Source organism: Nocardia cerradoensis NBRC 101014 (assembly GCF_000308535.1).
GTDB lineage: Bacteria > Actinomycetota > Actinomycetes > Mycobacteriales > Mycobacteriaceae > Nocardia > Nocardia cerradoensis.
Genome location: NZ_BAFW01000245.1, coordinates 1 through 82384, shown reverse-complemented (window position 1 = coordinate 82384; position 82384 = coordinate 1). Strand labels below are relative to the sequence as shown.

The 82384-nt window shown below is 68.6% G+C and carries 76 protein-coding genes, 1 tRNA gene, 1 pseudogene and 1 riboswitch; of the genes and pseudogenes, 43 read left to right on the top strand and 35 right to left on the bottom strand.

Translation table 11 applies throughout. The annotated features are described in order from the left end of the window. Positions 1–949: pseudogene (locus tag ON23_RS26075) on the bottom strand (hypothetical protein); the annotation flags it as partial. A 196-nt stretch (positions 950–1145) separates the two neighbouring features. On the opposite strand from ON23_RS26075, the gene ON23_RS26070 reads away from it, so the two are divergent. Both ON23_RS26070 and ON23_RS26065 read left to right on the top strand, forming a co-directional pair. Beyond that, a complete protein-coding gene (locus ON23_RS26070) occupies positions 1146–1604 on the top strand; it encodes a DUF3151 domain-containing protein (RefSeq protein WP_039781403.1) in 459 nt (152 codons plus the stop codon). Positions 1605–1675: 71 nt separating this feature from the next. Continuing rightward, complete coding sequence (locus ON23_RS26065; protein WP_039781402.1) at positions 1676–2770, top strand: FUSC family protein; 1095 nt, start codon at positions 1676–1678, stop codon at positions 2768–2770. Positions 2771–3077: 307 nt separating this feature from the next. Here ON23_RS26065 and ON23_RS26060 read toward each other — a convergent pair whose 3' ends face one another. Both ON23_RS26060 and ON23_RS26055 read right to left on the bottom strand, forming a co-directional pair. After that, positions 3078–3860, bottom strand: a complete 783-nt coding sequence (locus ON23_RS26060) for a site-2 protease family protein (RefSeq protein ID WP_051043363.1) — start codon at positions 3858–3860, stop codon at positions 3078–3080. A 60-nt stretch (positions 3861–3920) separates the two neighbouring features. Further along, positions 3921–4544: a hypothetical protein gene (locus tag ON23_RS26055; RefSeq protein ID WP_245556108.1), complete on the bottom strand. Its 624-nt coding sequence runs from the start codon at positions 4542–4544 to the stop codon at positions 3921–3923. Positions 4545–4879: 335 nt separating this feature from the next. Between ON23_RS26055 and ON23_RS26050 the strand changes: the two genes are divergently transcribed. After that, positions 4880–6169 carry an adenylosuccinate synthase gene (locus tag ON23_RS26050; protein WP_039781400.1) on the top strand — a complete coding sequence of 430 codons (1290 nt, stop codon included), beginning with the start codon at positions 4880–4882 and terminating at the stop codon, positions 6167–6169. A 13-nt stretch (positions 6170–6182) separates the two neighbouring features. Here the strand turns inward: ON23_RS26050 and yczR are convergent, their stop codons facing one another. Further along, positions 6183–7673, bottom strand: coding sequence for a MocR-like transcription factor YczR (gene yczR, locus ON23_RS26045; RefSeq protein WP_039781399.1), 1491 nt, complete (start codon positions 7671–7673; stop codon positions 6183–6185). 62 nt (positions 7674–7735) lie between these two features. On the opposite strand from yczR, the gene ON23_RS26040 reads away from it, so the two are divergent. Next, positions 7736–7984: a hypothetical protein gene (locus ON23_RS26040; RefSeq protein ID WP_039781398.1), complete on the top strand. Its 249-nt coding sequence runs from the start codon at positions 7736–7738 to the stop codon at positions 7982–7984. Between the two features lie 82 nt (positions 7985–8066). Further along, positions 8067–8690 (top strand): methylated-DNA--[protein]-cysteine S-methyltransferase, encoded by a 624-nt coding sequence (locus ON23_RS26035; RefSeq protein WP_051043361.1) that lies wholly within the window; start codon positions 8067–8069, stop codon positions 8688–8690. A gap of 12 nt (positions 8691–8702) precedes the next feature. On the opposite strand, the gene ON23_RS26030 is transcribed toward ON23_RS26035, so the two are convergent. Then, positions 8703–9578, bottom strand: a complete 876-nt coding sequence (locus ON23_RS26030) for an alpha/beta fold hydrolase (protein ID WP_039781424.1) — start codon at positions 9576–9578, stop codon at positions 8703–8705. 86 nt (positions 9579–9664) lie between these two features. Between ON23_RS26030 and ON23_RS26025 the strand changes: the two genes are divergently transcribed. After that, the gene (locus tag ON23_RS26025; RefSeq protein WP_039781397.1) at positions 9665–10219 is read left to right on the top strand and encodes a CGNR zinc finger domain-containing protein; all 555 of its coding nucleotides are present in this window, start codon (positions 9665–9667) and stop codon (positions 10217–10219) included. Between the two features lie 7 nt (positions 10220–10226). Here the strand turns inward: ON23_RS26025 and ON23_RS26020 are convergent, their stop codons facing one another. From ON23_RS26020 to ON23_RS26000, 5 genes are all read right to left on the bottom strand, one after another. Then, positions 10227–10688, bottom strand: a complete 462-nt coding sequence (locus ON23_RS26020) for a hypothetical protein (RefSeq protein ID WP_143859902.1) — start codon at positions 10686–10688, stop codon at positions 10227–10229. A 70-nt stretch (positions 10689–10758) separates the two neighbouring features. Continuing rightward, a complete protein-coding gene (locus ON23_RS26015) occupies positions 10759–13371 on the bottom strand; it encodes a LuxR C-terminal-related transcriptional regulator (RefSeq protein WP_039781393.1) in 2613 nt (870 codons plus the stop codon). Between the two features lie 129 nt (positions 13372–13500). Continuing rightward, positions 13501–14601, bottom strand: a complete 1101-nt coding sequence (locus ON23_RS26010; protein ID WP_039781391.1) for a CaiB/BaiF CoA transferase family protein — start codon at positions 14599–14601, stop codon at positions 13501–13503. 110 nt (positions 14602–14711) lie between these two features. Then, entirely contained in the window at positions 14712–15614 is a 903-nt protein-coding gene (locus ON23_RS26005; protein WP_083904238.1) for an amidohydrolase family protein, read from the bottom strand. A gap of 49 nt (positions 15615–15663) precedes the next feature. Beyond that, positions 15664–17067 (bottom strand): FAD-dependent oxidoreductase, encoded by a 1404-nt coding sequence (locus ON23_RS26000; protein ID WP_051043357.1) that lies wholly within the window; start codon positions 17065–17067, stop codon positions 15664–15666. A gap of 264 nt (positions 17068–17331) precedes the next feature. Between ON23_RS26000 and ON23_RS25995 the strand changes: the two genes are divergently transcribed. The 5 genes from ON23_RS25995 (at position 17332) to ON23_RS25975 (ending at position 20805) form a co-directional block, all read left to right on the top strand. Continuing rightward, complete coding sequence (locus ON23_RS25995; protein WP_039781390.1) at positions 17332–17802, top strand: Rv0361 family membrane protein; 471 nt, start codon at positions 17332–17334, stop codon at positions 17800–17802. A 54-nt stretch (positions 17803–17856) separates the two neighbouring features. Next, a riboswitch (SAM riboswitch) is annotated at positions 17857–17970 on the top strand. Between the two features lie 18 nt (positions 17971–17988). Continuing rightward, the gene (locus ON23_RS25990) at positions 17989–18411 is read left to right on the top strand and encodes a rhodanese-like domain-containing protein (protein WP_039781389.1); all 423 of its coding nucleotides are present in this window, start codon (positions 17989–17991) and stop codon (positions 18409–18411) included. Positions 18412–18451: 40 nt separating this feature from the next. Then, on the top strand, positions 18452–19666 hold the full coding sequence (locus tag ON23_RS25985; protein ID WP_039781388.1) for an O-succinylhomoserine sulfhydrylase: 1215 nt from the start codon (positions 18452–18454) through the stop codon (positions 19664–19666). A 48-nt stretch (positions 19667–19714) separates the two neighbouring features. Then, entirely contained in the window at positions 19715–20341 is a 627-nt protein-coding gene (locus ON23_RS25980; RefSeq protein ID WP_039781387.1) for a type 1 glutamine amidotransferase family protein, read from the top strand. Continuing rightward, the gene (locus ON23_RS25975; protein WP_039781386.1) at positions 20338–20805 is read left to right on the top strand and encodes a MarR family winged helix-turn-helix transcriptional regulator; all 468 of its coding nucleotides are present in this window, start codon (positions 20338–20340) and stop codon (positions 20803–20805) included. Before ON23_RS25980 ends, ON23_RS25975 begins: the two co-directional genes overlap by 4 nt. 65 nt (positions 20806–20870) lie before the next feature. On the opposite strand, the gene ON23_RS25970 is transcribed toward ON23_RS25975, so the two are convergent. Further along, on the bottom strand, positions 20871–21629 hold the full coding sequence (locus ON23_RS25970) for an HAD-IIA family hydrolase (protein ID WP_051043370.1): 759 nt from the start codon (positions 21627–21629) through the stop codon (positions 20871–20873). Positions 21630–21902: 273 nt separating this feature from the next. Here ON23_RS25970 and fgd point away from each other — a divergent pair, with 273 nt between their 5' ends. From fgd to ON23_RS36135, 3 genes are all read left to right on the top strand, one after another. After that, complete coding sequence (fgd, locus tag ON23_RS25965) at positions 21903–22910, top strand: glucose-6-phosphate dehydrogenase (coenzyme-F420) (protein WP_039781385.1); 1008 nt, start codon at positions 21903–21905, stop codon at positions 22908–22910. A gap of 135 nt (positions 22911–23045) precedes the next feature. Beyond that, positions 23046–23630, top strand: a complete 585-nt coding sequence (locus ON23_RS25960; RefSeq protein WP_039781421.1) for a Uma2 family endonuclease — start codon at positions 23046–23048, stop codon at positions 23628–23630. Positions 23631–23871: 241 nt separating this feature from the next. Beyond that, positions 23872–26241 (top strand): serine/threonine-protein kinase, encoded by a 2370-nt coding sequence (locus ON23_RS36135; RefSeq protein ID WP_051043353.1) that lies wholly within the window; start codon positions 23872–23874, stop codon positions 26239–26241. 4 nt (positions 26242–26245) lie between these two features. Here the strand turns inward: ON23_RS36135 and ON23_RS25950 are convergent, their stop codons facing one another. Continuing rightward, positions 26246–26755, bottom strand: coding sequence for a nitroreductase/quinone reductase family protein (locus tag ON23_RS25950; protein ID WP_039781384.1), 510 nt, complete (start codon positions 26753–26755; stop codon positions 26246–26248). A gap of 50 nt (positions 26756–26805) precedes the next feature. Beyond that, positions 26806–27606, bottom strand: a complete 801-nt coding sequence (locus ON23_RS25945; RefSeq protein WP_039781383.1) for an LLM class flavin-dependent oxidoreductase — start codon at positions 27604–27606, stop codon at positions 26806–26808. A 267-nt stretch (positions 27607–27873) separates the two neighbouring features. On the opposite strand from ON23_RS25945, the gene pta reads away from it, so the two are divergent. Both pta and ON23_RS25935 read left to right on the top strand, forming a co-directional pair. After that, positions 27874–29955 (top strand): phosphate acetyltransferase, encoded by a 2082-nt coding sequence (gene pta / locus ON23_RS25940; protein WP_039781419.1) that lies wholly within the window; start codon positions 27874–27876, stop codon positions 29953–29955. A gap of 209 nt (positions 29956–30164) precedes the next feature. Further along, entirely contained in the window at positions 30165–31361 is a 1197-nt protein-coding gene (locus ON23_RS25935) for an acetate/propionate family kinase (RefSeq protein ID WP_039781382.1), read from the top strand. Positions 31362–31368: 7 nt separating this feature from the next. Here ON23_RS25935 and ON23_RS25930 read toward each other — a convergent pair whose 3' ends face one another. From ON23_RS25930 to ON23_RS25920, 3 genes are read right to left on the bottom strand one after another with little or no spacing between them, the layout of a single operon-like run. Then, positions 31369–33861: a serine/threonine-protein kinase gene (locus tag ON23_RS25930; protein WP_083904237.1), complete on the bottom strand. Its 2493-nt coding sequence runs from the start codon at positions 33859–33861 to the stop codon at positions 31369–31371. A gap of 3 nt (positions 33862–33864) precedes the next feature. Continuing rightward, positions 33865–34836 (bottom strand): glutamate ABC transporter substrate-binding protein, encoded by a 972-nt coding sequence (locus ON23_RS25925; RefSeq protein ID WP_039781381.1) that lies wholly within the window; start codon positions 34834–34836, stop codon positions 33865–33867. Beyond that, the gene (locus ON23_RS25920) at positions 34833–36182 is read right to left on the bottom strand and encodes a GlnX family signal transduction membrane protein (RefSeq protein ID WP_039781380.1); all 1350 of its coding nucleotides are present in this window, start codon (positions 36180–36182) and stop codon (positions 34833–34835) included. The genes ON23_RS25925 and ON23_RS25920 overlap by 4 nt, the downstream gene beginning before the upstream one ends. A 145-nt stretch (positions 36183–36327) precedes the next feature. Here ON23_RS25920 and ON23_RS25915 point away from each other — a divergent pair, with 145 nt between their 5' ends. Beyond that, entirely contained in the window at positions 36328–36999 is a 672-nt protein-coding gene (locus ON23_RS25915) for an NUDIX hydrolase (protein ID WP_083904235.1), read from the top strand. A 47-nt stretch (positions 37000–37046) separates the two neighbouring features. Here ON23_RS25915 and thiE read toward each other — a convergent pair whose 3' ends face one another. Further along, positions 37047–37751 carry a thiamine phosphate synthase gene (gene thiE / locus ON23_RS25910; RefSeq protein WP_039781379.1) on the bottom strand — a complete coding sequence of 235 codons (705 nt, stop codon included), beginning with the start codon at positions 37749–37751 and terminating at the stop codon, positions 37047–37049. Between the two features lie 147 nt (positions 37752–37898). On the opposite strand from thiE, the gene thiO reads away from it, so the two are divergent. The 6 genes from thiO (at position 37899) to ON23_RS25880 (ending at position 43334) form a co-directional block, all read left to right on the top strand. Then, complete coding sequence (thiO, locus tag ON23_RS25905; protein ID WP_039781378.1) at positions 37899–38993, top strand: glycine oxidase ThiO; 1095 nt, start codon at positions 37899–37901, stop codon at positions 38991–38993. Beyond that, positions 38990–39226 carry a sulfur carrier protein ThiS gene (thiS, locus tag ON23_RS25900; protein ID WP_051043351.1) on the top strand — a complete coding sequence of 79 codons (237 nt, stop codon included), beginning with the start codon at positions 38990–38992 and terminating at the stop codon, positions 39224–39226. The genes thiO and thiS overlap by 4 nt, the downstream gene beginning before the upstream one ends. A 1-nt stretch (position 39227) precedes the next feature. Next, positions 39228–40004 carry a thiazole synthase gene (locus ON23_RS25895; protein ID WP_039781416.1) on the top strand — a complete coding sequence of 259 codons (777 nt, stop codon included), beginning with the start codon at positions 39228–39230 and terminating at the stop codon, positions 40002–40004. Between the two features lie 133 nt (positions 40005–40137). Beyond that, positions 40138–41103 (top strand): ABC transporter ATP-binding protein, encoded by a 966-nt coding sequence (locus ON23_RS25890; protein ID WP_039781376.1) that lies wholly within the window; start codon positions 40138–40140, stop codon positions 41101–41103. Beyond that, positions 41103–41864, top strand: coding sequence for an ABC transporter permease (locus tag ON23_RS25885; RefSeq protein ID WP_039781375.1), 762 nt, complete (start codon positions 41103–41105; stop codon positions 41862–41864). The genes ON23_RS25890 and ON23_RS25885 overlap by 1 nt, the downstream gene beginning before the upstream one ends. Before the next feature lie 480 nt (positions 41865–42344). Then, the gene (locus ON23_RS25880; RefSeq protein ID WP_444543687.1) at positions 42345–43334 is read left to right on the top strand and encodes an adenylate/guanylate cyclase domain-containing protein; all 990 of its coding nucleotides are present in this window, start codon (positions 42345–42347) and stop codon (positions 43332–43334) included. Between the two features lie 16 nt (positions 43335–43350). On the opposite strand, the gene ON23_RS38580 is transcribed toward ON23_RS25880, so the two are convergent. Further along, entirely contained in the window at positions 43351–43503 is a 153-nt protein-coding gene (locus ON23_RS38580; protein WP_167331897.1) for a CG2302 family histidine operon protein, read from the bottom strand. A gap of 180 nt (positions 43504–43683) precedes the next feature. Between ON23_RS38580 and ON23_RS25870 the strand changes: the two genes are divergently transcribed. The 9 genes from ON23_RS25870 to ON23_RS25835 all read left to right on the top strand — a co-directional run bounded on the left by ON23_RS25870 (position 43684) and on the right by ON23_RS25835 (position 53267). Continuing rightward, positions 43684–45399 carry an acyclic terpene utilization AtuA family protein gene (locus tag ON23_RS25870; RefSeq protein ID WP_039781372.1) on the top strand — a complete coding sequence of 572 codons (1716 nt, stop codon included), beginning with the start codon at positions 43684–43686 and terminating at the stop codon, positions 45397–45399. Further along, on the top strand, positions 45396–46547 hold the full coding sequence (locus tag ON23_RS25865) for an acyl-CoA dehydrogenase family protein (protein WP_039781370.1): 1152 nt from the start codon (positions 45396–45398) through the stop codon (positions 46545–46547). The genes ON23_RS25870 and ON23_RS25865 overlap by 4 nt, the downstream gene beginning before the upstream one ends. Beyond that, entirely contained in the window at positions 46544–48148 is a 1605-nt protein-coding gene (locus ON23_RS25860) for an acyl-CoA carboxylase subunit beta (RefSeq protein ID WP_039781369.1), read from the top strand. Before ON23_RS25865 ends, ON23_RS25860 begins: the two co-directional genes overlap by 4 nt. A gap of 8 nt (positions 48149–48156) precedes the next feature. Then, positions 48157–50178, top strand: a complete 2022-nt coding sequence (locus ON23_RS25855; RefSeq protein WP_039781368.1) for an acetyl/propionyl/methylcrotonyl-CoA carboxylase subunit alpha — start codon at positions 48157–48159, stop codon at positions 50176–50178. A 23-nt stretch (positions 50179–50201) separates the two neighbouring features. Beyond that, the gene (locus ON23_RS25850) at positions 50202–51362 is read left to right on the top strand and encodes an acyl-CoA dehydrogenase family protein (RefSeq protein ID WP_039781413.1); all 1161 of its coding nucleotides are present in this window, start codon (positions 50202–50204) and stop codon (positions 51360–51362) included. A gap of 74 nt (positions 51363–51436) precedes the next feature. After that, a complete protein-coding gene (locus tag ON23_RS25845) occupies positions 51437–52249 on the top strand; it encodes an enoyl-CoA hydratase family protein (protein ID WP_051043343.1) in 813 nt (270 codons plus the stop codon). A 7-nt stretch (positions 52250–52256) separates the two neighbouring features. Further along, the gene (locus ON23_RS25840; RefSeq protein ID WP_036506355.1) at positions 52257–52871 is read left to right on the top strand and encodes a TetR/AcrR family transcriptional regulator; all 615 of its coding nucleotides are present in this window, start codon (positions 52257–52259) and stop codon (positions 52869–52871) included. A gap of 101 nt (positions 52872–52972) precedes the next feature. Next, positions 52973–53110, top strand: coding sequence for a hypothetical protein (locus ON23_RS38575; protein WP_157104452.1), 138 nt, complete (start codon positions 52973–52975; stop codon positions 53108–53110). An 84-nt stretch (positions 53111–53194) separates the two neighbouring features. After that, positions 53195–53267, top strand: a tRNA-Glu gene (locus ON23_RS25835). A 70-nt stretch (positions 53268–53337) separates the two neighbouring features. Here ON23_RS25835 and ON23_RS25830 read toward each other — a convergent pair. The 4 genes from ON23_RS25830 to thiD all read right to left on the bottom strand — a co-directional run bounded on the left by ON23_RS25830 (position 53338) and on the right by thiD (position 58042). Next, positions 53338–55296, bottom strand: coding sequence for a glycosyltransferase family 39 protein (locus tag ON23_RS25830; RefSeq protein WP_039781366.1), 1959 nt, complete (start codon positions 55294–55296; stop codon positions 53338–53340). After that, the gene (locus ON23_RS25825; protein WP_223273321.1) at positions 55293–56549 is read right to left on the bottom strand and encodes a bifunctional glycosyltransferase family 2/GtrA family protein; all 1257 of its coding nucleotides are present in this window, start codon (positions 56547–56549) and stop codon (positions 55293–55295) included. The genes ON23_RS25830 and ON23_RS25825 overlap by 4 nt, the downstream gene beginning before the upstream one ends. An 88-nt stretch (positions 56550–56637) precedes the next feature. After that, complete coding sequence (locus ON23_RS25820; protein ID WP_039781365.1) at positions 56638–57135, bottom strand: nitroreductase/quinone reductase family protein; 498 nt, start codon at positions 57133–57135, stop codon at positions 56638–56640. 61 nt (positions 57136–57196) lie between these two features. Continuing rightward, entirely contained in the window at positions 57197–58042 is an 846-nt protein-coding gene (gene thiD / locus ON23_RS25815) for a bifunctional hydroxymethylpyrimidine kinase/phosphomethylpyrimidine kinase (protein ID WP_039781364.1), read from the bottom strand. A 146-nt stretch (positions 58043–58188) separates the two neighbouring features. On the opposite strand from thiD, the gene ON23_RS38570 reads away from it, so the two are divergent. Further along, complete coding sequence (locus tag ON23_RS38570; protein WP_086006982.1) at positions 58189–58326, top strand: hypothetical protein; 138 nt, start codon at positions 58189–58191, stop codon at positions 58324–58326. A 47-nt stretch (positions 58327–58373) separates the two neighbouring features. On the opposite strand, the gene ON23_RS25810 is transcribed toward ON23_RS38570, so the two are convergent. Continuing rightward, positions 58374–59507, bottom strand: coding sequence for an epoxide hydrolase family protein (locus tag ON23_RS25810; protein ID WP_039781362.1), 1134 nt, complete (start codon positions 59505–59507; stop codon positions 58374–58376). Positions 59508–59593: 86 nt separating this feature from the next. On the opposite strand from ON23_RS25810, the gene ON23_RS25805 reads away from it, so the two are divergent. Next, positions 59594–60241: a TetR/AcrR family transcriptional regulator gene (locus ON23_RS25805; protein WP_039781360.1), complete on the top strand. Its 648-nt coding sequence runs from the start codon at positions 59594–59596 to the stop codon at positions 60239–60241. A gap of 50 nt (positions 60242–60291) precedes the next feature. On the opposite strand, the gene ON23_RS25800 is transcribed toward ON23_RS25805, so the two are convergent. After that, positions 60292–61770 carry an FAD-dependent monooxygenase gene (locus ON23_RS25800; protein WP_039781358.1) on the bottom strand — a complete coding sequence of 493 codons (1479 nt, stop codon included), beginning with the start codon at positions 61768–61770 and terminating at the stop codon, positions 60292–60294. 87 nt (positions 61771–61857) lie between these two features. Between ON23_RS25800 and ON23_RS25795 the strand changes: the two genes are divergently transcribed. After that, positions 61858–62499 (top strand): TetR/AcrR family transcriptional regulator C-terminal domain-containing protein, encoded by a 642-nt coding sequence (locus tag ON23_RS25795; RefSeq protein WP_039781356.1) that lies wholly within the window; start codon positions 61858–61860, stop codon positions 62497–62499. A 115-nt stretch (positions 62500–62614) separates the two neighbouring features. Here ON23_RS25795 and thiC read toward each other — a convergent pair whose 3' ends face one another. The 5 genes from thiC to ON23_RS25770 form a co-directional block, all read right to left on the bottom strand. Beyond that, positions 62615–64246, bottom strand: a complete 1632-nt coding sequence (gene thiC, locus ON23_RS25790) for a phosphomethylpyrimidine synthase ThiC (RefSeq protein ID WP_039781355.1) — start codon at positions 64244–64246, stop codon at positions 62615–62617. A 181-nt stretch (positions 64247–64427) separates the two neighbouring features. Further along, the gene (locus ON23_RS25785) at positions 64428–66221 is read right to left on the bottom strand and encodes an AMP-dependent synthetase/ligase (protein ID WP_039781354.1); all 1794 of its coding nucleotides are present in this window, start codon (positions 66219–66221) and stop codon (positions 64428–64430) included. Positions 66222–66306: 85 nt separating this feature from the next. Then, on the bottom strand, positions 66307–67470 hold the full coding sequence (gene fahA / locus ON23_RS25780; protein ID WP_210743961.1) for a fumarylacetoacetase: 1164 nt from the start codon (positions 67468–67470) through the stop codon (positions 66307–66309). Between the two features lie 14 nt (positions 67471–67484). Next, positions 67485–68693 carry a homogentisate 1,2-dioxygenase gene (locus ON23_RS25775; RefSeq protein WP_039781353.1) on the bottom strand — a complete coding sequence of 403 codons (1209 nt, stop codon included), beginning with the start codon at positions 68691–68693 and terminating at the stop codon, positions 67485–67487. Positions 68694–68817: 124 nt separating this feature from the next. After that, positions 68818–69444 (bottom strand): TetR/AcrR family transcriptional regulator, encoded by a 627-nt coding sequence (locus ON23_RS25770; protein ID WP_039781352.1) that lies wholly within the window; start codon positions 69442–69444, stop codon positions 68818–68820. A gap of 289 nt (positions 69445–69733) precedes the next feature. On the opposite strand from ON23_RS25770, the gene ON23_RS25765 reads away from it, so the two are divergent. Both ON23_RS25765 and ON23_RS25760 read left to right on the top strand, forming a co-directional pair. Further along, positions 69734–71560, top strand: a complete 1827-nt coding sequence (locus tag ON23_RS25765) for an acyl-CoA dehydrogenase (protein ID WP_039781351.1) — start codon at positions 69734–69736, stop codon at positions 71558–71560. 112 nt (positions 71561–71672) lie between these two features. Further along, the gene (locus tag ON23_RS25760; RefSeq protein ID WP_039781350.1) at positions 71673–72311 is read left to right on the top strand and encodes a hypothetical protein; all 639 of its coding nucleotides are present in this window, start codon (positions 71673–71675) and stop codon (positions 72309–72311) included. Here ON23_RS25760 and ON23_RS25755 read toward each other — a convergent pair. From ON23_RS25755 to ON23_RS25745, 3 genes are read right to left on the bottom strand one after another with little or no spacing between them, the layout of a single operon-like run. Then, positions 72292–73143: an exodeoxyribonuclease III gene (locus ON23_RS25755; RefSeq protein WP_051043337.1), complete on the bottom strand. Its 852-nt coding sequence runs from the start codon at positions 73141–73143 to the stop codon at positions 72292–72294. The genes ON23_RS25760 and ON23_RS25755 overlap by 20 nt on opposite strands. A 22-nt stretch (positions 73144–73165) precedes the next feature. After that, entirely contained in the window at positions 73166–74155 is a 990-nt protein-coding gene (locus tag ON23_RS25750; protein WP_039781349.1) for an N-acetylglutamate synthase, CG3035 family, read from the bottom strand. Next, positions 74145–74735, bottom strand: coding sequence for a peptide deformylase (locus ON23_RS25745; protein WP_039781348.1), 591 nt, complete (start codon positions 74733–74735; stop codon positions 74145–74147). The genes ON23_RS25750 and ON23_RS25745 overlap by 11 nt, the downstream gene beginning before the upstream one ends. A gap of 126 nt (positions 74736–74861) precedes the next feature. Between ON23_RS25745 and napA the strand changes: the two genes are divergently transcribed. The 4 genes from napA to ON23_RS25725 all read left to right on the top strand — a co-directional run bounded on the left by napA (position 74862) and on the right by ON23_RS25725 (position 77828). Further along, positions 74862–75239 carry a nucleoid-associated protein NapA gene (gene napA, locus ON23_RS25740; RefSeq protein ID WP_039781347.1) on the top strand — a complete coding sequence of 126 codons (378 nt, stop codon included), beginning with the start codon at positions 74862–74864 and terminating at the stop codon, positions 75237–75239. 54 nt (positions 75240–75293) lie between these two features. Next, on the top strand, positions 75294–75863 hold the full coding sequence (locus ON23_RS25735) for a LytR C-terminal domain-containing protein (RefSeq protein ID WP_039781346.1): 570 nt from the start codon (positions 75294–75296) through the stop codon (positions 75861–75863). Between the two features lie 116 nt (positions 75864–75979). After that, the gene (gene sodC / locus ON23_RS25730; protein WP_039781345.1) at positions 75980–76669 is read left to right on the top strand and encodes a superoxide dismutase[Cu-Zn]; all 690 of its coding nucleotides are present in this window, start codon (positions 75980–75982) and stop codon (positions 76667–76669) included. Positions 76670–76682: 13 nt separating this feature from the next. Beyond that, the gene (locus ON23_RS25725; RefSeq protein ID WP_039781343.1) at positions 76683–77828 is read left to right on the top strand and encodes a glutamate--cysteine ligase; all 1146 of its coding nucleotides are present in this window, start codon (positions 76683–76685) and stop codon (positions 77826–77828) included. A gap of 18 nt (positions 77829–77846) precedes the next feature. Here the strand turns inward: ON23_RS25725 and ON23_RS25720 are convergent, their stop codons facing one another. Beyond that, positions 77847–78536, bottom strand: coding sequence for a TetR/AcrR family transcriptional regulator (locus tag ON23_RS25720; protein WP_157170293.1), 690 nt, complete (start codon positions 78534–78536; stop codon positions 77847–77849). Positions 78537–78601: 65 nt separating this feature from the next. On the opposite strand from ON23_RS25720, the gene ON23_RS25715 reads away from it, so the two are divergent. Further along, positions 78602–79555, top strand: a complete 954-nt coding sequence (locus ON23_RS25715) for an oxygenase MpaB family protein (protein WP_039781342.1) — start codon at positions 78602–78604, stop codon at positions 79553–79555. A gap of 17 nt (positions 79556–79572) precedes the next feature. Here ON23_RS25715 and ON23_RS25710 read toward each other — a convergent pair whose 3' ends face one another. After that, positions 79573–80349, bottom strand: coding sequence for an alpha/beta fold hydrolase (locus ON23_RS25710; RefSeq protein WP_039781341.1), 777 nt, complete (start codon positions 80347–80349; stop codon positions 79573–79575). 128 nt (positions 80350–80477) lie between these two features. Beyond that, complete coding sequence (locus tag ON23_RS25705; RefSeq protein ID WP_244970061.1) at positions 80478–80915, bottom strand: hypothetical protein; 438 nt, start codon at positions 80913–80915, stop codon at positions 80478–80480. 89 nt (positions 80916–81004) lie between these two features. Between ON23_RS25705 and ON23_RS25700 the strand changes: the two genes are divergently transcribed. Beyond that, positions 81005–82279, top strand: coding sequence for a phosphatase PAP2 family protein (locus ON23_RS25700; protein ID WP_039781406.1), 1275 nt, complete (start codon positions 81005–81007; stop codon positions 82277–82279). The last annotated feature ends 105 nt before the right edge of the window (positions 82280–82384 follow it).

Sequence of the window (82384 nt, the reverse complement as noted above, 5' to 3'; positions counted from 1 at the left end):
GCTTCTGAATCGGCAGAATCGTCGTGGCGTCGTCGGACGGATTCGATATCGCGGGAACGTCCTGTGGCGCTTCGGCTTTCGGGTCCGACGCGGTGGCGCCCCGACCGCTGTTCGCGCCGCCGGACTGCTGCGCCGGGCCGGACTTCGCGGTCTTCTCGCCGCCCTTGCCGGACGAAATCTTGGGCAATGCAACGGTTTTCGACTCGTCGGTACCGGAACCGTTCTCGTTCGCGGCGGCGTTCGGCGCCTTCGATCCCGGTGCGGCGGCACGTGCGGCATCGGCGACGCCCTGACCGGCAGCGGCACCTTCGGCGCCACCGGCCTTCGCGGCGGCCCCAGCCTTCGCGGCACCGGGGTCCTTCGTCCCCTTCGCGGTGCGCTCGGCATCGGGTGCGGCGGCCGGACCGTTCGTCGTCGGACCGTTCGTGGCAGCGGATTCGGCAGTGCCGGTCGCGGCGCCGGACTTGCCGGGTTCCTCGGAGGTGGGAGCCTTGCCGGGTTCCCCGATCTTCTTGCCGGATTCCCCGCGTCTGGGGATGGCGACCGTCTCCGCTTCGCCCGCCGCCGCACCGCTCGGCGCGGTGCCCGGCTTTCCGGCGGCGCCCTTCTCGGCACCGGCCGGCTCGGCGGGTTCGCCACCGTCGCTCGCCTTCGAGGCGGTTGCACCGGCGGCCGGCTTGCCGGAACCGGCGGTACCGGAACCGCCGGGCTTCGCACCGGGAGCGCCCGCGCCGGACTTGTCACCCGCACCGAAATTCGGCTGGGCCGACGCGTTTTTCGTCCCCGGCGCGCGAATGACTTGGGTTTGCGCCGATGGTGACGGCATGGGCGCGGTGGGGGCGGCGCCGGGCTTCGCCGGTCCGTCCGGACCCGCACCGGATGCAGCCTGACGCGGGCGGTCGCCGGAGGCGCCCTGGTGCGGCTTCTGATCGTCGTTCGGGTCGGACACGCGCTACCCCTTGCTCACTATCGGCTGTCGGTCGTCGACTGTCGCTCTCAGACGGCCAGCCTAATGGGGTCGGGGCGCGTAAGAGGCGGCAGACGCGCAACCATATAAGGGCTCGCCACGGGGACCGGGGCCCGGCATCGGCCCGGCGCACCCGCTGCCCGGCGAGCCGGTGCGGTGGCGGTGCACAATGAAGCCCATGACCTCCTTCGGTGATCTGCTCGGACCGCAGCCGGTATTGCTTCCCGAAAACACGGAAGCCGAACAGGCCCTGCTGGACAATGAGGACCCGGTCCAGGTCGCCGCCGCACATCCGACGGCGTCCGTGGCCTGGGCGCAGCTGGCCGAGGATGCGCTCGACCGCGCCGGGATCGTGGGCGCGCCCGAGGGCCAGGCCGAGGTGACCCTCGACGTGGTGGCGGCTTATGCCTTCGCCCGCACGGGCTACCACCGTGGCCTGGACCTGCTGCGCCGCAACGGGTGGAAGGGCTTCGGCCCGGTGCCGTGGAGCCACGAACCCAACCAGGGCTTCCTCCGCGCGGTCGGCGCGCTCGCCCGGGCCGCCCAGGCCATCGGTGAGAGCGACGAATACGCCCGCTGCCTGGACCTGCTCGAGGATTGCGATCCCCGCGCCGCCGCCGAACTCGGTCTGGACTGAGACTGGCCGGCACGGAACGGTTCGCGACCGCCATCACCGTCGATGCGGTTCGCGACAGCGGTAAACAGCGCATGCGCAATGGATGGGTGCGTCTGCGCCGATCCGCGCTCCCGATCTTCCAGTGTGCGGTGGGCGCGGCCCTGTCCTGGTTCGTCGCCCACCGGTTGGTCGGCCATCCACAACCGTTCTTCGCGCCGATGGCCGCGGTCATCTCGATCGGCGTGTCGTTCGGTGCGCGACTGCGCCGATCCGTGGAACTCGTCGGCGGTGTGGCCGTCGGGATCGGGATCGGCGACTTCTTCATCGGACAGGTCGGAACCGGTGCGTGGCAGATCGCGCTCGTCGTCGGGGTGGCGATGGCGACCGCGGTCTTCCTCGACAAAGGTGCGGTCATCCCGATGCAGGCCGCCAGTTCCGCGGTGCTGGTCGCCACGTTGATGCCGCCGCATACCGGCGGAGGTCTCAACCGCATGGTCGACGCGCTGGTCGGTGGGTTCGTCGGCGTCGTGGTGGTGGCCGCGATTCCGCTGCACCCCGTGCGCCGGGCCCGGCAGCAGGCCGCCGATATCCTCACCGTCCTGGGTGCGGCGCTGACCGAATGCGCCGACGGCCTCCACGAGCAGAATGCGGAGAAGGTCCGCGCCGCACTGCATTCCGTGCGCGGGACGCAACCGCAGATCGACGGTCTGCGCAATGCGGTGGAGGGCGGGCGCGAGGTCAGCCGGATCTCGCCGCTGTACTGGAACTCCCGGCCGCGGCTGGAAGCGATCCGCGCGGCGGTCGACCCGCTCGACAATGCGGTGCGCAATACCCGAGTGTTGTTGCGCCGCGCGCTGACCCTGGTGCGCGACGACGAAATCCTCGATCCCCGAATGATCGCCGAGGTCGAAGAGCTGGGGCAGGCGGTGGAAGTGGTGCGCCGCTACATGGTTGCCGAACCCGGCGAACAGCCCGATGCCGCCGAGGCGACGCGTGTCCTGCGGCGGGTCGCGAAGGGCGCGACCAAGGATCTGGTCGAGGGCGCCGGCCTGTCCTCCCATGTGGTCTTCGCCCAATTGCGTTCCATCGTGGTCGATCTGATGCAGGTCTGCGGGATCACACGTCTGTCGGCGATCGCGCTGCTGCCGCCGACCGTGCAGAACCCCTATGTGGCGCCGCAGGATTGACGACACGGCGATACCAGTAGTCGCGGAGTGGTCCGCGAGGTCACCGGGTCCGGCCGCGCACCGCCACCGCGCTCGAATCGGGTAGTCGACTACTCGTGTCGCGGGCCGGTGCGGATCGTACGTTTGTCTCGACCGCGTCGACGAGGGGTGGCGCGGTCGGAAAACTTCGCGACGGATGCGACGTGCGGCCGATTGGTGTGCGGCCGACCGCGTAGGGGGCGGGCGCTCCGTCGCGAAGAGGGCCGCCCGGTTCCCGTTCGCCGGCGAATCGAACCGGAATCGGGCGCGCCCGCCCGCGACTCGCGCGTCAGGTCCAGAAGCGGGTCAGATAACTACCGATGGCCGCCCAGTCCGACGGCACGCCCGACAGCTCGAACACCCAGTAGACGGCATCGAAGAACACCCGGTTGAGCTCCGGCACCCACAGGATCGCGAGCAACAGCAGCAGTCCGAACGGCTTCACCTGGTCCAGCGAACGCCGGGTCTGATAACTCAGCGACGGCTCCACGATCGCGTAGCCGTCGGTTCCCGGAATCGGCAACAGATTCAGAATCGTCGCGGTGATCTGCAGAAACGCCAGGAAGCTCAGACCGAACCAGAAGGCGGCGTGGTCGTGGGTCGAGCCGGCGAACCGGACGATCACCAGCAGCACCACCGCGCACAGCGCGTTGACCGCCGGCCCCGCCGCGCTGATCGCGCGCTGAGTGCGTGCCGAGAAGTTCTGCGTATTCAGATAGACCGCGCCACCGGGCAGCGCGAACCCGCCCAGCGCGATGAAGAAGATCGGCAGTGCGATCGACAACAGCGGATGGCTGTACTTCACCGGATTCAGCGTCAGATATCCGCGCATCTGCACTTCGCGGTCCCCGGCTCGGTACGCGGTATACGCGTGGCCGAATTCGTGCAGGCACACGCTGAGAATCCAGCCCGCCACCACCAGCACGAACACGCCGGCCTTCGCCCGGGTGGACAGCGGATCGGCATCCCAGGCCAGCGCCCCACCCAGGGCGGTGATCACGACGATCAGCAGAAAGATCGGACTCGGGCTGATCCCCCGGCGGTACTCCCGGGCCCCTCCGTGGTTACGCACGCTGCCGCCTCCGGGACCGTCGTACGTACCGCACGACCCGCCGAGCCGGGAAGGAATAGGTCATCGCACCAGCAGCCAGGGCTCGTGATGACGGTAGAAACTCGACCGCGGCACGGTGCGATCGGCGGCGATGCCGTCGCGGGTCACCGCGGCGCCCGGCGAGCCCAGCTGTACGGCACGCCCGGCCACCCAGCGCTTCTTACCCCAGCCGCGCTGCACCGTCGCGCGCACGCCCGGCATCTCGAGCGTCGGCGAGACATGCAATGCCGCAACCTTTCCGGTGAACAACCGGACTTCGTCGACGTAGGCCTCACCCTCGAGTTTGCCGCCGTCGCGGCCGGTGATCGTGGCCCGGCCGACCAGGACGGTACCGGTCTCGTCACGGATCAGGGGGGTCGGCTCGGCCCGGCCTTCCAACGCGCGTTTGGCGGCGTGCGAGCCCGTCCCGGTCTGATAGGCGCGGGAACCGTAGGTGCGATCCACCGGCACGTAGCCGATCTCGACGGCCAGCCGTTCGGTGCGCAGCAGATGGGTGAGCACCGCGGCCAGACCGGCGTCCTCGCCCAGCACGATCAGTCGCGGCTGGTTGTCGGCCGCCAGCACCGGCAGCAGTTCGTCCAGCTCGGCGGGCTCCGGAATCGCCGTGGTCTGGGTAGTGGGCAGCGACGCGAGCGCGATGGGCACGGGAGCGCCGTTGCAGCGGAGAACATGAGTACTCAACTGCCGAACACCCTCCTCGGACCTGCCAACGCCATCGCCCTCGCTGCCTACCGGGCGCACCCCTGCCGGGACGCCTCCGCAGGCCACTGTAATCGGCTCGGGCGGTCGGCGCGCTCTCCGCTGCGCCGCGCGGGGGAGGAGGTGGCTGGTTACGGCACGAATTGTGTCCACTAGACTGTCCCTCCGGCCACCGCCACATGGCGCGAGGGACGGGCCTCGGGAGCGCCGTCATCGGGCTCTGCAACGGCAGGTAGCTGCAGCGTCGCCGATGCTGCGTGTCGAAACCGTAGGAGACTCCCATGCCGGCAATCGTGCTGATCGGCGCCCAGTGGGGCGACGAGGGTAAGGGCAAAGCTACCGATCTGCTCGGTGGCCGCGTCCAGTGGGTGGTCCGCTACCAGGGTGGCAACAACGCAGGTCACACGGTGGTCCTGCCGAACGGCGACAATTTCGCGCTGCATCTGATCCCGTCCGGCATCCTGACGCCGGGCGTCACCAATGTCATCGGCAACGGTGTCGTCATCGATCCGGGTGTGCTGCTCGACGAACTCGCCGGACTGGAACAGCGTTCGGTGGACACCACCCGGCTGCTGCTCTCGGCGGACGCGCACCTGATCATGCCGTACCACGTGGCCATCGATAAGGTCACCGAACGCTTCCTGGGCAACAAGAAGATCGGCACCACCGGACGCGGCATCGGTCCCTGCTATCAGGACAAGGTCGCCCGCGTGGGCGTGCGGGTCGCCGATGTGCTGGACGAGAAGATCCTCACCCAGAAGGTCGAGGCCGCACTGGAATTCAAGAACCAGGTGCTGGTGAAGATCTACAACCGGCGCGCACTCGACCCGCAGCAGGTGGTCGACGAGGTGCTGAACCAGGCCGAGGGCTTCAAACACCGCATCAGCGACACCCGGCTGCTGCTCAATCAGGCCCTGGAGAACGGTGAGACCGTGCTGCTGGAGGGGTCGCAGGGCACCCTGCTCGACGTCGACCACGGCACCTATCCCTATGTGACGTCGTCGAATCCCACCTCCGGCGGTGCCGCGGTGGGCGCGGGCGTGGGCCCCAACAAGATCACCACGGTGCTCGGCATCCTGAAGGCCTACACCACGCGCGTCGGCTCCGGCCCGTTCCCGACCGAACTGTTCGACCAGTCCGGAGAATATCTCGCCAAGACCGGCGGCGAGGTCGGCGTGACCACCGGCCGCGCCCGCCGCACCGGCTGGTTCGACGCGGTGATCGCGCGCTACGCCACCCGGGTCAACGGCATCACCGACTACTTCCTCACCAAACTGGATGTGCTCTCCAGCCTGGACCGCGTGCCGATCTGCGTGGCCTACGAGATCGACGGCGAGCGGGTGGAGCAGATGCCCACCACCCAGACCGAATTCCACCACGCCAAGCCCATCTACGAGGAGATGCCGGGCTGGTGGGAGGACATCTCCGGGGCCCGCAGCTTCGAGGATCTGCCGGCCAACGCGCGCGCGTACGTCGAACGGCTGGAGGAGCTTTCCGGTGCCCGCGTGTCCTGCATCGGCGTCGGGCCCGGCCGCGACGAGACGATCGTCCGTCACGACATCCTGAACTAGCGAAACTTCGGGTTCAGTAGCAGGTGAGCGGCGCCAACGGTTCGGTAGCGTGCGGGGTCAGCGACGCGTAGGTCGCCGCGATCGACTTCACCGCCACCCGCAGATCGGATTCGGTGTGGGTGAACGGGATCCGCAGAAAACGTTCGAAGGCGCCCTGGACTCCGAAGCGCGGCCCGGCGGCGAGCAGGACACCGTGATTGGGCGCGGTGGCCGCGAGGGCGGTCGAGACGGGAGCCGGTAGTTGCACCCAGATCGACATACCGCCGCGGCCGGGACTCACCTGCCAGTCGGGCAGTTCCTCGGACAGGGCCTCGAGCAGGGCGGCGCGACGGCTGTGTAGTTGTTCGCGGCGTTGTTCGAGGATCACGTCCGCATGGTCGAGCAGATAGCCGGTGGCCAGCTGATCCATCACCGGCGTGCCGAGGTCCACGGTGGACCGGGTGCCGAGCAGTTTCGCGATGAGCGACTGGTTGGCCCGGATCCAGCCGACGCGCAGGCCGCCCCAGAACGACTTGGACGCCGATCCGATCGTCACGATCTCCGATCCGCGCGCGAAAGCGGCTGCCGGAGGGGGTGTTTCGCCGTCGAGCTGCTGATCGACCATGGACTCGTCGACGATCACGGTCATGCGGGTCTCGCGGGCGATCGCGGCCAGTTCCGCGCGGGCGTCGGCGCTCATCAGCAGGCCGGTCGGATTGTTGAAGTCCGGTACCAGGTAGGCGGTACTGGCGGCGGTTTGCCGTGCGGCACTGCGGATTCCGTCGAGGTCCCAGGCGGCCTCCGGCTGTTCGGGACGCAGCGGCACCGGGACCGGCCGGGCGCCGACGTCGCGGATCGCCTCGATCGCATTGGGATAGGTCGGGTGGTCGATCAGGACGCGCTCGGCGGGAGCGGTGAGCACATTCAGCAACAGCCGAAGTCCGTGCTGCGCACCGAGAGTCACCAGAATCTGATCGGGTTCGGTGGGCAGGCCGCGTTCGGTGTAGCGGCGCGCCAGCATCTCCCGCAGCGGCAGTATGCCCACCGGGTCCATGCCGTGCGTGCCGAGGTAGATCGGAAGGCCCTGCAGCGCAGCGGAATACGCGTCGGTCATCTGCGGGGGCGCCGACATCGCGGCATAGGTGAGGTCGATGGTGGGCTGTGCCGTCGGGGACATCACCGCCAGAATGCTGCGGGCCGGTTTGGTGCCGTCGTGCGCGACGTCCGACGGCAGGGCGACCGTGCTGCGCGAGCCCTGCCGGCTGATCAGATAGCCGTGCTCGCGCAGCAGCGCGTACGCGGAGGTGACCGTGGTGCGGCTGACGCCCAGCGCGGTCGCCAGATCGCGTTCGCTCGGCAGGGCGATCCCCAGCGGGGCCCGGCCGTCGTGGATCAGCAGGCGAATACTCTCCGCGAGCGCCAGATATGCCGGGCGCGTGCCGCGGCGAGCGGCGCCGGATTCGTCGTGCCGCCAGCGGCCCAGGTCGCGGGTGAGGGTGGCCGCACTGATCACGCGTATCGCCATAAGGGCCAGTATCCGGATAGTGGCTATTTGATTCAAGTCCAGATGCGAGCAGGCTGGACCTCATGTTCTCAGGTCTCGCCGCTCTGCTGGTCGTCGCGGTCGTTCTCCTGGCCGCCTATCGTTATGCCACCGGATCCGGGCGCCGGGTCGTGGCGCTCTTCGAGCGGTATCGCCCGCACGCGCCGATGGCGGATTGGTCACTGCGCGAGGTGGAGTGCCGCGATCCGGCCCGAGATCTCGCGGCCCTGCGGGGGCGGCAGACCTGCGTGGCACGGGACCGGTCGGCGACTCGACCGCCTGTGGTGCCCTGACCGCCGGAGCGACATCAGTCCAGTCGGTGATACTGGACTGCAACTGCCGAGGATGTCGGACCCCCGATGCACACTGTGGGGTATGTCTGCGGGCAAGCTGTCCTCGGTCTCGGTGACCGAATTCGATACCGCCATCGGCCGATGCGCGATGGGGTGGACCGATGACGGCGTCGTGCGGTTCCAACTGCCGGAAGTCGTCGCCCGCGGTCCCGAGCCCACTCGGCCGTCGGCCTCGGGACAGACCTCGGATGCCGGTGCCCTCACGGCCGGCATGTTGCGCCGCGGTGTGGACGCGATCGCCGCCGAGCGGGTCCGCGTCGTCGACCCGTCCGGCGGGATGGCCGAGGCGATCCGGGCCATTCGCGCGCATCTGACCGGGGAGCTCGACGATCTGCGGTGGATTCCGGTGGACTACCGCGCCCAACCGGAGTTCCATCGCGCGGTGTACGACATCACGCGCACCATCGGCCCGGGACGGACACTCACCTACGGCGAGGTCGCCGCCCGGGCCGGGGCGCCCGGCGCGGCCCAGGCCGTCGGACAAGCCCTGGGCCGCAACCCCGTCCCGCTGATCGTGCCCTGTCACCGCGTGCTGGCGGCCGACCACGGACTGCACGGCTTCTCCGCGCCGGGCGGCATCGTGACCAAGGCCCGGCTGCTCGAAATCGAACGCACCTCGGGATTCGGCGAACCGACCCTGTTCTAGACGCCGCCGGGGCTACTGCGACGCGGGCAGCCGATCGAGGAAATCGGCGATGAGGGGGGCGATCTCACGCAGATGCGTTTCCAGGGCGAAATGGCCGGTGTCGAACAGGTGCAGCTCGGCATCGGGCAGGTCGGCGAGGTATGCCTCGGCGCCGGGGGCCGGGAAGAAGGGGTCGTTCGCACCCCAGACGATGAGGGCCGGCGGCGCGTATGCGCGCAGCCAGGCCTGCCATTCGGGGTAGCGGGCCACATTCGAGTGGTAGTCGTAGGCCAGCGACAGCTGCGCCCGGGTGCGGCCGGGCAGATCGAGGTAACTCTGGTCCAGCATCCAGCTCTCCGGGGCGAGCCGGCTCGTATCCGCGACGCCCTGCTCGTATTGGCCGCGGGTGCCGTCCGGGCCGAGCAGTTGCCCGATGATGTCGTCGGCCCCTTCCTGATCCGGTCGCAGCGCGATGAAAACCTTTGCCCCGGCCGACAATCCGGCTTCGTAGGCGTTCCCGTTCTGCACCACCAGGCCGGTGATCCACTCGGGATGACGAGTGGCGACGCGGTAACCGACGGGCGCGCCGAAATCGAAGACGTACATCGCGAAGCGGGACAGGTCGAGCTGCCGCACGAATGCCTCGGTGATATCGGCGAGGCGATCGAAGGTGTAGTCGAAATCCGCCGGCGCCACGGTGTTCCCGAAGCCGGGATAGTCCGGGGCGATCAGGTGATACCGGCTGCCCAGCACGTCGATGAGGCGCCGGAACTGATGTGAACCCGAGGGGAAGCCGTGCAACAGCAGCAGCGCCGGAGCGTCCGCGCGCGTGGGCACGGATTCGCGATAGAAGACCTCGATGCCCTCCACCTCGACGCGCCGGTTCCGCACTTCGGTCACTTCGATCATGAGTTCACATGCCTTATCTCCGTAGGGATGCATTAGTTGTAGCCGACCGAACCTAATGCGTCAAGACGGAGAGTTACCATTAGTAGGTGAGTGAACCGCTGATCGGCGAACCGCCCGCCCTGGACCTGGTGAACACCCGGCCCGCGGGCGGCGACCTGCTGCAGACCACCGGACAGCTGACGCGCTGGCTGGGCCTGCAGGCCGGTCGCCTGCACGGCCTACCCGGCGACGCGACCGCGGCAGATCTGGCCGCGGTACACGCGGTCCGCGATCACACCGCGCGCATATTGGAAGCCCTTCTGGCCGAGCGGGTCCCGCCGACCGCCGCCGTGGACGGTCTGGCCGCCGCACAAGCCGCCGCGCCGGCGGTCCGCACGCTGGAATGGGGTGCGGACGGGTTCACCGCGACCGTGCGGCGCCGCGGCGAGCCGGGGACACACGTGGCCGCCGCGCTCGCCGACGCGGCCGTGGATCTGCTCACCGACCCGGCCATCGCTCGATTGCGGCAATGTGCCGCCGACGACTGCGTCCTGCTGTTCCTGCCCGCCCATCCACGGCGGCAGTGGTGTTCTCCGGAACGCTGCGGCAACCGGGCCCGCGTCGCCCGTTATTACCAGCGGCACAAGGGTGCCGGCCGGTGACCGCGAACTACTTGTGTTCGGGGTTGGGGTTGATCGCGCCTTGGATGCCGTCGTTGGCTCGGTTGACGCCGTCGACCACCGCATCCGGGACGCCATCGGGAACCGGCGCGCTGAAACCGCCCACCCGCACTTCGCGCGGAGCCGGCGGTTCGCTCGGCTTCGGCTCCGGCTTGGGCGCGGCCCGGGGCGCGGACTGCGGCGTGGGCACGTGTTGTGGTGAGGCGGAACGCAATTCCGCCGGCTCGTCGGAGGGCGCCGGGGCATCCGGGGTGGTGACACCGGGCTGAACCGGGCCGGTCGCCGCCGCCGTACCGGCGAATCCGAGGACCACCGCGAGCGGCACCGCCGCCATCGCGACCCGAATACCCGTCATCAGATACCGATTTCGACGGATCACGCCGAGCACCACCCTCGTCAGCAAGCCTGCCTGTTCGGCGACCACGGCCGCCGCGAGCATCGTAATCGACACCGCGCCGAGTGCGCAGTGCCGAATCCTGTGATCCGTGCTGTCTCACCACGATCGGATGCCCGCGTGATGGTCAGCGCTGTCTGCCCCGGGGCGGCTCGCCGCGCATCAGATCGGCGAGTGCCTCGCGATCGGTGACATCGAGCTTCATACAGGCCCGATAGAGATGGCCCTCGACCGTCCGCACCGATACGGTCAGCCGGTCCGCGATCTGCCGGTTGCTGAGCCCGGCCGCGACCAGATTGGCGATTTCGCGTTCCCGCGCGGTGAGCGGAAGTGGTTGTGCCGATTGCCGAAGCGCCGGTGTGCTCGCGCCGCCGCAGGCCGCCGCCAGGCGATTGGCCGTCGCGGCGGATTCGAGCAGTCGGCGCCGATCGCCGTGCCGCTCGTGCACCGAGGCGGCCTGCGCGGCGGCGTCGGCGGCCGAGAGCAGGGCACCCATTTGCTCGAATTCGGCTGCGGCCGCGTCCAATCCGGGCCCGTCCTGGGAGGCGACCGCCACGGCGTGGCGAGCCTGCACCTGCACCAGCGCGCCGTCGATCCGCGCGGCGATGTCGGCGAGCCGCCCGGCCACAGTGCGGTCGCCGAAGCGGGCCGCGGTGTGCAGGGCCATGGCCTCGATCGCATGCTGATGGGAACGGGCCGCGGCGTCGGCGGCGCCGATGGCCAGCCGCACGGCCGGGGCGACGGTGCCTTCGGCGGCGGCCTGCCACGCGCGCGCGATTTCGAGCTGCGGTTCGTAGGCCGCGCTGTGCCTGCCACCGCGCAGCCGCGCCTCGGCGATCGTCTCGGCGGCTTCCGCGGCCCGGCCCAGCGCCGAATAGGCCTCGGCCAGACGGATTCTCGCGGGGAACATCCACGCGGCGGCGCCCTCGGCGGTCAGCGCCGCGAGCGCCTGTTCGAGGTTCTCGACGCCCTCCGGAAAGTGGCCCTGCGCCACATCGACGGTGCCCTGCAGGATCTTCGACAGCCCCCAGGCCAGATACTGTCCCGGCGCCGAATAGCCGAAATAGCCGGAGGCGCAGCGTCGTGCGGCCTCCAGTTCGCCGGTGAACGTGAGCGCCAGCACTTCCGCGTGTGCGGACATGAATCGCGTCGGCCCGTCGACCTGCTCCTCGACCTGATGGCCTCGCAGGGTGTATTCGCGTGCGGCCGCACCGCGACCCATCAGCGCCAGCGCCAGGCCGCCGCCGAACGACGCCCACCACACCGCCCAGGCCGGCGCGTCCGGTGTGGACATCACCGCCTCGGCATCGGTGAAGGCCTCCTCCAAGCGGTTCTCGTTCACCTCGCAGGCGGACGCCAAGCCCTGCAACGTCAACACGATCTTCGGATGCCGGACCCGGCTGCGCACCAGGGACAGCACCTCGTCGGCGCGGTCGGCATCGCCCATGGCCCACAGCAGATTCGAGACGCGGGTGCTGCCCCAGCGGGCCAGCTGCACCTCGTTCAACTGGTCCGGATCGAAACTGGCCAGCGTGCGTTCGGCCTCGATGCGATGCCCCTGCCACAGCAGTGCGCGCGCCAGCAGATCCGCGGACTCGACCCCACCGCGACGCTCCACGGCCGCACGCGCGAACCGTTCACCGAGCGGGATGTTCGCCAGCCCGATCGCATCGGCCGCGGCCGCCTCGAACAATTCCAGATCCGCGGATTTGTCGCTGTCCAAGGCCAATTCGGCCAGCCGGATGCGATCGGAGGCGGATTTGATGGGCCGCTCCCGCAGCGACGAATACAACCGGCCGCGGAGCCGGCGCGCCGAGGCGATGCCGAGGCGCCGCCGGATCACCTCACCGAACAGCGGGTGGTTGTAGCGCACCAGCAATTGGTGGCCGTTCTCGACGATCCTTATCACCCCGCGGGTTTCGGCCTGTTCGACCGCGTCCTCCCCGGCCAGTTCGGCCAGGACGTCGAGATCGATGGGCTCGCAGAAGGTGAGCAGTTCCAGCACGCGCAGCACCGACTCCGGCAGCTGTTCGACGCGATCCTCCAGCAGCGCAGCCAGTTCCGAGGTCACCGCCGCCCGCCCGCGCAGCTGCCACACCCCGTTGACCTGTCGCAGTGTGCCCGCCTCCAGCGCACCCTCCACCAGATGCCGCAGGAACAGGGCGTTGCCGCCGGAGGACTCCCACATCAGATTGGCGGTGAAGCCCTCCAGCTGTCCGCCGAGCATGGATTCGACCAGTTCGACGCTCTGCTGTTCGGAGAACGGCGTGAGGTCGATCCGCAGCAGATGCCCGTCCTTCCACAGCGAGGTCACCGCATCCGGCACCTGCACCCCGCTGCGCACCGTGCAGACGATCCGCGCCGCCTTGTCGATGGCCAACTGCAGCAACAGTGTTGCCGAGAGCTGGTCCAGCAGGTGGGCGTCGTCGACGCCGATGATGGTGTCACCGTCGGCCAGCAGCGCCTCCCGGGCGGCGGCCATGAACGTGACGGGGTCGTGTGCGGTGTACACACCGACCATATGTGCGAACACTCCGAGCGGAATACTGCGAGCGGACTCGGTGCCCGCCACCCAGCGCACACTTCCGCCCACCGCGGCCGTCGCCTGCCGCGCCAGGGTCGTCTTACCCACTCCCGCGTCGCCGGTCAGGATCGCGCCGACGAATTCGGTGCCGGTCAACGCGGCGCGAATCGACCCCAATTCGCCACCACGCTCGATCATCGGCCAGTTGCGAGGCATGAAAATACTGTAGTGCCTCGGCGAACATGCGCGGAATGAACGAACCGCGAACGGCCGCAGCCTTATCCAGCGCAAACGCCGGTGTGCGGGGAACGCCCCGGTGGCGGCGCTCGCCACCGGGGCACCGGTTCAGTTGGCCCACACCTCGTCGATGGCGGTGGCGGCCGAGGGCGGCGGGGTGGGGGTGCCGCCCTGGGTGCGGGAGAAGCGCGGGGCCGGGGCGTGCTGGACCACGCCGTCGATCTCGACCAGCGATTCACGGGCGGTGATGTGGCCGTTCTCGACGGCCTCGGTGAAGGTCAGCACCGGGGTGCAGCAGGCGTCGGTGCCGTCGAAGATCGCGGCCCATTCGTCGCGGGTCCTGGTCTTGAACTTCTCCGTGAACAGCTTGCGCAACTGATCCTGGCCGTTGGGGTCGATCTGCATCGGCAGGCCCTCGGGGTCGATCTCGAGACCCTTCAGGAATTCGGCGTAGAACTGCGGTTCGATGCAGCCGACGGCCATGTACTTGCCGTCGGAGGTCTCGTAGGTGTCGTAGAAGGCCATACCGGTGTCGAGCAGGTTGGTGCCGCGCTCGTCGGACCACAGGCCCATGCCGCGCATACCCCAGATCATGTGCGAGAGCGAGAGCGCGCCGTCGATCATCGCGGCGTCGATCACCTGGCCCTTGCCCGAGACGGACCGCTCCACCAGCGCGGAGAGCACACCCATCACCAGGAACATCGAACCGCCGCCGAAGTCGCCGACCATGTTCAGCGGCGGGACCGGGCGCTCACCCTTGCGGCCGATGGCGTTGAGCACACCGGTCAGCGAGATGTAGTTGATGTCGTGGCCGGCGCGGTCGGCCAGCGGGCCGTACTGTCCCCACCCGGTCATCCGGCCGTAGATCAGGCGCGGATTGCGCTCGAGGGTGACGTCCGGGCCCAGGCCCATCCGCTCGGTGACGCCGGGCCGGAAACCTTCCAGCAGCACGTCGGCCTTGTCGATCAGGCCCAGCACCTTCTCGATATCGGCCGGATCCTTGAGATTCGCCTCGACGATGGTGCGTCCCCGCCACTGCGGCCGTTCCATGAATCCCGGCAGCTGGCCGGGACGCTGCACGCGCACCACATCGGCGCCCAGATCGGCCAGCAGCAGTGCCGCGTGCGGGCCGGGGCCGATTCCGGCCAGCTCGAGAACCTTGATGCCCGCGAGTGGGCCCTGCCCGGTGGTGGTGGATGAAGTGCTCACGCCCTACCTCGGTTCGTCGTCGATCCTGCGACCGGCGGCGCGCGCCGGTGTTGACACTACGACAATAAGCGGTGGATGTGACGCACGGCATCCGGGTGCGGTGTGGGCGGCTATTCGATGATCCGCAGCGGCCGGGTCCGGTCCGGTGGCTGGTCGCGATTCGGTGGCTGGTTGCGATTCGGCGGCTGGGGCAGTTCCGAGCGGCGCAGCCGCAGCGTCGGCGGTTCGGCGCGCGGAATCGGCAGCGTCGGCACCGGATCCTCGGCCGAGCGCACCTTCACCGGCAGCCGGTAGCAGGCACGGGCGTTGTCCTCGAGCACCCGGTACATATCGGCGCCCACGGCGCGGCCGATGATCTCGATATCGGCATCGCGGAACGGCCGCCCGGCCCGGTTGCCCGGCAGGTCGGAACCGAACATCAGCGCACCCGGATTCACCGCGTGCACCCGCCGCATCGCCGATTCCACATCCATCGACACCCGCCCGAACCCGGAGGCCTTCACCCGTGCCCCGCGATCCACCAGATTCAGCAGATAGGGCAGGCATTCGTCGGACATGCCCATATGGTCGATGCTCAGCGCCGGCAGTTTGGAGATGACCGGTTCCAGCGACCCCAGCATGGATCCGTCGATGTAGAGCTCGACGTGCCATCCGGCGAGTTCGTAGGCGCGCACGGCCTGCATGGTCAGCGTGACGATGTCGACCGCGGCGCGCTTGAGGTTGAACCGGATCGCCCGCACGCCGGCCCGGTCCAGCTCGATGATCTGCTCGTCGGTGACGTCCGAGGGCAGATTGATCACGCCGACCCAGTTCGGTCCGAGTTCGGCCAGCGCCGCGATCATGAACGTGGAGTCGGTGCCCTGGAAGGACGCACTCACCACCGCACCACCGTCGACATCGAAGTGCGCCATGCGCTTTCGATAGTCGCCGATGGTGTACGGCTCCGGCAGGTAGCCCTGATTCTCGACCAGCGGAAACCGCGGGTCGATGATGTGAACGTGTGAATCGAACACGTGATCAGCATGCCTCAGGTCGGTGACGAATGCGGATCCGGCGTGGCGTTCAGACCTTGTGCGGCTCGCTGGCGCGCAGCATGTCCTCGCGTTCGACGACCTTGACCCGCTCGCGGCCCTCGGGCTCGCCGAGCGAGCGCTCGTGGGCGTCGAGGCGGTACCAGCCGGCCCAGGTGGTGAACGGAATGCCCTTGTCCTCGAGGAACTTCGTCACGGCCTCGGGATCGGGTTCGGCGGCGGGGGTGAAGGAGGCGGCGTCGTCGAGCAGGCAGGCGATGGTCTCGTTGGCATCACCCTTGGTGTGGCCGATCAGGCCGACCGGGCCGCGCTTGATCCAGCCGGTGACGTAGGTCTGCGGCAGGTAGCGGGCGGCGCCGTCGGCGCTCTCGTCGACCAGGACGCGCCCGGCCTCGTTGGGCACGGTGCCGGCCTGGTCGTCGAACGGCAGCTGCGGGATGTTCTGCGACAGGTAGCCGACGGCGCGATACACCGCCTGGACGTCCCAGTCCTTGTAGGTTCCGGTGCCCTTGACGTTGCCGGTGCCGTCCAGGGTGGTGCGCTCGGTGCGCAGGCCGACCACCTTGCCGTCCTCGCCGATCAGTTCGGCCGGGGATTCGAAGAAGTGCAGGAACAGCTTGTGCGGGCGGTCGCCGACGTCGCGGATGGCCCACTGCTCGAGGGTGTTGCAGACCATGTCGACCTGCTTGGAGTGGCGGCGCGCGGCCTCCGAGCCCTCGTCGTAGTCGATGTCCTCGGGATCGACGATCACCTCGATGGTCGGCGAGTGGTCGAGTTCGCGCAGTTCCAGCGGGGTGAACTTGGCCTGCGCGGGACCGCGGCGGCCGAAGACGTGCACCTCGAGCGCCTTGTTGTTGCGCAGGCCCTCGTAGACGTTCGGCGGAATCTCGGTCGGCAGCAGTTCGTCGCCGGTCTTGGCGAGTACGCGAGCCACGTCGAGCGCGACGTTGCCGACACCCAGGACGGCGACCTTCTCGGCGTCCAGCGGCCAGGTGCGCGGCACATCCGGGTGGCCGTCGTACCAGGAGACGAAGTCGGCGGCGCCGTAGCTGCCGTCCAGTTCGATACCCGGCACGCCGAGGGCGCGGTCGGCGTTGGCGCCGGTGGAGAAGATCACGGCGTCGTAGAAGCGACGCAGGTCCTCGAGGTTGATGTCGCTGCCGTAGTCGATGTTGCCGAGCAGGCGGACCTGCGGCTTGTCGAGCACCTTGTGCAGGGCGGTGATGATGCCCTTGATGCGCGGGTGGTCGGGCGCGACGCCGTAGCGGATGAGACCGAACGGGGCCGGCATGCGCTCGTAGAGGTCGATACTCGCCTCGACCTCGGACTTCATCAGCGCGTCGGCGGCGTAGATTCCGGCCGGTCCGGCACCGACGATCGCGATGCGCAGTGGGCGGTCGCCCGCGCCGCTCTTCGTTCCAGCGTGTTCGGTCATTTCTGCGCGCACCTTTGGTCGAAAACTCTCGTCTTGTCAGCCGTCCTTCTTAGCTTAGGCTAAGTTGACGTGCGGGCCGGGCCCCTGCCCGACTGCTCCGCCGATGCTGCCTCGTTGCCGCGCGGAGCTCTCCCGATCCGTGCACCGGATGTGGCCGGAGTTCTGGTGATTCTATCGGTGGCACACACCACCGCTATTCCCGGTATCCGCGCGAAAATGCGGGCGTGATCTTCGACACTTCGGCCCACCGGGGATGATCGCACCATGAGTGACAGCGATCCGGCCGGCCGGAGCGACCCCCGGGGCGATGATCCGGCTACCTCGATCGATCAGCGCGACACCACGCGATCGGCGAAGCCGTTCCTGATCGCCGCGGCCATCGCGGTCCTCGCGGTGCTGGCCGTCGTGATTCTCGGCGTCACCCGCCCGGCTGAGAACAATCTCACAGAGCCGGACCGGGTGGCCATCGCGGCGCGCAATTTCGCCACGGCGAGAAGCGATTCCGACGCCGACCGGCGCAAGACCACCGAATGCGCGGGCTTCGACGAGAAGAAGTCGCCGCTGGGCGCGGGCTCCGTCGGCAAGAAGGTGGAGATCGCCGGAGTCGACGCGGTGCATATCGACGGCGACCACGCCACGGCCTCGGTGACCAGCCGGATCGACGGTCACGAGAGCGCGGCGAACTGGAATTTCGGCCGTGAGAACGGCATCTGGCTGGTGTGCGGCAACCCCTGAGCCGTCGCCGTCCATGTTTGACAATCGGGCCTGTGACCAGGCATTCTCGGTTCAGGTCATGAGTACCAGCGACAAGCCCCGGCTCGCTGGTCGGCAACCCTCCTCCGCGGTGGGGTGCTCCGGGTGACGACCTGGCCGCGGTCCGACCGGACGCGGCAAGTGCGGATTCCGTAGGAGGTTCGACAAGTGAGCTACGCCGGTGATATCACGCCTGGGCAGGCGTGGGAGTTGTTGCGCGACAATCCGGACGCGGTGCTGGTGGATGTGCGCACCGAGGCCGAATGGCGATTCGTCGGAGTGCCCGACACCACCTCGATCGAGCGGCCGACCGCCCTCATCGAATGGGTCGACGGCTCCGGCGCCCCCAATCCGGCGTTCGTGGAGCAGTTGAAACAGGTGCTGGCCGATCGAGCGGGCGACAGCGACGCTCCGGTGATCTTCCTGTGCCGGTCCGGGCAGCGTTCGATCGGTGCGGCCAAGGCGGCGACGGCGGCCGGCTTCGCACCCGCCTACAACGTGCTCGAAGGATTCGAGGGTCCGCTGGATGCCGAGGGGCATCGTGGTGGCGCCGGTTGGCGCGCACTCGGTCTGCCGTGGCGGCAGTCGTGAGCGGATCTGTTGTGCGGCAATTCTTTTCGTGGAGGCAGTCATGATCACCGGCGGTGCATTCGATCGGCCGCTGCCCGAGGGCGTGGGTCCGGCGACCCTGGGCGTGCGCGGCGGGCTGCGCCGCTCCGGTTTCGAGGAGACCTCCGAGGCGCTGTATCTGTCGTCCGGATTCGTCTACGAGAGCGCGGAGGCGGCCGAAGCGGCCTTCACCGGCGATATCGAGCATTTCGTCTATTCGCGCTACGGCAATCCGACGGTCGCGATGTTCGAGGAGCGGATGCGGCTGCTCGAGGGCGCCGAGGCGTGTTTCGCCACCGCCAGCGGGATGTCCGCGGTGTTCACCGCGCTGGCCGCGCTGCTCGGGCAGGGCGATCGGCTGGTGGCCGCGCGCAGCCTGTTCGGTTCCTGTTTCGTGGTGTGCAACGAGATCCTGCCGCGCTGGGGCGTGGAGACCGTCTTCGTCGACGGTGAGGATCTCGGCCAGTGGGAGCGGGCGCTCTCGCAGCCGACGGCCGCGGTGTTCTTCGAGACCCCGTCGAATCCGATGCAGACCCTCGTCGACGTGCGGCGGGTGAGCGAACTGGCGCATGCCGCCGGTGCGAAGGTCGTGCTGGACAACGTGTTCGCGACGCCGCTGTTGCAGCGCAGCCTCGATCTCGGCGCCGATGTGGTGGTGTATTCGGGCACCAAGCACATCGACGGACAGGGTCGCGTGCTCGGCGGTGCGATCCTCGGCACGAGCGACTACATCAACGGGCCGGTCAAGAATCTGATGCGCCACACCGGCCCGGCGCTGAGCCCGTTCAACGCCTGGACTCTGCTGAAGGGTCTGGAGACGATGCCGCTGCGGGTGCGGCAGTCGACGCAGTCCGCGCTGGCCGTCGCCGAGTTCCTGGAACGGCATCCGGGGGTGGCCTGGACGAAGTACCCGTTCCTCACCTCGCATCCGCAGCACGAGCTGGCGACCTCGCAGATGTCCGGCGGCGGCACCGTGGTGACCTTCGAACTCGTGGCCGGCGCCGACGAGGGCAAGAAGCGCGCCTTCGAGGTGCTGAACCGGCTGCGCATCATCGACATCTCCAACAATCTCGGCGACGCGAAGACCCTGATCACGCATCCGGCGACCACCACGCATCGGGCGATGGGTCCCGAAGGCCGTGCGGCCGTGGGGCTCACCGACGGCGTGTTGCGCATCTCGATCGGGCTCGAGGATGTGGAGGATCTGCTCGGCGATCTGGAGCAGGCGCTGAGCTGACCACCGAAACCATTGACAGTATGCTGTCAACCATGACAGCATACTGTCATGGTTGAAACGGTTCATCTGGCGGTCTACGACACCTTCGCGGATTGGGAGCCGAGCTTCGTCACGGCCGGTATCAATCGCCCACTGATGCAGCGCGAACCGGGGACCTGGCAGATCCGCACGGTCGGCGCCACCGCCGAGCCGGTCACCTCGATGGGCGGGCTGCGCGTGGTTCCCGATCTGACCCTGGATCAGCTCTCCCCGGCCGACAGCGCGATGCTGGTCCTGCCCGGCGCCGATATCTGGGAGGACGAGCGCCTCGCGCCGTTCGCCGGGGCGGCAGCGGAGTTCCTGAGCGCCGGAGTGCCGGTCGCGGCGATCTGCGGCGCGACCTACGGACTGGCGAAACAGGGTCTGCTCGATGCTCGTCCGCACACCGGCAACGCCCCGGAAAACCTTGCCTCGACCGGATATTCGGGAGCGGGACACTACGTGGACGAACCGGCGGTGACCGACGGCGATCTGATCACCGCGAGTGGCATCGCGCCGATCGACTTCGCGCGCCATATCTTCGCGCGGCTGGACCTGTTCGAGCCTGCCGTCCTGGACGCCTGGTATCGGCTCTATGCGGACCGGGATCCCAGCGCGTTCTTCGCCCTGCAGGCCGGGGCGGTCGAGCCGGCATGAGTCGCGGTGATGCCGAACTGTTCTCCGCGGCGGCGATCACAACCTTCAAGCTGAACGGCCAATTCCTCACGATCGCAGAGGAATTGGCGAAACCGGCGGAGATCACCGCGGCCTGGTGGCAGGTGCTGGGTGCGGTGCTGCACGAACCGCTGCCGGTCTCGGGGATCGCGCGCGAGATGGGCATCACCCGTCAGAGCGTGCAGCGTATCGCAGACCTGCTGGTGGGCAAGGGATTAGCCGAATACCGGCCCAATCCCTCGCACCGCCGCGCGAAGCTGGTGGCGATCACCGATGCGGGCTCCGCGGCTATCCGCCGGATCACTCCGAAGCACGCTGTCATGGCGAAACAGCTTGCGCGACAACTTGGTCCGCAGCGGTTCGCCGAAGTGGTGGACGCGCTGGGCGATCTGTCGGCGGCGCTGGAAGCGCTGGAATCCGGGGATCGCGGCACAAGTCCGGACTGATGGAACGCGGCGCGGAGGAATGACCGTGCCGGCGCGCGGACGGTGCGCCGGCCGGACTTGTCCGCTCAGACCGCGAACGGATTCCCGGTGCGGCCCACGAGATCGGCCACCGAATCGATCACCACCGTCGGCCGGTAGGGGAACTGTTCCACCGACGCCCGGGTGGAGATCCCCGAGGTCACCAGGACCGTGCGCATACCCGCCTCGAGTCCGGCGATCACATCGGTGTCCATCCGGTCGCCGATCATCACCGCCGACTGCGAATGCGCGCCGATCTGCCGCAGCGCCGAGCGCATCATCAGCGGATTCGGCTTTCCGACGTAGTACGGGTCGCGCCCGGTGGCCCGGGTGATCAGCGCGGCCACCGAACCGGTCGCGGGCAGCACGCCCTCGCGGGAGGGCCCGGTCGGGTCGGGGTTGGTGGCGATGAACCGGGCGCCGCGCTCGACCAGCCGGATCGCGGTGGTGATCGCCTCGAACGAATAGGTCCGCGTCTCGCCGAGGACGACGTAATCCGGATCGCTGTCGGTCAGCACGTAGCCGATCTCGTGCAGTGCGGTCGTCAACCCCGATTCGCCGACCACGTACGCCGTGCCGCCGGGACGCTGCTCGTTCAGGAAGGTGGCGGTGGCGGTCGCCGAGGTCCAGATCGAGGACGCCGGGATGTCCAGCCCGATCCGGCGCAGCCGGGCCTGCAGATCGCGCGGGGTGCGGATGGAGTTGTTGGTCAGGACCAGGTACGGAATCTCACGCTCGGTCAGCTCCGTCAGGAACGCATCGGCGCCGGGGATGAGGTGGTCCTCGTGCACCAGCACGCCGTCCATATCGGTCAGGTAGGACAGAATCGGCTCGCTGTCGGCAGTCACGAGCCAATTGTGGGCTATTGCCGAGGGTGATGAACGTTCCGGTAGGTGCGTACGCGCGGCGGTCGGAGAATTCGCACTGGTTATGGTCGAATGCGACCGCAGCTTGCCGCGCTGTCGAATGTCGGGACAGGAATTCGGGACACCCGTCCAGCGCTGCACTCGGTCGACGCGGTCGTCTCCCACCCGGGGACCGGCCCAAGCACGCACGTGACGGCGAACAGGAGTGGCGCAGTGAGTGATCTCAAGCTGGGATACAAGGCGTCGGCAGAACAATTCGGACCACGCGAGCTCGTCGAGCTCGGCGTTCTGGTCGAAGAACACGGCCTCGACAGCGCGACCGTCAGCGATCATTTCCAGCCCTGGCGGCACAAGGGTGGTCATGCTCCGTTTTCGCTGGCCTGGATGACCGCGGTCGGTGAGCGGACCTCCCGCATCCAGCTCGGCACCTCGGTGCTGACGCCGACCTTCCGCTACAACCCCGCGGTGATCGCCCAGGCCTTCGCGACTCTCGGGGTGCTGTACCCGGAGCGGATCATGCTGGGTGTGGGCACCGGGGAGGCCCTCAACGAGATCGCGACCGGTTACAAGGGGGAGTGGCCGGAATTCAAGGAGCGTTTCGCCCGGTTGCGGGAATCGGTCGATCTCATGCGCGCGCTGTGGAGCGGTGACCGGGTCGACTTCGAGGGGCAGTACTACACCACGGTCGGCGCGTCGATCTACGACGTGCCGCCGGCCGGTATCCCGGTCTACATCGCCGCGGGCGGGCCCGTGGTCGCCCGGTACGCGGGCCGGGCCGGTGACGGTTTCATCTGCACCTCCGGCAAGGGGATGGACCTCTACACCGAGAAGTTGATGCCGGCGGTGACCGAGGGCGCGGAGAAGGTCGGCCGCACCCTCGACGATATCGACCGGATGATCGAGATCAAGATCTCCTACGACACCGATCCCGAACTGGCGCTGGAGAATACGCGGTTCTGGGCCCCGCTGTCGCTGACCGCCGAACAGAAGCACTCCATCACCGATCCGATCGAGATGGAGGCGGCCGCGGACGCCCTGCCGATCGAGCAGATCGCCAAGCGCTGGATCGTCGCCAGCGATCCGGACCAGGCCGTCGAGCAGATCAAGCCCTACGTCGACGCGGGCCTGAACCACCTGGTCTTCCATGCTCCCGGCCACGATCAGCGCCGCTTCCTGGACCTGTTCGCGCGCGACCTGGCACCGCGTCTGCGCGCACTCTGAGCGTTGTGCGCCGGGTGGGCGGTACCAGTCCACCCGGCGCGGTACGAACTCACAGGTCACAGTGGTTGCGTGGCATACTTGTCGGGTCAGTCGATCACCATGCGCAGAGCGAGGGACCAGATGACAGCGGACGCGATGCCTACGGGCGACCGGCCGTCTCCGGGCTGGCCGATTCCGCCGCCCGAGGGGTACGTCGCCGCAGATCTCGACCGGCTACCCGATCTGCCCCCGCATACCGAACTGATCGACGGGAGTCTCGTTTTCGTGAGCCCGCAGAAGTTGTTTCACATGTGTGTTGTGGACTTCCTTCGCGGGGAGCTGAAGCACCGAGCACCGAAACATCTGGTCGTGCTACGCGAAATGACTGTCACGTTGGGGAGTCGGCAACGGCCGGAACCCGACGTGATGGTTGTCGATGCCGTCGCCTCGACGAATCTCGAGGAGACGGCCTACAAGCCGTCCGACGTCACCCTCGTCGTCGAAGTCGTCTCCCCCGACTCGGTCGAACGCGACCGCAAGCGCAAGCCGCAGTTGTACGCCGAGGCCGGTATTCCACACTTCTGGCGCGTGGAGAATGCCGATGGTCGCGCTGTGGTCTACGTGTACGAACTCGACCCGGCGACCGGGAAGTACACCCCCACGGGGATACATCACGATCGTCTCCAGGTCACCGTTCCGTTCGACATCGATCTGGATCTCACTCGGGCCACCCAGCCGTAAGGGGGCGTCCGCGGGTCCCGATCACGTTCTTCCACCTCGTTCCGGACCGCCGTCGGATCCGGTATTCCTGAGAACCGCGCGAATTTGTTTGTCTCGCAACGAGTTTCGCACTCTGTGATCGAATGCTTGTCGCGAACAACTCCTCTCGCCTCGGTCGGCCGCTGAGTATGTGCCTTTCCGAGGTCATCCGTCCCTCGCGAGCCGGTCGGACTCGGTAGGGTGCTCACGGCGAGGAGGAGTAATGCTGCATTCGGGGGAGTTGTTCGCGGGCTACCGGATCGAACGGGTGCTCGGCGCCGGTGGAATGGGCGAGGTCTACGTCGCTCGGCATCCGCGGTTGCCCCGATCGGACGCGGTGAAGGTACTACCGGCCCAGTATGCGGCCGACCCGGAGTACCGAGCGCGGTTCGAGCGGGAGGCCGACCTGGTGGCGAGCCTGTCGCATCCGGCGATCGTCAAGGTATACGACCGCGGCGAATACGAGGGCCGGTTGTGGATCGCGATGGAACTGGTCGACGGCGTCGATCTCGCCCAGCGACTGTCCGTGACCGGACCGTTCGCGATCGACGAGGTGATCCGGATCGCGGAAACCGTTGCGGGGGCCCTGGACCGCGCGAATGCGCAGGGTTTGGTGCACCGGGACGTGAAACCGGCGAACATCCTGCTGAGCCGGGACGGTGACGTTCTGCTCACCGATTTCGGCATCGCCCGGCAGGCCGCGGGCTCCTCCGATCTGACCGGAACCGGTGTCATGATCGGCACCCTGAACTACGCGTCGCCGGAGCAGTTGAGCGCCCAACCGCTGGACGGGCGCAGCGACCAGTATTCGCTGGCCTGCACCATCTTTCACGTGCTCACCGGCGACGCGCCGTTCGCGGACACCAATCCCGTCGTGGTCGTCACGCGGCATGCCACGGCCACGCCACCGAGCGTGCGGACGGCGCGGCCGCACCTGCATCCGGACGTGGACGCGGTGCTGGCGCGGGCGATGGCGAAGCGGCCGGCGGACCGGTTCGCATCGTCCTCGGAGTTCGCGACGGCGCTCGGTGCGGCCTTGCGCGCCACCCCTGCCGAACCGCCGGACGACCCGCAGGCGGCGATCGCAACCGTGCTCGCCGGACAGCCCGTGCCGGCGCTCGACGGATCGGCCGCCGCGAGCCCGACCGTTGTCTCCGCCGCCGGCGCGGCGCTGCCGCCATCGCAGCGCGGCGGTGACGGTGGGCCGCGGTCGATGTGGGCGGCGGTGGGCACGGTCGCGGCCGTAGTCGCCGTCGTCGCGGCGGTGACGGCATTCGTGCTGCACGCGAGCGGACCCGACGAGGTCGGTCCGACCGATGCCGCCCGGGCGCTGGCCCGGATCTCGGTGACTCCGCAGAGCCCGGATCTGAGTGCCGAACCCACCGGGAAGCGGTGGTCGGCCGAAGGGTGGGCGCTCCCGATCGGCGGCACGGACAAGGTGGTGTTCTACAACGGCACCAGGAAACTCGACATCCTCGATGTGGAGTCGGGCGCGCTGTTGCACAGCGTCGGTGTGGGTTACATCTCCTACGCCGAGTGCGTGTTCACGGCCTCGGGCCGCTACGCGGGCTGCCGTACGGAGTCCGGGGACAGCGCCGCCGGGACCCGGGACGTGAATTCGGATTCGTACGCGACGCTGCTCATCGATACGCAGACGGGTGTGATCTCGGGTCGTCTGCCGGCCGCCACCGAAATCGTCTCCGCGGGAGAAACGTTCGCCACATTCGAACCCGAGCGCAAAGGGGCCGCGACGGGTTCGGTCATCGCCGCGGATGTCACCGGCACAGTGCTCTGGCGGGCCGACGACATCCAAGCAGGTCTGGTCCACGGTTCCGGTGTGCTGTCGCTGCGGAAGAATCCCGTCTCCGGTGATCCGTTCTCGAAGGCCGATTTCGAATTGCGCACTATCGAAACCGGCAAGGTCGTGTATCACATTGCTCCGGATCACGTTCAGCCTCATACCGTTTGGGCCCCGGACTGGCTGGCGTACTCCGGCGGATTCGCGGTCGGTGCGGACTTCTTCGCGCTCGACGGAACGAAGCGCGCGAGCGCCGGTCCCGGCTGGCGCGTGGTCGCGAGCCAGCCGTACGCCACCCAGGGTGACGATCCGGCGCCGAACGGCAATGCCGAGCGCTACGCCGAGCCGGACACCGCACCGGCGCTGCCGGTGATGACGAACCGCGACATGTTCGCCGCCTTCGATCCCGCGACCGGGACCATGCTCTGGTCCAGGCAATTGCCGAAGGAAGCGAGTTACGGCCACGGTGTGTCCGTCGCCGGAATCGGCAGCAAGATTCTGATTCGCTGGGACACCACCACGACATCCGGCTCCGACTATCTCGAGAACAGATACCAGCTCGCCTACGCCTGGTTCGATGCGTACACGGCCACGGGCGGTGTACTGCCGGACAACCAGGTCCCGTGGGCCACGGATGGAACGAGGGTCGTCACCGTCGCGCGGGGTGGTCAGGGCGGGATCACCGTCGTCGCGGCCGGGAAGAATCAGCAACCCGTGTGGTCACTCGACTTCGGCAGCAGCCCGATCCGCACCTTCGCCGGCCGGGTGTATCTGGCCCACAGCCGGATCGTGTGAAGCCTCACGCCCTGGTCAGGGCGAAGATGCGCAGATCACGCGTCGTCCGGCTGCGGTAGGCGGCATAGGCCTCGGTCGTCTCCACGAACCGGTCGAAGATCCGTTGCTTACGCACCGGATCCTCGACCAGCTGTGCGCGCACCGGAATGCTTTGTCCGGCAAGGGTTATCGTCGCCTCGGGATGTGCCAGCAGGTTGGCGGTCCATGCGGGATGGCGGGCCTGACCGAAGTTGCTGCCGATCACGTACAGCGTGTCGCCGTCGTGGACGTACAGCAGCGGCGAGGTGCGCGGCTGCCCGGAGGTGCGGCCGACGGTGGTGAGCAGGACGATCGGCGCGCCGATCGGGCCGAGCACGGTGTAGCGTGCGCCGGTGCGCTGCAACACTTTCCGATCCAGCGGTGTGAGGGTGCGGACCACGAGCGAACCGAATTTCGTCGCGGCGAACGCGCTAGCCGTTCGCCCGAGCAGACCGGTCCGCGAACCCCACTGCCGATCCGGAAACTGTGCCGTCATGGACAGTGATCCTAGGGCGCTCGCCGGAGACGCGGGGGCAAGCGGCAGCGTTACCGTCCACCGGTCCGGATCGCGGCCACGAATTCGTATCCCCTGTGCCAGTCGGCGTCATGCGGTGCGGTGAGCAGGTGGTCGACGCCCGCCTCGGTGTAGGCGTCGAACAGGTCCCGGGCTTCGCCGAGGTCGGCGGGCAAGGGCGTGACGACGGAGACGGTGGGTGTGGCGCGCCCGAACGACGCGGCGAATTCGCTCAATTCCTTTGTGGCAGTAGCTACTTCCTGCGGCGCGAGTCCGATCGCGAGCCAGCCGTCGGCGAATTCGGCCGCACGGCGCCGGGCGCGCGGTCCGTCGCCGGCCACCAGAATCGGCGGAACCGTCGCGCCGGGGGCGAGCGTGACCTCGGTGCCGTCCGGCAGCACCGCGGGCCGGCCGGCGATCAGATCGGGCAGCACGCGCAGATTCTCGTCGGTCCGCCGGCCCCGGTCGGCGAACGGCAACCCGGCCGCGCGCCAGCCGATATCGCCGTGAGCGGGATTGCCCGTGCCGACGCCCAGCAGCAGCCGATCCCCGGAGACGTACTGCAACGCGCTCACCTGTTTGGCCGCCCACGCGGCCGGGCGCAGTGCGAGCAGCAGCACGCCGTAGCCGATGTGAATCCGTTCGGTCACCGCCGCCGCGGTCGCCAGCGTGACCGAACTCTCCAGAATCGGCGCGCTGGCGACGAGGTGGTCGGTCGACCACACCGAATCGAGGCCGACCTCCTCGGCGAACCGCGCCGCGGCGCCGACATCGCCGAGGATCGGCCGCTGGGGATCGGGGGTGGACGTGGGAAGGAAGGTGCCGAGTCGCATGATGCCGACATTACGGGCGAAATGTGAGCCGTTGAATGCCCGGAAGACGCAGACCCATGTCCGCAACGCTCATCCCGCTGGTCCGGTCGCCGTCACGGCGAGGTCGTCGCGCCTGGTCCGGGCAGCTGTGGTCACTCCGACCATCGCTCCGGCCGCGCCTCACGAATGGGTGTCGGCCGCGGCCGCATACACGACCAGCCGTGATTTCGCCGGCAACCGGCAGTGGGCGCGATGTCCGGCGGATATCCGCTCACTAAGCTCGGGACCATGGCCGAACCCGCACCGTCCACCGTGTACATCGCGTCACTGGAAGGTGACACCGGCAAATCCACCGTGGCGCTGGGCATGCTGCAGATGCTCTCGGCGACGACGCCGCGGGTGGGCGTCTTCCGGCCGATCACCCGCTCCAACCACGGCCGTGACTACATTCTCGAGCTGCTGCTCGAACACTGCACCGCCGATATCGACTACGAGCAGGCGGTCGGGGTCACCTACGAGCAGGTGCACGCCGATCCCGACGCCGCGATCAGCGAGATCGTGATGCGGTTCCACGAGGTCGCCAAGGTGTGCGACGCCGTGGTGGTGGTCGGCAGCGACTACACCGACGTCGCCGGGCCGAGCGAACTGCGCTACAACGCCCGGATCGCGGTCAACCTCGGCGCGCCGGTGCTGCTGGTGTTGCGCGGGGCCGGGCGCACCCCCGAGGACGTCGTGCAGGTCGCCCGGGTCTGCGAAGCGGAACTCGAACACGAGCACGCCCAGCTGATGGCGATCATCGTCAACCGCTGCGATCCCGAGCGGCTCGAAGACGTGCGGGACGCGATGGGTGTGCTGCCCTGTCCGTCGTGGACGATGCCGGAGGTGCCGCTGCTCACCGCGCCGACCATGAACGAACTGTGCGAGGCCATCGACGGCACCGTCTATTCGGGCGATCCGGAACTGCTGCAGCGCGAGGCGCTGAAGGTGATGGTCGGCGGCATGACCGCCGAGCACATTCTCGAGCGGCTCAGCGACGGCGTCGCGGTGATCGTGCCGGGCGACCGTTCCGACGTCCTGCTGTCGCTGGTGAACGCGCACGAGGCGGAGGGATTTCCGTCGCTGTCGGGCATCATCATGAACGGTGGCATGCTGCCGGATCCGGCGATCGCGCGCCTGATGGCGGGCCTCAAGCCGAAACTGCCCATCCTCACCACACAACTGGGCACATTCGACACCGCCAGCGCCGCCGCGCAGACCCGCGGGCGGGTCTCGCTCAGCAGTATGCGCAAGGTCGACACCGCGCTGGCGCTGATGGAGCAGCGGGTGGACAGCCGGAAGCTGTTGAATCTCATCGAAGTTCCGGTGCCGTCGGTCGTCACACCGCAGATGTTCGAATATCAGCTGGTGGAACGGGCTCGTGCCGATCCGCGCCGGATCGTGTTGCCCGAGGGCGACGACGATCGCATCCTGCGGGCGGCCGGGCGCGTGCTGCAACGCAAGATCGCGGAACTGACCATCCTCGGCGACGAGGCCACCGTGCGCGCCCGCGCGGCCGAACTCGGTGTCGACATCGACGCCGCCCAGGTGCTCGATCCGCGCACCAGCGAACTGCGCGCAGAGTTCGCCGAGGAATTCGCGCGGCTGCGCGCGCACAAGGGGATGACGGTCGAGCGGGCCCGCGAATTCATGGCCGACATCTCGTATTTCGGCACCATGATGGTGTATCGGGGCATCGCCGACGGCATGGTCTCCGGTGCCGCGCACACCACCGCGCATACGATCCGGCCCTCGTTCGAGATCATCAAGACCGAACCCGGCGTCTCGACGGTGTCGAGTGTGTTCCTGATGTGCCTGGCCGACCGCGTGCTGGCCTACGGCGACTGCGCGGTGGTGCCGGACCCGACCTCCGAACAGCTCTCCGATATCGCGATCTCCTCCGCCCGCACCGCGCAGCAGTTCGGAATCGAACCGCGGGTGGCGATGCTGTCGTACTCGACGGGCGAATCCGGCTCCGGCGCCGACGTCGACAAGGTCAGGGCCGCAACGGAACTGGTGCATCGGCGGGCGCCGCAGCTGCCGGTGGAGGGGCCCATCCAGTACGACGCCGCGATCGAACCGACGGTCGCGAGCACCAAACTGCCGCATTCCGATGTCGCCGGGCGCGCGACGGTGTTCATCTTCCCGGACCTCAACACCGGGAACAACACCTACAAGGCGGTGCAGCGCAGCGCGGGCGCGGTCGCGATCGGGCCGGTGCTGCAGGGATTGCGTAAACCGGTCAACGACCTGTCGCGCGGAGCGCTGGTGGCCGACATCGTGAACACCGTGGCGATCACGGCGATCCAGGCGCAGAAGCAGGAGGCACGGTGAGCGACAATCGCGCAGCGGCTCGCTGTGCCGACCGGGTGCGGGTGTCCCGCAAGTCACCGGAGGCACGGTGAGCGACAATCGCGCAGCGGCTCGCTGTGCCGACCGGGTGCGGGTGTCCCGCAAGTCACTGGAGGCACGGTGAGCGACAATCGCGCAGCGGCTCGCTGTGCCGACCGGGTGCGGGTGTCCCGCAAGTCACTGGAGGGCTGATGCAGGTATTGGTGATCAATTCGGGGTCGTCGTCGATCAAATATCAACTGCTGGACCCGGTTTCGGCGACCGTGTCGGCCTCCGGACTGGTGTCGCGCATCGGCGAACCGGTGTCCGAGGACGAGGTGACCGTCGAACATCACAGTGACGGAAAGGAATTCGAGCACACCGGGCCGATCGCCGATCACGCCGCGGGGCTGCGGGTGGTGTTCGACCTGTTCACCCGCAGCGGTCACGATCTGAGCGGCGAGGGGCTCTCGGCGGTCGGCCACCGGGTCGTGCACGGCGGCGAGATCTTCTACGAACCGACCCTGATCACCGATGCCGTGGTGGAATCCATCGACAAGCTCTCCACCCTGGCGCCGCTGCACAACCCGGCCAACGTCACCGGCATCCGCTCCGCGCGCGACCTGCTGCCCGATATCCCGCAGGTCGCGGTGTTCGACACCGCCTTCTTCCACGGACTGCCCGACGCCGCCAAGACCTACGCCATCGACGCGACGGTCGCCGCCGCGCACGGCGTGCGGCGCTACGGGTTCCACGGCACCTCGCACGAGTATGTGTCCGGGCGGGTGTCGGAACTGCTCGGCGGTGACCCGGCCGCGCACAACCAGATCGTCCTGCATCTGGGTAACGGCGCCTCGGCGTCGGCGATTCGCGGCGGCCGGGCCGTCGACACCAGCATGGGACTGACGCCGCTGGAGGGGTTGGTGATGGGGACCCGGTCCGGCGATATCGACCCGGGCATTCCGCTGCATCTGGCGCGGACCGCGGGGCTGGATATCGACGGCATCGACGAACTGCTCAACCGCCGCTCCGGCATCAAGGGCCTGTCCGGGGTCAACGACTTCCGGCAGCTGTTCGACCTGATCGATTCCGGGGATGCCGCGGCGCGGTTGGCCTACGACGTCTACGTGCATCGGTTGCGCCATTACATCGGCGCCTATCTGGTGGATCTGGGCCGGGTCGACGCGATCACCTTCACCGCCGGGGTGGGGGAGAACAACGCGCAGGTGCGCGCCGACGCGCTGGCCGGCCTGGAACGTTTCGGCATCGCGGTGGATCCGGTGCGCAACGCGGCGAAAGATCGTGCGGCACGCCATATTTCGCCGCCGGGCGCGGAGGTGGCCGTGCTGGTGGTGCCGACCGACGAGGAATTGGCCATCGCCCGGGCGGCCGCCGCACTGGTGGGCTGAACCGGGCTCAGAACCAGCTCTTGGCGCGGATCGCGTTCGCCAGATCCACCAGCGCGTACCGGTGCGTCCGGCCGGGGGCGGTGCGGGCCAGTGCGCGCAGCCCGGATTCGATCCCCCGGCGCAGCCCGCGTTCGGTGAACGGCTGCCCGAGCAGGGTGCTGCTGGAGGTCCGTGGGCGGTGACCGGCCTGCAGCCACGCCAGCGCGGTGCCCAGAACAAGGACTCGCAACTGCGCGACCCGCCGTTCCGCCGCGGGCAGGGCCTGCAGCCGCGCCGCGGCGACGTGCAGGGTGGACTCCTCCAGCCGATCGGTGTCGACCTGCGCGTGTTGCTGGGTCTCGCCGTCCCCGGAGTCCGGATCGCCGGGTTCGGCGGGTCGTGCGGTGAGGAGCAGCAGGACCGCCGTCAGCCGTGCCTCGGTGTAGTGGCGGGAGGCGGAGGGAACGTCGTCCAGGGCCGCGACCGCGGCGGCGACCCGGCCGTCGGCGGCCAATTGCCGTGCGAGCCCGAAGGCGGCGCTGACCACGCCGCGGTCGGTCCGCCACACCGTGGCGTAGAACTTCTCGGCGCACTGCCGCCACTGCGCGGGATCCGGCGAATCCCACTGTTGCAGAACAAGTTCCGCGGTCGCGGCGATGGCGAGTTTGGGCGCGATCTCACCGGGCAGCGCACACAGCACCGCGTCGAAACTGTCGTAGGCGCGTTCGTAGTCCTGCTCGCGCAGCGCGATCAGGCCCTGGAACCAGTCGGTGCGCCAATCCTGTTCGCCCAGGTTGTCCAGCAGCTCGCGGGCCGCGGCCGGCTGGTCGAGATCGAGATGGACGCGAACCTCGGCCAGGGTGGCCTCGGCGGCGAAACCGTCCGGCGCACCATCCGGTGCGGTCTCGGCTCGCCGCCGCGCGGCCCGCACCGCGTCGAGGGCATGTTCCGGTTCGGAGTGCGCGGTCCCGGCCAGCAGCGCGGCCGACGGATCGGCCGGATCGATCAGCGGGACCGGCAGGGCGGCGGCGATATCGCGGGCGGTGAGATTCTTGCCGCGGACCACGCCGTCGGCGTAGACATCGGTCTGGCCGATCAGCTCGTCGGTGCCGAAACTGGTGCGCGGCGGACTGAACAGCGTCGACAGTTGCGGATGTTCGGTACCGGTCTCGGCGGCCAGGATTTCGCGCAGCACGCCCGCCAGCTGGGTGGTCATCACCCGGGCCGACGGGAACCGGCGATCCGGATCGGGATCGGTCGCGGTCAGCAGCAGCCGATGCAGGGATTCGTAGCGAGCCAGTACCGGTTCGGCATCCGGATGCGGAATGCCGTCGGTGTAGCGGCCGGCGACCATCGGGATGTTCACCGTCAGCACCGCCAGGGTGCGGCCGACGGTGTAGATGTCGGTGGCGGCGGTGGGACCGGTGGTGGCGATCTCCGGTGCTTGGAAACCCTTGGTGCCGTAGAGATTTCCGTAGGAGTCGAACGGTGCGGTCGCGCCCAGGTCGATCAGTTTCACCTGATCCTCGGTGACCATGATGTTGTCGGGCTTGAGGTCGTTGTAGGCCAGCTCCAGCGCGTGCAGATATTCCAGCGCGGGCAGGATCTCCAGGATGTAGGCGATCGCTTCCGGCACCGGCATCCGCTCCGGCCGCGGATGGGTGTCGAGCAGATCGCGCAGCGAGCGACCGCCCACGTACTCCATGACGATGTAGCCGATCGGCGAGCCGCCGGGACCCGGATGTTCGACGAAGTTGTGGATCTTGACGATGCTCGGATGGGCCAGTTCGGCCAGATATTGGCGTTCGGCCACGGCGACGGCCTGGGCCTCGGCATCCCCGCCGTGCAGCAGGCCCTTCAGCACGACCCAGCGGTCGCTGACATTGCGGTCGATCGCGAGGTAGATCCAGCCGAGCCCGCCGTGCGCGATGCAACCCTGAATCTCGTACTGTCCGGCGACGCGATCGCCGGCCCGCAGATACGGGCGGAAATCGTAGGGAGCGCCGCAGTTGTCGCAGCTGCCGACGGCCGTGGCGGCGTGCGCCGCCGTGGTGCGCCCGACCGGACGGCCGCAGCGCCAGCAGTACCGCCGTCCCTCGGCCACCACCGGGTCGGCGAGCACCGCCCCCATCGGATCCAGTTGCGGCACAGCCGGAATCGGCACCAGGCCGGCGCCCAGGCGACGGACCGTGGGACGGGAGCGGACCGTGCGCCCGCTGCGTCCGGTGGGACGACTCGGCTCGCTCGGATACGACGAGGTGCCGGGACCGCCGGTGCCGGCCGGGGCGGCGGCGGTATCCGGTCCCGTGAACGGTGTTGCGGCCGTGGGCAGGTCGGCACGCTGAGTCCCGTGGATGTGCTGCGTCCCATGGATCTGCCGAGGCCCGGGTGTTCTCCGGGGCTCCGGCGGTTCCGGGGCGTGGCGGGCCTGTGGTGTCGTCGGATCCTCACCGGGTTCCGGCGTGGGCGTGAGAGATGTCGGCGGGTACTCGGATTCGGGGAAGTCGTGGTGCTCGGACATGGATCAGTCCCGATAGGTCGGTTCCGGCGGTCCGGCCGCGGGACCCAGCGCGGGCGCCAGCCAATGCTGATAGAGCCGATCCCAGGTGCCGTCGGTGCGCAACCGCTGCAGGGTGGCGTTCACGAACCGGACCATATCGTCGTTACCCTTCGGGACGCCGACGCCGTACGGCTCGTCACTGAGGGCGGGCCCCACCACCTCGGCGTACGGGTCCTGCGCCGCCAGCCCGGCGAGCAACGCGTCGTCGGTGCTGATCGCGTCGACCTGGCGCTGCTGCAAGACCACCAGGCAGTCCGCCCAGGTCGGCACCGTCATGATCGCGGCCGTCGGCTGGATGTGCCGAATCCGGTCGAGCGAGGTGGTGCCGCCCACCGCGCAGACGCGCTTACCGGCCAGATCCGCCATCGAGGTGATGCCGGATCCCTTCACCGCCAGGACGCGCTGATGCGACATCAGGTAGGTGGTGGAGAAATCGACGCGCCGGCGTCGATCACAGGTGATGGTCATGGTCTTCACCACGACGTCGACGCTGTGATCCTGCAGTGCGCGTTCACGATCCGCCGAACCGAGGATCCGGTATTCGATGCGGCGCGGATCGCCGAACAGATCGCGCGCGATCTCGGCGGCGACGTCGACGTCGAAACCGGCGAGGGTGCCGCTGATCGGATCGCGGAAGCTGAACAGATTGCTGCCGGGATCCAGGCCGACCAGCAATCGCCCGCGCGCGCGGACGGCGTCGAGGGCCGGTCCGTGATCGGCGCCGGGACGCAGGCTGGCGGTGGGATTACCGCATTGCGGTTCGAGATCCGGGGCGGGTGCCGACTGTGGTTGTGTCACAACGGCATTGGCGGGCAGTGGCGGTTCGGTGTAGGTGCCGCTGCCGCCGGCGCGCGGGGTGCTCGGCGCACCGCCGCAACCGCCGGCCAGCAGGGCCGATGCCGCCAATGCCGCTGCCGCGACCCGCCTCGCTCTCATCGGTACTCCCTCAAACGCGGCCACAGCCCGGCCACCACGAACACCGCCGCCAGCGCGGCCAGGGTGAGTGCGCCCGGGGCCAGGAAGTCCAGCGACCGCGCGGCATCGGATATCTCTCCGCGCAATGTATTTCGCGTTTCACCCATACCGGCGGCGAGCGCGCTGTCGAGGGTGTCGACCGCCGCGCTCGCCTGCGCCGGATCCGCGCCGATCGCCACCGCGGTGGCGGCCGGGAAATCGCCGCGGCCCAGCGCGTCGTTCATCCGCTGATGAGCCGAGCGCCAACGACCCAGTGCCGCATGCGCATTGCGCACGTCGCCGGCGCCCGGCGCGCCGCCGGGATAGTGGGTGAGCAGATCGTCGAGCCGCGCGGTGGCGGTGTCGTAGGTGTGGTCGTAGTCGCCGCTGACATCGCGGCGCACCAATTTCAGCGTCTCCGCCGCCCGCGCCTGCTGCGCCAGGATGCGGCTCTCGGTCAGCTGGGCGCCCGGCACCGCGCCGTCGTCGCGTCCCGAGGTGGTCGCCACCGCCGAGAACGATCCGGCGATCACCGTCCAGGCCAACAGGATCAGCAGAATGCCGGAGGCCACCAGCAGACCCGGATTGAGTACCCGATGCCAGCGCCGGGCCAGATAGAACTGTGCCGCCACCAGTGCGGCGAGTGTCAGGATCGGCAGGACGATCGCCGCCCACGGCGGCCGCACGTGCTGGCGCTGGGTCGCCGCGATCGCCGCGGACCGATGCTCCTGCAACTCCTGCGCGGTCGGGAGCATGGTGGTCTGCATGAGATTCGACGCCTCGCTCAGATAGGCGGCGCCGACGGGATGCCCCTCGCGATTGTTGGCGCGCGCGGTCTCGATGAGCCCGGTGTAGACCGGCAGCTCGGTGGCCACCCCGGTGCGCAGCCGGGTGTCGGCATCGGGTGTGACCGAGCCGGGTGTGCCGGCGTTGTCGGACTGGGCCACGAGTTCGGCCGCGGCCTCACCGACCGCCTGGTCGTAGTGATCGCGCACCGGTTTCGGCTCCAGCCCCCCGGAGATGAAGGCGGTGCCGGCGGCGGCATCGGCCACCGACAGCGAGGTGTAGAGATGCTGTGCGGAATTGGCGTCCGGTTCGGCCTCGTCCAGCAGATAGTCCAGGGCGTGCTGGCGGTGGCCCACCTCTCCGGAGGTGACGGCGCCGGCGATCAGGCACAGCCCGAGCAGTAACAGGCCCAGCGCGATCAGTCGCGCGGGGGACGAGCGCGCGAACGCGCGGACATCGGTCGCGTCGAGCCGGCTGCGCACGGCGGCAGCCGCGGCCCGCGGGGACAGCTCGTCGAGCTGCGAATGCCCGATTCGAGCCATGCCCACCTCCGTTCGTTCAGCGGGTTGCATTGTGCGGACTGAGCTTATTGTGGTCGTACCGGTACCGCCCGATATGTGTCGGTCACGACGGCGGTACCGGAGGCCGGCGGTCAGGACGCCGGCGTGGATCGGGACGAGGCGGAGCATGCGCGGTGACGGAGACGGCTTCTTGGAAAGCCCCGATGGGACGCGGCAGTGGGGCCTGTTCGGGGCTGCCGGACTGCTGCTGCGGGCACCCCGGCAGGGCGGCGGCGCATTGGTGCTGCTGCAACACCGGGCGCCGTGGAGCCATCAGGGCGGAACGTGGGCGCTGCCCGGTGGTGCGCGCGACAGTCATGAGACCAGCGTGCACGCTGCGGTCCGTGAGGCGCAGGAAGAAGCCGGAATCGATCCGGAGGCGGTCCGGGTGCGCGGCAGCCGGGTGACGAGTACCGCGGACTCCGGCTGGACCTATACCACCGTGGTGGCCGATGTGTCGGAAACCTTGGCGACCACCGCGAATCGCGAAAGCGCCGAGCTGGCGTGGGTCCCCGAGGAGGAGGTCGACGCCCGGCCGCTGCATCCCGGATTCGCCGTCGCGTGGCCCGGGCTGCGCGCGGCCGCGGCCCGGCTCGAATTGGACGGCCTCGCCGAGGCGGCCGCCATCGCGGCGGTGCTGCCGCGCACGATCGACCTCGCCGATCGCGGCTTTTTGTGGCTCGACACGCACGATGCCGCCGCGCCGACCGCCCGGATCGCGCAGCGCGAGAACGGGTCCGGTGGGGACGCGCAGTACGAGGAAGCGCTGGTGCTGACCCTGGACCAGGTACTGGACTGAACGCCGTATGTGAATAGCCGTGTCCTCCCCATGTGTACGGCTGTGGATCAGTTCGCCGCGTTCTCCAGCAACCGCTGTTTGAGTTCGCGGGCGGCGGCCTGAGGGTCGCGCGCCGCGGTGATGGCACGCACCACGACCACCCGGTCGGCGCCGGCCGCGAGCACCTCCGGCAGGCGGTCGCGGTCGATCCCGCCGATCGCGAACCACGGCCGGGTCGGATGCGATTCCGCGGTCGAGCGCACCAACTCGATACCCGCCGCGGTGCGGCCCGGTTTGGTCGGCGTATTCCACACCGGCCCGGTGCAGAAGTAATCGATGTGCTCGTCGACGACCGCGAGCCCGGCCTGGTTGCGATTGTGGGTGGATCGGCCGATCACCACATCCGGCCCGAGGATCCGGCGGGCGTACCAGGGCGGCAGGTCGCCCTGGCCCAGATGCAGCACATCGGCGCCGGCCGCCAGCGCGATGTCGGCGCGATCGTTGACCGCGACGAGCGCGCCGTGGCGGCGGGCAGCGGCCTTCAGTTCGGCCAGCGCGCCGAGTTCGGCGCCGGCCTCGAGCGGCCCGAACTTCGCCTCGCCGGCCGAACCCTTGTCGCGCAGCTGGATGATGTCGACACCACCGGAGAGCGCCGCCTCGGCGAATGCGGCCAGATCACCGGTATCGCGCCGGGCGTCGGTGCACAGGTAGAGCCGGGCCGAGGCCAGGCGTTCGCGCGGTGCCATCGGGCGTTGCGGTTGGGACGGTTGCACGGCTTCGACCGTAGCCGCGCTACCGTGGAGAGGCGAAACAAGAGGGCATTCCCGCAGCGATGGCGGCCGCGCGGGAACGCCGATTTCCCGGTGTCGGCCGTGCACGGCGCGGTCCGTGCGAGTCCGGGACCCGAGCGAGGTGGAGTGATGCGAAGTCTGGCCGTCGTGGGTGGGGGTGTGATCGGTCTGGCGGTGGCCTGGCGGGCCGCCGAACAGGGCTGGTCGGTGACGATTCTCGATCCCGGTGTGGGGTCCGGCGCGTCCTGGGTCGCGGGCGGCATGCTCGCCCCGCTCTCGGAGGGCTGGCCCGGCGAGGACGACCTGCTCGAATTCGGTGCGGCGTCGCTGCGGCGCTGGCCGGAATTCGGCGCCCGGCTGCGGGACGCCACCGGGGTGGACGTCTTCGTGGCCCGGCAGACCCTCACCCTCGCACTGGACGCGGCCGATGCCGCCGACCTGCGCACGATCGCCGACTTCTGCGGCACCCACGGATATGCGATGCGCGTGCTCGACCGGGCCGGGGTCCGGGCGACCGAGGCCGGGCTCTCGCGCACCGTCCGGGCCGGTCTGCTGGCGGTGGACGAACCGGCGGTGGACAATCGCCTGCTGCTCGCGGCCCTCCGTCGCGGATGTGAACAGGCCGGTGTGCACATCGATCCCACGCCCGTGACGGCTGTGGACGAACTCGGCCACGACCGGATCGTGCTGGCCGCGGGATCGGCCAGCGCCCGGCTGTGGGAGCTGCCGGTGCGGCCGGTCAAGGGCGAGATCCTGCGGTTGCGCCGGCGCCCGGGCACCCCGCCGCCGCCGTCCTCGGTGATCCGCGCGCGAGTGCACGGCCGGCCGGTCTATCTGGTCCCGCGCGCCGACGGCCTGGTGGTGGGCGCCACGCAGTACGAGGCCGGATTCGACACCACCGTGACCGTGGCCGGGGTCCGCGATCTGATCGCCGACGCGGACGCGGTATGGCCCGCCCTCGGCGAATACGAACTGGCCGAGGCCGCCGCGGGCGGACGTCCCGGCACCCCCGACAATCTGCCGCTGATCGGATGGCTCTCGGATCGGGTGATCGCCGCCACCGGGCACGGCCGCAACGGCATCCTCGGCGTACCGATCACCGTCGACGCGGTGGCGGCGCTGCTGGCAGACGACGTCCTCGCCGAGGCGAAGGCCGCCGACCCGCACCGTTTCGCCACGGCCGAAACCGCTACTCCCGCATCATCATCAGGAGGTAACCAGTGACCGCGCAACCGAGTTCCGCGTCCCCATCGATTCCCGTCGGCGTCACGGTGAACGGCACCGACCACGTCTTCGCGGAGCCGCTCACCGTCCGGGAACTGCTCGAGCGTCTGGACCTGCCCTGCCGTGGCGTGGCCCTGGCGGTGGACGGTGCGCTGTTCCCGAAGTCGCGGTGGGACGAGCCGGTCGGCCGCGGCTGGGAGATCGATGTCCTGACGGCGGTGCAGGGTGGCTGAGATTCCGGGCACAGAATCACGGCCGGTCGAGCCGCTGCGGATCGCCGATCGCGAATTCGGCTCCCGGCTGATCATGGGCACCGGCGGCGCGGAGAATCTGGCGGTGCTCGAGGAGGCGCTGGTCGCCTCCGGTACCGAATTGACCACGGTCGCCATGCGCCGCATCGACGCCGCGGGCGGAACGGGCGTGCTCGATCTGCTCAAACGCCTCGACATCGCCCCGCTGCCCAATACCGCGGGTTGCCGCACCGCCGCCGAGGCGGTCCTCACCGCACAGCTGGCCCGCGAGGCGCTGGAAACCGACTGGGTGAAACTCGAGGTCATCGCCGACGAACGCACCCTGCTGCCGGACGCCATCGAATTGGTGTCGGCCGCAGAGCAATTGGTCGACGACGGCTTCGTGGTGCTGCCCTACACCACCGACGATCCGGTCCTCGCGCGCCGCTTGGAGGATGCCGGCTGTGCCGCGGTCATGCCGCTCGGTTCGCCGATCGGCACCGGCCTGGGCATCGGCAATCCGCACAATATCGAGATGATCGTCGAGGCGGCCGGGGTTCCGGTCGTGCTGGACGCGGGGATCGGTACGGCGAGCGACGCCGCGCTGGCGATGGAACTGGGCTGTTCGGCCGTCCTGCTGGCCACCGCCGTCACCCGTGCCCGGCATCCGGCCCGGATGGCGACGGCTATGGCCGCCGCGGTGCAGGCCGGTCACCTGGCTCGCCACGCCGGGCGTATCCCCAAGCGTTTCTGGGCCCAGGCCTCCTCACCCGCGGTGTGAACACGGGGATGTCCCCAGGTCGCGGCCGGGTGAGCCCACCGGGACCCTAGGGGTCCCCTCATCCTCGAGGATGACCGGACTCGCGACCTGTGAGCGATGGTCGCGTGCCGCTTTCTCGGGGAGACTGGTGCACATGATCGAATGCAGAGGTCTTACCAAGCGCTTCGGTGCGACCGTTGCCGTCGAGAACCTGTCGTTCACGGTCACACCTGGCAAGGTGACCGGGTTCCTCGGCCCGAACGGCGCCGGTAAGTCGACCACCATGCGGATGATCCTCGGCCTGGATCAGCCCACGGCCGGGACGGCGGTCATCCAGGGCAAGCGCTACCGCGAGCTGGATCATCCGCTGCGCGCGGTCGGTGCCCTGCTCGATGCCAAGTGGGTCCATCCGAACCGGTCGGCTCGCTCCCATCTGCGCTGGATGGCCGCCGCCAACGACATTCCGGCCGGCCGGGTGGAAGAGGTGCTGCGGCTGGTGGGCCTGACCGAGGTCGCCGACAAGAAGGCCGGCGGATTCTCGCTCGGCATGTCGCAGCGGCTCGGCTTGGCCGGGGCGCTGCTCGGCGATCCGCCGGTGCTGCTGTTCGACGAACCGGTCAACGGACTGGACCCCGAGGGCATTCTGTGGATCCGGCGGTTCATGCAGCGGCTGGCCGCCGAGGGACGCACCGTGCTGGTGTCGAGCCATCTGCTGTCGGAAATGGCGCAGACCGCCGACCATCTGGTCGTGATCGGGCGCGGCAGGCTGATCGCCGACACCGACACCAAGGACTTCATCGCGAAATCGTCGGAATCGACCGTGCGGGTGCGCAGTCCGCAGCTGGACGAGCTGCGCAGCCTGCTCACCTCCAACGGGATGACCGTGCGCGAGGACGGCAGCGCGGCCGACCGGGAAGGACCGGCCGACACGGCCCCCGCGCTGGTGGTGATCGGGGAAACCAGCGACGCCATCGGCAAATTGGCGGGCGCGAACAGCATCACCCTGTATGAGCTTGCGCCGCAACAGGCTTCGCTCGAGGAGGCGTTCATGCGGATGACCGGAGGTGCGGTGCAGTACCACGGTGAGGGTGTCGAGCAGGCGATGGGAGGTGCGCTCTGATGGGTATCGTCGCCGCGGAGCGGATCAAACTCACCTCGACTCGGTCACCGTGGTGGTGTTCGGCGATCGTCGTGGCGCTGGGCCTGGGCCTGGCCGCCCTGATCGCGGGCGTCTCGCGGGCGAGCATGGGCCACGAGAACGAAACGACGCTGACCACGGCCGGCGCCATGGTCGGTGTCTCCGGCTTCGGCGTCATGGTTCTGATGATCATGGCCGCCCTCACCGTGACCAGCGAATACCGCTTCGGCATCATCCGGACCACCTTCCAGGCGACCCCGAACCGATCCCTGGTCCTCACCACCAAGGCCCTGCTGACCGGCGCCTACGCGGCGGTGCTGACCTTCGTGCTGGGTCTGCTGGCCTATCTCATCGCGAAACCGCTGGCCGGCGACGCGGGGCGGCAGATGAGCCTGAACTCCGACGCCGATTGGCGTGCGCTCTACGGGCTGGCGATCTACGCCTTCCTGGCGGTGATCTTGTCGGTCGGTGTCGGCGCCCTGGTGCGGCAGTCGGCCGCGGCGATCTCGCTGATCGTGTTGTGGCCCTTGCTGATCGAGACGCTGCTCGGTAGCTTCGGCAGCTTCGGCCGCAGCGTGCAGCCGTTCCTGCCCTTCGCCAACATCAACCGGTTCCTCGGGGAGGGCGCGTCCTCCGGGGCGCACTGGCACTGGGGGCCGTGGGGCGGACTGGTCTACTTCATCGTCTTCGTGGCGGTCGTCTTCGGCGCCGCCCTGATCGTGGTCGACCGCCGCGACGCCTGATCCACAACCTGATACCTGCCCGTTCCCGGGCGCTCACCCTCGCGAACCCCGGGAGCGGGAGGGCGGTCCTGTCGGGGGACTGCTATCCCGGTCACAGCCGCCACTGCCCGGCGAATGTGACGATCACCGGCCCGATGTGCAGCCTTTTCGCGCTGTGCATCGGGCCGGTGTGCTGTGTGCAAAGCCTTCGTTAACAGCCCCGGTGGACCTTCCGCGTGGAAGAGCCGGTGGGTAACATCGGCCGGGCAACCAACACGTTATCCATCGGCGGACCCAGCGCTGTGCCCGCTCCGTCCGATAGAGAGGTGGCAGGTGGCGATCATTGGCTACGCTCGGGATGTGAGCGAAAGACCTTCCGGCGACGGCGAAAACGCGTCCCGCGCAGCCCGTCCCGGAGATGCGCGAAACCGCACGGGCGGTTCGGGGTCGCGTCGCAACGGCACCGCCGGTAGGCGGGGCAAAAGGGGGACCGGTTCCGGTGTGGACAATCGTCGAAACGGCGAGGCAGATCGTCGAAACGCCGCGGCCGAGGCCGGCGACACGCCACGAGCCGATCCCGTGCCGCCGGTCGACCGGCCCGGATCCGGCGTCGGCCCCGGGCTCGATCCGGAGGTCGAGATCGTGATTCCGCTCACGCCGGCCGACGAGACCGAATCTCGCCTGCGGTCGTTCGGCCGGCGCGGATCCGATCAGCTGTCCTCGCTGATGGCCGCGGCCAACCAGCGCGCCGACGTCATCGGTGTGATTCGCAAGGCGCGCGAGAGCCTGCCCGGCGATCCCGCGTTCGGCGACCCGCTGTCGCTGACCGGGCCCGGCGGTGCGCGGGCGGTGGCGCGCGCGGCCGACAAGATCGTGGGCGACAATCCCAGCGCGGCCAAGGAGCTCGGCCTGGGCGCGCTGCAGGTCTGGCAGGCCATGCTGGAGCGCGTCGGCCGCGGGAAGGGCAGTGCGGAGATCACGGTGGTCTTCACCGACCTCGTGGCGTTCTCGCGGTGGTCGCTGTCGGCCGGTGACGAGGCGACGCTGGAGTTGTTGCGGCGGGTGGCGCGAGCCATCGAACCGCCGATCGTCGATCGGGGCGGTCAGGTCGTCAAGCGCATGGGCGACGGGGTGATGGCGGTCTTCGCCTCCCCGGACAGTGCGGTGCGTGCGGTGCTGACCGCGAAGAAGAATTTGGACCGGGTCGAGGTGGCGGGATATCGGCCGCGTATGCGGGCGGGTCTGCACACCGGGACGCCGCGCGAGATCGGCGGCGACTGGCTGGGTGTGGACGTCACCATCGCCGCCCGGGTGATGGAGGCCGGCGGCAACGGCAACACGATGATCTCGGAGACCACTCTCGAGGCGCTGGAGCCGAGCACGCTGAAGGAACTCGAGGTCGCGGCCAAGCCCTATCGGCGCAGTATGTTCGCCGCCCCGCTCAACGGCGTTCCGGAGGGGATGCGGATCTTCCGCCTCGCCGGAGATTAGGCGGCGATCGGCCGGTCTACCACCAGGCGACCGCGCCGACGACCGCGAGGACCGCGCAGACGCCCAGCATCACCGACAGCGCCCGCGAGTTCTTCCACATGGTGAAGGCGCCGCCGACCAGGAATCCGGCTACGGCCAGCAGGAGTGCGACGATGACGGAATTGGACACCCCGCCATCTTGCCCGGCGGCGCCCGGACGCCGGACACCGGCCGGTTCCATCGTCCCTACCTGCGCCTTCGGCAATTAACAAGCACGCAGGCTTGATTTTTTCTGCCCCCGATGTGAACCTGGAACCCGACGCAGCACAGCCGCTGCGCCAGGCACGTCGCATGAGGAGGCGCCGCGCAGATGACGAGTCTCGGCGCCGACCCGGAGGTCCTCCGGATCGGCAACTGTTCCGGCTTCTACGGCGACCGGTTGAGCGCGATGCGCGAGATGCTCGAGGGCGGGCAACTCGACGTGCTCACCGGTGACTATCTCGCCGAACTGACCATGCTGATCCTCGGCCGCGACCGGATGAAGGATCCTTCCCTCGGCTATGCCAAGACCTTCGTCCGGCAACTCGAGGACTGCCTCGGCCTGGCGCTCGAGCGCGGCGTGCGCATCGTCGCGAACGCGGGCGGCCTCAATCCGGCGGGATTGGCGCAGCGGGTCACCGAGGTGGCCGACAAGCTCGGCCTCACACCGAAGATCGCCTACATCGACGGAGACGACCTGCTTCCGCGCGCCCAGGAACTGGGCTTGGGCGCACCGCTGACCGCCAACGCCTACCTGGGCGCGTGGGGTATCGCCGAGGCGCTGAACACCGGCGCCGATATCGTCGTCTCCGGCCGGGTCACCGACGCCTCCGTGGTCGTCGGACCGGCGGCGGCCCACTTCGGCTGGGCCCGAGAGGATTTCGACGCACTGGCGGGCGCGGTGGTCGCCGGGCACGTGATCGAATGCGGCACCCAGGCCACCGGCGGCAACTTCGCGTTCTTCACCGAGATCGAGAATCTCGACCGTCCCGGCTTCCCGATCGCCGAGATCCGCCGCGACGGCAGCAGCGTCATCACCAAACACGCGAACACCGGTGGCGCGGTCACCGTCGACACCGTCGAAGCGCAGCTGATGTACGAGATCCAGAGCGCGCGCTACGCCGGACCCGATGTCACCGCCCGCCTCGACAGCATCCGGCTCGCCGCCGACGGTGACGACCGGGTGCTGATCAGCGGCGTGACCGGTGAGGCGCCGCCGCCGCGGTGGAAGGTCTCGCTGAACACCCTGGGCGGCTTCCGCAACGAGATGACCTTCGTCCTCACCGGACTCGACATCGAGGCCAAAGCCGCACTGGCGCAGCGGCAACTGGAAAGCTGGCTGCCGGTGCGCCCGGCCGAACTCGACTGGTCGCTGTCGCGGCTGGACCGTCCCGATGCCGAGACCGAGGAACAGGCCAGCGCCCTGCTGCGCTGCGTGGTCCGCGACCCCGATCCCGACAAGGTGGGGCGCGCGTTCTCCAGTGTCGCGGTCGAATTGGCGCTGGCCAGCTATCCCGGCTTCACCATGACCACGCCGCCCGGAAACGGTGCGCCCTACGGCGTCTACACCGCGGGCTACGTCGACGCGGCCGAGGTCGCGCACACCGCCGTACTTCCCGACGGAACGCGCGTGCCGATCGCCCCGCCCACGCAGACTCGGGAGCTGGACGAGGTGCCCGAACCCGAGCTGCCGCAACCCCTGCCGGCGGGTGAAACACGCCGTCTCCCACTCGGTTCCATCGCCCTGGCCCGCAGCGGCGACAAGGGGGGAAACGCCAATATCGGGGTCTGGGTGCGCACCGACGACCAGTGGCGCTGGCTCGTGCACACCCTCACCGTCGACACGCTGCGGGCGCTGCTGCCGGAGACCGCGAAGCTCACCGTCACCAGGCACGTGCTGCCGAATCTGCGGGCGGTCAACTTCATCGTCGAGGACCTGCTCGGCCTCGGCGTCGCCTATCAGGCCCGATTCGATCCGCAAGCCAAGGGACTCGGCGAATGGCTGCGGTCCCGCCACCTCGACATACCCGTGGAGTTACTACCGTGAGCAGTGTCTGGCAGACGCCCGAGCGGCGTGAATTACGCACTACTGTCCGCGGTTTCGCCGAGCGCGAGGTGCTGCCCTATCTGGACGAATGGGAGCGCGCCGGTGAGATTCCCCGGGAACTGCACAAGAAGGCCGGTGCGCTCGGGCTGCTCGGCATCCAGTTCCCGGAGGCGGTCGGCGGTGCGGGCGGGGACGGGATCGACGCCGCCATCGTGGCCGAGGAGATGCACTACGCCGGCTGCTCGGGCGGACTCTTCGCCTCCCTGTTCACCTGCGGTATCGCGGTGCCGCACATGGCCGCGTCCGGCAACACCGAACTGATCGAACGCTGGGTGAAGCCCACCCTGGCGGGAGAGAAGATCGGCTCACTGGCCATCACCGAACCCGGCGGCGGCTCCGACGTCGGCCACCTCACCACCAGCGCCGTGCGCGACGGCGACGACTACGTGGTCAACGGATCGAAGACCTTCATCACCTCCGGGGTGCGCGCCGATTACGTGGTGACCGCCGTGCGCACCGGCGGTCCCGGCGCTTCCGGTGTCTCGCTGCTGCTGGTCGAGAAGGACCGGCCGGGATTCACGGTCAGCCGCAAACTGGAGAAGATGGGCTGGCTGGCCTCCGATACCGCCGAACTGTCCTATGTCGACGTGCGGGTGCCGGTGTCGAATCTGGTGGGCGCCGAGAACTCCGGATTCGCCCAGATCGCACAGGCTTTCGTGAGCGAGCGGGTGGGGCTGGCGGTGCAGGCCTACGGGCATGCGCAGCGCTGCCTGGATCTGACCCTGCGGTGGTGCCGCGACCGCGAGACCTTCGGCCGCCCGCTCATCAGCCGGCAGGCGGTGCAGAACACGCTGTCGGAAATGGCTCGCCGCATCGACGTCGCCCGCGTGTACACCCGGCACGTGGCCGAACGCGCGGCCGACGGGGAAACCGATCTGATCGCCGAGGTGTGCTTCGCCAAGAACACCGCCGTGGAGACCGCGGAATGGGTTGCCCACCAAGCGGTTCAGTTGTTCGGCGGCCTGGGTTACATGCGCGAATCCGAGGTGGAGCGGCACTACCGCGATGTGCGCATCCTCGGCATCGGTGGCGGCACCAACGAAATCCTGACCAGCCTTGCGGCCAAGCGATTGGGGTACCAATCTTGAGCACTCTCCGTACAGCCATCGACCCGAATTCGGCGGACTACCGCACCGCCGCCGACGCCATGACCGAGAAACTGGCCGAGGTCGAGGCCGAATACGCCAAGAACATCGCGGGCGGCGGCCCGGACAAGATGGCGCGCCACCGCAAGCGCGGCAAGCTCACCGCGCGCGAGCGCATCGAACTGCTCATCGACGAGGACTCGCCGTTCCTGGAGCTGGCGCCGCTGGCCGCCTGGGGCAGCGAATTCCATGTGGGCGCCTCGGTGATCGCGGGCATCGGCATCGTCGAGGGTGTCGAATGCATGATCGTGGCCCCCGATCCGACCGTGCGCGGCGGCACGTCGAATCCGTGGACGCTGCGCAAGAACCTGCGCATGAACGACATCGCGCTGGAGAACCGGCTCCCGGTGATCGGCCTGGTCGAATCCGGCGGCGCCGATCTGCCGACGCAGAAGGAGGTGTTCGTCCCGGGCGGTCGCATGTTCCGCGACCTCACCCGGCTCTCGGCAGCCGGAATCCCTACCATCGCCCTGGTTTTCGGCAACTCCACCGCCGGCGGCGCCTACATTCCCGGCATGTCCGACTACACCGTCATGATCAAGGAACGCTCCAAGGTGTTCCTCGGCGGTCCGCCGCTGGTCAAGATGGCGACCGGTGAGGAGTCCGACGACGAATCGCTCGGCGGCGCCGAGATGCACGCCCGCACATCAGGTCTCGCGGACTATCTCGCCGCCGACGAACAGGACGCCATCCGGATCGGCCGGTCCATCGTGCGCCGGCTGAACTGGCGCAAGACCGGACCCGCCCCGCGTCCGCGCGCCGAGGTGATCGAACCGCTCTACGATTCCGAGGAACTGCTCGGCATCGTGCCCACCGACCTGAAGATTCCGTTCGACCCGCGCGAGGTCATCGCCCGGGTGGTCGACGGATCCGATTTCGACGAATTCAAACCGCTCTACGGCTCCAGCCTGGTGACGGGCTGGGCCGACCTGCACGGCTATCCGGTCGGCATTCTCGCCAACGCCCGCGGTGTGCTGTTCTCTGAGGAGGCGCAGAAGGCCGCGCAGTTCATCCAGCTGGCCAATCAGTCGAACACCCCACTGCTGTTCCTGCACAACACCACCGGCTACATGGTGGGTAAGGAATACGAGCAGAAGGGCATCATCAAACACGGCGCCATGATGATCAACGCCGTCTCCAATTCGAAGGTGCCGCACATCTCGCTGCTGATGGGCGCCTCCTACGGGGCCGGGCACTACGGCATGTGCGGACGCGCCTACGATCCGCGCTTCGTGTTCGCCTGGCCCAGTGCGAAATCCGCGGTGATGGGCGGTGCGCAGCTGGCGGGCGTGATCTCCATCGTGGGCCGGGCCGCCGCCGAGGCGCGCGGCCAGGCGTTCGACGAGGAAGCCGACAAGGGCATGCGCGCGATGATCGAGGCCCAGATCGAGGCCGAATCGCTGCCCATGTTCATGTCGGGCCGGCTCTACGACGACGGTGTGATCGACCCCCGCGACACCCGCACGGTATTGGGAATGGCGTTGTCGGCCATCCACAATGCCCCGATCAAGGGCGCCGAGGGCTTCGGCGTCTTCCGGATGTGAGGTCTGAGATGACAGTAGGGCCGATCACGAACGTTCTGGTCGCCAACCGCGGGGAGATCGCCCGGCGCGTGTTCGCGACCTGCCGGCGCATGGGCATCGCCACCACCGCGGTGTATTCCGACGCGGATGCGAACGCACCGCATGTGGCCGAGGCCGACGCGGCGATCCGGCTGCCCGGCAACACTCCCGGCGAGACCTATCTGCGCGGCGATCTGATCATCGAGGCCGCCCACGCCGCGGGCGCCGACGCGATTCACCCGGGGTACGGATTCCTTTCCGAGAACGCGGAATTCGCTCGCCGGGTGATCGATGCGGGCTTGGCGTGGGTCGGCCCGCCGGTCGCGGCCATCGAGCAGATGGGTTCGAAGGTCGAATCCAAGAAGATGATGGACGCCGCGGGCGTCCCGGTGCTGGCCGAACTGGATCCGGACGAGGTCACCGAGGACCTGCTGCCCGTGCTGATCAAGGCCTCCGCCGGTGGTGGCGGGCGCGGTATGCGGGTGGTGCGCTCGCTGGCGGAGCTGCCGGAGCAGCTCGAGGCGGCCCGGCGCGAGGCGGAATCGGCCTTCGGCGATCCGACGGTGTTCTGCGAGCGCTACCTGGAAACCGGCCGGCATATCGAGGTGCAGGTGATGGCCGATACCCACGGCCGGGTCTGGGCGGTGGGCGAGCGTGAATGTTCGATTCAGCGCCGGCATCAGAAGGTGGTCGAGGAGGCGCCGTCGCCGCTGGTGGAGCGGATCGCCCCCATGCGGGAGCGGTTGTTCGAGGCGGCCCGGCTCGCCGCCGAGGCGATCGGCTACGAGGGCGCGGGCACGGTCGAATTCCTCGCCGACGAACAGGGCGATTTCTTCTTCCTGGAGATGAACACCCGCCTGCAGGTGGAACATCCGGTCACCGAATGCACCACCGGCCTGGATCTGGTCCGGCTGCAACTGCGGGTGGCGCAGGGCTACCGGCTGCCGCCGGAGCCGCCGCCGATGCGCGGCCACTCCATCGAGGTGCGGTTGTACGCGGAGGATCCGGCACACGACTGGCAGCCACAGAGCGGTGCGGTGCACCGCATCGAATTCGCCCCGGGCACCGCCGAATTCACCGTCCTGACCGAGCCCGGTCTGCGACTGGACTCCGGTGTGGTGGACGGTTCGGCGGTCGGGGTGTTCTACGACCCGATGCTGGCCAAGGTCATCTCCTATGCCGACACCCGGGAGGAAGCGGCGCATCTGCTGGCGACGGCGTTGCAACAGGCCCGCATCCACGGCCTGGTCACCAACCGCGATCTGCTGGTGCGGGTGCTGCGGCATCCGGCCTTCCTCGCCGGTGACACCGATACCGCGTTCTTCGCCACCCACGGCCTGGAAAAGCTTGCCGCGCCGCTCGTTTCACCCGGCGACGAGGCGCTGTCCATCGTCGCCGCGGCGCTGGCCGACGCGGCCGCCAACCGAGCGCGAGCGCGCGTCGGCGCGGCGCTGCCCAGCGGCTGGCGCAACCTGCCCTCACAGGCACAGAGCAAGTCCTACGAGAGCCGGGTGTCGGGGACGCACGAGGTGCGCTACCGCCTCACCCGCTCCGGACTCGAGGTCGAGGGTCACGAGGGACTCGAGTTGATCGAGGCCACACCGGATGTCGTGGTTCTCGGCGTGCCCGGCGAACATGGCTCGGTGCGGCGGCGGTTCGAGGTCGCGCGCTACGGCGATCTGGTGGCGGTCGATTCGCCGCTGGGCCCGGTCGCGGTGCGCAGGCTTCCGCGTTTCTCGGACCCGGCCGACCAGGTCGCGGAGGGGTCGTTGCTGGCGCCGATGCCGGGTTCGGTGATCCGGCTGGGCGCCGAGGTCGGCACCGCCGTCGAGAAGGGCCAGCCGATCCTCTGGCTCGAGGCCATGAAGATGGAGCACACCATCGCCGCCCCGGCCGCCGGGGTGCTGACCGAACTGAATGTGGTTGCGGGACAACAGGTCGACGTCGGCGCCGTGCTCGCGGTCGTCCATGCCGAAGCCACCGCGGCACCGGCCGAAGCCGCCGCCGAATAGCGGCCCACTACAGGAGAATGTCCATGAGTTTCATCGAGACCGACGAACAGAAGCAGCTGCGGGCGGCCGTCGCCAAGCTCGCCGCGAAGTACAACTACCGCGACTACGTCTCCGCGAAGGCGCGGCGCAACGAGCCGCTGGACGAATTATGGGACGAGGCGGGCAAACTCGGCTTCCTCGGCGTGAACCTGCCGGAGGAATACGGCGGCGGTGGCGCCGGAATCTACGAACTGGCGCTGGTGATGGAGGAACTGGCCGCCCAGGGCGCGGGCCTGCTGCTGATGGTGGTCTCACCCGCGATCTGCGGCACCATCATCACCAAGTACGGCACCGAGGAGCAGAAGCAGTACTGGCTGACCCGGCTGGCCGACGGCTCGTCGAAGATGGTCTTCGGCATCACCGAACCCGACGCCGGCTCCAACTCGCACAACATCACCACCACCGCGCGCCGCGACGGTGGCGACTGGATCCTCAACGGCCGCAAGATCTTCATCTCCGGTGTGGATCAGGCCGAGGCGGTGCTGATCGTCTCGCGCACCGAGGATTCCAAGACCGGCAAGTTGAAGCCGGCGCTGTTCATCGTCCCGACCGATACTCCCGGCTTCGAGAAGAACCGCCAGGAGATGGACATCATCGAACCGGACAACCAGTTCACGCTGTTCCTCGACGATGTGCGCCTGCCCGGCACCGCGCTGGTGGGCCAGGAGGACGCCGCGATCGCGCAGCTGTTCGCCGGCCTGAATCCCGAGCGCATCATGGGTGCGGCGATGGCGGTCGGCATGGGCCGCTACGCCATCGACCGGGCGGTCGAATACGCCCGGGAACGGCAGGTCTGGAAGACGCCGATCGCTGCGCACCAGGGCATCTCGCATCCGCTGGCCCAGGTGAAGATCGAACTCGAGCTGGCCAAGCTGATGATGCAGAAGGCCGCCGTCCTCTACGATTCCGGCGACGACTTCGGCGCCGCGGAGGCCGCCAATATGGCGAAATACGCTGCGGCGGAAGCGAGTATCAAGGCCCTGGATCAGTCCATTCAGACCCACGGTGGTTCGGGCCTGACCGCGGACATCGGTCTGGCGGGCATGCTCGGCGCGGCGCGGATCGCGCGGGTGGCTCCGGTGAGCCGGGAAATGATCCTGAACTTCGTCTCCCAGCACTCGCTGGGGCTGCCGAAGTCCTACTGAGCGGTGACCGGCCGGGCCGCCGCGCGCGGCCCGGCCGGCGGACACCACCGAACCGGACGAGGAGGAATGCACACGTGAGCGAAACCACCGAAACCACGGGCACCGAAACCACGGGTGCCGAAACGCCTTTCGTGCGGTACGACCTGCGCGACGGCTTCGCGGTACTCACGCTGGATTCACCGCACAATCGGAATGCGTTGTCCTCGAAGCTGGTTCGCGAACTGCTCGACGGACTGCGGAAGGCCGGGGCCGACGAGCAGGCCCGCGGGGTGATCCTCACCCACACCGGTAACACGTTCTGCGCCGGCGCGGACCTCAAGGAAGCGCTCGACGCCGATCCGGCCGCGGCCGCCGACATCCGCACCCGGTGGATGATCGACGTGCTGCGCGGCATCGTGGAACTGCACAAACCGGTGCTCGCGCAGATCGACGGCAATGTGCGCGCGGGCGGAATGGGCATCGTCGGCGCCTGCGATATCGCGGTCGCCGGACCGTCGAGCAGTTTCGCGCTCACCGAGGCGCGGCTGGGCCTGGCGCCGTTCATGATCTCGCTCACGCTGCTGCCGCGGCTGACCTCCCGGGCCGCGGCCCGCTACTACCAGACCGGCGAGACCTTCGACGCGGCCGAGGCCGAGCGCATCGGTTTGATCACCGTGGCCGCCGACGATGCCGCCGCCGAGGTGGCCCGGCTGTGCGGCGAACTGCGCAAGGGGTCTCCGCAGGGGCTGGCCGAAAGTAAGCGGCTGGTGAATGCGTCCCTGGTCGCCGAATTCGATCGCACCGCCGATGAGCTGGCCAAACGCTCCGGCAGTTTCTTCGGCACGCCCGAGGTGATCGAGGGGATGACAGCCTTCTTCCAGCGCCGCCCACCCAGCTGGGCAGAATGAACCGATCATGACCGCATCGCACGAACCCAAGCAGGACCGCAGCCGGGCCACCCGTCAGCGATTGCTCGAGGCCACCATCGACTGTCTGGCCGATATGGGCTGGGCGGCGGCCACTGTCGCGGTGGTCGCCGAACGGGCCGGGGTCTCGCGCGGGGCGGCTCAGCATCATTTCCCCACCCGCGAGGATCTGATCACCGCCGCCCTCGAGTACATGTTCGACGCCCGGATGGCCCAGTCCAAGGCCGAGGCGGCGGCCGTGACCGGGGTGGCGCAGGGTGTCGGCCGCACCGAGGCGGTGGTGGCGCAGCTGGTCGAGTCCTATACGACTCCGCTGTTCAAGGCGGCGCTGCAGGTGTGGACCCATGCCGCGGCGGATCCGGTGTTGCGCGAACGCATCGTGCCGCTCGAGGCGCACTTCGGCCGTGTCTCCCATCGCCTGGCCGTCGAGGCGCTCGGCGTCGACGACTCCGACCCGGTCGCCCATCACCTGGTGCAGGCCACGCTCGACATGGCCCGCGGGCTGGGGCTGGCCGACGTCCTGACCGACGACTCGGTTCGCCGCAAGCAGATCGTGCACCAGTGGGCGGTGACCCTGCACATGGGACTGCACACGCCGCACTGACAGCACGCCCGCTGGTGGGAACAGCGCTGCGGGGAAGGGCGCTGGACTGCGTTAGCGTGATCGGGCACATCAACCAGATATCGAGCGAGGGGAAATCGATCATGGATTCGGGTTCTGCGGCAGCTCTGGAAGGTATCCGGCAGGGATATCTCAACGGCGACCCGGTGGCGACCGCGCTGTTCATCCCCCTGTTCTTCATCGCCGGAATCTTCGGCCTCATCCAGGGGCGGCCTTTCTGAGACCGCGAAGGTGAGCACCCGATTTGGTGCCGTCGCCCGGGACCGATAAGCTGACCGGGCTCCGGTTGCCGGAGCGCAGTTCTCGGCCCCGTCGTCTAGCGGCCTAGGACGCCGCCCTCTCAAGGCGGTAGCGCGGGTTCAAATCCCGTCGGGGCTACAACCACGCCATGCCCGCCCTCTTCGAGGGCGGGCATCGTCGTTTCCGGGGGCAACTGTCGCCGGCACGCTCACCGCGGGGCGGTCAGGTCGTAGATCGTCACCCCGTCCACGTTCTGTGCCGTGAAGTGGTTACGCACCCAGGCGGTGATCCGCACGGCCGTCGAATCCTCCGCACCGCCGCCCGGCCCGCGATCCGCACCGTCGACGAAGTAGTGGATGTCGAGCGCCGCGACGTGGTCGCGGAACTGATCCAGGGTCGGGGAGGGATCGCTGCCGTTGAATCCGCCGATCGCCATCACCGGCAATTGGGTGGCGAGCTGATATCCGGCCGCCCGATTCGAGCTCACGGTCGCCGCGACCCATTCGTAGGCTTCGCCGTCGCGGTCCAGCAGGGCGGTCAGCGTCTCGCTCGGCGTGCTGACCTGCATCGCGTTGCCGCCGGGGTGGTCGCGACCCCAGGGGCCCGCCGCGAGACCGCCCGCCCGGCCACCGTGGTCACCGGCCCGCCCGAAACCTTCGGCGCCCGAACTCTGCTCCCACGGCATCCGCATACCCGCGGGAAAACGCATGGGCATCCTGGGCCCGGCGCTGGGAATCGGCCCGGTATGCGCGGTCGCGAGGGTGTCGACGGTATAGGCGAGCGGCCCCGCGACACCGGCCACGCCCGCGGCGATCGCCAGCGCGACAGCGATCCGCCGCGGCGCCGGAAACAGCAGTGCGACGGTGACCACGGTTCCGCCGACGAGCACCAGCCAGCGCAGCCACGGCACGAATTCGAGATTGCGCGACAACAACATCCACGCCGTGGCGGTCGTCGTCGCCATCGTCACCGTGGCGACTACGCGGACCCGGGTCCGTTCCCGATGCCGCCACAGCATCGCGATGCCCGCACCGACGAGTGCCGCGATCGCCGGGGCCAGCGCCACCGTGTAGTACTGGTGGAAGATGCCCCGCATGAAGCTGAACACCAGGGCGGTCACCACCAGCCAGCCGCCCCACAGCACGAGCGCGGCGCGCTGGGGATCGGTGCGGGATGCCCTGCCGCGCAGCACTATTGCCGCGACGAGCAGGATCAGCGCGGCCGGGAGCAGCCAGGCGATCTGTCCGCCCTGGGCCGGCTGGAACAACCGGGTCATCCCGCTTTCGCCCCGGAATCCGCCGCCGGGCGGCCCGAGGCTGCCGACCTCTTCTCCGTTGAGCCGGCCCAGTCCGTTGTATCCGAAGGTCAGTTCCAGTACCGAATTATGCTGGGAGCCACCGAAATACGGCCGAGAATCTGCCGGCCACACTTCGGCGAGCAGAATCCACCAGCCGGCGGCGGCGACCATGGCCGCCGCCGCGGCGCCCAGTTGCGCGATTCGCTTGCCCAGGCGCGGCGGGCCGGCGATCAGGTAGGTGGTCGCGAGCGCGGGCACCACCAGCAGCACCTGCAATTGCTTCGCCAGGAAGCCGAATCCGGCGAAGGCGCCGCACAGGATGAGCCACCGCAGCCGCCCGTTCTCGAGTGCGCGCGTCATCGCCCAGCATGCCGCCACCATCAGCAGGACCAGCAGGGCGTCCGGATTGTCGAACCGGAACATCAGGGCCGCCACCGGTGTCACGGCCAGCACCGTGCCCGCGAGCAGTCCGGCCACCGGCCCGAACGGCCGGCGCACGGTCGCCCACAGCAACGCGACCGCGCCCACGCCCATCAGCACCTGCGGCACCAGCAGGCTCCAACTGGACAGCCCGAACGCCCGTACCGCCAGATCCATCGGCCACAGGGCGGCCGGGGTCTTGTCCACGGTGATCGCGTTCGCGGCATCCGAGGAACCGAAGAGAAACGCCTTCCACGACACCGAACCTGCCTGTGCCGCAGCCGCGTAGAAGGCGTTCGCCCACCCGTTGGCACTCAGATTGCACAGGTAGGCGATGGTTGTCGTGAGCAGGAGGACGGTCAGCGCCGGCCGCTCCCACCGGTGCCGGTCGGCGTCCGGTGATGCGGCCGATGCGGTCGGAGACATCGGCCGGAGGAGGGTGGTGGTCACCGCGTTTCCGTCGGCGCCGGTGCCGTCGCGATGTCCTCGACGGCGCTGCCGGCGACCGCGTTGCGAAAGACCCAGCGCAGTCCCACGAATCGGGTCAGCGTCGCCACCAGATTCGCGACCACCAGCACCAGCAGTTCCACGTGCACGGACGCGTCCGGGGCCCACCGGTGCAGCGCGAACAGCGAACCACTGGTCAGCAGCCAGGCGAAGGCGAAGATCAGCAAGCCCTGGAAGTGGTGGGAGACCGCGTTGCCCGAACCACGCACGCCGAAGGTGAAGGCGCGGTTCGCCGCGGTGTTGGCGACCGCGGTGATCAGCAGGGCGGCGAAGTTCGCGGGTTGGGCGCCGACCACCGACTGCAACATCACATACAGCAGCATGTAGGCCAGCGTGGAGAGCACGCCGATGATGCCGAAGCGCACCAGCTGCCCGACCATGCCCAGCGGCACCCCGTCCACCAGCGGTTCCCGTCCGATGGCGGCGCGCAGTTCGTTGATCGGCAGGGCGCCGGTGGCCAGCCCGCGGCCCACCCGCCACACGCCGAGCAGATCCTTACGGGCGGTGTCGATGATGTCCACGCGGCTGTCCGGATCGTCGATCCAGTCCACCGGAACCTCGTGGATGCGCAGTCCGGCGCGTTCGGCGATCACCAGCAGTTCGGTGTCGAAGAACCATTCCCCGTCCTGGACCAGCGGCAGGATCCGGCGCGCGACATCGGTGCGCATCGCCTTGAATCCGCACTGGGCGTCGGAGAACCGGGCCTGCAGCGAGGCCCGCAGGATCAGGTTGTAGCAGCGGGAGATGATCTCGCGCTTGGGGCCGCGCACCACGCGCGAGGATTTCGCCAGCCGGGTGCCGATCGCCAGATCGGAATGTCCGGAGACCAGCGGGGCCACCAGCGGCAGCAGGGCGTTGAGGTCGGTGGACAGGTCGACGTCCATATACGCGACGACCTGTGCGTCGGAGGCCTCCCACACCGCACGCAGCGCGCGTCCGCGGCCCTTGCGGTCGAGGTGGACGACCTCGACCTCGGGCAGCTCCGCGGCCAGTTCGTGCGCCACGGCGAGAGTGGAGTCGGTGGATGCGTTGTCCGCCACCGTGATTCGGGTCGAGAACGGGAAACCGTCACGCAGGAATGCGTGCAGCCGGCGAACACATCCGGCGAGATCGCGCTCCTCGTTGTACACAGGGATCACGACCTCGAGCACCGGTGTGCGCGTCGAGTCGGGGGTGGTGGCCGCCTGGAACGCCATCGCTGTCTCGGTCATGGTCCCAATTTCGGGTATCAGCCTTGGGCAGCGCTGCGCCCGACCTGTGAGCTTCCTGGGAGGGCGCGCGAGGTCAGACCGGGTCGCCGAGCTCCAGTACGACCAGCGGAACCGGGCGTTGCGACCGAGCCTGGAAATCGGCGAGCAGCGGGTTGTTCGCCAGCACCCACGTGGCGAATTCCTCGTATTCCGCGCCCTCGAGCGCGCGCCCGCGGGCGGCGCGGGTCTGCCCACCCAGTTCGACCGTGACCTGCGGATTCGCCTTGATGTTGTGGTACCAAGCCGGGTACTTGTCCTCGATGAACGAACTCAGATATGGAGTGTCGCCGCGGTACAGCACGCCCAGCGGCACCACGTGCTGCTTGCCGCTGCGAGCGCCCGTGGTTGTCAGCAACAGCAGCGTGGCGCCTTCGTAGGAGCCGCCGACCTTGCCCCCGTTGGCCCGGAACTCGTCGATCACCGGACGGTTCCAGTCCTTGATATCGCCCTCGCTGAAGGCTTGATTCCAGGGTGCGTCCGGATCGTCGTAGGAGCTGATGTCGCGCTGGGAGGCCGCCTCGGATTCGCTCATACCGGCAGTATGCCCGAGGGGTCCGACAGATCAGCCCGCTGTGGAAAACCGTTGTGCCGATTCAGCTTCCGTGTAAGCGCCACAGCGGCGACACCGGTCCGTGCCCGGCGCCGAGATCGTAGGACGCCGCCAGGCAGCGCGTGGTCCATTCCTTGGCGAAGGCCACCGCCTCGGGCACCGGGTAGCCGTGTGCCAGGGCGCAGGCGGAGGCGGCGGCCAGGGTGTCGCCGCCGCCGTGATCGTTACCGGTCGTGATGCGGGGTGCGGTGAGCTCGTGGAAGCGGTCGCCGTCGAACAGCAGATCGGTGCTGAATTCGGAGGAGCGCAGATGGCCGCCCTTGACGACGGCCCAGCGCGGGCCGAGTGCGATCAGCGCCTCGGCGGCCTTGCGGGCGCTGCGGTCGTCGGTGACGGCGATGCCGGTGAGCAGCCGCACCTCGTCCAGATTCGGGGTCACCAGCGTGGCGCGCGGAATGAGGACCGAGCGCAGCGCGTCCAGGGCTTCCGTGTGCAGCAGGGGGTCGCCGTGCATGGAGGCCGCCACCGGGTCGACCACCAACGGCACTGTGCCGTCGCGTCCGATGCCGACCTCGTCGCAGACCCGGGCCACGGCCTCGATGATCGCGGTCGAGGCCAGCATGCCGGTCTTGGCCGCCGCGACCCCGATATCGCCGGTCACCACCCGCACCTGATCGGCGACGGTCTGCGGCGGAATCTCGTGGAAACCGCTGACCCCGACCGAGTTCTGCACCGTCACCGCGGCCACCGCCACGCAGGCATGAACACCGAGCAGTGCCATGGTCCGCGAATCGGCCTGAATTCCGGCGCCACCTCCGGAGTCGGTTCCGGCGATCGTCAGCACCCGGACCGGCGTAGTACCCGGTTCCGGCAACGGCAGCAGTTTCACGAGACAGACCCTACGACGCGCCGGCACGCGACCGCAGTGTGGCGTCCACGCGGCCGTGCTGACGGCGCATTACGCCGATGCGGGAGGGCGGGCGCGTACGGTCGGGCCAACAGGATCATTCGGATCCTGCCGAACAAAGGACCCTCATGTCCGATAAATCTCCACGCAGCACCATGTCCAAGAAATCCGGCAAGTCGCTGAAGGAGAAGCGAGCGGAGAAGAAGGCCAAGGGCGTTACCCCATCGGGTGTGGAGACCACGGTCGACGGGAAGAAGCAGCGGTAACGCGCCCCGGCTGAGCAGTCGGCGCGACTGCTCAGCCGCCGGGGGATTCACCGGACCCGGGCGAAGAACGTCCGGATGTCGCCGACCAGGACCTCCGGCGCCTCGTGCGCGGCGTAGTGTCCGGCCGCGTCGTTGGGCCCGCCGGTCACCGATCCCACGTCGTAGGAATTCCAGCTGACGATGTTCTCGTGGTCGCGCTCGGCGAACCGGCGGATCGACCGGAAATCCCCGGCGAACATGGCCAGTGCGGTCGGGGTGGTGGTCGGTCCGGACGGACGCTCGGTGGCGTGGGCGTTCTCGTAGTAGAACCGGATCGACGAGGCCGCGGTGCCGGTGAGCCAGTACAGCGCGATATTGCCGATCACGAATTCCGGATCGAGACCTTCGCCGAAAAGCTGTGCGTTCCAGCCCAACAGCCCGAGCGGCGAGTCGCTCAGCGCGTAGGCCAGCGTCTGCGGCTGCTGGCTGCACAGGATGTTGAACGCCATCTTGTTGTCCTGGAACCACTGCAGGTGCGCGAGCGCCCCCAGATCCTCTTCGGACAGTCCGTCGAATTCGGCGGGGTCGCCGGAGGGGAAGGAGAACAACTGCGTCACGTGGACGCCCACCACACGATCGCCGGCCAGCCGGCCGATCTCCGGGGAGATCATCGACCCGCCGTCGTTGCCGATCGCGCCGAAGCGCTGGTAACCGAGCCGATCCATCAACTCCACCCACGCGCGGGCGGTGCGCTGGGTGTCCCAGCCGGTGCTGCGGGTCGGGCCGGAGAAGCCGAAGCCCGGCAGCGACGGCAGGACCACGTGGAAGGCCGGGTGGTCGGGGGATTCCGGTTCGGTCAGCGCCTCGATCACGTCCAGGTACTCCAGCACCGAACCGGGCCAGCCGTGGGTGAGGATCACCGGCAGCGCATCCGGCCGCGACGAGCGGACGTGCAGGAAGTGAATATCCTCGCCGTCGATCTCCGTGCAGAACTGCGGATGCGCATTCAACCGCGCTTCCGTTGCGCGCCAATCGAAGTCGTTCAACCAGTACTTCGCCAGCGCGCGCACCCGATCGCCCGGCACGCCGTAGGCGTCGCCGACGCCGGGCAGCTCGTCCGGCCACAGCGCCTGGCGCAGCCGATCGGCGAGGTCGTCGAGGCGGTCCTGCGGGATGTCGATGTGGAACGGGCGGATGGTCATGATCGTCTCCTATTGGAACGGAATGTTTCGTTCTGATAGAACTATATCAGAACGGATCATTCCGTTTCAAGTGCTAGGCTGAAACCATGCCGAAACCAGCCGACGCCCCAGCTCACCAGGCGCTTCCCGGCCGCAAGGCGCAGGCCGCGCGCAACGACGGAATCATTCTCGACGCCGCGCGCGCGGTCTTCCTCGCCGATGCGACCGCCCCGATCGCGGCCGTCGCCGAACGTGCCGGGGTGGGGATCAGCGCGCTGTATCGCCGCTATCCGAGTAAGGAGGCGCTGCTGCGCACGCTCTGCTACCAGGGGTTGTGCCGCTACAACGCCGAGGCCGAGGCCGCGCTCGAGTCGGCGTCCGACGCCGACGTGCTCGCCGAATTCCTGCGCCGGGTGGTCGACGCCGATGTGCATTCGCTGACCGTGCGATTGGCCGGCACGTTCACTCCGGACGAATCGTTCGCGCCTCAGGTGCGACGCTCCGCGGAGCTGAACGAGGAAATACTGCGCCGGGCGCGGGTTTCCGGCGCCGTCCGCGACGGAGTGACGATCGCCGATCTCAGCCTGGTCCTGGAGGCCTGCGCCGCGATCATCCTCCCCGACGCCTCTCGAACCGCACAGTTACGCCACCGCATACTCGCGCTGCTGCTCGACGGACTGCGCACCCCCGGCGAACTCCCCGGTCCCGCACCGCAACCCGACGATTTCGTCGCCCGCTGGCAGCCCCGGAAGTAGCGGCGACGCCACGGTGGGCGCCGATGGAGCGGCGTGGGTAGCCGCCGAGATCACCGGTCGGCGCCGACCCACCTGCCGAGTGCCGCGCTCAGCCCCTCGGTGGTGGAAGTGCTTGCGGCCCAAGCGATATACCCGTCCGGTCGGATGAGGGTGTACACGGGCGCCGGAACGGAACCGAATCCGGGGACGATCCATTCGGTGGCCGGATCCGTGGCGCACACGATCTCGACGCGATCCTTCCATGCGCTGATATCGGGAACTTCGGCGGCATTGCGTACCAACAGAATCGGGCGTCCGGAACGCAGCAGCTCGTGCACGCGGGTGGGCCCGTCGGCGGTCGCGATATCGACGTCCGGCACGCGCCGGCCGCACAGTGGGTGCTCGTCCCCGCAGTCGTAGCGGATGTCCAGTGCGGTGATCATGAGCCCGAGGCGGTGGCGTACCTCATCGATCTCGAAAAGGTCGGACATGCTGTCGCGCAACGCGTCCACGTGCGCACCGGGCCGCGACAGCGCCGTCTGGGCGCGCGTATTCCGCAGTACACGCGCGGCGATCGGATGGCGTTCGGATTCGTAGGTGTCCAGCAGTGCGTCGGAGGCGTTGCCGCGCAGCACGGCCGCGATCTTCCAGCCCAGATTGACCGCATCCTGCAGCCCCAGATTCTGGCCCTGGCCACCGGCCGGGAAATGGATGTGCGCGGCGTCGCCCGCCAGGAACACTCGGCCGACCCGGTAGCGATCGGCCTGCCGGGCGGCATCGCCGTAGTGGGTGACCCACCGTGGGCGGTGCATGCCGAAATCGGTGCCCGCGAGTTCGGTGAACGCGTCGCGGAATTCGTCGAAGGTCAACGCAGTGCCACGTTCGCGCACCCGGTCGTGGCACTGGGCGATCAACCGGTACCACCCGGGCTCGAACTGGATCACCGAATAGTCGCCGGTCGCGCCGCGGGCGCCGAAGAACAGCTCGGCGGGGGGAGTGGCGAGTTCGACGTCGGCGATCATGCCCGTCACCGTCGCGTCCGTGCCGTCGAAGCCGATGCCCGCGAGCTTGCGCACCGCACTGCGCCCGCCGTCGCAGCCGGCCAGGTAGGCGGCGCGGATCCGGCGCGGACGGCTTCCGCCGACCTCGACCTCCACCCCGGAATCGTCTTGGCGGAATCCGTTGACGGGCGAATCCCACTGCACGGGCGCGCCGGCCGCCGTCGCGTGGCGGTCCAATTCGCCCTCGATCACCGACTGCAATACGGCCAGGGTGTAGGGGAAGCGGGTATGGAAATCGCCGAACTCGAGCGGGAGTCCGCCGAAGTGGCCCCGGGGCAGTGTGCGCCCCTGTCGCAGCAGGTCGTCGAGCAGACCGCGCTGATCGAGGATCTCCATGGTGTGCGCGTGGATACCTCCGGCGCGGGATTCACCGGTGCGCGCCGGCAGCGCGTCCAGGACCTCCACCGCGACCCCGGCCAGCCGCAATTCGTACGCGAGCATCAATCCGGTAGGTCCGCCACCTGCGACGACTACATCCGTTGTGTCCACGACCGGCTCCTTAACATTGTTAAACCCTTAACGCTGTTAAGGACACCAGAACGTTGTTAAGCTGTCAAGCAACAGACTGGAGGTGCGATGAAACTCGACGCCAACGCCATCGGCGCGGCCGCGCTGGAGCTGCTGGACGAGACCGGGCTCGACGGACTGACCATGCGCAAGGTGGCGTCGGCGCTCGATGTGCAGGCGCCGGCGCTCTACTGGCATGTCAAGAACAAGCAGGAACTGCTCGATGTGATGGCGCGCGCGGTCTTCGCCGCCGCGGTCGACCGCGTGGAGGGGCCGCGCCGGGGCGAGACCTGGCAGGACTGGATCGCCGAACTGGCCGGGCGCCTGCGCAGTTCGATGCTGCGGCACCGCGACGGTGGCAGACTGCTCGCCGGTACCTACGTCAGCGATGAATCCATGTGGCGCACCATGGAATTGACCCTACGCACGCTGGAGGACGCGGGGTTCTCCGCCGACGAGGCCGGGTGGGTCTTCCCGATCGTCCTGCACTACACGGTCGGATTCGTGATCGAGGAGCAGGCGCGCACCGGTGCGGATTACGGCGCCGACAACCCCTATGCGCATATCGACCGGGCGGTCGACCCCGATCGTTATCCGCGCACGGCGAATCTGGTCACGAAGTTGTCCGCCGTAGATCCGAACGACGAATTCGACCACGGCGTTCGCGTGATTCTCACCGGTATCCGGACGCTCGCGAACATCGAGCGATGAGCTGACATCCGCGGGCCGGCGGCACATCTGCGGCGCCGACGCGCACCCTGGCGGCGGGCGGCGTCGGCGCGCGCAGCGCAACGGCAGCGCCGTTACGGCACAACAGCTTTCGCTGTCACGACACGACCGGCAGGTAGACCTTTCCGCCGGCCTCGGCGAATTCGGCCGACTTCTCGGCCATACCGGCCTCGATGGCCTCCACGTCGGTGAGCCCCTGCTTCTCCGCGTACTCGCGTACATCGGCGGAGATGCGCATGGAGCAGAACTTCGGGCCGCACATCGAGCAGAAGTGGGCCGTCTTGGCGGGTTCGGCGGGCAGCGTTTCGTCGTGGTACTCCCGCGCGGTGTCGGGATCCAGCGACAGCGCGAACTGGTCGTGCCAGCGGAATTCGAAGCGCGCCTTGGACAATGCGTCGTCGCGTTCCTGCGCCCGCGGATGCCCCTTGGCGAGATCGGCCGAATGCGCGGCGATCTTGTAGGTGATGACGCCGGTCTTCACATCGTCGCGATTGGGCAGCCCCAGATGTTCCTTCGGGGTGACGTAGCAGAGCATCGCGGTGCCGGCCTGCGCGATGATCGCCGCGCCGATCGCCGAGGTGATGTGGTCGTAGGCCGGTGCGATATCGGTGGCGAGCGGGCCCAGCGTGTAGAACGGCGCCTCCTCGCACAGCTCCTCCTCGAGCCGCACGTTCTCCACGATCTTGTGCATCGGGACGTGCCCCGGGCCCTCGATCATCACCTGCACGCCATGGGATTTCGCGATCTTGGTCAGCTCGCCGAGTGTGCGCAGTTCGGCGAACTGCGCCTCGTCGTTGGCATCCGCGATCGAACCGGGCCGCAACCCGTCACCGAGGGAGAAGGTGATGTCGTATTTCGCCAGGATCTCGCACAGTTCCGCGAAGTTGGTGTACAGGAACGATTCCTGGTGGTGGGCCAGACACCATGCCGCCATGATCGAACCGCCGCGCGAGACGATGCCGGTGACGCGCTTGGCGGTCAGCGGGACGTAGCGCAGCAGCACCCCGGCGTGCACGGTCATGTAGTCCACGCCCTGCTCGGCCTGCTCGATCACGGTGTCGCGGTAGATTTCCCAGGTCAGCTGGGTCGGATCGCCGTTCACCTTCTCCAGCGCCTGGTAGATCGGCACGGTGCCGACCGGTACCGGCGAATTCCGCAGGATCCACTCGCGGGTCTCGTGGATGTTCTTACCGGTGGACAGGTCCATGATGGTGTCGGCGCCCCAGCGGGTGGCCCACACCATCTTCTCCACCTCTTCGGCGATCGAGGAGGTGACCGCGGAGTTGCCGATATTGGCGTTGATCTTCACCGCGAACTTCTTGCCGATGATCATCGGCTCGCATTCGGGGTGGTTGTGGTTGGCGGGGATCACGGCCCGGCCGGCGGCCACCTCGTCGCGCACCAATTCCGGCGAAACACCTTCGCGCGCAGCGATATACCGCATCTCGGCAGTGATCGCCCCGGCTCTGGCCCAGGCCAGCTGAGTACGTGGCCCCGGCACGTCCGGCCGGGTCCAGCCGGCGCGGAGCTTCGGCAGTCCGGCCTCCAGGTCGATCGTGGCCGAATCGTCGGTGTACGGGCCGGAGGTGTCGTAGACGTCGAAGTGTTCGCCGTTGGTCAGGTTGATCCGGCGGACCGGGATGCGCAGGGTCGTCCCGTCGGCGTCGATCTGCTCGTAGTGCTTTGCGCTGCCCGCAATGGGGCCGGTGGTGACATGGTTCGACGACATGTAGCTCAATCCTCCCTACGCCGGCATTACCCGGTCAGGTTCGTACGGTCGACGGCCCTGAACCGCCCGAATGGGCTAGCCGTCCTCTCAGCCCGCTGGTGCGAGCCCCCGTTGGCACGATGTGGTACCCGGCCGAGGGTACCGCGCGACCGTGGGGCGCGTCACTCGGCCGGGTCTTGTACTAGGACTTGTACAGCTCTTCGATCTCGTCGGCGAAATCGCGGAGGACCAGATTGCGCTTGAGCTTCAGCGACGGCGTGATGTAGCCGTTGGCCTCGCTGAATTCGATCCGCAGGAGCCGGAACTTGCGGACGGCTTCGGCCTGTGAGACGGCCCGGTTTCCTTCGTCGATCGCGTCCTGGACAGAGCTCAGCAGGTCGGGGTCGGAGTAGAGATCGGTGAGCGTGGCCTCGGCGGGCTTGCCGTGCAACTGCTTCCAGGTCGGGAGGTGCTCGGTGTCGATGGTCACCAGACAACTGACGAACGGCTTGCCGTCGCCCACGACCATGGCCTCGCCGATGATGGCGTGGGATCGGATGCGATCCTCGAGCACCGCGGGCGCGACGTTCTTGCCCCCCGCGGTCACGATGAGCTCCTTCTTACGGCCGGTGATCGTGAGGTAGCCCTCCGCATCGAGCGAGCCGACATCGCCGGTGGCGAACCAGCCGTCGCGGAAGGTGGCCTCGGTCGCGGCGGGATTGTGCCAGTAGCCGGTGAACACGCTGGGTCCGCGGAGCAGGATCTCTCCGTCGTCGTCGATGCGCACCGCGCAGCCCGGCGCCGGCTGGCCGACGGTTCCGATCTTGGGCTGGTCGTCCGGGTTGAAGGTGATGGCTCCAGAGGTTTCGGTCAGGCCGTAGCCCTCCAGCACCGTGAAGCCGACCCCGCGGAAGAAGTGCCCCAGCCGTGCGCCGAGCGGAGCCCCGCCGGACAGGGCGTGCGTGGCCCGGCCGCCGAGGGCGGCACGCAACTTGCTGTAGAGCAGGCGGTCGAACAGCGCGTGTCGCACGCGCAGATGCCACGGGACGTGGCCCCGGTCGAGCGCGCGGCTGTAGGAGATCGCCGTCGCGGCGGCGACTTCGAAAATCCTGCCGCGGTGGGTCAATTGGGCCTGGCTGCGAGCACCGTTGTAGACCTTTTCGAAGACTCTGGGCACGCCGAGGATCAGCGTCGGCCGGAAAGTGCCCAGTTCGGCGGTGACATCCTTGACATCGGCCACGTAGCCGATCTTGATCGGAACGAGCGTGGCGGCGATCTCCGCGATCCGGCCGAGCACGTGAGCCAGCGGCAGGAACAGCAGGATCGACGACTCGCCGGTGCGGAACAGCTGCGGCAGCCGAGCGGTCGTGTTGCCCAGTTCGGCGAGCAGATTGCCATGGGTCAGCCCGCAGCCCTTCGGCCGGCCCGTGGTGCCGGAGGTGTAGACGATGGTGGCGAGTGAATCCGGGCCGACAGCGGACCGGCGCCGGTCCGGTTCGGCGTCGTCGATCTCGGTTCCGGCCCGAGTGAGAACGTCGACCGCGCCCGCCTCGATCTCCCAGATGTGGGCGAGATCGGGCACCTGTTCGTGGACCTTGTTCACGACCGCCGTATGCACGTTCGTTTCGGTGACCATGGCGACGGCGCCGGAATCGGAGAGGATCCACTGCACCTGTTCCGCGGAGGATGTCGGATAGATCGGAACGCTGACCGCGCCCGCGCACCAGACCGCGAAATCGAACAGTGTCCACTCGTAGCGGGTACTGGACATGATCGCTACCCGATCGCCGGGGCCGACACCTTCGGCGATCAGTCCTCGGGCGGTCGCTCGCACCTCGGCGAGGAATTGCGCGGCGGTCATGTCGTGCCACCGGCCGTCGCGTTTCAGGCCGATCACCCCGAGGTCGGGATGGAGTTCGGCATTGCGGTACACGAGGTCTCCGAGAGAGGCCTCGGCCGGAACGTCGTAGAGAGCCGGCAGGCTGAATTCGTGCATAACTGCTCCTGGTGGGCCGCGCTGCCGTTGGCTTGGCCTGGCTGGATGAGATCGCACGCATTGTGTTGTAGATCACATTCTACGATCACCGGTTCGCGGGAAGAATACGGCCGCCGACTTCTCCGAGAGCGATGCGGGCGCCGCCGGGGCCAGGGGCCGTCGCGGTGAGCAGGACCGTATCCCCGTCGGCGAGGAAGGTTCGCTCGCAGCCGCCGACGTCGACCGGGTGGGCGCCGTTGCCGGAGAGTTCGATGAACGATCCGCTCTGGTCCTGCCGGGGTCCCGAGATCGTGCCGGAGGCGAACAGATCTCCGGGCCGGGTGCCGGCGCCGTTGACGGTCAGATGGGCCAGCATCTGCGCCGCCGACCAGTACATCGCGCGATAGGGTGGCGCGCTGACCGGGACGCCGTTCCAGTGCACCCGCACGTCGATGTCGAATCCCCAATCCTGGTGTCCCCGGAGATAGGAAAGCGGTTCGGGTCTTTGTTCCGGCACCGCGATCCGGGCGGATTCCAGCGCGGCGAGCGGAGTGATCCACGCCGCCAGCGAGGTGGCGAACGATTTGCCGAGAAACGGGCCGAGCGGCTGTCCCTCCCACGCCTGGATGTCGCGGGCCGACCAGTCGTCGACCAGCGCCACGCCGAAGACGTGGCCGGCGAAGTCGTCCACCGCGATCGAGGTGCCGATCTCGGAACCGACGCCGACGACGAAGCCGAGTTCCGCCTCGATGTCCAGCCGCGTGGAGGGCGCGAATTCCGGTGCGCCCGAGGCGGTCCGGCGCTGCCCGCACGGGCGTCGCACCGGCGTACCCGAGACCACCACGCTGCCCGCCCGCCCGTGATAGCCGACCGGCAGATGACGCCAATTCGGGAGCAGCGGTTCGCCGTTCGGCCGCAGGAAGCCGCCCAGCCGGGTGGCGTGGTCGATACTGGCGTAGAAGTCCACGTAGTCGCCGATGGATATCGGCAGCTTCAGCCGCACCGACTCCAGTGGATGGATCGCGGCCGCGGGCAGCGGAGCGCGCACGGCGTCCCGTAATCGTTCGCGCACGGTGTGCCAGCGGGCCGGGCCCTGCGCGAGGAAGCCGTTCAGCGTCGGTCGCGCGAAGATCGAATCATCCAGCAGCGCAGCGATATCCAGTACCTGCGCGCCGAACCGGATGCCGGCGCGGAACGGACCGCCGGGCGGTGCGAACACCCCGTAGGGCAGGTTGTCCGGCCCGAACGGGTCGTCGTCGGCGATGTTCAGCCGCACCGTCGCGGTCACGCCCGCCCCGAACTCGGCCCGTGCCCCGACCAGGTCCACGCATAGTCCGGATCCTCGCAGGCCAGCGCGCCCTCACCGAGGCCCAGCGGGCGGAAGGTGTCGACCATCACCGCCAATTCGTCGAAGAATTCCACGCCGATGCTGCGTTCGTAGGCGCCCGGCTGCGGGCCGTGTGCGTATCCGCCCGGATGCACCGAGACCGAACCCGGTCCGATACCGGAACCGCGGCGGGCTTCGTAGTTTCCGCCGCAGTAGAACAGGATCTCGTCGGAGTCGACGTTGGAGTGGTAGTAGGGCACCGGAATCGACAGCGGGTGATAGTCGACCTTGCGCGGTACGAAGTCGCAGATCACGAAGTTCGTACCCGCGAAGGCCTGATGCACCGGGGGCGGCTGATGAATGCGGCCGGTGATCGGCTCGAAATCGGCGATATTGAACCGATACGGGTACAGGCAGCCGTCCCAGCCCACCACGTCGAACGGATGATCGGCGTAAACCATTCGGGTGCCGAGTATTTCGGCGCCGGGCCGATGTTTCACCAGAACCTCGACCTCGGTCCCGGATTCCTGCAGCGGTTCGGCCGGACCGTGCAGATCCCGCTCGCAGTACGGCGAATTCTCCAGGAACTGGCCGAATGCGGACAGATAGCGTTTCGGTGCGGTGATATGCCCGGTCGCCTCGACGATATAGCCGCGCAGCGGTTCCGGTCCGTCCGGCCGCCAGCGATGCGTGGTCGCCCGCGGCAGCAGGACATGATCGCCGGCGCGCACCGGCAGCCGCCCGAAAACGGTGTCCACCACACCCGAACCGGCTTCGACGTAGACGAGTTCGTCACCGATCGCGTTGCGGTACAACGGGGATTCGCGCATCGCCGCCACATAGGAGATGCGCACGTCGTCGTTGCCGAGGATCAGGCGGCGGCCGGTCACGACGTCGGTCCGCGCGAGCACGGACTCGGGGAACAGGTCGTGCAGCCGCAGGTGCCGGTGCCGCAGCGGATGGTTCGGCACGGTCCGCGAATTCGGCGGCCGCCACGCGGAGGAATCGACGATCGCCGGCGGCAGGCCGCGGTGGTACAGCAGCGACGAGTCGCCGGTGAAGCCTTCCTCGCCCATCAGCTCCTCGTAGAGCAGCCGCCCCCGGTCGTCACGATGCTGGGTGTGCCGCTTCGGCGGTAGGGAACCCAGTTGCCGATAGAACGCCATACCGCTCTCCCGCCGGGTCGCTGGTCGAATGGACGCCGATTTCCATTTTAGCTAGCGCGATTGCCGGAGAGTGCGAACTTTGATCGGCAGAAATACCAGTCGAGGGGCGGTTTCGCGACAGCGCTCAGGCCGAGCGCAGCGCCCGGTAGACCGCGGCGCCGACGAATGCGCCCAGATCCTGCGGGGTCCACTTGTCGCCCTCGGTCAGCAGTGTGCGCACCGCGCCCTCACCGGCGGAGACCCACAACTCGACCAGTGCGGGCAGTTTGCGTTCCGCGTCGACCGTGCCCCAGGCCTCCAGGGTGGGCCGCAGCCGGCGGGTGCAGCGCTCGACCGCGACGCTGCGCCCGCGTCCGAACGAACTCGCCACCGCCGGATCGGGATTGCCGTGCAGCAGTTTCCAGGTGTCGGGACGTTTGGAGACGGTCTCCAGCAGGGCGCGGAAGCCCTCGATGAAGACCTCTTCGTCGGCCTCGACCCGGCGCGGTGGCAGGGCGTCCATGATGCCGGCCAGCAGCAGGCCCTCCTCGCGCTGGATCAGGGCGTTGATGAGTTCGACGCGGTCGGCGAAGCAGGCGTAGACCACCGGCCGGGTCACGGTCAGGCGTTCGGCGACGGCGGCGATGGTGACGGCCGCGATGCCCTCGTCCGCCGCGATGCGCAGCGCCGCGTCCAGAACCTGCGGGCGTCGGCGTTCGGGGCCGAGATGCTGGGCCCGTTGACGCGGTCGCACCGCGGATTCCGAAGCCATGGCGAACAAGATAGCAGTGGTAGAGGCCGATTATGGCGGTCGCATGGTGCCACCGCGGAGCAGGTGTACGGACGGGACGCGGCCGCTCGCGGATATCGAATGCGAGCATATTCCGAGCAAACCACCGCGAGGCGGCGCACGATTGGGGAAAGTGAATCGCGGATGGACTGGTCCGCCCGCATAAGTTACCCCGAATTCTCTAGTCTCGGCCGGTTACGGTTGCGTAAGTGAACCCGGGTACGGCAACCTCCGACGGAGAACATCCCACGACGGCGAGGAGGCCCTGAGCGTGTCGCACTACAAGGCGAACATTCGGGATATCGAGTTCAACTTGTTCGAGGTGTTGGGGATCGGTGCGCTGCTGGAGGCCGGCGCGTACGGCGATCTGGATACCGAAACCGCACGCGGAATGCTCACCGAGGTGCAGCGGTTGGCCGAGGGGCCGGTAGCCGAATCGTTCGTCGACGCCGATCGCAATCCGATCTCGTTCGATGCCGCCGAGCACGAGGTCGTGGTGCCCGACCCGCTGCGCAAGACGGTCGCGGCGGTCAACGAGGCCGGCTGGTCCGGGCTGGGCATGCCCGAGGGGATGGGCGGCGTCGACGCCCCGTCGCCGCTGATCTGGGCGACGCAGGAAATGCTCGTCGCGGCGAACAATTCGGCCAGCTTCTTCAATATGGGCCCGCTCATGCACCAGGTGCTCTATCGCGAGGGCACCGAGGAACAGCGCCGGTGGGCCGAGCACGCCTGGGAAAACCGCTGGGGCGGAACGATGGTGCTCACCGAACCCGATGCCGGATCCGATGTCGGCATGGGTCGCACCAAGGCCGTGCAGCAGCCCGACGGTACCTGGCACATCGAAGGCGTGAAGCGTTTCATCTCCGGCGGTGACGTCGGCGATACCGCCGACAACATCCTCCACCTCACCCTCGCGCGGCCCGAGGGCGCCGGTCCGGGTACCAAGGGCCTGTCGCTGTTCGTGGTGCCGAAGTACCTGTTCGACTCGCAGACAATGGAATTGGGCGAACGCAACGGCGTGCTGGTGACCAATCTCGAACACAAGATGGGCATCAAGTCCTCGCCCACCTGCGAGCTGACCTACGGCGGCGACAAGCCCGCGGTCGGTTATCTGGTCGGCGATGTGCACAACGGCATCGCGCAGATGTTCAAGGTCATCGAGAACGCGCGCATGATGGTCGGCGTGCTGTCGGCGGGCACGTTGTCCACCGGATACCTGAACGCGCTGGAGTACGCGAAGTCTCGCGTCCAGGGCGCCGACCTGACCCAGATGGCCGACAAGACCGCCCCGCGCGTCACCATCACCCATCACCCGGACGTCCGGCGCAGCCTGGCACTGCAGAAGTCGTATGCGGAGGGCCTGCGGGCGCTGTACCTGTACACCGCTGCGTACCAGAACGACGATGTGGCACAGGCGAATTTCGGCGCTGACCCCGACACCGCCGCGCGGGTCAACGACCTGCTGCTGCCGATCGTCAAGGGTGTCGGCTCGGAACGGGCGTACGAAACCCTCACCGAGACGCTGCAGACCTTCGGCGGATCGGGATATCTGCAGGACTACCCGATCGAGCAGTACATCCGCGACGTGAAGATCGACTCGCTGTACGAGGGTACGACCGCGATCCAGGCGCAGGACTTCTTCTTCCGCAAGATCGTTCGCGACAAGGGCGTGGCGCTGGCGCATGTCGCCGGACTGGTGCAGCAGTTCGTGGAGAGCGAGCCCGACACCCTCAAGGCGGAGAAGACCCTGCTGGGCGCCGCGCTCGCGGATGTGCAGGCGATGGCGACCGCGCTCACCGGTTATCTGGTGGCCGCCGCGCAGACGCCGGAGGAGATCTACAAGGTCGGCCTCGGTTCGGTGCGTTTCCTGCATGCCGTGGGCGATCTCGTCATCGGCTGGCGGCTGCTCGCGCAGGCCCAGGTCGCGCAGGCCGCGCTGGCCGGGCAGCCGTCGGAGAAGGATCGGCTGTTCTACACCGGAAAGGTCGGTGTCGCATCGTGGTTCGCCAAGAACCAGCTGCCGCTGCTCAGTGGCGTGCGGGCCGTGGTGGAGAACCTCGACGCCGACATCATGCAGTTGGAAGAGGGCGCCTTCTAGACCGCAGAGCTCTCATCGCGCCTACGGCCGGCCGGGAAATCCCGGTCGGCCGTGGCGTATTCGTGTCCGACTCGCCCGCGTGTGGTACCCGAATGCGGGTACAACTGTCGGCATGGTGTTCCCGATAGCCTTCGGCTGGATCCAGGCATTGCTGGCGGTGCTCTTCGTCGTCGCGATCGCGATGCTGGTCACGGCCGTCCTCCGCGCCCGGAAAGCGGGCTGGCGCAGGCATATCGGGCGCGGCGCGAGCGGTCTGGTGGTGCTGCTGGTGGCGGTCGTCCTGCTGTGGGCGGTGACGCTACTGCAGACCTACCTCGGGCTGACCGGTGAGGTGAAAGCCGCCCACGTCGTCGTGAAAAGCGTTGCGGGCAGCGACCATACCCTCGATGTGGAGCTCACCCTCTACGGCGACGGCCACCACGACGAGACTCACCAGACCTATCGGATCGAGGGCGATCTGTGGGTGCTACAGGCCGATATCGTGGAATTGGAGCCGTGGGTCAACGCGCTCGGCTTCCATTCCGGCTACAAGGTGACCCGGCTCTACGGGCAACGACTCGACGGCACCGCGGTGAGCCAGCACCAGACCATGCTCAACGGCGGCGACGGTGACTTCTTCACCGATATGCGCGATCACAGCTGGTACACCGAACCGTTCATCCGCTCGGCGTACGGCAACGCGGTGATCGCGATGCCCGGCAGCTACGACGTCTACATCTCCCACGACGCCATCAAGACCCGGCAGAGCTGACCTCCGGCCCTGGCTGCTGCTCCGAGAATTCGACCACCACGGGCGCGTGATCGCTGGCGCCCTTCCCTTTTCGTTCCTCACGGTCGACCCCGGCATCGACGGCGCGGGCGCTCAGGGCGGGAGAGGCGAGGACGAAATCGATGCGCATCCCCTCCTTGCGCGGAAAGCGCAGCTGCGTGTAGTCCCAGTAGGTGTAGACACCCGGGCCGGGCGCGAACGGGCGCATCACATCGGTGAATCCCGCCGCCACGACGGCCTCGAACGCGGCGCGCTCCGGTGCCGAGGTGTGCGTCTTGTGCGCGAAGAATTCCGGCGACCACACGTCGTCGTCGGTCGGGGCGATATTCCAGTCGCCGCACAGCGCGATCTGCGCCGACGGATCGGCCCGCAGCCACGCGTGCCCGGAATCACGCAGGGCCGCAAGCCATTCCAGCTTGTAGGCGTAGTGCGGGTCCGTCAGCGTGCGGCCGTTGGGTACGTACAGGCTCCATACCCGGACGCCGCCGCAGGTGGCGCCGATCGCCCGGGCCTCCACCACCGGCGCGCTCAGCAGCGAGGCCTCGGCGTCCTTGTCGAATCCGGGCTGGCCCGGGAAGGTGACCTCGACGTCGTCGATGCCCACCCGGGAGGCGATCGCCACCCCGTTCCACTGACTGAATCCGGTGTGCACGATCTCGTAGCCGGCTTCCTCGAACCGCTCGGCCGGGAACTGGTCGTCGCGGCATTTGGTTTCCTGGATGGCCAGTACATCGATATCGGCGCGGTCCAGCCACGACACCACCCGGTCCACGCGAGATCGAATCGAATTCACATTCCAGGTGGCCAACCGCATGCAGCGAGATTAGTCGGCCGGTTCACTCCCGCCGGTGGCGGCCCGCGTCGGGGTCCGGTGCGGCGTAGCGGTAGTTGTGGTGGTCCACGAAGCCCATCTCCCGGTACATCGCGAGAGCCGCGGCGTTGTTCGCCTCCACCTGGACGTAGGCGTGGGTGGCGCCCCGTTTGTAACCCCAGTTGATCAGCTCGGCGCAGACGAGGGTGCCCAGGCCGTGCCGGCGGTGTGGTGCGGCGACCGCGAGACAGCTCAGCCCGATCCAGCGGCGGCCGTCGGGGGCGGTGGTGAGGGCGCCGCGGCCGATCGCCAGCGGGGTCGGCAGGCCCAGCGCGGCGAAACCGAGTTCACCGTCGCGGACCGCGGTGAGCACGTCGGTGTCCGGCAGCGGGGCGGCGACGTCGACGGTGTCCTCGCCGCGGTGGCGGTGCAATTCCAGCCACGCCGGATGCGGGCCCTCGTCGATGCGGACCATCGACGGACCCTGCGGCAGGACGAACGTGGAGATATCGATGCCGAGCACCATCGTCTCGCCCCAGGTGCGCCAGCCCAGCGGCACCGGCGCCAGACGATCGGGGAGCCGAAGTTGCAGCGGCAGGCCGTGTTCGGTGTACCACTCGCCGATGCGGTGCAGTGTGCGCATGTCGAGGGCGGCGTTGCGACCCGATTCGCCCAGCGGCACAGCGGAATTCGCGCGATGGGTGTACCCGTTGCCGATGCTGCACAGCCAGCCGTCGAACCAGGCCCGTTCGAGTCCGGGCCAGCCGTCGATGGCCGCCGCTTCCAGCGCGCGGATCTCACCGATCCGAATCGGGCGCGGGCCCAGTGCTTTCACCGCCACCACCCGATCGGTGGTGATGGTCACGACGGTGCCGTCGGCGGTGCGGATCTGCACCGGATCCGGTGCGACGAGCTCGCCGATCACATCCGTGAACTGCTGTGGATAACCCTCGGGCAGGCGGTACCGCACCACCACCCGGCGCCCGATCGGGATATCGGGACGGTCAGTCGTCATGTCCGAACGGATCCGGCACCTCGCCCGGCACCCAGCTCAAACCCGGTGTGCCCCAGCCGTTGCGCTTGATCGCCTTCTTCGCGGCGCGGGCGTTGCGGCCGATCAGCACGTCCACATAGAGGAATCCGTCGAGGTGGCCGACCTCGTGCTGGAGCATGCGGGCGAAGAACCCCTCGCCCTCGATCGTCACCGGCTCGCCGTGTTCGTCGGTGCCGGTGACCCGCGCCCAGTTCGCGCGGCCGGTGGGGAACTGCTCACCCGGAACGGAGAGGCAGCCCTCCTCGTCGTCGTCGGGATCGGGCATGGTTTCGGGGATCTCGGAGGTCTCCAGCACCGGATTGATCACCGTGCCGCGCCGCCGTTGCACCGAACCGTCGGGCTGTACGTCGGGGCAGTCGTAGACGAACAACCGCAGCGATTCACCGACCTGATTGGCGGCGAGCCCGACTCCGTTGGCGGCGTCGAGGGTTTCGTACATGTCCGCGATCAGGCCGGCGAGTTCGGCCGGCGACTGCGACACCTGTTGGGTCGGGTTGTGCAGAACCGGATCGCCGACGATGCGGATCGGGAGAATCGCCATGGTGGCACACTTTACGCGGCGCCGCGTGTACGGCCCGACACGCCGTACGACGCCTCGGTGAACGGGTGTGCCGCGTGGTTGAATGACGACGACTGTCGTCCGTTGTTGATTCGGCGAGGGAGCGATATGGACAGCGCAGCGGCCCGGAATCTATCCGCAAGCGAGGACAGCTCCGCGAGCGAAGAGATCGCGGCAGTGGTCGAAGGCGCCTCCGGCGTGGTGGTCGAGGTAGCCCCCGAGGGCGGTGTGGTCGACGGTCTCACCCGCCGCGAACTGGAAATCCTCGATTTCGAGCGCAAGTGGTGGAAGTACGCGGGCGCCAAGGAAGAAGCCATCCGGGACCTGTTCGCGATGTCGGCCACCCGCTACTACCAGGTCCTCAACACCGTCGTCGACAAGCCCGAGGCGCTGGCCGCCGATCCGATGCTGGTGAAACGGCTGCGCCGGTTGCGGGCTAGCCGGCAGAAATCGCGGGCGGCGCGGCGGCTGGGCTTCCAGGTCTGACCGGCGCATGTCCGATGCGCGCGCCCGCTCATCCCTGCGACTAGGGTCGACACCGTGAGCAACCCGAATCCGCCCTCCGGTGGACCGCCGCTGCGAGCACTCGCGATGGTGCTGATCGCGCTGGCCATCGTCTTCGCGGGCCTCGGCGCGATGGCGCTGTCGAATTCGACGTCCGACTCCGCTGCCGCGGAGACCTCGTCGGAGACCGAGACGACGGCCGTCCCGGTCACCACCACCCGCGCCGCCGCCACGACGCCCTCGACGACGGCGGCCACGACCACCGCGGCGCCGGCGACCACGCTCACGACGACCACTGCGGCCCCGACCAGCACCGCGGCCGGTGTGGACAAGACCGTCCCGGTCCGGGTGCTGAACAACAGCACCGTCGCCGGCCTGGCCTCCAAGACCGGGAGCCAGCTCACCGCGGCGGGCTTCGACGTCACCGAGACCGGCAACTACCCCGGCGGTGTGATCGCGAAAACAACTGTCTACTACGGAAATTCCCCGCACGAACGGGAGACGGCCCAGGCGATCGCGAATGAGCTGGGCGTATCGGCCGAGCCGCGTTTCGCCGGAATCGCGGACTCGCCGCCGGGCGTCATCGTCATCGTCACGGGTAACTAGAACCCAACCGAGCCCCACCAGTGCGGTGCACAACGGCTCTGGCATCATCTTGTCCGGTAAGGAATCTGTTCAACCAGCACTACTCGTAAACTCGGTACTCGTAAAGGAGTTCTCCGATGGCCCCCTCCGCAACCCGTCGCCCGTCCTGGCGGACTGTGACCCCGATGCTGGCGATCGCGGCTTTCGGCCTGGTCGCCTGCAGCAACAGCCAGGAGTCGAGCGACGTCAAGGGGACCACCCCCGCGGTGTGGACCGGTACCGCCGGTCCGGCGGAGAACTCCGGGACCGGCGCCGCGCAGAACCCGCCCTCCGGCGATTCGGTGTCGGTGCAGTTGAAGGATCCCTCGGGCGCGCAGGTCGGCACCGCCACCATCGCCAAGTCGGGCGACAAGCTGCAGATCACCGTCGACGCGCACGGCCTGCAGCCGGGCTTCCACGGCCTGCACATCCACCAGAACGGCAAGTGCGAGCCGAACTCCACCGCCCCGTCCGGCGGCGCGCCGGGCAACTTCCTCTCCGCCGGTGGCCACCTCCAGGTGGGCGAATCGAACGCCCATCCGTCCAGCGGCGATCTGACCTCGCTCGAGGTCGGCAAGGACGGCACCGCGAAGCTGGTGACCACCACCGACTCCGTGACGCTGGATCAGGTCAAGGGCAAGGCGCTGATGATCCACGCCGGCGCCGACAACTTCGGCAACATCCCGAACCGCTACCAGCAGGCCAACGGTGGCGCGCCCGGGCCCGATGCCGAGACTCTGGCAACCGGCGACGCGGGCGGCCGGGTCGCCTGCGGCGTCATCGGGTAAGAGCGGATTCGTCATGGGTGGGGCTGGCTCTCGAACGGTTCCCTGGAACGGCTCGCCCCGCCCGACGCTGGGCGTCGAATGGGAGATCGCGCTCGTCGACAAACAGACGCGCAATCTCTCCAATACGGCCGCCGCGGTCTTCGACCAGGTCGGTGATCTGCGGGCGCCCAACGGCCCGCCGCACGTCACCAAGGAACTGCTGAAGAACACGGTCGAACTCGTCAGCGGTGTCCACGACACCGTCGGCGAGGTGGTCGACGAGATGCACGCCACGATGGACATCGTGCGCGCGGCCGCCGACCGGGTCGGAGTGGACCTGTTCTGCGCGGGCACCCATCCGTTCGCCCAGTGGTCGACGCAACAGCTGACCCGCTCCGAGCATTACGACGAACTGATCAGCCGCACCCAGTGGTGGGGGCGCCAGATGCTGATCTGGGGCGTGCACGTGCACGTGGGAGTCTCGCACCCGGAGAAGGTCTTTCCGATCCTCAACACGCTGCTGCTCTCCTATCCGCATCTGCTGGCGCTGTCGGCGTCCTCACCGATGTGGGCCGGCATCGATACCGGGTACGCGAGCAATCGCGCGCTGATGTTCCAGCAGCTGCCGACCGCCGGATTGCCGTTCCAGTTCGAGAACTGGTCGCAATTCGAGTCGTTCGTGCACGACCAGATGAAAACCGGTGTGTTCGAACAGCTCGGCGGTATGCACTGGGATATCCGCCCCGCGCCGAAGTGGGGGACCATCGAGGTCCGCGTATGCGACGGAATCCCCAGTCGCTTCGAACTTTCCGCACTCGTCGCGCTGATCCACTGCCTGATCGTGGATCTGGATCGCCGGGTGGAGGCGGGGGAAACCATGCCCACCCTGCCGCCGTGGCATGTCCAGGAGAACAAGTGGCGCGCAGCGCGTTACGGGCTGGACGCGATCATCATCACCGACTCCGACAGCAACGAGCGGCTGGTCACCGACGATCTGATGGATCTGCTGGACCGATTGCAGCCCACCGCGAAGCTGCTGCAGTGCGAGAACGAACTCGCGCGGGTGCCCGATATCGTCGAACGCGGGGCGTCGTATCAACGCCAGCGGCGAGTGGCGGCCGCCGCGCAGGGCGATCTGGTCGCGGTGGTGGACGCGCTGGTCAAGGAGCTCAACAGCTGAGTCGGCGCGGTGCCCGCCTCAGCGGGGCGGCGCGGCCGGGGTGATGGCGGTGCCGGCCAGCAGCAGGGCGGCGATCAACTCCGTGAGATGAGTTCGGGTGGCGCGGAATTCGCCACGGATCCAGGCGGCCACCAGTTCCAGCGTGCCGCTGACGACGGCGTAGGCGGTCATATCCAGGTCGAGCGGGGCGGCGGCCGGATCGGGCGGGCGTAGTTCCCGCACCACGGCGGCCATGGCGGCGGCGATCTCGCGCTGCGTGCTGAGCCGGCCGCTCTGCAATGCCGCATCGGAGTGGGATGCCAGTACGAGTGCCTGCCGCCGCGGGTCCGCGGCGAGGAAGCCGAGGGCGGCATCGGCGGCGGCGCGGACCTGTTCGCGCAGATCCGGCCCCGCGGCGAGCGTGGCCGAGATCACGGCCGCGATACCATCCGCGGTGAGCTGCCCGGCCAGGGCCTGGACCAGGACGTCGCGATCGGCGAAGTGCTCGTAGAAGTAGCGATCGTTCAGGCGGGCCCGGGCGCAGACCGCGCGCTTGGTCACCGCACCCGCGCCGCCCTCGGCGAGCAGGTCCAATGCCGCGTCGAGCAGGGCGGTGCGGCGCCGTTCCCGCCGTTCGGCGGCGCTGATCCCGCCGTAGCCGCGCACCGCGCGACCTCGGGACTCGGCTTCCGAGCTCATGATCTTGACCACCACTCTCTTTTGGTGCACTCTGACACCAGAATTATTTGTGGTGCCGCACGGCACCACACTAGTCGGAACAAGGGAGTTCTGTGATGACCTGCCCCGTGTCCCACGAGACGTCGACGCGGGCGCCCGCCGCGTCCGGGCACGCCGCCGCTGCCACGCCCAGCGCTGCCGTGGAACGGTTCGAGCGGGTGGCCGGGTCGGTCTTCCTCGGGCTGTTCGGTCTCGGGCTGTACGACCAGACCATGCTGCCCGCCGTCTCGGCCGCGCTGGAGGTCACCGGCCGGGTGCGCGACGAGCCGTGGGGGCGGGCGCGGCGCACCGCGGCGGCCGATCAGATCCTGTACCAAGGCGAGGAGGCCGACCGGCTCGCAGAGGCCGAGCGGTTGCTGCGACTGCACCGCGATGTGAAGGGAGTCGGCTCCGACGGCGTGCGGTATTCGGCGCTGGCGCCGGAGTCGTGGAACTGGATCCTGTACTCCGCCTTCTTCGTTCAGTACCACGCCTACCGGACCGTCACCGGCGACGAGCCCACGGCCGCCGACGATCAGGCGATCTGGGACGCGTTCCGGGCGAGCACCGCGCCGCTGCACCTGCCCGGCCGGTCCACGCCGATCGCCGACTATCGCGAGATGGTCGAGCACTACAACCGCGTGGTCGCCGAGCAGTTGCGGCGCACCCCCACTCTGGCCGCGGCCACGGGCGCGATCGACGCGGCGCCGCGGCCGGATTTCCTGCCGCCGATCGCCGAACCGCTGTGGCGGGTGGCTGCCCCGTTCATCCGGCACGTGATCATCGTGCTGGGGTGCGGGATCATGCATCCGCAGGTGCGCGAGCTCATGCCGTATCCGTGGACGCCGCGGCGGGAACGCGAATTCCATGCTCTCGCAACGGTATTGCGTGTGGCCTATCGCGCGCTACCGGCCGCGGTGACCGATACCGCCCTGGCTCGCAATCGCCGTCGCTACCGCCGGCTGGTCACGAAATATCGAGGGATGGGCCTGAATTCGTTCGCTCCGGACCTGGTGTCGGCGCGGCGCTGAATCGTTTCGAGCCGCCGCTACTCGCGCCCGACCGGGAGGAATCGGGCGACCTGCTCGTCGGCGAGGAAGTCCAGCAGTAACCGGTTCACCAGTTCGGGCTTTTCCAGGGGCAGCGCGTGTGAAGTCCCGGGAACGACGGCCAGCTGCGCATCGGCGACGGTGCGGGCGAGCAGCGCGCTGTGCTCGACCCGCACCCAGTCGCCGTCACCCTGCATGAACAGCGTCGGTGCGGTGATGCGGGCGATCTCGTCGAGCGGGATCTCGGGCTCCTCGCGCCACATGCGCATGATCTTGTCGTAGACGACCGGGAAGTGGTCCGGACCGTCCGGTGACAGCGGCGCGTGCAATCCTTCGAACATGGCACGGGTGCCGGCGTCCTCGGCGAAACCGTCCAGTGCCGCCCGCGAGGACGCCCACTCACCGTCCAACGACAGATATTGGCCGATCACAACGAGTTTGCCGACCAGCTCCGGTCGTGTGATGGCAACCAGCGCGGCCACCGCGCCGCCGTCGCTCCACCCGATCAGATGGGCGCCGCGCAACGCCATGGCGTCCAGCCAGGCGGCCGTATCCTCGGCCATCGACGCATAGGTGATCGGCCCGGGCACATCGGCGGTCCTGCCGTGTCCGCGTCGCTCCGGGACGTACACCCGATAGTGCCGGGCCAGCTCGCCCACCTGCTGTCCCCACGACTCGGCCGTCCCCAGCCCGCCGTGCAACAACACCACCGGCGCACCGTCACCGTGCACCTCGTAGTAGGTCCGCAACCCGCCCGCGTCGACGTATTCACCCATGCGTGCAGTCTGGTCCGAACGCGTCGCATCCGTCGTGCGGACCGCTGACATGTGGCCCATATCGCCGGTTCGCCGGGGCGACATCAGGTTTCGGCCACGCGACGACGAGGGCGACCGGGCGGCGCCGACTAGCGGTGCTGGCCGGCGCGCTGGAATTCGCGCCAGGCCTTCTGGGTTTCGGTGAGCTTCGGGCGGGGCGTCCGGTTGCGGAAGAAGTTCACCACCATCGTCACCGGAACGATGAATGCGTGAAAGAAGATCAGGTACGAGCCGCCGTCGAACAGGAAGGCGAGGTAGCAGGCGTAGCCGAGGAAGAGGCCGCCGAAGATGCCGTTGAAGGATCGTGTCGCGTTGCTCTGACCCTGCTGCACCGACGCCATGGCGATCATGACGATCCCGCTGATCGCGAGCAGAGCGACATACCAAGTGAACATGGTGGGAACTGTGGCAGCGTGGCCCTGGTAATCGCTTACGGAAAAGTTGTCGCGCCGAGCGCCCGTCGCGCCGATGGCACAGATCACATCCGTCGCCGACGTTTCCGTTAGGCGAGGGGCGGCGTTCATCACCTGTTTACGATGATCGGGTGCTGCTCGATGATCCGCGTTCCGACTTCGGTGACGCTCGCCGTGGACGGTTCCGGAAGTGGTCGCCGCACATCGGGGTCCGGGTGCTGCTCATCGCGGTCCCGGCGCTGCTGATCGTGTTGGAGATCCTGGCCGCGCGCAACAACTTCGAGGGCCCGCTGCACAGCCTCTGGGAGGATTTCGCGGGGACGCCGAAATCGGTCTCCGTGCCGTGGGCGGGGCTGGCCCTGGCGCTGGTCGGATTGTCGTGGCGGTGGCGGTTTCTCGCCGTGGGCGCGGCGGTGATCGTCGATGCCGTCTGCGCGACGATCCGCGTGCTGCTCGGCGGTCCACTGACCGTCGGCAACGGCGCGGTCATCGCCCTCACCGCGGTGGCGCTGATCGCCTGGCTCGGCTGGGAGGGCACGCGCAAACGCAACGCCCTCCGGGCGGCGGCACTGGGATCGCTGCTGATCATCGCCACCAAAGTCGGTGATGTGTGGCTGCACTTCACGGTGGTGGCCGGCCCGGACGTCCGCGACCGCTATCTGGTGCTGGCCGATCACGCCTTCGGTGAGCCCGCCTGGGTGATGGGCCGGGTGATCGACGCCCTCGGCCCGGTGGTCTACGGCGTATTGCATTGGGTCTACATCGAATTGCCGGTGGCCGCGATGGTGGTGGCGGTCTGGCAACTGCGCAAGGTGGTGCCCACCGGGACATGGCCTCGGCATTATCTGGTGCGCACCTTTCTGGTGCTGGGTCTGGTCGGCCCGGTGATCTACCTGATCTTCCCGGTGGTCGGGCCGATGTTCGCCTTCGGACCGGACGGTCACGGCCTGCAGGTCGGCAACTACTGGCCGCATCTGGTGCCGCCCACCGACTATCACCCCGAGCCGATGCCGTTCGACCGGTATACGCCGCGCAACTGCATGCCCTCGATGCACACCGCCTGGGCGACCGCGCTCTTCCTGCACACCCGCCGCGACAACGACGGTGCGCCGGCACCCCGCTGGGTGCGCTGGCCCGGGACGTTCTGGTTGCTCGCGACGCTGTCGGCCACTCTGGGTTTCGGCTATCACTACGGCGCCGACCTGCTGGCCGGGGCCGTGCTGGCCCTGACCGTCGAATCGGTGCTGCGCGCACCCGAGCGCGGCTGGGATCGGCCGCGCGCACTGCTGGTCGCCGCCGGATTCACGCTGCTGATCGGGTTGCTGCTCGCCTACCGGTATCTGGCGGTGTGGATGGCCGAGTATCCGCTGCCCGCCGGGATCATCGCGCTCGGGTTGTTCGCCGGATTCGTGTCGGCGTTCTATCGCACCTGGTTCGCGCGCACGACCGCGGACGTCGCCGAACCGGTCGCGGCGTAGGGTTCGGCGTAGCGATTTTCGGGCGTAGCGATTTTCAGGAGTAGGGATTTCAGTCGTCGGGCAGGTCCTCGTCGCCCATTTCGTTGATCAGCAGCAGCCCGTCGC

Bases quoted from the DNA above. Each gene is read 5' to 3' on its own strand.
- ON23_RS26070 (WP_039781403.1), top strand. From the start codon at position 1,146: ATGACCTCCTTCGGTGATCTGCTCGGACCGCAGCCGGTATTGCTTCCC.
- ON23_RS26065 (WP_039781402.1), top strand. From the start codon at position 1,676: ATGCGCAATGGATGGGTGCGTCTGCGCCGATCCGCGCTCCCGATCTTC.
- ON23_RS26050 (WP_039781400.1), top strand. From the start codon at position 4,880: ATGCCGGCAATCGTGCTGATCGGCGCCCAGTGGGGCGACGAGGGTAAG.
- yczR (WP_039781399.1), bottom strand. From the start codon at position 7,673: ATGGCGATACGCGTGATCAGTGCGGCCACCCTCACCCGCGACCTGGGC.
- ON23_RS26040 (WP_039781398.1), top strand. From the start codon at position 7,736: ATGTTCTCAGGTCTCGCCGCTCTGCTGGTCGTCGCGGTCGTTCTCCTG.
- ON23_RS26035 (WP_051043361.1), top strand. From the start codon at position 8,067: ATGTCTGCGGGCAAGCTGTCCTCGGTCTCGGTGACCGAATTCGATACC.
- ON23_RS26030 (WP_039781424.1), bottom strand. From the start codon at position 9,578: ATGATCGAAGTGACCGAAGTGCGGAACCGGCGCGTCGAGGTGGAGGGC.
- ON23_RS26015 (WP_039781393.1), bottom strand. From the start codon at position 13,371: ATGCCTCGCAACTGGCCGATGATCGAGCGTGGTGGCGAATTGGGGTCG.
- ON23_RS26000 (WP_051043357.1), bottom strand. From the start codon at position 17,067: ATGACCGAACACGCTGGAACGAAGAGCGGCGCGGGCGACCGCCCACTG.
- ON23_RS25995 (WP_039781390.1), top strand. From the start codon at position 17,332: ATGAGTGACAGCGATCCGGCCGGCCGGAGCGACCCCCGGGGCGATGAT.
- ON23_RS25985 (WP_039781388.1), top strand. From the start codon at position 18,452: ATGATCACCGGCGGTGCATTCGATCGGCCGCTGCCCGAGGGCGTGGGT.
- ON23_RS25980 (WP_039781387.1), top strand. From the start codon at position 19,715: ATGGTTGAAACGGTTCATCTGGCGGTCTACGACACCTTCGCGGATTGG.
- ON23_RS25975 (WP_039781386.1), top strand. From the start codon at position 20,338: ATGAGTCGCGGTGATGCCGAACTGTTCTCCGCGGCGGCGATCACAACC.
- ON23_RS25970 (WP_051043370.1), bottom strand. From the start codon at position 21,629: ATGGACGGCGTGCTGGTGCACGAGGACCACCTCATCCCCGGCGCCGAT.
- ON23_RS25960 (WP_039781421.1), top strand. From the start codon at position 23,046: ATGCCTACGGGCGACCGGCCGTCTCCGGGCTGGCCGATTCCGCCGCCC.
- ON23_RS36135 (WP_051043353.1), top strand. From the start codon at position 23,872: ATGCTGCATTCGGGGGAGTTGTTCGCGGGCTACCGGATCGAACGGGTG.
- ON23_RS25950 (WP_039781384.1), bottom strand. From the start codon at position 26,755: ATGACGGCACAGTTTCCGGATCGGCAGTGGGGTTCGCGGACCGGTCTG.
- ON23_RS25945 (WP_039781383.1), bottom strand. From the start codon at position 27,606: ATGCGACTCGGCACCTTCCTTCCCACGTCCACCCCCGATCCCCAGCGG.
- pta (WP_039781419.1), top strand. From the start codon at position 27,874: ATGGCCGAACCCGCACCGTCCACCGTGTACATCGCGTCACTGGAAGGT.
- ON23_RS25935 (WP_039781382.1), top strand. From the start codon at position 30,165: ATGCAGGTATTGGTGATCAATTCGGGGTCGTCGTCGATCAAATATCAA.
- ON23_RS25930 (WP_083904237.1), bottom strand. From the start codon at position 33,861: ATGTCCGAGCACCACGACTTCCCCGAATCCGAGTACCCGCCGACATCT.
- ON23_RS25925 (WP_039781381.1), bottom strand. From the start codon at position 34,836: ATGAGAGCGAGGCGGGTCGCGGCAGCGGCATTGGCGGCATCGGCCCTG.
- ON23_RS25920 (WP_039781380.1), bottom strand. From the start codon at position 36,182: ATGGCTCGAATCGGGCATTCGCAGCTCGACGAGCTGTCCCCGCGGGCC.
- ON23_RS25915 (WP_083904235.1), top strand. From the start codon at position 36,328: ATGCGCGGTGACGGAGACGGCTTCTTGGAAAGCCCCGATGGGACGCGG.
- thiO (WP_039781378.1), top strand. From the start codon at position 37,899: ATGCGAAGTCTGGCCGTCGTGGGTGGGGGTGTGATCGGTCTGGCGGTG.
- ON23_RS25890 (WP_039781376.1), top strand. From the start codon at position 40,138: ATGATCGAATGCAGAGGTCTTACCAAGCGCTTCGGTGCGACCGTTGCC.
- ON23_RS25885 (WP_039781375.1), top strand. From the start codon at position 41,103: ATGGGTATCGTCGCCGCGGAGCGGATCAAACTCACCTCGACTCGGTCA.
- ON23_RS25870 (WP_039781372.1), top strand. From the start codon at position 43,684: ATGACGAGTCTCGGCGCCGACCCGGAGGTCCTCCGGATCGGCAACTGT.
- ON23_RS25855 (WP_039781368.1), top strand. From the start codon at position 48,157: ATGACAGTAGGGCCGATCACGAACGTTCTGGTCGCCAACCGCGGGGAG.
- ON23_RS25850 (WP_039781413.1), top strand. From the start codon at position 50,202: ATGAGTTTCATCGAGACCGACGAACAGAAGCAGCTGCGGGCGGCCGTC.
- ON23_RS25840 (WP_036506355.1), top strand. From the start codon at position 52,257: ATGACCGCATCGCACGAACCCAAGCAGGACCGCAGCCGGGCCACCCGT.
- ON23_RS38575 (WP_157104452.1), top strand. From the start codon at position 52,973: ATGGATTCGGGTTCTGCGGCAGCTCTGGAAGGTATCCGGCAGGGATAT.
- ON23_RS25825 (WP_223273321.1), bottom strand. From the start codon at position 56,549: ATGGCGTTCCAGGCGGCCACCACCCCCGACTCGACGCGCACACCGGTG.
- ON23_RS25820 (WP_039781365.1), bottom strand. From the start codon at position 57,135: ATGAGCGAATCCGAGGCGGCCTCCCAGCGCGACATCAGCTCCTACGAC.
- ON23_RS38570 (WP_086006982.1), top strand. From the start codon at position 58,189: ATGTCCGATAAATCTCCACGCAGCACCATGTCCAAGAAATCCGGCAAG.
- ON23_RS25810 (WP_039781362.1), bottom strand. From the start codon at position 59,507: ATGACCATCCGCCCGTTCCACATCGACATCCCGCAGGACCGCCTCGAC.
- ON23_RS25805 (WP_039781360.1), top strand. From the start codon at position 59,594: ATGCCGAAACCAGCCGACGCCCCAGCTCACCAGGCGCTTCCCGGCCGC.
- ON23_RS25795 (WP_039781356.1), top strand. From the start codon at position 61,858: ATGAAACTCGACGCCAACGCCATCGGCGCGGCCGCGCTGGAGCTGCTG.
- thiC (WP_039781355.1), bottom strand. From the start codon at position 64,246: ATGTCGTCGAACCATGTCACCACCGGCCCCATTGCGGGCAGCGCAAAG.
- ON23_RS25785 (WP_039781354.1), bottom strand. From the start codon at position 66,221: ATGCACGAATTCAGCCTGCCGGCTCTCTACGACGTTCCGGCCGAGGCC.
- ON23_RS25775 (WP_039781353.1), bottom strand. From the start codon at position 68,693: ATGGCGTTCTATCGGCAACTGGGTTCCCTACCGCCGAAGCGGCACACC.
- ON23_RS25770 (WP_039781352.1), bottom strand. From the start codon at position 69,444: ATGGCTTCGGAATCCGCGGTGCGACCGCGTCAACGGGCCCAGCATCTC.
- ON23_RS25760 (WP_039781350.1), top strand. From the start codon at position 71,673: ATGGTGTTCCCGATAGCCTTCGGCTGGATCCAGGCATTGCTGGCGGTG.
- ON23_RS25755 (WP_051043337.1), bottom strand. From the start codon at position 73,143: ATGCGGTTGGCCACCTGGAATGTGAATTCGATTCGATCTCGCGTGGAC.
- ON23_RS25750 (WP_039781349.1), bottom strand. From the start codon at position 74,155: ATGACGACTGACCGTCCCGATATCCCGATCGGGCGCCGGGTGGTGGTG.
- ON23_RS25745 (WP_039781348.1), bottom strand. From the start codon at position 74,735: ATGGCGATTCTCCCGATCCGCATCGTCGGCGATCCGGTTCTGCACAAC.
- napA (WP_039781347.1), top strand. From the start codon at position 74,862: ATGGACAGCGCAGCGGCCCGGAATCTATCCGCAAGCGAGGACAGCTCC.
- sodC (WP_039781345.1), top strand. From the start codon at position 75,980: ATGGCCCCCTCCGCAACCCGTCGCCCGTCCTGGCGGACTGTGACCCCG.
- ON23_RS25725 (WP_039781343.1), top strand. From the start codon at position 76,683: ATGGGTGGGGCTGGCTCTCGAACGGTTCCCTGGAACGGCTCGCCCCGC.
- ON23_RS25715 (WP_039781342.1), top strand. From the start codon at position 78,602: ATGACCTGCCCCGTGTCCCACGAGACGTCGACGCGGGCGCCCGCCGCG.
- ON23_RS25710 (WP_039781341.1), bottom strand. From the start codon at position 80,349: ATGGGTGAATACGTCGACGCGGGCGGGTTGCGGACCTACTACGAGGTG.